The sequence below is a fragment of the Armatimonadota bacterium genome, from assembly GCA_017303935.1.
GTDB lineage: Bacteria > Armatimonadota > Fimbriimonadia > Fimbriimonadales > Fimbriimonadaceae > JAFLBD01.
This window is the reverse complement of record JAFLBD010000003.1, coordinates 287,674-403,016: the sequence shown is the minus strand read 5'-3', so window position 1 is coordinate 403,016 and position 115,343 is coordinate 287,674. Positions and strand designations below refer to the sequence as shown.

Below are 115,343 nucleotides of genomic sequence, written 5' to 3'. Positions count from 1 at the left end.
GCATCCGCAAAGGCTCTGAATACTGCGATCTCTTCTGTACATGGTGAGCGTAGATCCTCTTTGAGAAGAGCCAGAGCGTCGTCATCCATCATTTGAGATGCCTTTTGAAGTGCTGATTCGGTGTACTTGGCAACCTCTGCCGCGGGGTCGATTCGCTCAACAATTAGATCTCCATGTGAATCGGTTGCAACATCCATCACGTTTCCGGCTGGGTCAGTGGTGGTGAGCAGTACGGAGTGTCCGTGGCTTGCGAGCGCTTGAGCGATTCGAGTGGCCACTCGTGTCTTGCCGACTCCGCCCTTGCCCATAGTCATCACGACTCCCTTGCCAGTCTGCTCAAGTTCGCGGACAAACTGCTCGAATAAAAGCTTGCTCTGTGGCGGAATGAGTGATCGAGAAGAAGTAGGAACCTCGCGGGACCCCGACAAAAGCGCTCTAAGTGCCTCGATTCCAACAACGTTGCCCGAAAGGAGAGGAATCTCGGTGCTAGGAATCGACTTCAGGCTGGTTGGCATTGAGGACAGTCCATCTTCCACGACGGCGGCATACTGCTGGGCGATCGGATCTTCGGTGGAGTCGATTCGATACACCGCGTTTACTAAGAGAGACAGATTGGTAATTCCGAGTTCGCTCAGTTCCCCCTGAGTCCGGGCGGCTTCTTTCAAACTAGCCCGTTCTGGCCGAGCTACCAACACCACGGTGGTTAGATCGCCATCTGCCAAATGTTCAAACGCTTGTCGGTAAAGCTCCTTTTGATCTTTCAACCCAGCGAGCGGGCCGAGGCAACTCGCTTCGGCGGTCGTCGTGTTCAGATATCCGCTCCAGGCATTGGGGAGACTGAGAAGTCGGAGGGTGTGCCCAGTGGGAGCCGTATCAAAGACGAGGTGGTCGAATGATTCGGTGGCTTCCTGGTCTGCCATCAGCCGGACGAATTCGTCAAAGGCTGCGATCTCGGTGGTGCATGCTCCGGAGAATTGCTCCTCCATGTTTCGGATGACCGCTTCAGGCAACTTGCCCCGGAAAGGACCGACGACCTTCTCGCGATATGCGGCAGCAGCAGCCTCGGGGTCTAGGTTTGCGCCAAACAGTCCCTCAATTCCGGGAATCGGAGTTGGCTCAGAACCCAAGCGCACGCCGAACACTTCGTCAAGGTTACTTGCTGGATCAGTGCTGACGATGAGAGTCTTCTTGCCGGATTGAGCCAGACTTAAAGCCGTGGCACAGGCGAGAGAAGTCTTGCCGACACCTCCCTTGCCGGTAAAGAAGAGGTATCGCGATTTGAGGTTGTTGGCCCACATTTCAGCAACACCTTTCACCTTCAGATTCACAGCACTTGGTAGACGCCATGGGCAACTCGACACTAGTCTTCTCTGAGGTCGCATTTGCCTCAATGTTCAGCCAATGTGAGAGTTCTGAACGGCTCGGATAGGTCGCTTTTGCCATCACTTGTCCTTCGACAATGAAGAGAGGAAGATTCTCTGCCTCGGCGCCCATTTCCGCAAGAACCAGTGGGTTCGCTGTGAAGGCTTCTGGCTGATGGGCGAGGTTGTATCGCTCGACCGTGACACCTTGGCTCTTCAGATACGCAACATCGGCGGCTAACTTGACAAGTTTGGAGTCGACGCTTGGTCCGCAAACTCCAGTGGAACAGCACATGGCAGGGTCATAGATTTGAATAGCTTTCATTTGGTTTCTTCCTTGGTTGAAATTTGTGGACTGGTGGCTGAGCACGCAACGGTGCATGCTTCTGATTGGCTGTCGAGATACCCGCGCATCACGTCAATGGCCTCTTTTCTGAGAGAACACACCATAAATTTCCCGCTTTTCTCGGCATGGATTAATCCAGCCAGGCGGAGCTCTTTGATGTGAAAGGAGACTGTCGAGCTAAATTGCTCGTTACCCGTGACGTGGCAACAGACTTCTCCCACGGTCACTCCTTGAATCGGGCGAACATCGCCGCTTTCATCAAGGGCGATCGGATTGCACTTCGAGCAAAGAAACTCAAAGATGCGTGCCCGAGTCGGGTCACCGAGGGCTTTGAACATTTGGATGGGTGAGTCCACAATCGAAGTATACCACGACATATCGAGATATTTAGATATATGCTGATGAATTAATGAGAATTTGCTTCTCGTTCAACGACCGATGCTTTCTGAATCTCTGCTGGGAGAGTGCGCCCGACCAGTGCATCGAATTGAATCCGAGCGAAAGCGCAAGGACATGATTAGGTCTTTCGGGTGCAAGAAAACAGGTTCTCTTGCAATGCGGGCCAAGCCTATGGTACGATGCCGCTTCCGTTAATTCGGAAGTAGGAACAATTCCATGTCGCTCGCAATATCCATAAATCGCCCAAGCACGCTCGATCGCAAATCGGGTGGCGGTAGTGCGTTTTTCACCCCCATGCGACGCGAGGACCTGTTCTAGAGTATTTCAGCAAAACTGAGTAGTACGAACCGGTCCGAGCGTAATGGCACTCGGACCGGTTTTTTGTTTTCCGAATCATGGAAATAGAGGCGCGGATTCCGTCGACGAGTGTCATCTCGATTCTTTCAATCGTCTCCAACGACCCCAAAAAAACAGATGAACAAAGTACAAGATATTCCAGTATGGGGCGCACCGATTTTGGAAGATGCCCTGAAGCAGATTAAGGTGGTCGCTGATTTTGGCGCCGAAAAAGTTGCCTTGATGGCGGACCATCACGTGGGTTACTCGATGCCGATTGGCGGCGTGGCTGCATACCGTGAGCACTTATCCCCGAGTGGTGTCGGCTATGACATCGCCTGTGGGAACAAGGCGGTGCGCCTCGACATCCCGGCACGAGAAGTCCGAACGCACATCAAGCGGATCATGGACGACATCTTTTCGAAGATTTCGTTTGGTATCGGCCAAGTCAACCAGGTCCAAGTCGATCATGAGTTATTCGATCGCGATGCTTGGAAGCTGCATCCGGCAAAAAGCAAGAAGGAATCCGCCCGAAACCAATTGGGAACAGTTGGAAGCGGAAACCACTACGTCGACTTGTTTGTAGATGAATTGGAGCGCGTTTGGGTTGGAGTTCATTTCGGCTCCCGAGGGCTGGGCCACGCAATCGCGTCGCACTTCATTGAAGCGGGAGGCGGGTCGGATGGAATGCACGTTCCACCGGTGATCCTACACGAGAAGAGTGCGTTGGGTGAGGACTACCTGCAACTCATGAACCTAGCAGGCGAATACGCCTATGCTGGTCGGGATTGGGTGTGCGACAAGGTGGCGCGAATCTTGAAGGCGAAGATTGTGGAAGAGGTGCATAACCACCACAATTTCTGCTGGCGAGAAACCCACGGCGGTGTCGAATATTGGGTTGTTCGAAAAGGTGCAACTCCGGCGTTTCCTGGTCAAAAGGGATTCGTCGGTGGCTCGATGGGTGAAAATTCGGTGATCATCGAAGGAGTGAAATCGGAGCACGCACTGGACTCGCTTTACAGCACAATTCATGGCGCTGGGCGGGTGATGAGCCGGACCCAAGCAGCCGGAAAGCGGAAAGGGAAGACCAGAATCGGCGGGAAGATCTCGCCAAAAATGATGGACGACTGGGTCCGTCAGGCTGGCGTCGAACTTCGTGGTGCTGGTGTCGATGAGTCACCGCATTGCTATAAGCGGCTGAACGAAGTGTTGGATCATCACGATGGAACGATCAAGATCATCCACACTTTGAAGCCAATCGGCGTCGCCATGGCCGGCGCGGACGTTTACGATCCTTATCGTGATTGAGGCAGAAGCGTAAGATGGAGTAAGGGGGCTCAGCGAGTCCTCTGCTCCAACTCGAAAATGAGCGTCACTTTGCGATTCTGCTCAGATACACCGAGAGATAAAGTGATTATCCGCCGCATTCGACATTGATCGATCGCAGCTCTGCGAGCCTAGCCGATCGACGCCTCAATGCCCTGCAATCAGAGGAGGTCAGTTCTGATCCAAGTTTCGTCCGAATATCGCGCCACATCCAACGCTCGAGTGTGCTCGGCGCACCATTGTTTACCTTCTGGCAGGCGCGTGAAAACCATAGCCAGCTGGCAGCATGTCGGAGTTCGCCTTGACTGGCCCTTCCAGAAGCGATCGTCTCGGCGCAAACGGCAACAAAGCTAATGCCGGGACGGAACCCCTCCGAAACGAGGAGCCCTTCGGCAATTCCTCGTGCTCCCGAATAGTCACATTCCGATCGGCAAATCAAAGCCTCGGTAAGTTGGTACCAGGGCGCGAATCTGTCCTCTGGATCCAAGGCATAGTGAGCACCCGCCATCTCCCAAGCGACTCTCGCCTCCTTGACCTTCCCGGCAAGAGCGAGCGCTCGACTTCGAATTGTTGTGAGAGCGGCATGTCCGTTTGGATGCCCGGCGCGAGCGTAGGCGTCAGCACTCTCCTCTAGGAGTCTGATGCCCACACGAAAATCCATTGCGTCGATCCTGACAATGGCGCAATTCCCGAGCAGCCCCGCTTTAGTATAGGGGTCCATAATGCGCGAAGCAAGCCTCTCTCCTTCGGTACTCCAATACGTTGCGTCTCGAAAATCTCCGCGGGCTGAAGCGCAAACCATCAGTGACCTCAGAGCTTTGCTTGCCCGAATCCAATCGCCTTCTGCGTAGGCTTCGCGACAGAAGCGAGCCAACAATCCGTCTCCACCTACATCCGAACCTTGAACGGTTCCGATGTGCCGCTCGATGGCGAAGAGCGTTTTGCGGATCGCAGACTTTTGGCCGGCGGAGGAACCCAAGGCGGTCTTCAAGACAGGATGAACAAGGTGCCATGGCAAGAACTCCCATTCACGCTCATTCTCAACTAGAAATTCAACCGCAGCCGACGGCGTCGAATTCGCCAGATTCAATGCCTCTGCCATCAAGACTGGGGTCTGGGAAATGCCGGCCTCCTGCTCTCGTTTTGACCTCGCCCAGCTTTGGTTGCTTCCGTGATACAACTCCTCGCTGCCCGAAGAGTCAACATCCAGCCAACCGGGTGTGATGCCGAGTAAATCGCCATCTTCTACAAATGAAAAAGAAGGTAATCGTGACCTCAACCGCGCCAGGGCTACACGGAGATTTGCGCGAGGATCTTGGCATCGATCAACCTCCCAAATCATAGAGGCGAGAATTGCGCGGGAAGTCAGCGCGCCAGGCGAGTCTACAAGCACTGCTAGCAGTAGCAATTCAGGTTGAGTTAGCCCCGAACACGGCTCGTTGCTGGGGGAGAACAGTCGCAGTCGACCTCGGATTTTGAGACGCCACATCGTTGCTACCTGAATCGCAACATTATAGCTCTATCAATCAATTTTGAAGTCGAAACTGTGGAATGGGACAGACCTTGTAACGGTCCGAAACCAGATCATCATGTATGGTTTATCCGACCATGGACACGAGAGTCAGACCCTTGTTCGCGTTTGGAGCCACGCTGAAAGAGAAGCTTCGGCGGCTATTGGCCGTTACCGTTATAGCAGTTGCGATCTTATCTGCTGGATGTGGCGGTAGCGGGGAAGGCTCTGGCCTCCCGCCATTTGTTGACGGAAGCGTCACAGATGCGGAGTTTCATGCAGCGGCGGATGCTATCGCGCTCGCGTTCCAAAATGCGGGTAGTGGTCCGGATGTCACCAACCAAGTTTTGGCGGCGATGCGCACTCAACCAAAGGTTGTGGTGGCTCGCCTGAATTCATCCAATCAGCCGGTGGCGTGGTTCCAAGATGGGCGAAAGATTGTGATTCTGGTCGATAGCCTGGAGCAAGCACCGCCTCCTGCCGCCCTGTCGAGTGCTCTTGAAGAAGCCAGCAGTCATACAACTCGGAACTTGGTCTCCGGGAAAAAAGCGGTCATCCTCAGTGGTTTCTTGGGTGCCGGAACGCCTGCACTTGGCCCGATACAAACTCAATTGCTGGATAAGGGCTTCGAAGCGCAAATCCAACAATTCACGGTTGATACTGGACCAGGCCTCTCGAACTTGGATCTGTTGATGGTTTCGAGTCACGGGATCATTGATGAAAGTCGAACCGGCGTGGCGCAGATGTATTACAGCACGACCACAGAGTGCACGCCCGAATTAGAACGCCAGTATGCGCAGCAACTGATCGACGGCAGAATGATTATCAAGGGAATCCGAGTGTATCGAGGGCCAAACGATTTTGATACTAAGTTCTTCTTTGCTTTGAGCCAAGCATACTTGCGCGAACGCGGGATGAGCTTCCGTCCGGGCGCATTTTGGCTAAGCAATGCTTGCCATTCCGCCGAGCCAGCAGCACGCGCCTTTGCAGATAGCGTGGCTGGACTCACAGCCTACGCTGGCTGGTCTGGCTCCCCGCTCAACATCACCGCGAACGAAACGACCGCATTTGTGTTCGATCGGCTCCTAGGAATCTTTGCGGCCGCACCGGTCGATGCGGCACCTCCTGGTCCCCTAACGATCAGCGAACTCGTGGACCGGTTGAAAGTGCTTCGTCCCGGTAGCGATCTCCGGATGAATCAAAGCCGAAACACGAGGAATCTGCTCGCGAACTTCGTTGTCGTTCGACCGGCTGGAGCAGCGCAAGCCAACCAGACTCTACTTCCTTCGATCCGATCTACCACGGTGAATACTGCCGAAAACACGGTCACGATCGAAGGATATTTTGGCACCGAGCAGGGGCCTGTCACTCTGAATGGGTCGATCTTGACGGTTCTATCTTGGACGGAAACCTCCATCGTGGTGCAGAAGCCAGAGGCGAGGTCTGGAACTCTTTTGGTGCGATCAATCGGTGCGCCAAGCGCTTCGGGATACCTGTTCAGCAACAGCTTCCAATACCAAGAGCCGGAACCATTTACCGTAACGATTAATCCCGAGCTCGCCATCACGACCCCGGACACGATTAGGACTCTGACTGCGGTCGCTGCGACCGGAACGATCCCCAGCAACTCGCGATTCCGATGGACCATCGTGTCTGGCGGAGGCAGAGTCAACGGAACCACGACGGTCACTCGGACCCAAACGACGGTTGAATACCGATCCGCCCCAGACCTTGGCACTGACGTGATCAAACTGGATGTTTTGAACCAAGCTGGACAGGTTATTGCCACCAAGACTCTGAACGTGGCGATCAGTCAGCAGTTCATGACGTTCACCGTTTCTGGAGGCTGGGACCCTACCAAAGCCCCGCCAAACGGCACCTACCAATACTTCGATGGAGGCTCGTCATACGACGATGTAGTCTCGGAGTTCGCGAAAATCCTGTTCACTAGCTCGAACATTGGCAACACGGACCAGACGATCGGCGCGCTGATCACGATGGGGCTGACCCAAGGTGCGCCGGTGACGACAGGAACGTGGACGAAGGTTGGCACGGGAGAACAGATCACGCCTGGCAAGTTCCAATTGACCCTGTCGACCAATCAAGCCAACCCAGACGACATGAACAGCAGACAGTTCGCGATGGGCGACTCGGGCAGCCTGACGGTGACCAGCGTCTCGCCGTTGTCGAACGGCCGCACCGCATTCAACTACACGTTCACCGTGCAAAGAGCTGCTGGCGGCACCGTGACAGGCTCCGGAACGGGAATCATCACTCCGTAGTCGTTCGATCCTGATGCTCGTAGGACCTGTTTCTGCGAGCATCAGGGTTGCACCAGTACATCTTCCACATTGGTGCGAGTATCCCCTAGACTCAGTATTTCGTTCTCAAAGGTGCCCAGCCATTCTCAAGCATCAGAGCGACTTCGCGTTTATGCGCGGCGTTAGTTCAAAATCTGGCGACATGGCGGATCAAACGATCTTTACCCTGGATGGTCGCGATAACATCATGTTCGATGTTTTGCGGAGTGACGGTCGCATCACAGATGAGCAGATGAATCGCGAGATCAACTGGCTGGTGAAAAAGCTTAAGGAGACACTCATTGCGAAGGGAGTCCCCTACGAGTCACTTAAGAAAGCACTAATTCCGCAACCCGGCAAGAGGGAAGCAGTATTTGTGTTCGATTCGACCAAGTTGGAGAGTTCGTGGTATGGCTACCCAATCTTCGAGCGGTTGATTCCTTGCTTCGACAGGCGGAGCACACATAGCGTACTCGCCGGGGACTACATCGGCGACAATCACCTGCAGGATATGCTCTTCAAGCTTTTCGAGAAGCACGTCGAACTGCGGGCCCACTGTGACTGGAAGCATAGCAGCCAGTTTTTTCTCGTCTACATAAACAACCTTTCCGACGAGATGTTTATTCACTTCAGGTCCGAACTGGATGATTTCGAGCCCTATGTGGGATCAATGGATCTCACTGTTCCCTCGATTATGAAGACTTATTTGTCCATGATACTGTGCAACGCGTTTATAAAGGCAAAGCGACACATAGTCGTTGACCATGGCGAAGAGGAATATCCGATAGGTGAGAACGTGAACATGCCCGGTTACCCATTCGAGGAAAACGGATATTCGTTGGTGAGTATCCAGTCCATGTTCTATGGCCCCCTACTCTCCTATAAGATCGAGCGGGAGGTCTTCAAAGGGTTTGAATCGGACACGACGCACTCGCTAAACGCCGTAAGTCCGATGCCAATGGATTTGAAGCTCTTCGATGTCCATTTAGAACCGGCGAAATACGATTATCTCATCACCAAGAAGAGCGGCCTGCTCAAGAAAGCAGGATTGGCGCGCTTCCCCAGAGAATTGATTGAAGAAATGATTGCAGCTCGCATACAAAGCAACTACATTTACAATCTGACCTATCTTGAGGAGCACAATACCGTCAAGTTCAATATCCTATTGGACATCGAGGCTCCTGACACGAAAGAGAACGTGAAGCTAACTGTGTCGCTAGAGTATCTGGCTATCGACAAGCGCCTTCGCGTAATCACAGTGACCTAGCACCGAAAGTTTGTTAATTGATTGTTCGTTCGCGAAAGAACTGACCCTCACGAAGCCGCAAAACTCCAGTACGGGCCCTTTGCTCACGCTACCGACTATTAGTTACGGTCAGCACTGGTTTGAACCTAGGAGTTCGAATCCCGTTCGGCTACACCGGTTCAAACAGGTTCAAAATGAGCTGGTACACCGAAGTGTACGCGCTTAGAACTTTTCTGACAGTTGGCATTGAGCAGGATTCACCACTAGGTAGCACTTCATTTATACACACTCCGAAAATGCGAGCCTTGTCGACCGTGACACCAGGGTAGAATCTTCGCCAGACGGCTATCCATACGTACCATTAAGGATTTCTTCCCGTCCGCTACGCACCCATGCGACAGGCTTCGTACGAACTTCTTGATGGCGGCCCAATAAACCTGGTTAACATCCCCAGGGATGCTACAAAGTGCCTGTGTGATTTGGATGGAACACTCGTACAATCAACAGCCGCGAACAACTGTGCTTATTTTGACGCAGTAAATCGAGTCAAAGGTTTAGCGAGTAATTTTCGCGAATCAACTATTCGTGTCACCCGCGCAAATCTCCGGTCGTTGCTGCCCAACCTCACGGATCGTGACGTTGTCGAGGTTGTGCGCCTCAAGGAGACGCTGTATGATGAGTACTTGCCCTTGCTCGAACTGAACCACTGCTTACTGGAGTTCTGCGGCCAGTATTCCCCCTCAAACGTCACTCTCGTCTCACAAGGGCTACCCGGACGTGTGGCTAGCGTGGTCGGACACTTCAATTTGAGTGAAGTTTTTGGCGGTGTTGTCTCATCTCCACCGGGGCATCAAGATATACTCCGGAATAAATACCTGGACTTGCGTGATGAAGGAGCCGTTGACTTTGGATCTGTGGTTCTTTTCGAGGATGATCTTGCCCAACTCAGAAGCGCGAGGCAACTAGGGATCCATCCAAGTCGATGCGTGAGAGTGATCTTTTGAAAGAGTTTGAGATTCGTAGGAATAACTTCGTCAGTCGTGATATTAAAGGGTATTACCATGTGGACTACGTCCGTATGGGCAATCCCGGCAATCCCGACTACCTCAATGTGCTAAAGAACGATTTTGGGAATAGAAACGACAATGATCTTTCGAGGGCCATAAAGAGCTTAGAAGCTGCCCTGGACGCATTCTTCGGCCTCTTTGAACATCCTGACACCTGGGCAGTATGCGTCGTGCCGCGTGCAAAGTCGGAGAGAATGTACCGTCCCGAACAACAGTACTTCCGGGCAGCTGTGCAGTCGGCGGTCCGGAGGGTAGGGTTTGTTGATGGAACACTTTGGATAACCAGACATACGGACACCGTGACAACCCATTTGAATCAGAGCGGGTACGGCGGATCCGGACACACGCCATACGTCGGGATTACAAAGGCGACCTGTCACCTCAGTCCCGACATCGCTGAGAAGCGGATCGTCTTGGTCGATGACATCTATACCCCAGGCGTCTGTATCGACGAGGATGCAATCCAGGCGTTGTTAGACGCTGGGGCCTCACAAGTGGTATTTTACGCGGTAGGAAAGACTGTTACGCGTTAAAAGGAAGAAGCATGAAGTACACAGAAAACGCTCTCAATGTAATGGCAGTCCTCAGGCTTCGTGGGATCGGTCGCTCATGGGTCGCAGAGAAGCTGAGCGGAACGAAAGGCGTCCACCCTATCCTGAGCGTAGCAGCGGGTAAGTTTTCCGAGGATGATCTGGCACTTGCCAGAGCCGATGTCGCATCAATCCTAGAAGGGTCCAGCGTTGCTGATGGCGTTGTGGCACTTGGCGACGAAGACTTCCCACTACCAAGAGGAGATGTGAGAGGAGCGGAAAGGCCAGCCTTCCTTGTGTACAAAGGCGACATTTCCCTGCTGGGACACCACAATAAGAGTGTTGCCGCAGTAGGCCTGCTCGATCCAGACGACAGTACGGTTGCGGCGGAGAGACAGGTAGTGAAGGCCCTGGTAGCGCTTGGAATTACAGTCGTGAGCGGATTGGCGCAAGGCTGCGATTCGGTTGCGCACCGTCAAGCACTCGATTCAGGTGGAAAGACAATCGCGATCCTTCCGGGCACAATAGACCGCATCTTGCCTCGCTCGAATGCTCCGCTCGCAGAAGAGATAGTCGAGAATGGTGGATTGTTGATCACGGAATATTACGAAGAAGCGACGTCGCGGAACGAGCAAAGTAGCCGCTATGTCGAGAGAGATCGGTTACAGGCCTTGTATAGTGATGCTGTCATTCTGGCAGCGAGTTACGCCAAGAACGATCTCGGCTTAGACAGCGGATCACGCCATGCTATGGCAGCCGCGCGCAAGTATTCAATACCGAGAGCAGTCATTTATGACGAAGACGCTGATCTGCACAATCCGAAGTATGATCTTGCACGGCAGCTAATCGCGGAGCAGGCAAACATCGGGATCATTAAGCCACATCGACTCCAGGAAACACTTGTGAGCGCGATTGAGCGTGACACTCGCGCCGTACTACCGCAGGCGAGTCTTTTTGGATAGGAACTAGGGCAGGTAAAACAGCCTCGTTTGAACTGTAGTATCTCAACTCAGCAAGTGGACGATTAAGAGCCGCGGCGACTATGCCAGGGCGACTCAGGAGATTCGTTCCAGTCTGGCGATCCAGAAGCCGGTTACACCGAGCACAAACCACCCGCCGACCATAGGCGGTCTCGCCTTCCATCACCTTGTCCTGACTCTCAGCTGCCCATTAATCTCCTGAGCAAGTGGGCTCGGATCATCGCCATCCACAAAGACCTTAGCAGACTAGTTCAGCTTGCCTTTGAACCTAAGAGTAACGAATCCCGTCTGGTTGGTGCCAAATTTGAACTTTACAAGAAATCCCGTTTTGAACCTGACGGGTGGTGGTACACCGAAGTGGACGCGCTTAGAACTGCCGCAGGCGCGTCACGGGGCCACAATGACACCCTCAGTCGCGGGCGTGCATCATCTGACCTGGTGTTTACGTCATAATCTGTATAGGCGCATCATCTGACCTGGTGTTTACGTCATAATCTGTATAGGCGCATCATATCCGTGCGCGAATCGGTAAGCATGAGGCTCTTCGCTCATATCCTGTTGGCGACCATGGTGTTCATCTCCCAGATGAGCTTCGGCTCGGTTGTGTGCCTCTGCCCCGAACGACCGAATACGCCAACATCGAAAAGCGTCGAATCCGCAGCAACGTGCCCGGTCACGGGGGAGAAGAACTGCACGTGCTGTCAAGGCGAGAAGACCTCTTCGGACAAGAACTCGGACACGGTGACCTCGAAGGCGTCTAATTGCCAGGTCTCTGCGGCCCAAACTCCCGAGACCGACAAATGTTCGGCCCTGACTGTCACTGACGCTCCAGTCGCCGCGTTGCCAAATGGCGTGACCGTGCCATCGGCGGGCTCCAAGGTCTTGCCGCGACGACCAACGTATCTAGTCGTCCCACGGATTCGCCCACCCGATATTGGGGCTAACGGCCTTCGTGCGCCTCCCCCTCGCTAGGTTTCGACATTACGTCGCGCGTCCTTTCGTGCGACCCTGATCGACATTGCGAGGTAAGAACCATTTTCTCAATCAAACATAAAGGCAGCTGCGGCTCAGCTCGGTGCGGATGCCATAGCAAAGCCAGGCTGTTCGGGCCAGGCACAATCGTCTCGATTCTTGGAGCATTGGCTGTTGTCGGCTACAGTTCCTGGACAACTCCAGCGCAGAAGAAAAAAGTGTCCCATCTTCCGTCGCCGACAAAACCGCTCCACAAACCGGTTCCCGGTGACCTGCTGAGGCAGCCAAACTTGTCCCTCAGCGCGAATCAGCGGGAGAAGTTGGTCGTTCTGAGCCGCGATTGGGAGATAGTGAAAGCAGGACTCACGGAGGCAATGGGTGGCTATCAGCCGCGCCAAGGCAGGCTCGACCAAGTTCAAGAACAACTTGGCTCGTATTCAGACCTGTCTCGGCAATACGAAGCTGCCCGGGAGGCCGCATGGGGCAGAGCTCTAAGAGTCCTTGACGCTGAACAGGCGAAGAAGGTGGTGCGATGAAAACGATGTGTTTGTTGGTGTTCGCCCTCTCGGCGAGTGGCGCAATGGGTCAATCCGGGAGGATGAACCTTCAGGACGCCCTATCGTTCGCGAAAGCGAACAGTCCTGTCCTGAAGAGTGCGCGGGCTGAATTTTTGGGAGCGCAAGCGAATGAAAGGGGGGCGAAAGCAATGGGCGGTCCCCAAGTCTCCATCAATGGCTTCGCTTCGACAGGGAACAACACATCCATCCTTGGCTCCGTGCCAAAGTCCGAGCCAGCGGTATCGATGCTTGTGCCTCCCGGTCAGTTCAGCGATGTGAATCTCATGCTGATGCTGCCCATTCTCGCAGACGATGTGAGAGCCATGGCCGCTTCGGCCAAGTGGCAGTCTCGGGCGGCAGCTGGGGACTACCAAGAAGCCGAGGCTGAGTTGGTAGCCTCTGTTCGTCAAGCCTACTTTGAAGTGAGAGCGATGCACGAGGAAGTTGTCGCCGCACAAGCTAACTACGACGCGCTTGCCGAAATGCTGAATACGACAAAGGCCAGGTTTGAAGCTGGCAAGACGATCGAAGCGTCGGTCCTGCGCGTGCAGGCCGAGATGAGGCGTGCAGAGCGTGACCTTAAGACCGCGTCGAACGCCGAAAAGAAGGCGTACCTTGAGCTCTTACAACTCATGGGGGGCAAGCTCGACGCCGAGATCGACCTCGACAATGTCTCGGAACCCGAGACGAAGACCCTATCGGTGGGGGATCTGGTGAGCGCGGCTATGGCGAGCCGCGGCGCAGTCGCAGCTGCTTCAGCCCGGAGCAAGGCTTCCGAGGCTGAACTACGGGCCGCAAAAGCGCTGGCCAAGCCAAGACTCTACGCGACTGGCATGGCGGACGCAACGAACCGCCGAGATATGGGCGGAGTGACCTTTGGGCTATCCGTGAGTGTTCCACTCTTCGACGGGGGGCGTATCCGTTCCGGGATCGATCAAGCAAAGTCGATGAGAGCCAAGGCCGAGGCCGAACTCGCGGCTACCAAACTTCAGGTCGAAAAGGAAGTGAGACAATCACTGCTCGACTACGAAACCGCAGCCGCAAACCTTAGTTCCGCGGTAGCGGCCGCAGAAGCTGCCTCCAGCGCGTATGAGATCATCGCACTCCGAGTGGACGCGGGCAAGGCGATCCTTTTGGAGCAATTGGACGGGCTGTCGCTGCTTACGCAGGCTCGAACCGACGTGGCGAAAGCTCGGCTTGATGTGCTGACAGCCCTAGCCCGACTTTCGCGCTCCACGGGAGGAGACATATGAAAACCAAAAGTCTGAGAACGCTGATCGTCATGCTGCTCCTTGTCCTCGCGACTTTGGGTTTCGCTCTTGAGGGAATGGCAGGACCGTTCCGCATTTCGCTGACCACCGATCCCCTGATCGTTCCCGTAGGGAAGGCAAAAGTCGGTCTCAAGGTTTCCGATTCGCAGGGAAAACCAGTTTCAGGTGCTACCATCAAGGTCCTCGCCAAGATGCCTGGCATGAATATGGGCGAACGAGAGGAAGTTGCATCAGCCGGTTCTGAACCGGGCACTTACAGCGTACCGGCAGTCTTCTCGATGGCTGGACAGTACGACGTCACGGTCTCTATTAGTGCCGCGTCCGGGAGCGGTCAGGCAATCTTTCAACTTGCTACGGGCCAGTCTTCTGACAGTGCGTCGGGTTCCGGCTCAACGTGGCTGATTGTTCTTGCGGTGGGCACCGCTGTTGCCCTGGTCATCTGGCGGATGCGGAAGACCGGGCAGAAACTCAGTATGCACGGCCTTATGAGCAAGTCCGTTTGGATGTCGCTCGCGTTGCTTGCGCTTGCCCTTGCCGGAGGCATGTGGGCGGTTCGAAATCTCCGCCGAGAAGGAGCGATGACGCCACTTGAGGCCCAGGTGATGGAAATGAACACTCCCGCACCGGAAGGAGCCCTGCCAGTTGCGGTCGCTGAGGTAAAGTCCGAGCCCTTTGCAGCGACGGTCACCTATTCTGGCCAGGTTTCAGGTTTCGTCGAGCAGGACGTTGTCCCAAGGGTTGGCGGAAAAATCGTGGCCATGCCCGTGTACGTCGGCGACATGGTGAAACGGGGTCAGCTTCTGGCCAGGCTCGACACGAGCCAGATCGACCCGATGATCGCCGAAAAGGCGGCGGGAGTGAACAACGCGAGCCAGGGGGTCGGCGTGGCGGACGCTGAGTTTCAGCAAGCACTGAATATGGTGGAGCAGTCGAGGGCTGAAGCCACAATGGCGGAGACGGAAGTCTCCGAAGCACGCTCAATGCTTGACGCGGCGAGGGCGTCCAGGAGTTCATCGTCGGCGGCAGTCGATGCCGCAAACGCAGAAATGAGGGGCGCACACGCGGAGCTGGATGCGGCAACCGCGGACCAAACCTATCAGAGCCAAGAACTTGAACGAATGCGCCTGCTCCATGCTAAAGGAGCCATTTCTAAAGATGAATGGCAACAGGCCGTCGCGGCGTCCCAAAGGGCGGCCTCGGCATTCGCCTCGGCCAAGGAGAGGCTTTCCAAGGCAAGTTCCATGGCATCCGGGGCAAAGAGTGAACTGACCCGGGCCGAAGCGGACGTCTCTGCCGCCAATGCGCGGGTTTCCAAGGCTGAAGCAAACCATAGGGCCAAGCTTGCGCAGGTCAAGACCGCACAATCGGGCGTCCAATCCGCGCGAGCCAAAATCGGTCAGTCGCGGGCTGCTGTCTCCGAGGCAAGCGCAAGTCTGAGGGGCATGGCGACGCAAAGAGGCTATTCTGAGCTGAGAGCAGATGTCGATGGCGTGGTCACCCAACGGTTGGTCGCTCCGGGCGTCGTGGTAGCTCCGGGTCAGGCGGTGCTGAAGGTCGCACAAGTTTCACCGGTGCGCATTCAAGCAAACGTTTCCCAACAAGACCTTGCCAGGATTAAGGTTGGCGACCAAGTTCAGGTGCGTGGGGCCGGCCAGGACGATCAAGTCCTGGTAATGAGTGTGACCAGCGTGTCCCCATCGGTGGACCCGTCCTCTCGAATGGGGGTTGTTGAAGCTGTCTACTCGAACGAGAATCGTCAGTTTAGTCCTGGGCAATTCGTCTCCCTGGAAATTTCGGTCGGTTCGATTGCATCGGCCCTGGTCATTCCTGCTGACGCCGTTGTGACCGAGTCCCATAACGGTCAGACGGTGAGCAAGGTTTGGGTTGTTGCGGCAGACTCGCCCGGCAAACTCTCCGCCACTTTGCGGCAAGTCGAAATCCTTGGATGGGCGCATGGCAAGGCCGCGGTCAAAACCGGGCTCAAGCAGGGAGAGCGGATCGTCGTGGCACCGTTTGGATTAACGGAAGGCATGCAAGTCCAAGTCTCAAGTGAGCCTGTGAAGACTAGCGACGACATGGTGACTATTGAGATCACTGAAGCTGGTTACTCGCCCGAAACAGTGCAGCTTCCAGCAGGTAGGCCGACCAAACTCGTCTTTGTGCGTCGAGTTGCAGAAACGTGCGCTGACATCGTGGAGTTTCCCGAATTGGGACTCAGAGCCGAGACCGTGCTGAACAAGCCCGTGACGGTCGACATTCCTGCCCAGAAGGCCGGGACAAAGATCAAGTTTGCGTGCCCGATGGACATGTTCATAGGTCAGGCGGTGGTCAAGTGAGCAAGTCGGACTCCACCGAGAACGGTCACAAACCCAATGCCCTCCACCTGATCCATAAGTGGTCCATCGAGCATGCCTATGCGGTGATCGCGTTCTATGTGGCCGTGCTGGCTCTTGCGTGGCTCGCCATCTCGAACATGCCGCGCCGCTTTGCGCCTTACGTAGAGAGCCCCATGGTCGGTGTCGTCACCATGATGCCTGGTCTCTCGGCGCAGGAGATGGAGCTTTACATCTCAAAACCCATTGAGGAGCAGCTCATCAACGTCAAGGGTGTGCACTACATTAGATCGACCTCCCAGGACGGCTTTAGCATTGTCTCGCTGGAGTTTCCTTATGGCACGGATATGCAGAGGGCTCAGACCGACATTCAGGCACTCATGAATGTCGTGCAGTCCACCTTACCGTCTACGGGCGCGAACCTCAAGCCATCGTGGGTCATTCCCATAGACCCGCTCAATCTGCCCGTGCTGACCCTTTCTGCGAGGGGCGATCCCACGCTGGGTTGGGACATGGCGAAAGTCCGAGAGTACGCCGACAACACGGTGGTTCAACGCCTCAAGACCGTCCAGGACGTCTATGCGGTCGTGCCCTTCGGTGGATACCGGCGACAGCTCCAGGTCGTGGTGGACAGAGATAAGCTGGCTTCTTACGGACTTTCCATCCTGGACGTACGCAACGCCATCGATCGGGCCAATGTCAGTGCCTCTGGGGGCACGGTCACCAGCGGCGAGCGCGAGGGCATCGTGCGCGTCGATACCCGCGCGGCAAGCGCCCAAGATGTGCTGGATTACCCGATCTCGACCGTCGGGATTCAGCCGAGGGCCGCAACCCCAGCTGGAGGCGGGATGGCTATGGGGGGCGGGGCCGATTCCGGCAGCGCACCAGCCCCCCGAGCGGCTCCAGCACCGAACACCCCCAAGGTCATTTATGTGCGCGACGTTGCCAGGGTGGAAGACTCCCACTGGGAGAAGCGGTCTGGATACAGGTATTTGGATAACACGACCGGTGAGTCTAAGGACGCCATCGAAGTCAGCGTTATTCAGAACCCCGGAGCCAGTTCCGCACAAGTTGTCCCCGCCATCATGCGAGTGGTCAAACAGCTCGAATCGGAAAACCCCGGCCTGAAGTTTGAGACGGCCTATGACAACGCCCACTTCGTCGATATCTTGTTCGAGAACGTCTGGCATGAGCTCGCTGTTGCCATCATGCTGACCGCAATCGCTCTCGTCCTCTTCCTGGGCGAGTGGCGCGGGACACTTATCGCCATGGTCACCCTTCCGACCTCGCTGGCTATTGCCGTGCTGTTCATGGTCCCGTTTGGCATGACGTTCAATAGCGGAACCCTCATTGGGCTTCTCTTGAGCATTGGCCGACTGGTCGATGATTCGATCATCGACATCCACGCCGTTGAGCGACACCTTCGTATGGGCAAAACGCCCAAGCAAGCAACCATCGACGGCATCGCTGAGGTGCGACTCGCCGTCATCGCCTCGACTTTGATGATCGTCCTCGCCCTCCTTCCCTTGATCTTCTCGGGAGGCATCGTGGGACTCATGTTTGTGGAGCTCGTGTGGCCGCTCATCTTCGGTTTGCTCGCCTCGATGTTGGTTTCATTTACGTTGACCGCACTGCTCTGCGCCAAGTTACTTCGGCCCGAGGATGTCCGAGACGAGGAGCGTAAACATCCTGTTCTGGGCCTGCTCTACCGGTTGGTCGATCCGTTCCAACGTGGGCTTGTCCGAATGGAAAAGGGGTACGGAAGGCTGATTTCGTGGCTGCTTGAACATCGGTTCGCCAACTTCACCCGCGTCCTTGCGACTCTCATCCTCGGCTTCACCTTCTATTACTTCCTCGGCTCTGAAATGATGCCGCTCGCAGATACGGGACAAGCTTCAGGGTTTCTGGAAATGAACCCGGGGACATCCTATGCGGGTACGGAGCGAGCGGTAAAGCAGATCGAGGACATTATCAGGAAGCATCCTGAAGTGGAGAAAGCAAGCATTGAGCTTGGGGCCGAGTCCATGTTCGAAACGTGGTCGCCGTTCTTCACGGGCTATCAGATGCCCGCTGTGAACGGAGCCGCGTTTATGCTCACGTTCAGCGACAAGGACCGGCGCAAGAACGACATCTTCAAAGTCATTGACGCGATCCAAAAGGAAACGCTTCAGACCGTTCCAGGGGTTCGCAGGTTCCAGATCAAGGAAATGGGGTCCGACGTGATGGCTACTTCCGCGGCACCAATCCATGTGAACATCTACGGTCAAGACATGGCGGTTCTGGATAAGCTGGGCACTCAGGTTCAAGCAGTAGCCGAGAAAATGCCCGAACTGTTTCAGCCCTCGCGCACCTGGGCCATGGGGGTTCCCGATTACCGTATCGAGGTGAATCTTCAAAAGGCACAGGAGGTGGGTCTCAGTCCCGACCAGATCGCCCAGCAAGCTTACTATGCGATGCGGGGCGGCTTGACGAGCGAGTACTACCGCTTGCCGAACATCCGTCAAGACACCATCCTTGTCCGCTACGATAAGGCTACAAGCGCCACCCAGCAGGATTTGGAGTCGATCTATATTTCGACTTCAGACGGCAGGCAAATCCCGCTGAAGTCCGTCGCGGAGATCGTCCCCAAGGTGGCTCCGACGGTCATCGAGCACGATGGCCTGCGGCGGGTCATTGGCGTTACGGGTTACTACCGAATCGGGAGTCTTCCGAGCATGGACGTGGTGATGAACCTCGTCGCAAATGCCTATGGGGGAAACAAGAAGCTCGGGATCGAGCCTGTCAACTTTCCTCCAGGCTACGGCATGGAAATGCGCGGCGACATGACCCAGATGATGGATAGTTTCCGACGCCTGATACAGGGGCTGGGGCTCTCCATCGCAATGATGTATCTCGTCCTGGTGGTTCAGTTCAGAGGGTTCCTGCAACCGCTGCAGATGATTGCCTCGCTCCCTCTTGAGCTGGCGGGTGTCTTCGTCGCGCTCTTCATCGCCCATCAGTCGTTCTCAACGGTGTCAATTCTCGGGATCATCGTTCTGACTGGCATGGACATCACAACCGCGGTCCTCCTGATCGACCTGATCATGAAATACCGCGACCAAGGTGTTCCACGGGATGAGGCAATTCGGACTGCGTGCCCCGACCGGCTTCGCCCGATTCTGATGACGGCAGGCATCACGCTTCTTGTCATGCTCCCTGTCGCCCTCGCGCCGAAAACTGGACTGGACGCCTATCAGCCCCTGGCGACAGCGGTCATCGGCGGGCTTATCGTTGGCACGATTCTGTCCCTCTTCGACATCCCGATCATGCACACTTATGTGGACGACTTTGTCGTCTGGGTGAACAGGACCTTCCTCAACCGGGAGTGGTCTTGGCCCGTTACCGAGCATGACCCGCTCCATTCCTCCGTCCCTCAGGACCACGAACCTCGTAAGGAAGAAAACCCATGAAAAACAGTACATCTCTCCTCGCCGTTGCCGCTTTGATGAGCCCCGCCCTCGCGTTTCAACATGACGCGGCGACCGTTTCTGCGAAGACGGTCAAAGGTGTTCAATCCGTGACCGTCATGGTCGCAAACGGCAAATACTCCCCTTCTGTGATCTCCGTCAAAAAGGGTGTGCCCGTCGCCATCACCTTCAAAGGTGGCGCAAAGATCGGCTGCGGCTCAACCATTGAGTTCAAGAGCTTGAAGATGAAGCAATCCGTCAAACAGGGCCAGTCTGTTACCTTTAAGTTCACTCCGGCAAAGACTGGCGAAATCGCATTCGCGTGCCCCATGAACATGTACCGGGGGAAAGTAGTGGTGAAACAGTCGTCTCCGGACTGAGGATCCGAGTCAGCGGGGACGCCGAAGTTCGAATCCCGTCAGGTTTGTTCCAATTTTGAACCTACGGAAAATCGCGTTTTGAACCTAGAGCGTGCTGGTACTCCCGACGGGATTCGAACCCGCGATCTTCGCCGTGAGAGGGCGATGTCCTGAACCGCTAGACGACGGGAGCACGCGAAGATAGAGTTTACCCCGCGCGACAAAACCCGCTAAAACCAAATGACCGGAGAGGCGGGAAGGGAAGTACAGATCAAAATCCAGCGTCAGCGCAGCCGGAATCGTGGCAGAACAAAGAAAACGAAAATGTGGCAAGTGGAAATCCACCTGCCACATTCAATCTGAACCGAGCCGAGTTTAGCCGCGCTTGAACTTCATCGTGCCGGATGGATCGATGATCGACATCCCTTCGCCTTCGAATTTGACTTCCAACGGGCCCTTGCCGTTCATCTCTTTGATGATTGCGGCTTTACCAGATTTCATCTGGGTTTCGATCATGGATTTGGTCTTTTCGTCCAATCCCTTGAATTCGAACACGATGTCCTCGTAATTCAACTTCAGCTTCTTGTCAGCATCCCATGACCATTTTCCCTTGTCATTGCTGGTCATCGATCGATTGTCTGTGCCGCCGATCGTCGAGCTCGTGCTGAACGTACCGTCCGCGTTGAAGGTCATCGACTGAGCGGTGATCATCGGATTGGCGGATTTGCCGTCCAGAACCCATTTACCCACGATCGGGTCGGACTTTTGGCATCCCACCACAGCAAGCGCAGCAATCGCAAAACAACCAAGTGAAAATTTCTTCATCTGCCCCACACTATACTTGACCCGATCATCGAGGAACCGATTTGTAGCCAAATTCTCGCGCTAGCGGCACTTGGTTCTGGCTAAACGGACCGGCTTCGGACACACCTGGATTCAGCACTGTTTCCATGGTGCGGCGGCCGTCTTTATAGCTGACAATCTGAATGTATGTTCCGCGATTGATGAACGGAATCGAAGGCTGATCAGTAACGCGGATCGATCCAGGAACGTAGCTCCAACCCGAAGGATCAGGGTTGGCTTCGGTCAAATTTACAAGGGCGTTGTAGGCCATTTGTTCTGGCGTGGCACCCTTTAGGAAATCGAACTTGGACTTGCCACTGATCGCCTGGATCAAGAATGAGGGCTGGGTCACCGTGTTGAACGTGGATTGGCTCATGAAGTTGCCCGTGACCGGCAGAACCATCACGTTTCGCAACGCTTCCATGTATTTCGCCATCGCCACAGGTTTCGGGCTGCCTGGCTCCAGATCGCCCGTGTAACTCAGGATCATATCGGCCATCCGTTTTTGATCATTCGTCAACGACTTACCTTTGATTCCCTTTTCCAGCAGGGCGATGAAATCTGGTGAATAGCCGTCTTCGCGCTTGGCGATCGTGCTGACCGCGTTTTTGATGTCCGCCTTGCTGAGGTCGCGCTTGCTGAGAGCGGCGTTCAACTCGGTCACGTGGAAGAACTTGCCCCATGCTGGCGTGTCCCAGTTCGGCCACCAGCTCACAGGCTTGTTGTTCCAGTTGGTGATCAGCCCTTCGCGCGGGTTCAACTGTGCCGGCATCTTGTCTTCGGGGATCATGCCCAGCCAGTCGTTCTTCTTGCTCGCCAAGATCGGGAAGCGAGGATCCACGTTCGGCGACCGCAACGGCACCAACCCGCAATACCGCCAACCAATTTGACCAGACTTGGTCGCAAAGAAAAAGTTAAAGCTGGAAGTGTGTCGCTTGCTGATTTCGTATGCTCCGATCGGGGTGCTCATGGAGGCCAGTCGGTTGATGAAGATCATCGATTCGTACTCGCGCATCCATTGAGTGCTGCGCTGCGAATAAAGGCATTTGCCCGAATTCGACCGGAGAATGACCGGGCCGTATTGGGTGCGTTCCTGCACGAATTCGACCGGATTCTGCCCCTTGACGTTGATCTTGAATTTGATCTGTTGGACCGGCTTAGCTGCGCCGTCCACGACGTATTTTTGGGCGTCGCCTTCTTGAAGCGGGGTGACAAAGATATCGGCGATATCGGCCACTCCGCTCGTGAATCCCCACGCGATCTCACTGGTCGAGCCGATCAGCACGCCAGGGATTCCAGGCACGTCCATTCCAGTGACTTCGGTATTGCCGCTGCGGATCGTCATTTCGTGGACCACACTCGGAATCGAGTGCCCCATCTGCGGGCCATTCATCAAAATCGTGCTGCCGTCTGTCGCTCGTTTCGGCGCGACCAGAGCCGCATAAGACCCCGTTCTATAGAAGACTTGATGGTCTTGCGCCAGGAGCTTTTGATCGTCGCTGCTGGCCATCCGGACCGCACCCGCTAGTTCAAGTAGGGAACTTTGGGGGAGGGAAGCCAAATGCGCCAGGGTGACGGCTCGGGTCGGAGCTTCGAAAACCAAGTGGTTGCTCGCTTGCTTGTCGTCGGCATCGGCGAGCGTGGTGGGAGCAGAAGGCTCGTTGAACCAGGCCAGATCGTCTACAACATCCAGCGCTTGATCGCCCTTCAGCTTGCCTTGCAAATACTTGAGCAAGGCGAGGTTTCGGATTTCGCCCGCGCCACCGGTCCCGAAGAGGCGCAGCAATCGAACCGAAATCGCCATGCTGTCGATCGCGGTCCAAGTTCTCGGGCTGAACGAATTTTGAGCGTAACCCCCGGGCAACGTGCCCGCCTTTGTCCGCTCAGAGATGGAAGCGTTGATCCCATCGGCGTAGGCTTGGAAACCCTGTTGAATGTCCTTCGGAAGCTTCTTGATTTGCTCTTGATATTCTTTTTCGGTGTACGCCATTCGCAAAGCGTCGCGGTCGCTAGCCAGAGAATCGGGCCCGAACACCTCGGACATCTGCCCGCGAGCGATTCGGCGGCTCATTTCCATTTGCCAGAGCCGGTCTTGCGCGACCGCGCGACCCGCCTGAAAGTACGCGTCCTCGACGGTATCGCCGTACGCGGTGGGAACTCCGTATTCATCGCGCGAGATGCCGGTTGGGCCCGCCAAAACTAATGCCGAGAGCAGCGTCAGAACCATACGTCAACATTACCAAAAAAGAACGGCTCCCTAGTGAGCACTAGGAAGCCGGTTTGCCTGACTTAGAACAGAAGTGGGTTAGGGAAGGTATCCGCCGCCGCGTCCACCCAGCGAAGACTTTGGCTTGACCAATCGGTACACGACGTACCCGGCGGCACCAATCACGAGGAGTGGCATCAGTAGTCCAATCAGTCCTTTGACCAACTGGATGGCGACCATTGCTCCAATGATCCCGAGAAAACCGATCACGACAATTTTCAACAGGTTGTCCATTCTAGATTTCCTAACGCTCTTATGAGTAGTTTCGGCGCGTTTATGTTCTTGTAGCATACACCGGATGTACGAATTGCGTCCAAAGTCCTACAATTGCTTGGTTCCAAAGACCTATTATGGGGGAAAATTGGGTTGTGATCCCGATCTGCCGATCTGAGCGCCGCAACCTCCTGGACCCCTCGGTACTGCAACTGAACAACAAATTGTTGCGCGATTGGCTGGTCGCCTTTCTAAAGGATGAAGTCATTCGGCAGCGCGGAATCAGCAAAGTCGTGCTCGGGCTTTCTGGCGGAGTGGATTCGGCGGTCGTCGCCTATTTGGCGGCGGAAGCGTTCGGCCCAAAGAACGTCTATGCCATCCGGTTGCCCTATGCGATCAGTTCCCCCGAAAGCCTGACCCATGCCGAATTGGTGGTCAACGATACCGGCATCAACTGCGAGACCATCGAGATCACGGCGATGGTGGACGGGTACCGATTGCTCGCCGATCCAGAGATGTCGGGACAACGCATCGGCAACATCTGCGCGCGGTGCCGCATGACCATTCTCTTCGATCAGGCGATGAAGGTCGGCGGGCTCCCGCTCGGAACAGGGAACAAGACCGAGCGCTTATTCGGCTATTACACTTGGCACGCGGACGATGCCCCGCCGATCAACCCGCTTGGCGATCTGTTCAAGTCGCAAGTTTGGCCATTGGCTCGCGAGCTTGGAGTGCCAGCCCCAATCGTGGACAAACCACCCACCGCCGACTTGATCAAAGGTCAGACCGACGAGGGAGACTTTGGGCTCAAATACGAAGAAGCCGATTCGATTTTGAACCTGATCATCCGGGGGTTCACGCGGGAACGGTTGCTCGCGATGGGGGTGCTCGAACACTCGCTCAATTTGGTCGAAAAGCGGCTCGACGGAACGCATTGGAAGCGGCGACTTCCGACCGTGGCGATGGTGAGCGACACGGCGATCGGAGAGTACTATCTGCGGCCCGTGGACTATCGGTAGCGACGATGCCCGTGAAAAAATCGGCCCGAATCGGTCACAATGAAGTCCGGCGTCAGGAGTGGTGTCCGAGTGGTCGAAGGAGCGCGATTGGAAATCGCGTATACGGCTCTAATCGTATCGAGGGTTCGAATCCCTCCCGCTCCGCCAGCTTTTCTTTGTTCACCAGAAGTGGCTTTTGCCCGGGCCGAACGGTCCACGCCGAATCAACGGGTTGCGTCGTCACGGCGTGAATGTTGGATCTTAATCAGACTGCTTTTCTCTTGCGTCGCCGGAGAACGACGCCCACCAACCCAACTCCGAGAACGATCATTTCAGATGGCTCCGGCACCGGAGTGAGGAGTAGGTTTTGCTTGTAGACGTTTCCAAAGTAACCGGTTGCAATCATCTCCCTGCGGTTGTTGATCCCCATAATGTTCAGCCGCCCACCGCTTGTGTTGGTGAACAACGTGGTGATGTCTAGGAGCCCCGTAGACTCCGACCAAAAACAGTGACGCAATGCACCATTCTTGAGCACAGTGACCACAACATCACCGTTTTCATTCATGTAGGTACTCTCTGTCAACGGGTTGGGATTATTGACTCGGTCACCAATGTAGATCTTGTGCAGCAGTTGACCTGATATATTCCAGATCGCTAAGTGTTTGCCGTTGATATCGTTCAGTGTTCCACTGATCAGTCCACTTGAATTGATGGCTGTTGCCGAACCATAACTGCTGGGTTGTGTGAGGTCCACATAGGTTCCATTGGCACGCCAAAGAATCGGGTCAAGATTGACACAGCCTACGATGTTTCCTGCCTCATCAATGTCCCTGGCAAGGTTGTAACCATCCCAATACCCAGGAACGAGCAAAGCACTACTATTCGGTGAGTAGTAAATGGCATTCCCAGAGCCCCCTGAGCCACCAGCACCCATGTACTCTGCCCAACCCACAGCAGTGTGGGCATTGTTCATGGCGAATGACTCAAACCAATAGTTTTGACCATTGTCTTGAACCATGAGATCTGTCATGCCCACGCCTGGAGTCCAATATCCGACCTTAGTACGGCCAGATCCTTGAAGCGGATTTCCATACACAACCACATCGCCAGCCTCATTAATGCCACCTGACGTGAAATTCGTGTGCTGGTGAAGTGTTTGCGGAGCAGTCTCGATCTGCCCGTTAGTATTGATTCGGTAGAGGTTCTTAGTGTCCCAGCCCTCCGCAGAAATCTGTCCGGCGTTGTTAATGCCACTAAACACGAGTTGCGACTCGCCTGGAGCAATCACCTCACGCATAGACCAAGTCAATGCATGAGACCGGGAGCAGAGTGCAACCGCACCCGCCACTACCAGAAATCTCGTCCTCAACGCCAAGCCCATCCCCTTCAGTATATGACACTTCCGGGGCATTCACCACAAACTCCGGACCAGAACGGAGATTGGCACGGGATTTGCACCCATAGACCTCACTGCAATGAAAAAATCTCCTGTTCTCCCATTCATCGTCCTCGTTTCGTTCTGCGCTTCTGCCAAGGCTGAATCGGCGTTCGGCGTGGTTGGGACGACGGTGGACATTCGAACAGGGCTGTTGATGATGGTTGCAGTGATCGCCGGCATCGGACTGGTGCGAGAACTGATCCGCCCAGAAAAGCGAAGCATCTAAAAACGGGTTAAATCCGTTTGCATGTCCAGGCTTCTCGGCAGAACCAATCTAGAATTCCCCCGGCTCTGGCTGAGCCTGATGCCACCCCACCAAATCTCTGAAGGTTGGTTGCCCCAATTTGTGCAGCACGCAGTGGCTCAAAAAACCGTCTTAGACATCTCTTCACGCCCTGGACTGTGGGGCGGCGCTATGCGTGGAACCGATGCGCTGCTGATGGCTCGCGGCGGACTCTCGCTGGAAAACGCCACCGACTCAGACCACGCCAGCGACCTCTTGCAGGCTGAGTTGCTACAGATTCTGTGTTCGGTCGGTCGCGAACACCTCGATTTCTTCTTTCTGGATTACCGAAAGGCGTGGGAAGAGCATCAGATTGTCGGAGCGCTCCAAACCTTGGAGTTCGCCAAGCAGCACGGAACCATTCGGCATATCGGGCTGTATTTTGGGGGCTCGTTCTTGGCGGCGATGGCGATGTGGCAGTTCAACGACGCCTTTGAGGTTGTCCTCGCTCCATTGAACCCGATCTACCAACAGGACTTTCAGGCCTTGGCGCGGCTGGCACACGACCGGCGAGTCGGCGTGGTCCAAACTCATCTGCTGAATTGGGGGGCGGGCAAACCGTTCTTTGACGCCGACGATGACCCAGATGGTTTTGCGCGCGGAACCGTGAACGCCGCACTCGAGCTCGGAACCGCGCTTGTGGGGGTGCGATCGATCCATGAAATCAACAATTTGGCCCATCCGGGCGGACAGAATGCCACCGATGCCCAGATTCAACGGTATCAACAATGGCTAGACGAAAAAGCATATGCACCGCAGATTTCATAACTTTTTGAACCCAGATGGCTCGCCCGGCGCGATGCTGTTGAATGGAGAGGGCAAGATCATCAGTCGGGAATTGGCTGCTGGTGAGGTGGCGGTGCCGGACTCGGTGGACTTGAACGGCGCCTATGTCCTACCGGCGTTTGTCGATTCACATTGCCACATTCTGCCGACCGGGCTGGACCTGCAAAAGCTGAACTTGGGGCATTGCAAGACTCCTGATGAAGTGCTCCAAATGGTGAGCGACGCGCTGAAAGGGATCGAGCCAGGGAAGTGGTTGCAGGCGGTTCATTACGATCAAACCAAGTTCGATGGCGCGCAACACCTCACTCGGGAAGACCTCGACAAACTCTCGGACACCGTTCCGATCTCTTTGCGGCACGTCAACGGACACGCCAGCGTCGTGAACTCTGCCGCCCTTCGTGCGGCGAATATCTCGGAGTCGGAATCCGATCCTGCTGGTGGCACCTACCGGCGGGATTCGAGCGGACGATTGGACGGTGTTTTGCTGGAACGCGCGCATGAGATCGTCACGAGTCGCGCCCCGGAGCCGAGCCTCGAAGAGATGGTGGAGGCGATCGTTGCGGCGGGCAAGGCGATGCAATCCTTGGGCATCACCCATGCGACCGACATGATGACTGGCCGCTGGCACTTGCTGAAGGAGTTGGAGGCTTATCACCAGGCTAGCGAACGGGAAAGTGGCTTGCGGATTTCGCTCTACATGCAATGGAGCGCGGTGCTCGGCCCTCGCGGGTTCCGTCCGCATATGATCCAAGAGATTTCATGCCAGATGCAGCCTGATCGTTGCCAGATCGCGGGCCTGAAGATCTTCGCCGATGGCGCGATCGGTTCGGCGACTGCAGCGATCTATGGCAGCTATTCGACCGCCGAAGATCAAACCGCCACCGAATCCGGCACCTTGATTTACGCGCGTGAGAAGCTGCAACAGATGATGGTCAAAGCGGCTAAAGCGGGGTACCGAGTGGCGGTTCACGCCATCGGCGATCGAGCAGTGGATGAAGTTCTGACAGCTTTCGAGATGACCCCCGATCCAGCGATTCACCGGCTCGAACACGCAATGATGCTCACCGACGAGCGAATCGAACGAATTCGTAAAACAGGGTGCTTTGTGACGATGCAACCGGAATTCTTGCACCGATTTGGCAAGGCTTATCAGGTTCAACTCGGAGCGGAGCGGGCGGCCAAGCTCAAGCGGTTTCGGTCGGTCAAAGCGGCCGGGATTCCCCTTGCCTTTAACAGCGATCGACCGATTGTGTTGGGAGATCCTTGGATTGGAATTCGTACTGCGGCGAATCGGCCGGATGGCTTCGACCCTTCCGAGAATCTGTCCGTTGCAGAGGCGTTCGATTGCTACACCCAACGCGGGCGAGATGCGGATCGTTGCGGCGACGAGCTCGGCTCATTGAAGCTGTACCAGTTGGCAGATTTCGTGACGTATGACAAAAATCCGCTCAAGGATGAATCGGCGTCGATCACCGGGGTGTATCGTGGGGGAGAGAAGATATGTTGACGGCACTCGCGGCAGCGACGATCATGAACCTACAACCATGTACGATGCATCGGGTCACGTTTGTGAAGGACGAGACTGCTCCGGTGGATCGGTTGATCCCAATCGAGGTCGCCGGGAAGAAGGGCGACCTTTTCATCCCAGAAGGCTATAGTCCTGATACAACCGGGCTGCTGCGCATCAGCGTTCACTCACCGAACTGGTATGCGCTCAGCGAACATCTTAAGGCGAATTTGCACGAACCGCTATTGATCTTGGCTTTGGGTGAAGGCTCGGCGACTTATGCCGCGCCGTTCATATCGACGAGCGCTCTGCCGGACTGGTTGCGTGCGGTTGAGGCAAAGATTCCTGGCTACAAGGTTCGAGGCATCCGAATCGCCAGTTTTAGCGCGGGATATGGCGCGGTTCGCGAGTGGATGAAACAACCTGGCAACCGGATGCTCATCCGCCGTGTGCTCCTTTGCGATTCGTTTTACGGTGGATACCTTGATGCAAAAACTCGCCTTCCCGATCCTGCGAACATTGACCCATGGCTGCCTTATGCGCTGGACGCGATGGCGGGAAGGGTGAGCTTTGTGGCGACGAATAGCCGAATCACGCCAAACAGCTATCTGTCGACTTGGGAAGTGGCGCGCGCGGTGGGAGCGAAGCTTCGGCAATCGTTCGTCGTGCCAACTTCGGGAGCTGCGGCATCCGATCCGAATTACCCCTTGCTGGAACAACTAGATGCTGGGCATCTGCATTTCTGGAACTATGGCGGGCAAGATGCTCAAGCGCACACGGTTCACTTGCGGCATATGGCCGAAATTTGGCGCGCGATGGACGATGCAAAAATGCCTTAGTGGTTGGGAACTATTCAAATAGCTTCGGCGTTTGAATGTCCAGAAACCATATTCCGAAGGGGAGTAGCACCTAGACTTCTAGGGGACCAAATCGACAATACGCTACGATTTTGATCGTGCCGGTTTGGACCATAAACGCAAGACCTTCGCTAGCAACCGCTGGCGAAGGTCTTTTTTGTTGACCTTCGAAGCGTGGTTTCTAACAGGAATATGAGCAACTTCAAGGTCTTTTTGTTGATGGCGGGAATGACCGCCTTGTTGATCACGGTCGGTAACGCGGTCGGTGGTTCGGCAGGACTGATGGTCATGGCGCTGATTAGCGCGGTGATGAACTTGGTGACGTTCTTCTTCAGCGACAAAATCGTTCTGAAGATGGTTCGGGCGAACCCCGTTTCAGAATCCCAGGCTCCCGAGTTGTATTCGATGGTCCGTCGGCTCTCCGAACGCGCGAACATCCCGATGCCGAGGCTTTATGTCGTCAACGATCCTTCACCGAACGCGTTTGCCACAGGACGGAGTCCAAAACACGGCGTGGTTGCGGTCAATGACGGACTGCTCAACATCTTGAATGAGAGTGAAATCGAAGGGGTGATTGCCCACGAGATCGCACACATCAAGCACCGGGATACGCTCACGAGCGCGATTGTTGCCAGCCTCGCTGGCATGATCAGCGCCATCGCGAATATGGCGATGTTTGCCAACTTCTTCAGCGGCGGGGATGAAGACCGTCCGAATCCGATCGTGCTGCTCGTGGTGAGTTTGATCGCACCAATTGCCGCGATGATGATCCAGTTCGCGGTGAGTCGAGCCCGAGAGTTTGAAGCCGACAAGACGGGCGCGGAGCTTTGTGGTCGGCCCGATGGGCTTCGGAATGCCCTGCTGAAGCTTGACCGAGGAGCGCAGATGATCCCGAACCACACGATGCCTCAGTCCGCGGCACACATGTGTATCGTGAATCCGTTGAGCGGGCAGCAGTTCGCGAAGCTGTTCAGCACGCACCCTCCGATTGAAGAGCGGGTGCGACGACTCGACGCCATGCGCTGAACTTCGCCCGCAAACCTCCACCGCTTTTGGGGAAAATGGGGAGGTAAGCGATGGGAAGTTCATTCGGAAAACTGTTCACGATCTCGACCTTTGGCGAAAGTCATGGTTCAGGGGTCGGGGTCGTGATAGATGGTTGCTTGCCTGGCATGCGGTTAGACTTGCACCAGGTTCAGAATGAACTCGATCGCCGCCGACCTGGCCAAAGCTCAATCGTCTCACAGCGGAACGAATTGGATCAGGTCGAAGTGCTCAGCGGACTGAATCAAGATGGGGTCACGCTCGGGACACCGATCGCTTTGATGGTGCGAAACACTGATGCACGGCCTAAGGATTACTCGGAAACCGAATCTGCCTACCGCCCCAGCCATGCGGACTACACCTATGAAGAGAAGTACGGGCTGACATCAGAATCGGGTGGAGGGCGAGCGAGCGCCCGCGAGACTATCGGGCGCGTGGCAGCTGGGGCGGTCGCCAAGCAGATTTTGAGTGAGAAATTCGGCGTCGAAGTTCTGGCTTGGGTGCAGAAAGTTCACGATATCATTGCCGACGTTGACCCCGAGACCGTCACTCTAAAGCAGGTTGAAAGCACACCCGTTCGTTGCCCGGATCCTGAAGTCGCGGCGAGAATGATTGAAAAAATCGAGGCCGTTCGAAAGCTCGGAGATAGCGTCGGAGGCGTGGTGCAGGCAGTCGCTCGAAATGTACCGGCTGGATGGGGTGAACCTGTATTTGATAAGCTCGAAGCTGATCTGGCTAAAGCCATGCTTAGCCTCCCGGCATGCAAGGGATTTGAGTCCGGAAGTGGTTTTGCCGGCACTAATATGACCGGAAGCCAGCACAATGACCCGTTTCGCTCGGACCCCCACAAGCGGGTATACACAACATCAAATCACAGTGGCGGAATCCAAGGTGGTATCAGCAACGGGATGCCAATCTTGATTCGAGCCGCGTTCAAGCCGACAGCGACGATTTTGCATGAGCAGGACACCGTTTCGCGGCCCGGCCGAGAAGACACCGTGATTAAAGGCAGAGGAAGGCATGATGCTTGCGTGTTGCCAAGAGCAGTGCCAATGGTTGAAGCGATGATGGCGCTGGTTCTGGTGGACCATGCGCTCCGGCATCGAGCCTTAACAGAGCGTTAATATGCCCGAGCTTGAATTAGAGCAGATGCATGCCGTTGCAGCAATGATGGAAACTGAAATTCCAACCGAAAAGACGCACGCAAAGATCACCGCGCGCGGGATTGACATGTTTTACGGCAGCTTTCAAGCGCTGTACGGCGTGGGCATCGACGTCTTTGAAGGTAAATCCACTGCGTTCATCGGCCCATCGGGCTGCGGCAAATCGACTTTTCTTCGCTGTCTGAACCGGATGAACGACCTGATCGAGGGTGCCAAGGTTGTCGGCGAGATCTGCTTGGACGGTGAGAACATTTACAGCTCTGGGGTCGATCCTGTGGCACTGCGCAAGCGCGTTGGAATGGTCTTCCAGAAGCCAAATCCGTTCCCGATGTCGATCTATGACAACGTCGCATACGGCCCGAGAATCCACGGAATCAAAAAGAAGGCCGACTTAGACGTGATCGTCGAGGAGTGCCTTACCAAGTCCGCACTCTGGAACGAGGTCAAAGACAAACTGAAGCAAAGTGGAACCGCGCTCTCTGGAGGACAACAGCAGCGACTTTGCATCGCCCGGACGTTGGCGGTTGATCCAGAGATCATTTTGATGGACGAACCGTGCTCTGCATTGGACCCGATCGCCACTGCGAAAATCGAAGAACTGATCGCGGAGTTGAAGCAGCGCTACACGATCGTCATCGTCACGCACAACATGCAGCAAGCTCAGCGCGCGAGCGATTACACCGCGTTCTTCTTGATGGGGCGGCTGATCGAATTCAACAAGACCTACGACCTGTTTACGAATCCGAAAGAAAAGCAAACTGACGATTACATCAGCGGCCGCTTCGGTTGATCCAGATCACCGGTAAAATACTGCAGTTGTGAACTCCACGATTCAGACCGCCTTACTTGATGCCATACACTTGGCGACCCGGAAGCTGGCAAGCAGCCGGCGGCTGGATGACGTCCTGCCGGAAGTTCTCTCAATTTGCGTGGAAGCGGTTGGCGCCGAAGGCGGCACGATCTATCTGCACAATAAAGATAAGTGCACCCTTGAATTCCGCCATGTGTTGCCGGAATCCAGCGCAGCGGTCCTCAAATTCAGTGACATCCCGGACGATTTTGGTGCTGCAGGACGCGTGTTTCAGAACCGCACAACTGAAGTGAGCGTTCTTGAACCAGAAATCGATCCAAGCATCACCAAAAAGACCGGTGTCGATGTCCACAACATGATCACCGTCCCGCTGATGTTGGACGACACGGAGCCGATCGGCATCGTCCAGTTGATCAACAAACGCGAGGGAGTTTTCAACGATGATGACCAAACCGTCCTGGAAACGATCAGCTCGGTTTCAACGCTCGCCTACTTGAACTGGCAATTGCTGGAAGAACAAACTCGTGCCTCTCAGCTATTGGGAATGGGCCGTGTCGCACACGATATCAAGAATATGGCGTTTGCCCTGGAAGCAAACCTGACCTTCAGCTCCGAGACCGTCAAGATGGCCGTGGAACATGGCAAGGAAGCTGGTTCGGACGCTGAATCGATGGGCTACCTAGAGAGCATTCACGAGATCGTTGGCGAACTCAACGACAGTATCGACCGAATCAAGCGGTATGCCACTTTGATGAGCGACCTGAGCGCGGGCAAGGAGCTTGCACCAGAGATGAAGCTCGCCAAGCTTGGCGCGGTGGTGGAAAACGCTGCTTCATTCCTCGAATCTGAGGGTCGCAAGAACGGCATAGAAGTCAACTACGACATCAATTACGATGCTCCGGCGACCATGCACGACAGCATGTTCGTGTTTCGCATTGTGCAGAACCTGGTGTCGAACGCTATCAAGGCTGTCGCTGAAACTCGGCACGATGACGTGGATGATGTCGAGAGCGTGCTCGTTCGGTACCGGTTTGACAAGAAACACTATATAGAAGTCGTGGACACCGGGCCAGGAATGACTCGGGAAACCGCGGACAAAATTTTGCGTGGATCGGCGCGGAGCGTCTGGGCAAAATCCAGCGGATCCGGCTGGGGTACCAAAATCGTTTTGGAACTCACCCATGCACACGGTGGAGAAGTCTCAATCGATAGCGAATCGGGAGTTGGTACAACTTTTCGGGTTTGCTTGCCCCATAAACAGAGTTAGTCTTCGCAAACAATTGAAATTTGTATGGCCCGATTTCAGTTGAAATCGGGCCATATTTTGTTGCTTTGCTCATTTATGTAGACATACAGTGACTAACACAATTTGCTAGCAGATATACAGTTGTCTTAAACTGCAAAAAAAGTCCAAATTTTCTCAAAAATGGCGTTTCTTCCCAGGATTTTCCCAATATAATCCCTATCAGATGGTTTGAAATCCCACGGAAGATTTCGGAGATCATCCATCCCAGGGCGGGGGTCCTGCAGAATCCAGGGCTGGCAACACAGGATGTGGCGCCGGCCTTGACTTTCTATAAAACACCCGCAAACCCAAGTATGGATTAAGTGCCTTGGAAAAGTTCATCCCTCGACCTGAAAACTTGTTGATTGGTTCTGAAGAAGCAACCATCGACGATAAGGGTCGCGTCTTGGTTTCGAAGAAAAAACGAGACCGACTGGGGGAAGGTTTTGTGATGGCGCTGGGGACTGTAGGGTGCTTGACCGTTTACACGGCAAGCGCTTGGTACGACACCGTTCGGGAGATTTTTGAGCATTCCGCAATCAATGTCGGTCGCGAGCAGTTCGCGCGATTGATCCTTGGCACAGCCGAAGACGAGATCAAGTTTGATCCTCAGGGGCGAATGGTCGTGCCCAAGTCATTACGAGCTCTCGCTAAGCTCAATTCAAAAGTTAAGATCATTGGATTGGGCGACCGGATGGAGATTTGGGCGCTTGAGGAGCACGAAAAGTACGAAAGCGATATCGATGGGTATGGCTTTGCTCGAAGGGACCAGATTCTCAAGTCGCACGTGATGATGACGGGGCGGGTGCAGCCATGACCGCCTTGAAGCACGATCCAGTGATGTTGACCGAGGTGCTGCAGCAGCTTTCGCTCGCTCCCGGTGAAGTCGCATTGGATGGCACGCTTGGATTTGCCGGGCATGCGAAGGAGATGCTTGATCGCGTTTTGCCTGGTGGCACATTGATCGGGTTCGATTGGGATCGCGAGACGATGGATCAGGCGGCAGAGATTTTGCCTAAATCATCGGTGGTTTTGGTCAATGCGGACTACCGATTCATCCCGGAAGCGTTGAGGTTTTTGGCAGGAGGCGAAGATGAAGGCGGATTCAAGATTATTGCGGGGCAGGCTCCTGCTGGATTCGATGGATTTGTTGACGCCATCTTGCTCGACCTGGGGTTGAACAGCCAGCAGATCGATGATCGAAGTCGCGGGATGTCGTTTTTAGAAGATGGGCCGTTGGATATGCGACTGGATCGCTCTCGAGAGCGGACTGCGGCGGACTTTTTGAATACTGCGGCAGAAGACGCAATCGAAAAAGTGCTCCGGGAATATGGCGAAGAGCGCTGGAGTCGTCAGATCGCGCGGGTGATTGTGGATCGACGAAAATTGCGCCCACTCGAAACCACGAGCGATCTGGTGGATTGCATCTTCGCAGCCGTCCCACCGGCGAAGAGGGATAAGAGAATTCATCCTGCAACGAGGAGTTTTCAGGGGATCCGAATTGAAGTTTCGGGCGAACTTGACAACCTCGAAGAAGCGATCGTCGAGATTTGCGGGTGCCTGCGACAAGGCGGGCGGATCGTGGTGTTGACTTACCACTCTCTCGAAGATCGCGCCGTTAAGCGGGCGTTTCGAGCGCTCGTCGCCGACGGCAATTTTGAAGATTTGAATCGTAAGCCATGGACCCCGACTCAGGAGGAGATCGGGCGAAACCGCCGAAGCCGCAGCGCGAAATTGCGTGCGATTCGGCGCATTAAGGAAGAGAAAAACAATGAGCGCAGCCCTTCAGCATCGTAGAGTCAATCGAACAACGACTCGTACCCAACGCCGACATTCGCGGCCAAGTCAGTCACGCCAATGCGTGCCTGTGACTCGGTCCCGCGCTCGGAAGAAATCGTTGACGCTCGGGTCTGCCATGGCGATCTTTTCTGCCACGCTCTTGGTCAGCTTCTTTTTGAGCTCGATCGCTGGTAACGCGATGCTTGAAAAGACTCGCCGCGAGAGAATTCGAAGCCAAGAACGCGCGATTCAAGCTCGTTCGGACGCTGCGCAGATTCGAAGAAGCCTAGACTTCCTCACCAGTATGAAGTCCGTGGATCGATACGCTACGGCAAATCAGATGGTGCTCAGCGGTGTCGAAATGACCCCGGCGCCGGACTTTGGGCCATCGACCTCTCCCACTCTCGTGGCGAGTAATCATCGCGCCGAGCCAGTTCTCGCATCTGAGCCTAAAGTTGAAGCGATTGCCCCAGAAACAATCGTCTCTGTAGAGTCAAATCATGGCGAAGACCTCCGCTGAACGACGTCGAAATCGAACGCTAGGCACCTTCTTGGTGGCTATGATGGCTTGTGCCGCCTTGTCGCAAACTTACGTACAAATTTTTGCGGCGGGTAAGACTCTCGAGACCGCGAGGAAAGGCAACAACTACATCGTTTCGCGGACAGATACGGCGCGGCGAGGGGCAATTTTCAGCGCTGACGACAAGGTTTTGGCGCAGAGCAACGATACATTTGAGCTCTCGATCAGCTACGACAAGGTGCCAAAGTCGGATTCCTTCTTTATGGCGCTCAGCGAAGCGAGCGGTCTGCCGGCAATCGAACTCGAACTCTCAGCAAGAAGTGGTGGCAAGAGTAAGACCTGGAGCCAAAAGATCAATCAAGAGCGCGAGCGGAAGATCCAGCAAATCAAGGTGGATTGGCGCGCGGATGGTCTCTCGCTTCGGCGGGTGCCGACTCGCGAATACCCGTTCTCGGATGTTGCCGATGCCCTGATTGGTCAGCTAGTTGAAGGGAAGCCCGCGACTGGGCTCGAATCGAGCCAAAACGGCATGCTTTCCGGAAAGGACGGAAAGCGCGAAGGCTTGGTGGATCGCTACGGCGCGTTTTTGCCGATGCGCATGACGTCCAGCGACATTAAGGCTGTGCACGGTCAAGACCTCGTCCTGACGATCGACAGTGGGTTGCAAGTCGCTGCGACGTCAGCGCTCAAGCGTGCGGTAGAGCAGCATAAGGCCGACCAAGGTGTCGTGGTCGTGATCGATCCGCGGACCGGCGACATCTTAGCGATGGCCAGCTGGGTGAATAACGGCGTTTCTCAGTCAGAGAACGGATTCAATCCTGCCGTCATGGCTCGGTTTGAGCCAGGTTCGACATTCAAGATCCTGACACTGGCAGAAGGAATCGATTCCGGCAGCGTTAACCCGCACACGGTAATTCATTGCGGTGGCTCAATCGCGGTCGGCCGAGTGAACCGGGTTTCTTGTGCGCACGGCGGTCACGGCGCGATTGATGCTGAGATGGCAATCGCCGAAAGTTGTAATGTCAGTGCTGCCACTTGGGCAAGGCAGATCGGGCGAGATCAGTTCATCGGCTTTATGGAGAATGCTGGGCTGTTTACTCGCACAAGCATCGGGTTGCCGGGTGAAATTCCTGGCAGATACAACGAAAATGACGGCGGAAAGCTGATTCAGCTCGCCAACATGGGCTTTGGTCAGGCGTTAAACGTCACTCCAATTGGGCTTTGTGCCGCGTTTGCGTCGCTTGGTAATAACGGTGTGTGTCCAGAACCGCGGCTGATCAAGAAAATTGGCAGCAAAAAGGTGCCGATTTCTGCGGGGCGCCGGCTGTTTAAGTCCGAGACTTGTGATGAAGTGCTCACAATGATGCGATCGGTGTTCGAAAATGAGCACGGAACAGCACATAAATTGCGAATCCCTGGATATGCCATCGGCGGAAAAACCGGTACAGCCGAGAAGCTGAACGGTCGAACGCGGGAAGGGCACAAGGAATATGTCTCAAATTTTGTGGGGTTCGTTCCGGCCCAAAACCCAAAAGCGGTGGTCTTGGTGATGATCGACAATCCATCCGATGGGCAGTATTACGGCGGAACGGTCGCTGGTCCAGTGTTTAAGAGCGTCGCCGAATCGCTCATTTCTAGATTCAATTTGCCAAAAACAGAATGATAGATCTCAAGGTGTTGTTGGAACTTAGCGAAGTGTCGCCTGTCCGTGTGGACGGCGACGCTTCCGTGTTTGCTATCGTGTCGGATTCGCGCCGAGTTGAACCTGGCGCGATGTTTGTATGCATGCCAGGACTATCGCGGGATACTCACGAGTTTCTCTCTGAGGCCCGTTCGAAGGGAGCAAAATCGGCCCTGGTTTTCACGGAATCTGGATTCAACACGGCAAAGGAGCTCGGCATGGCCGCAGTTCAGCTCTCTGCCGATGTTCCCGAGTTTTACGCCTCAGTTGGACTCATTTGCCGCGAGTTTTACTCCGACCCGACGCTGGACATGCGGGTGATCGGAGTGACGGGTACAAACGGCAAAACCACCGTCGCCTGGCTCCTTCAGCAAGCGCTTGGCCCAGACGCGGCGTACATGGGGACGCTTGGGCTGAAAATCGGCGGCAAGCTGACTGATATTGGCAACACGACGCCGTTTCCAACCGATTTGTGGGAGGCTCTGAACGAAGCCCGAAGCAAAGGCGTGACCCATTTTGTAATGGAAGTAAGTTCGCATTCACTCGATCAAAAGCGGATCGAAGGCGTTCGTTTTGATCTCGGGTTGTTCACAAATCTCTCGCAGGATCATCTCGACTATCACGGGTCGATGGAAGCGTACAAGGCGGCTAAATTGAGGCTCTTTGAAGAGGTTGCGGAGGCTAGCGAGCAGCCATTTGTCGCGGTCATAAACGCTGATGATCCGGTCGGGCAAGAGTGGATCGCCCGTTGGGAAAAGGTGAAACTCGGCGAGTTTGCGCCTCTAGTGCTCTCGTACGGATTTCAGGCGGGAACTGTTCGTGGAACTTTGAAATCTCTGGCATTTGACTCTCTGGAGTTGGGTGTGAAAATTCCGGAAGGGGAGTTTGAGGCGAAGATTGGCGTCGGTGGCAAATTCAACGCCGAAAATTGCCTGGCAGTCTTCGCGGCGATGGCAGCGATTGGCCGGTCGCCAAGCGAATTGGCAAAGGCGCTCTCTGAGGCGAAGCCGGTCCCAGGGAGATTCGAGTCAATCACGAACACCAAGGGAATCGGAGTGATCGTGGACTATGCGCATACCGATGACGCGCTCGAGAAGCTACTGGAGTCAGGGCGAGATTTGAACCCAGGCAAGATGATTTGTGTCTTTGGTTGCGGCGGAGATCGAGACCGTACCAAGCGACCAAAAATGGCTGGGGTATCGACTAGGCTGGCTGATCACACTGTATTTACCAGCGACAACCCACGCACCGAAGATCCTGCGCAGATCATGGCCGATCTTCTTTCTGGAGCCCGCGAAGGCAGTAGTTTTGAAGTGATCACTGATCGCCAAGCTGCAATTCAATCTGCGATCGAAATGGCAGAGCGCGGGGACCTTGTGGTGATCGCCGGGAAAGGCCACGAGGACTATCAAATCGTCGGCCGAGAGAAGTTGCCGTTCGACGACCGAATCGAAGCGCTGAGGGCGCTTTCAAGCGCAGTGGGGAAGGCTTGATTTTTCAACTCTCTGAGCTGGCAAGTCGCTGCGGTGGGGTTATGGTTGGGGATAACTCCAACTTTAGCGGTTTTTCTTTGGACAATCGGGACACCGTCCAAGGCAACGTCTTTATTGCGATCAAGGGCGAGCGGGTGGACGGGCACAACTTTGTGGCAAGCGCGTTTGAACACGGGGCAGTGTGTGCTCTCGTCGACCGAGCCGTCCCATTTCCGCACATCTTGGTGCCGGAGGTTGTGGCCGCTCTTGGCAAGCTAGGGAATTCGATTCGAAAAGAATTTCATGGTCCGGTGGTCGGAATCACCGGCAGTAACGGCAAAACCACTGCGAAGGAGATGTCGTCCGCCGTGTTGGGCGCCCTAGGACCGGTGCTCAAGAACACTGGAAATCAAAATTCTGAGTACACGTCTCCGCTAACATGGACGCGCCTCACTCCGGAGCACAAGTCGGCGGTGATCGAAATGGGCATGCGCGGATTTGGCCAGATTGACGCGCTCGCGGCGATTTCTGAACCCAATATTGGATTGATCACGCTGATCGGAAACGCGCACGCGGAAATGGTGGGGAGCCGCGAAGGAATTCTGAAGGCCAAAACGGAGCTTTTTCGGAGATTGCCCGCCTCTGGGACGGCGATTTACGGCGCCGATGACGACTTTGCCGCTCAATTGAAGGCTTCTGCCGATTGCCAAACGATGAGCTTTGGATTTTCAGAAGGCGCGGATGTTCGAATCTTGAAATACACTCCATTGAGCCTAGATCGCATGGCCATTGCCATCGGATTTGAGGGTGATCGAATCGAACTTGAATTGCCGACAGTCGGGAAGCACCAAGCACTGAATGCTGCCGCCGCACTTACGGTTGGGATTTCCTGCGGAGTGAGCCTTCAGTCAGGCTGTGAATTGCTACCTTCTTTCGAACAGCCTCCAATGCGGATGCAAGTGATCCGCCAGCGCGGCGTAACGATTCTCTTGGACACCTATAATGCGAGCCCGGATAGCGTTTTGATGGCGCTTGACGCACTGCGCGAAGCCAAATCGCTTGGTCGATTGACCGTTATTTTGGGATCGATGAAGGAATTGGGCGAACATTCTGAGGCAAAGCACAGGGAAATTGGGGCGCGAGTTGCGGAAATCGAGCCAGAAATGTTCTACACCATCGGCGATGAGGCGACTTGGATGGCTGATGAAGCGGTGCAACTGGGCCTCGCCTCCGCGAAGGTCAGACAGCTTGCGGATGCAGCTGAAGTTCGAAGAGTCATCGAGTCGCTCGGAGATGGTGACTTCGTGCTTGTCAAAGGAAGCAGAGCGCTTGAGCTCGAGCGTGCGTTTGAAACGGTGAAAGTGCATGATTAGCGCCACAATCTTTCTGATTTCATTGCTGGTTTCCGGCATTGCCGGGCCGTTCATTCTGCGCGGTTTGGTCGCCCTGAAGAGTAGGCAAACGATCCATAAGGACGCTCCGCAAACGCACCAGGTGAAGGCGGGAACTCCAACGATGGGAGGGCTGATCATTCTTGCTGGTGCGATTCCCGCACTGGTTTACGCTTCAACCACTGGCATCAAGGAAGCTGTGACCGCGCTCATCCTTCTCCTAGGATTCGGGCTGATCGGGTTCATTGACGACTATGTTGTTCCGAAGATGCTGAAAGGCAAGCGAGGACTAGGCTGGATTCCGAAGCTTGTGATGCAGATTGGACTCGCCGTGGCGGCTAGTTGGAATTTGCCGATTTGGGCGATGGCCGTCTCGGTGTTCTTCATTCTGTTTTTCACTAATGCGTACAACTTTTCCGATGGGCTGGATGGGCTTGCGGGGTCGCTAGCCGTGTGGTTAAGTATCGGTTTTGGATTGCATAGTTATCCATCTATCGCATTTGCACTTCTAGGCGGGTTGATCGTTTTCCTCTGTTTCAACGCGCCACCTGCGAAGGTGTTCATGGGGGATGTGGGCGCGCTGGCGATTGGTGCCGTTTTTGGATACTTGTTCTTTTTGAACACGTTTTCGGCGGCGACACCCGACTTTTTAGCTTACGTTTCGTCGAAGCAATTCTGGGTTTTCGCTCTCATGAGTGTCGTGATGATCGCCGAGCTCGTGCCTGTACCGCTTCAGATTTTCTGGGTGAAAGTGTTTAAGAAAAAGTTGTTTCCCTTTACTCCAATTCATCACGCTTTCGAGAATGCAGGTTGGCCCGAAACACGCGTGACTTTCATGTTTGTGATGATCCAAGCGGCCGCCGTTCTTCTCGGAATGAGCCTCGGAGTAAACCATGTTTGAAGGTCGAACGATTGGTATTGCAGGGATGGGCCGATCTGGAATCGGGGCGGCAAAAGCCATCATTCGGAGGGGCGGTAAAGTTGTACTTTACGATGAAAAGCAGGTGGTTTCTACCGCCCAACTTGAACAGATCGAGCAGCTCCAAGGGTTAAGAGCGCAGGTCATTAGCGGATGGCACGGTCGATTTGAAAACCCCGAATTCGATCTGCTCATTTCAAGTCCTGGGATGCGCCGAGATCACCCTGCGCTACTCGACGCCGTGCGGTTGCAGATTCCAATCTGGAGCGAAGTCGAACTCGCTTACCAGATTTCTGAGGCACCTATTCTCGCGATTACCGGCACGAACGGGAAGACAACCTCGGTTGTTTTGTCATGGTTATTGGCGAAATCCTGCACGAATGCGCTGCTTTGTGGGAATATCGCGGGCAGTGGCTATGAGGAACTGACTCTTTGTGAAGCGGCTGATATTGCTCAACCCGAAGACCTTTTGGTGGCCGAAGTTAGCAGCTACCAGTTGGAATGGATCGAAGAGTTTGCGCCCAAAGTAGCCGCGATCACGAACATCACTCCGGACCATCTAGACCGGCACCCGAACTTTGAGGATTATCGCGATACGAAGTTTCGCATTTTCGAGAATCTGGACGAAGGCGATTGTGCCGTTGTCATTGCTGCAGAAGGCGGATTTCCACCGGAGCAGATGCTCGCGGCGATTCCAGCCGGTCCAGAAATCCGGTTCGCGGGGGAGAAGTCCGCTGGTTACCCTACGGAATCTTGGATTGAAAGTGACCATGTGATGCTGCGCGGTTTGGAGACTGGTCCTTTCGAACAGCGCTCGCTACCGATTGTAGGCCGGCATAACTTTTTGAACCTGGTGACGGCCTGGGAAATGGTCATCGCCGCACTTGAAGACCGTGCCGACCCGGCCAAAATGTTCGCCGCCTTACAACAGTACAAGGGCGTCGAAAATCGTATGGAGATCATCTCGGATGAAGGTGGAGTCCGGGTGATCAATAACTCGATGTGTACAAATCCAGCGGCGGTAATTTCAAGTTTGAGGGGGATTTCTGGCAAGATTCGCCCGATCATGGGCGGTGTGACTAAACAACTTGACTTTGCACCCGTGAAGAATTTCTTTGAAGCGAACGGGATTCAAGCATACGTCTTTGGTTCTACGGAACCTGGCGGACTCCTCGAGCAGTTAGGCGAAACAGCTCGTCCGTTTTCGAGCCTGGAGGAAGCAACAGTCGCGGCACTGACAGACGCAAGCTGTGGGGAAACGGTGATCCTTGCGCCAGGATGCGCGAGCGCGGCGCCGTTTGCCAACTTTATGGAACGGGGCGCAGAGTTCAAAAGAATTGTAAGAAATAGGGCCTAAACCTGGAGATCACGGATGATCAGACAAAAAACTAGAGCAACGAAAGCAAGAAGAGTCGCCGCGGGAAAAGCGGTTGTAGAGACTCGGGCACCGGAATCGGCACCCAGACGTGGTCCGGGGGAAGATCCGGTCATTTGGGCGCTGAGTTTGGTGCTGACTCTGCTGGGCTTGCTCGTAATTTTTGATGCCGGATTTGCTCGGTCGATCGCAAGCGGAGACGGCCCGATCCCGGTTGAGTTCCGTAATCAACTGCTGTTTACAGTGGTTTCTGTTGCAATCGGTTTCGGAGTGAGTCGGGTGCGTGGAAGTTTCTGGCAAGGTTCGGCCGGATTTTGGATGGGCGTCGCCGGGCTCGGATTGGTCGCGGTAAAGGTGATCGGTACTGAACTCAACGGCGCGCAACGATGGGTCAAAATCGGCCCGATCAGCGTTCAACCTGCGGAGTTTGCAAAGGTCGCCACCGTGCTATTTTTGGCTTCCGTTCTGGCGAGCCGGAAGCCGTGGCAAGAACCGTCGAGAATCAAGGACTGGGCAGACAGATTGGACCGAGTTTGGGTTCCAAAGCTCGTGCGGTTTATGCCTGCGTTGCTCGTTTTGTTCTACGTCTATCTCGTCGAACGGGAGCCTGACCTCGGTACAGCCGCTGTGATCGGCGCCACAGGTTACTTCATGTTTGCTTTCGGCGGAATCACGAAGAAGTCGCTGATCGCGGTCAGCCTAGCCGGCACATTGCTTGTAGGGGCATTCGTTGCCCAAGAGCCCTATCGAATGGAGCGTGTATTTAACCACGTCCATCGATGGGAAGACGACCGGATCGATGATGTTGGATACCAAACGGTTCAGAGCGAGATCGCCATGGCCAGCGGCGGCATTTTGGGTTCTGGGCCAGGCACCGGCAAGGTCAAGCACATGATGCCGGCCGCGACCACAGACTTTATTTTTGCTACGGTAGCCGAAGAAGGCGGGCTGATTGGCGTTCTGTTTTTCCTGGGGACGCTTGGAGCCTTGATCTGGCGACTGTGGGAATTGGGCTTCCGTTGCGCAACCCGATTTGGCCAAGCGCTTTGTTCAGGCGTTGCATTGTGGTTGGGGCTGCAGGCGAGCGTCAACATCATGATGGCAAATGGCACGTTGCCAGCGATCGGAATTCCGTTCCCGTTCATTAGTTCGGGCGGAAGTAGTTTGATCGCGCTTTGGATTGCATTGGGATTGTGTCAGGCGGCGGCGATGATGCCATCGCGAGAGGAGGGGAAGAGTCATGCGAATCGTAGTCACCGGCGGGGGAACAGGCGGGCACGTCTATCCAGCGCTCGAAGTCGCTAAATCGGCGCGAGAATCTGGTCATGAAATTACCTACCTCGGATCGATTCGGGGGCAGGAATCGCGGCTCTGCAAGGATGCGGATTTTGAGTTCTATGGATTTCCCTCTGAGCCTGTTTATTCGATCAAGAGCTTAGGCGGAATCAAAGCCTTGGCGAACCTGTACCGAGCTTCGATGCTTGCTAAGAGGCGCCTGCGGGAGATTCGCCCTGACGTGCTTTTTTCGACGGGAGGCTACGCCAGTGCGCCGGTGGTCAATGCGGCTAAAGAGCTTGGAATTCCGTACGTTATTCACGAGCAAAATACCGTTCCCGGTCGTACAAACCTGCTGCTTTCTAAGCGCGCTTATGCTGTGGCCACTACCTTCAAAACGGGCGGCGAACACTTTGGCTCAACTCCGGTTCGGCGCACGGGAATGCCGATCCGCCGGGAGCTGCGACAGAGCGCACAAGGTTCGCTGTTTGGGCACAAAACTCCCAACGATAAGGCGCTCATTTTGGTGATGGGTGGTTCACAAGGGGCAGTGGTTTTGAATGAAGCGGCGATCGCCACGGCGACCCGAATGGTGAACAGCAACGCGCATTGGTTGATCGTGGCGGGGACCAAGAACTTCGAGGGACTGCATGAATCCGTCAAGAAGATGGCCATCTCGGCGGAGCTGGACATTAGCGCTTACTTGAACGCGGACGAGATGGCGAATGCGCTCTTCCGGGCCTCTGTCGTGGTCTGCCGGTCGGGTGGGTCCGTGGCAGAACTTGCTGCATTCAGAAAGCCATCGGTGCTCGTCCCGCTGCCAAGCGCGATGGGGAATCACCAGCACTATAATGCGGTCGAATTTGAAAACATGGGAGCTGCGCAGTTGTTACCTCAGAAAGATATGAGTGCGTCGACTCTGGAGGCGCGGATTCGGTACTGGCTGGATGAGCCTGGAAACATCGAAAGTGCCCATGAAGCTCTGGCAGACTGGGACCTGCCAAATGCGGTGGAGAATATCTTGGACCTCCTTGAAGAGGCCTCAGGAAAGAAGTAAATTTCTGAACTAAACTTGTAAATTGTACTATTCAAAAGTTTTGCGGGCATGATCGCAAGATCAGCGCAGAAAATAAATGCAAATTCGTGGCGAAAGCCATGAAAAACCAGGGGGTCTGCCCGGTACAATTTCTGTTCAGTTGTGCGCACTCGGACCGAGATAGAATCCTGCTTTTCAAAACGACAAGAATTGGATAAATTCCAGTCGTTTTGTCTCGTCGGAATCGGCGGTGCAGGAATGAGCGGCGTCGCCGAAATGCTCCATCGCCGCGGGTTCCAAGTGCATGGCACAGATTCTAGCGATGGGCCAGAAGTTCGGCGGCTACGAGAACTCGGAATCAACGTGACCATCGGCCACACCGGTGATGCCGTTCGCAAGGGCGACGCTCTTGTGCTCACCGACGCCATTGATCTGTCAGCCAGTCCAGAGGTTCGAGCTGCGCTTGAATCCGGTGCACCACTATTTCGCCGCTCACAAGTGCTCGGTTGGTTGATGCGAGGCAAAAAGGTCATCGCCGTCACCGGTACTCATGGCAAAACCACAACCACTGGACTTGTCGGAACCGCTTTGATGGCCGCTGGGATTGATCCGACAGTGGTGGTGGGTGCGTTTGTGCCTGGTCTTGGCAATGCCGTGATCGAAGGTTCGGGCGAATGGGCCGTCATCGAGGCTTGCGAAGCGTACGATAGCCTCCGAGATTTTGATCCGCAGCATGTGATCCTGACGAACTTCGAGCCTGATCACCTGGATTTCCACGGCTCTTGGGAAAACCTGAAAGCCGCGATGCTGGCGTTTGTCCACCGAATGCCGATCGATGGCAAGCTGATTTTCTGCCGCGATGATGCCGGAGCGGTTGAAGTTGCGGATGCCTTTGCTGGGCAGAAGCAAGCTTACGGCAAAGACGACGAACTCCTCACTGGGCTCGCATTGCCAGGGTTGCATAACCGGCTGAATGCTCAGGCAGCCCGAATTGTGTGTTCGGAACTTGGCGTGGATGCAGCCAAAGCCGAAACGGCGCTAAAGGCCTTTACCGGAGCCTCTCGGCGTCTTCAAGTCTTGCTTGATGATCGTGTGGCGGTCGTAGACGATTACGCACATCACCCGAAGGAGATTACGGCATCGATTCAAGCTTTGCGGGAGAAGTTTCCGAATCGGCGACTGGTTGTCGTTTTTCAGCCTCATCTTTATTCGAGAACTGCCGATTTCCTCAAGGAGTTTGCGCAGTCGCTCAGTCAGGCCGATTACCTGGTGATGACAGACATTTATCCGGCGCGCGAGGCACCAATGCCGGGAATCAGTAGCGCGCGAATTGCAGAACAGGTGACCTGCCCGGTGGACTACGTTCCAAGCCGGCATTTGCTTCCACGTCACGTGAAGTCGATCGCCCAGGATGGCGACGTGATCGTCGGGATGGGAGCAGGAACCATTGCCACGTTTGGACCGGATTTTGTTGCGGAGTTCCAACGCACCGGAAAGCCGAAGGTTGTCGTGCTGATGGGCGGCGATAGCGCCGAGCGAGAAGTGAGCCTTCACACCGGCCGCGCGATCTATGCCGCGCTCAAAAGTAGCGGCCATGATGTCTCTTTGGTTGACCTCAGTGAGAAACTGCTCTCCGGGCAGCCGATTGATTTCTTGTCTGGCGTGCAAAAGCCGGATGTCGCATTTTTGGCTGTCCACGGCACGAACGCCGAAGATGGAGCCATCCAAGGTTTGCTGAACTTGCTTCACATCCCCTACACGGGAAGCGGGATTTTGGCCAGCGCAATCGCGATGGACAAAGAGCGAACGAAGCTCGTTCTGAAGCAGGGCGGACTTCCGGTTCCTGAAGGAATTTTGGTGAAGTCTGGCGAGGCGTTTGATCCGAAATCGGTTCCTGGCGAGAAGTGGGTTGTCAAGCCAAATGCGCAAGGGTCCACCGTCGGATTGAGCTTTGTGAACGACCGAGCGTCACTTGATTCTGCAGTCGAGAAAGCGCGGCACTACGGCGCGGACGTGCTCGTTGAAGAGTGGATTGAAGGCACCGAAGTGAGTGTGCCGGTTCTCGTGGATCGTGCGCTCCCTGTTGTTGAAATCGTTCCTTCTTCTGGCGTGTACGACTTCGAAATGAAGTATTCGCCCGGGGCCACGCTCGAGATTTGCCCTGCTCGATTGAGTGATGAAATCACCGCAAAGTGCCAAGAGCTTGCGTTGCGCGCACACCAGATTTTGGGATGCCGCGGAGCCAGCCGAACGGACATTTTGATCAAGGATGGAACGGAACCGGTGATCTTGGAAGTGAATACGCTGCCAGGGATGACTCCGACCAGTTTGTTGCCCAAGAGTGCCGAAGCGGCGGGCCTGACTTTTGCCGAATTGTGCGAGGAGATTTTGGCCGATGCCCAAAAAGCCCGTGCGTAAGCGACGACGAAAAATGCAACTGCCAGTGACGGCGATGCTGTGGCTCGCAGTGGCAGGGAATTCGGCGGCGGGAGTCTATTTCAGCCCGGCGACTCGCGCGAATGTGATCCGCATCGAAGGAAGCATCCCTAGCGAGGATCCGAGAATTCAAGGCATTTTGGAATCCGTTCGTGGAAAGCCCGCGATGCAGGTGCCCGTTTCTTTAATCGAGAGCCGAATTTTGGAATCTGAAGAGATCGCTGGTGCCAAATACAGCCAGAACATTTTTGGTCGCGGACTCTTGAAAGTCATGCTTAAACAGCCAGTCGCAGAAGTGGAAGGGAGAGATCAAGTTTTTCTCTCGGAGCTTGGTGATCTGTACTTGAGCAAGCGAGTTGTGACAGGATTGCCTAAACTCCGGTTGCCGCAAAGCACGCTTGAACCTGGATTGAGCCCGTTTGCGACTTGGCAATCGGGCGCGATCGCTACGTTGTGCGAATCACTGATCAACGATTGGCAAGATTTGAAGCCGGTGGTCGTCGTTGGTGAGCGCGGCGTATATGAAATGGAAGTTGAAGGCGGATCAAAAGTCATCCTTGGAACGAGCGAGAAGTTCCCAGACAAGCTCGCGAAGTTGAAAGAGATGACCCGCAAAGAATCTGATTTGTTTTCACGGTACGCCGTGGTTAATTTGACGGTGCCGAGTGTCCCAATGGTCGTTCCGAAATGAGTAATCCCTTCGTCCGAAAAATCGAGCCAAATTCTCCTGTTTTCGTGCTGAGTGCGCTTGCCTTGGTGCTGGGCCTTATGATCGGTTTTGCATTTGTGACCCAGCAAGCCCGCGTTTCTCGACTGGGCGCGATCTCGCCCGAGAAAAATGGAATTTTCTCTGGCCCGAGCCTCGAAGTACAGGAAAACTATATCAAGCTCCAGTCTGAGGTCAATACCCTTCGCGAGCAGCTCGCGAAGTATGAGCGCGCCGCCAGTAGAGAAGACAGCGACGCAAAGCTCCTTCAGCAAAGCTTGCAAACCTACAAGATTGCTGCCGGTCTAACCGAATTGACGGGTCCTGGTGTGACTGTAACGTTGAAGGACACCAGCCAAAAGGACTTTGAAATGCCGTTGCAAGAAGGCATCATCCACGACATTGACGTGCTTCGGGTGGTGAATGAACTCAATGCAGCTGGGGCCGAAGCCGTGGCGGTGAATGGTCAACGGGTGGTTGCTGGAACGGCGATCCGATGCGTGGGGCCAGTCGTCCATGTCAACTTTGTTTCCTGCGCCTCACCGATTCGGGTGATGGCGATCGGAGACACCAAGACCTTGATCGGTGCGCTCGGAACGCCTGGCGGCGTGATCGATGATATCAAGCTGACCGATCCAAACATGGTGAGCATCGAGAAGGTGGACAAAATGACCCTTCCGGCTTACAGTGGAACGACCACCAAGAAACTCGCGGTTGCGAGTGAAGAAGGGGAGAAGCCGTGATTCTCCCATTCATCTGCTTGGTTTTGGGTGTTGCGCTCGGATTGTTGATCGGAGGACCGATTCGCGGTGACTTCGGAGTCTACGTTGGCGTAGCATGCTTGGCTGGCATGGACGCGGTCTGTGGTGGAATTCGTAGCCAAATGGAGGGCAAGTTTGACGGTAAAATCTTGGTCACCGGTTTCTTTGCGAATATCGCCATTGCTTATGGGCTAAGCTGGTTAGGCGACCGCATTGGGGCAAACATCTTTTTAGTTTGCGCTTTCATTTTTGGACAGCGCATTTTTACAAACCTGAGCGTTATACGGCGAATGGTTTTGACGAAATGGGAACTCGGGCGTGCGCGCCGCGAGGAAGGAAGAAATTTAGGCTGAGCCGCATTTTTGGCTCGGTCAACTTATTGAGGTTGTTGTTGTGGACATGACGGAACATATGGTTTACGCGCTCGATATTGGATCGAGCAAAGTGGCGCTTTTGGCTGCAAACTTGGATGAAAATCATCAGATTTGCGTTCAGGAAGTTGCGGTCGTGCCGAACCGAGGCATGAGCAAAGGCAGCGTGACTGATCTTGAGCAGTGCGCGATGGCAGTCTCGGAAGCGGCTCGTTCGCTCCGCACCGTCCCTCGGCCCCAAGAGGTGATTCTCAGCGTTTCTGGCCAGCACCTGCAAAGCATGAACGTACAAGGCATGGTGCAAATCGTGCCGAGCGGAAGAGCGATCACTAGCGCTGATGTTCTTGCCGTGATCAAGCACAGCCGGCAGGTCGACATCGCCGCTGACAGCGAACCGATCATGGTTGTTCCGCGGGAATTCACAGTCGATGGCACCAGCGGGATCGCCAAACCGATCGGACTTTCGGCATCTCGTCTGGAGGTGGTGACTCACCTTGTCCTCGGCAATGTGGCGCACTTGATGAACCTGGAGAAGGTCGTTCAACTTGCTGGCCTCGAAGTGCAACAGATGGTTGCTGAGCCAGTTGCTGCTGGCTTAGGATTGCTACGACCAGAAGAATTGGAAATCGGTACCGCCGTGATCAACATCGGCGCGCAAACGACCGCGGTTGCGATCTATAGCCGAGGCACCATCGCTTATTCGGCAGTGATTCCGGTGGGCAGTTCCAGTGTCACCAACGACTTGGTTTCTCTGCTCAAAATGACGCCGGAAGACGCTGAGCAGCTCAAGCGAAAGCACGGAAGAGCGTTGGCGCCATCCAAGCCAGACGAATCGACCGTCGAAGTCCGCCAAATTGGCCAAACTCAATCTCGACACATGCAGCGACGCGTGCTCTTTGAGATCATCGAGAGTCGGATGCGTGAGATTGCCAAATTTGCCGCGCAGCACATCGAAAAGAGCGGACACAAGGGTTTGCTGCCGGGAGGAACATACGTGACCGGAGGCGGCGCATTGCTTCCTGGAACACCGCAACTTTTTGCACAGGTTATGGGAGATGCCAATGTAAAGTTGGCGGCTCCAAGGGTGGAAGGCCCAGCATCGATCAAGGCAAGTGGTGCCGAATGGAGCACCGCAGTAGGAATGGCAGCCTTTGCGCTGCTTGAAGGCGACGAGGAAGTGGTGCCCGCAAGTGGCATGGGTAGATGGAAAGAGCGAATTCGCACTTTCTTTCAAATGAAAGTTTAGTTTTTTAAGGGACAGGTACGAGTAAACGTGGAAACAGTGAACAACGCAATCATCAAGGTCATCGGCGTGGGAGGCGGCGGCAGCAATGCGGTCAACCGCATGATCGAATCCGGCATCCAAGGTGTCGAATTCATCGCGATGAACACCGACAAACAAGTTTTGGAGCGAAGCGCTTCGAAGACCAAGATTCAGCTTGGTGTCAATTTGACACGCGGTCTGGGCGCAGGCGGAAATCCTGAGATCGGGAAGAGCGCAGCCGAAGAAAGCAAGAACGAAATTCGAAAGGTAGTCGAAGGTTCGGACATGGTCTTTATCACCGCTGGAATGGGCGGCGGTACTGGAACCGGTGCGGCACCCGTCATTGCGGACATCGCGCGAGAAATGGGTGCGCTCACAGTTGCTGTGGTGACTCGTCCGTTCGCATTCGAAGGTCCTCGACGCTCCAAGCTCGCCGAACAAGGAATCACCTCGTTGATCGGCCGGGTGGACACGATGATCACCATCCCCAACGACCGATTGATGAGCGTTGTTGAGAGGAAAACCACCCTCACCGAAGCGTTCCGAGTGGCAGACGATGTTTTGCGACAAGGCGTGCAAGGAATCAGCGACATCATCACCATTCCAGGTGTGGTGAACGTTGACTTCGCTGACGTTCGTGCGGTCATGAGCAACGCTGGTCCAGCATTGATGGGCATCGGCTATGGATTGGGCGAGCACCGCGCGATGCAAGCCGCGAAGGCCGCTACCAGCAGTCCGTTGCTGGAACAGACGATTTTTGGCGCGAAGGGATTGTTGGTCAACATTACCGCCAGCGAAGACCTGACATTGACCGAAGCCACAGAAGCGATGAAGTCCATCGCCGCGATGTGCGACGAAGAAGAAGCCAACATCTACTTCGGTTTGGTCACCGATCCGACCATGGAATCGCAGGTTCGAATCACCGTTCTCGCGACTGGATTCAATCCTTATTCCAGCGAAGGTCGAAAGGCTGCACAAGCCACCGGCACGCAGACTGCTGCTGTGCAGGCCGCCCCAGCGGAGGCTGTCGTTGAGGAAGTCATCGAGGACACGAACACCTCCACGACGACCGATAAGGCTCCTGCTACGCCAGCAAGTACTGCTCGGCAAGGCATCTGGGATCGGTTCCAAGCCGCAACTTCGGAAGCGACTTCGGAGCCAGAACCGCTTTTTGACGAGAGCGATATCGACATTCCAGCCTTTTTGAGACAACACAAAAAGACTGAAAACTAAGTCAAATTTAGCCCCGGAGCAATGATCGCTCCGGGGCTTTTTTGTTAGAGTTTTCCGGTCGTGAACGCTTCTAGTTCTGGCGAATTGAATTCAAATCGCGGTACCTCTCCTGGGCCGAAATTCAACTCAATCAGTGGCCGGATGATCTGCTCCGTCATCACAGAATCTGCCAGAAGTTTCCGAAGCGAGGTGATTTGAAGCATCAAAACTTGCAAATGGACCTTGCCAAGCGCGAGCGAACCCACTCGTCGTCCTTCGTCGGTGGTCAGAGTCTGCCCTAGAATCGAGCGTGCGATCTCTCGATTGTGAAATTCGATCGCTTCCAAGAAGGCGTTGTTGTCTGACTCCCGGCCGTGGAGTGCTTCGATCTTGATTTCATCTGGATACACGATCGCGGTGTTATCGTGAAGGTTCTTCAGCGAGGCCAAGAATCCGCGCTGTTCATCTTCAGGTAGCCCTCTTTGATACGACCCAAGAAGCGTCGGGCTGGCGTAGCGCTCCAAATGAGCCTTCCACGCTTTCGCGAGAGATTGCTTGGTCTTGAAGTGCGGGTATGCCGAATCCAGATCGCTTCGTCCTTTTGGCCTTGAAGTGTGCGGTCGATTGATAAACACCGCAAACTTGCCCAGCGGAACCGAAGATTCTTCAAAGTCTGGAGATCGGAACGAAAGCCCCAAGAGCTGACCGAATTCGTCGAGGATGAGGCCGAATTGGCTCACATCTTTGGGCTGGCACCGCGTCAGAACGATTTGCTCGTCTCGCTCGGTGTAGATCAACTCTTGCACCGACCAGCCCCGAACGAAGGCATCCATTGCCGATTGCAGAATCGTGCGAGGGCTTCCTTCCATCTGCTCAAACACCGATTCGATGAACTTGGCATTGCGGATCGCGGTGGGAGTTTCGGATTGCGGAACGATCTGGTAATCGGCGGCTAAGACCGCTTGCTGCTTGATCGTAATCGCCGTCTGAATCATGGGATCAAGTTCCATTTCCTCGTATGCCGATCCTGGAAGTCCATGGGTGACGCCCGGATATTCGAGGCTCCGTCGCTCGGTGAGAGAGTATTGAGGGGTGGAAGATTTCGTTGGTTTGGTTACTTTTTTGGAGAAAGGTAAGGTGAGTTTCATAGCGTTTCTGATTCGATTTGATGCGAAAATTGGCGAGGGTGGGAAGTGGCGATGACGCCGCTGTAGGCGCATTGGCATTGCTTGGCGGCTAGTGCGAGAGCCACTACAAGATCGTCGTGATAGCCACTTGCGGCGGCCAACCGAACGTTCCCGGAAGGGGACGTGGTGGCTTCGAAATACTCCAGTTCTCGCAAGAGGTCTGGGTATGGCGTGAGCTGAATCGCGCCACGTTCGAACATCCAGGCGAGGTTGTCGATCAATTCCTGCTTCTTCGGTTGGCTGAAGACCAGCCCTTCGATGCGCAGATGCGGATTTCGTGCGCGCAGCATCTCCAGCACAGGATCGCCAACTCCAGTGGCATCGCAGAGCACCTTTGCCCCTGGATACTGCTCGAGAATCGCCGACACACGTTGGACTTGATCGCTCCAGGCGAGGCCGTTGAACCTTACAAGCTGAACGAGTTTCGCATCGTCGCGAGACCCAGAAAGAACCGCAATCGCGGTGTAATCGCTGAACCGCGCCCAGTCAATTCCGATGGAGTACGGCGGTGCAGGATCGGCGTTCAGGCGAGGCTTGACACATCGTTCAACAGCATCAGTCGGGAAGACTTTTCCGGACGTATCCATGAACTCCGCGAGGTATTCGACACGGAACACTCGCTCAGAAAGAAGCTCTTTCTGAGTTGAGAGAAAGTCCGCGCTGACGAATGGGGATTCGACCGTTGGGGCCGCCTTGCTCCAGACTCCGTGTTCTCCGGTCTGCCCAAACCGAAAGAACTTGTAGAAATGGTTTTTGCCTCGCGGTGTGCTGATGAGCGTAAGTTGCCCGCGGGTGGTCGCAAGCATCGGCATCGCGACTTCCGTGATCAGACTTTCCGGCACATAGGCGGCCTCGTCCACGACAATGTTGGTGGCCTCGTCGCCGCGAAGGGTGTAGCCAAGGTGACCTGATCGGGCTTTCAACCGATGCACCTCACCGTCCGGGGTCACTTGAACTTCAAGCTGCGGGTGCGGCGAGCGCTTTATCTTCAAGGATGAAGCAGGGAAGGCGAGTGGGATCAACTCGACAATCCGCTCAAACAGGAACTTGGTTTGCTCGAGCGTTGGTGCCAAAATAAGGTGCTTCGTCGGAGTAGATTCGGCAAACGATTGCAGAATCGAGACGGCGCACGCATCGGTCTTGCCCCATCGCCGGCCGCAAGCGAGAACCTTGATGCGGTCCGTCCGCTGCAAGAATTCAATCTGTCCTGCGTGGGGTTGCCAATGTTGCCTTAACGTTTCGTGCACAATCAGCCATAGGGCGGTTTTCGTGCGGTAGTCAACCAGGACGGGTTGCACAAGTGCGGACCAGTTGTGTATACTCCCGAATTGCGCGCTCGCTCTGTCGCGTTGCGCACCCGTTTTATTGGAGAAAGTTCATGGCCAGGATTTGTCAAGTTAGTGGAAAGTCGAGTAACAACGCGAAGCACATTCGCCACCGCCACTCGGGGCAATGGAAGTTCCGCGCGCCTAAGAAGAATCGAACTCAGGCTCCAAACCTCCAGGTCGTGACTGTCCGAACTCCACACGGCAAGGTCCGATTGACCATCGCCACTTCGGTGATGAAGTCGGCTGAATTTGCTTCGGTCGTCAGCGGAATCAAGCCAGTACCGGCCGCTTGGCTCAAGAAGCCAGGCTACAACATCTGATCTCAGCCTGACCAAAAATTTAAAAGAAGCCTCTTGCTGGTGCAAGGGGCTATTTTGTTTCCTAACGGCGAAAAATGCGCCGATGAGTCCTTAGAATGTTTTGCATCGTCCTTTCATTGCCATGTTTAAGGAATTTAAAGAATTTGCTTTTAAAGGCAGTTTGGTTGACGTTGCTGTCGCTTTCGTTTTAGGTGGAGCCACTTCTGCCTTCATCGGTTCGTTCCTCACGAATCTCATCACGCCTTGGCTCGGACTGTTGGGTGGTGCTAACTTCGGAAACCTGTTTATGGTTTTGAAGGACGGCAAGACCCCTGGCCCATACGCTTCATTGGCCGCCGCCACCGAATCTGGCGCGGTTGTGCTGAGCTACGGAGCGTTCCTTGATGAGTTCGTCAAGTTCTTGGTCTTGATGTTCGTGATGTTCTTGCTGGTCAAGGCCGCAAACAAGTTCAAGAAGGCAGAAGAAGCCGCTCCTGCAGGTCCAACGCCTTCCGAAGCCTTGCTCACCGAAATCCGAGATTTGCTCAAGAAGTAAGCTCAAAAGTCATAGCAACAAACCCCGCTCCAAATCGTCGGAGCGGGGTTTGTTGCGGGAAAACAAACAATTTGGCAAAAGTCGCCGGACTAAGCGGCGTTGAGTTTCTTCAAAAACTCTCCATTTCCATTCGCCCAAAGCGAGATCGGGAATGAAGGATTGCTAGAGATGCCATTTCGTCTGGCGATCACACGGAAGAAGGTCTCAATTCCGCTCGGGCCGTTGTATTCGCTCGAAGCCTTGGTGGTGACATCATAAACAGTCCAAGGACCAGATGTCGAAGGGCCGGTTTCAACGGTGAAAATCGTCCGAGAATTGTTGCCGTTTCGCTTCCATCGCAAGGTCACTTCGCCCACGTTATTGATCGTGAAAGAAAGATCCGTCGGCACGGTCGGAGCCGAGCGCGGGCCATTGTTTTGGTGATTTGGAAGTTGCAGCAAGTCCAAAAGTGCGTCCGGAATCGCCGGATTCCCGCGCCACTCCTTGGCATACTGAGCGATCAGAGCTCGTGCGTCCGCCTTCTTATCGTTCTTGTCGGCCGTGGCCGATTTTGATTGCAGCTTGATATCCGCGACCTCGTCAACCGCCGCCTTGAAAGCGTTGTATCGGGTGGTGAAGGCCAGGAGTTCATCGGTGTCCAAACCCAAAACGGCATCGTTATCCGTAATGTTGGCGATGAAATTGTTCATCGCAATGACAAGGGCGGAGTCGTTCAGCTCCTCTGTAATATAAATTGCCATAAATGACCTCGCCGAACTGCCGACCAAAATCCGGGTCTGAATTCGGCACTACTTGATCTTTCGGCTTGAAATCGCGAAGTAGAGAGGGGAAGTGCAGGAAATGCGATCTAAAGTTGATCTTTCGACATCAATTTTCCCAGTTCTTGCCGCAATTTGAGGTCGGTTCCATGCACCCGGTTGGCGAGAAAGCGCCGAACCAACGTAGTAAACGTGGACGTACATGTCTCAATTGCCGAAAAGCATGTACAAAAGTCTTCAAATTTTGAACTAGAGAATAGTTTTCTTGAACCAAAGATTGCCCGACTGGTCGCAAAACGGACACTATTTCGCAAAGGCCTAAAATCAATAGAACAACAGATCGAAAAATTTGAACCAAAAATCTCAACTCTTGAACCAAATTGCCGTAGTTTTGCACCGATTATTGTCTTTTCTGCGCAAGACTTCGGAGGCAATGTCCGGAAATTCAAAAATCTGGCGGCGCAAGTCCCACCGAGTGAAGAGCTTCGGTCGGACTAGGAATTGCTGCTTAAGAAATTTGAGGACTAATCGAATGAACTGATATGCGCTTTAGAACAATGTGAAAATTAAGAATTTGATTTCACCACCAGTAAGTAGATTTGAGACACGCATCGTGCACAAATCTACTTGATGCTAAATCGTTACCAGCCCAGACTCTGAACGTGCGACCTGACATCCGCATCTTTGATTTTCGCCGAGTTAACTGCAACCAGTTTCCTAACTTTATCAATGTCGATTTGGCTGGCATGGCCGTGATTGTTGCATGCCAAGATAACGGTCTCGGCCTGAGACCTCGTACACTTTGCTACGTCTGGGTGAACCGTCGAGTCTTTGTCGAACGCATATCCGCCGGATAATCTGTACCCCTTGTGGAACAAAATATGGGCGTCCTGGACATTTGTGTAGTACGTAAAATTGACCATAATCACTAGGTCGTCACCATGAGCAGGGTAATCGGAAACGATCATAACGGGGTGCCCCCCGGAGTGCGTCAGGACTAGGCCGACGTCTGCTTTGATGGACATTACGACACGTCCTTTGCATCTGCAAGGAGGCGCTCAAATGCGGACAGGCCCTGGATAAAGTGAAGTCTCCTGGCCACGTCCTCATCACTGACTCCAACCGCCTTGTAAATGTCCTCGAGATTGATAGCGATTCTGCTATTCGTTTCGCGCCACTCGGGAAATGTATCGTGCATCCATTTCACAATTTCCCACTTATCGACGCTCTTAAAACGATTCCAGATATCTGTAGCGATTTCGATTTCAAATGGACTTAGATACACCGAAACGTCGATATCGGATACCACACTTACAATGTATTTGTCCCGATGGATTGACTTTTCCCATGTATCATGTTCGAACCACTCCCAATTTCCCTTGATGAGATCATACGTTCCACTCATCACTGGGCCGTGTTTCATCGAGACAAAATTATCTCCAGTAATGGATGTGCTGATTGCTTTGAGAGACTCGCGTTCGCACAGGTACATCAGCTTCAGGAGCTTCAGGTATTCCATCTTGCCTCCCGCCATTCTTAGAATATGCGCCGCAAGTGCTGCTGCCTTGGATTCGCTAAATACCATTCTAATACTATACAACAGGATTAGGCTAGACGCGATTCCTCGCGGAACCATCCGTATTTGAGGAACGTAGCCATGCCGGCGCTACTTACTGGTACGCGTCATATTCCTAGTTCTACTAATTTTCCAGAATTTCAGTGTAGCAAAATCCGAGATTTGCTCAAGAAGTAAGCTCGATAGCCTGCAAGCGATTTCCGCTTGGATCGTAAAACTCGATCAACCGCCCTCGGGGAGTTTCGTGCTCCTCGGGGGAGAATTTTGTCTGGGATTCTGCCAGATGAGCTTTGAGCTGTTCGGTGCTCGCGGTCTGGAAGCAGAGCGCGACCGAGCTCTCGTGATGAGATTCACGGCCGGAATGGAGCCCGATCCTGGCCCCTGGCGCATTGATGACCGACCAGTGCTCGCTCGAATAGCCGCACTCAAACCCCAAAACCTGAGTGTAGAAAGCAACCGACTGATCCATATCGTTGACGAAAACGAGGATGGTGTCTAGATTCCCAAGGATCGACATAATGCCCTCAGTATGGGCACAAAAAAACTTCCAGTGAAATCACATGGAAGTTGAAATTTTGGGTGCGGGGAGTGAGTCCATTCCGAACTACGGAACCATCACTTTCCAGGTTCAAATCCTCCGATTTGGCAAGAAGCCAAGGGACAAAGGAGGTCGTCCTAAGAAGTCTCGTTCAAATTCATCGCAATCCGTGGCACAGGCGGACTGACTTTACCGAATTACTCGGGGACTTTACTGACCGATGAGATAGCGGCGTTGCAGGCAATTTTGATTTGGATGCCAGGGACCAGAAACAAAGAAATACAGCCAGTCACCAAAGGTGAATGGCTGTTGACATTGGAACGACGGTTCTCGATTTTAAGTGAAAAGCTACTTCGATTCGGTTGCTGGTCTCTCTTCTTTTCGCTTCTGAAGTTCAAACAGGAGCTTTGTCGCATTCACCCATCTTCGGACTTCTTGCTTCGAAGCTCCTCCAGAAACTGTCGCCTGAACTCTTAATTTTGTTGCTGGTCTTGCCATGAATAGGCTGTCGTTCCAACTGACGTTTTTCCGCACTGCCCCCCCTGGTGGGTCAAAATCGGGGGTTCCATTTTCCGGAATTGGGAACCCCAAATTCCGAGAGGCTCGGACGTTGGGGTGACAGTCACGGTATTTTTTGAAAGTATCAACTAGGAGTTGTTGACGGAGAACCCGGATGAAACACGACCACAGCGACAGGGCATGGGCAGACCTTCTTCGCTCCGCCAAATTTTAGCCCTCGTCGAGGGAAATGAACTTCCACATTCGGCTTTCCAAGAATATGGTCATGCCAGTAGCAGGAATTCATGTTGGCAGGAATGACCATCGTCACCAGCGCACCATTTGATGCTGACTTCACTGCCTTCTCAACAAACTTCTTTGCCATAGCGAACGGTGGATTTACCCATATCGACTGTGCGCCCCAATCCTGAGCGAGGGCGTCATCTTGTTCGGTCCAAAATTGCTCGCAGAGCGAGTTCTTCTGAGATGCACAGGCATCGACAGTAAAGCAAAATCGCTTGTCGAACGCATCAAAGACTTCCTTGGGAGTCGTCCAAGTTTGGTCGCCTCGCCCGTCAAGTAGTACGTGCTTGAAACTCATCGACCACCTTCCATGAGAAGGGATGGGAAGGAAAGTCGTGGACCTTCGGCGGAGTTCTTTGGCAATAGGGTGATTTTGTATATTTGGTGATTATTCATTTGCAGCTAACCGGTTCTGCCGTTGTAATCAGTGACCGGTAGCAGAGCTGTAATTCCTATGCAGTCAATATCGCACGGGGTGAAGCACAAATCACATTTCTTATCCCGGAGGCTTAGGGATGTTAAGTCGCCTTAACGCATTCTCCAGATGGTTGTACGCCTGCAGAGCTGAATTGCTGGCTCTAATGCAGTCGGTGGCTAACAATCGCCGTGCTTCGGTTCTTCCTTCCAGGCATTCTTGGATTGCATAACGAGCAAAAGAAGACACCTGCATGTCGAGCAATCCGGCAGCTTTTTCGATTGCTTTGTACTCCTCATCTGAGAAGCGAACTGTGATGCGTTTTCCTTTCATTTAATGAGTTTGGCAGACAATTCATGCCGCCGTCAGACGCAGCTATTGCCGAAACAGTGCCCGATTTGAACCTGAGCCTCTCTAAAGTCGGGCTTCTGTTTTCCTCATTTAGTTACCCGTGCTCGGTAGAGCCGCATGGAAAACACACCATGCACATCGGGCGCAACTGCCCATCTCGACTCCGATAATCACACCCCTTCGAACAGAGCCGAATTCCGGTTCGGAAGCGCACTCCTCGAACGACTTGGGCGCAACATCAACTCTCTTGCCCGCAAGTACTCGACAAAACGAACGTCGCTTGACTTTGAAGATGCACGACAGGAACTCATCTTAGGCGTACTCATCGCCGCAGAGCGAGTTGACTCTACTCGCTCCGAATCTGAAATCGACCGCTATCTTCTCTATTCGGCGGAGTGTCACTTGCGTTCGGCAATTGACTGCGTCGGCGGAGTGCGCTGCCCTTCGCAGAAGAGAAAGGCACGAAACCAGGCGTTAACCAAGAACTGGTCTGGAGAGGCACTCTCCTCGGTCGAACGAGATGCTCTTGGGGCGCTCGTGTTTCAGTTCCTGGAGCTGGATAGCCCGAGTTTCGTAGACTACGAAGAGCGGTTCGGGTGCTCAGCAATGGATGACTTGGACTCAGACCTCTACGTGAAACTGCTCATGGAGAAGCTTCCCATCCACGTCGCCTATGCACTATCTCTCATTTACTTGGAAGAGTACACGTACTCTGAAGCGGCGGAGATTCTTCAGGTTTCGGATAGCCAGCTCCGTTCCCACTTGCAAGTTGCTAAGCGCATGCTGCAACGGGAGGTGGCGACCGCCTTCCAGTGAACTCAGCCTTGAGAAATGCTTGTGGGTCAAAGCAACGGGTTCAATTTCTCAATATTGGAAAGCCCCGATTTCCAACCAGCTCAATGGGTTAGTCCTTAAACAAGAACTTCACGAGTGCAAGGATTCCAAGAATCACCAAGGCTATCAGCGCTAACGGCATCAGGGGTGTAACCAGCAAGAATATTAATAAACCGATGATGCATATGCCCCACCAGATGCATCCAACCCCGAGTTTTACCGCACCCCAGGCAAGACCAGGAATCGCCTTGATTTCCTTTATTCGCTTTGCTTCAGTCTCCGCATCGACGCACTGGCGACACTTCGTCCAGACTTCACCCACCGTCGGGAGTACTCTCCGGTCGTATGCTGCCGGAGCGCCGGGGTTATTAAATGTTGAATCTGGCGGAATTCGACCAGGACCAAGCTGATTCAAGCATTCTGAACAATAAATGATTCGCTCGGATATCAAAGGTAGGGGCTTGAATGGCCGCATCGGAATTCCGTTTTCGAAGGGCCGAGCCCTATTCATTACGCCATTGGGCGATTGTGCAAGGGCGAATAGGAAGCGCTGCTGGCACTGTGAGCATCTAGCTGCACTGGTAGCTGCCTTGGAATAGCCTGGTGATACGACCGTAGTGTTCGTCCCACAAGCAGGGCAGTCGAGGCTGACTGAGCCGTCTGAGTGAATCGTTGTGCTTTCGAGGGACACTTGGTATTCTGGGCAAGGGTCTTGTTGCGGCACATACAACCACTGAACTTGGGGAACAATAACTCCCACCTTTTCCTGCGTTCTGAACCGAAAATTGAATCCACAGATACACTGGGAAATCCCGTAGGTGGACTGTGGAAGTCCAATAGCTCGTTGACACTTAGGGCAAGCCAAAATGAAGGTGGTGAGAGGCGGCGAAGGCTGACTTTGTTGACTGGATTGAGTCTGCGCTGAGTTTTGCCCACCGCCAGTCGTATACTTGCTCCACTTGGGGTCCACCGTCACAGAAAAGTTGATTCCGCATCCTCCCGCCCCGATTGGGCAAACAAAGTTTCCCGGCTTTCCGGTCCAGTGGACCCGAAGGGTCTTGCCACATTGGGGGCATTGAGTCAGCCCATTGGGGCCTACAGTGGCAGACCACTGTTTTGGAGATGAAGAGGACTTTGGCGGAACCTGCCCTTCCTCAACTTCCGCTCCGCAGTTTATACAGAACTTGGTTGAGTTAAGCTTCGAGCCGCATTTCGTACAGAACTTCACCTACCTGCACTTCCGATTGTGGGTTCGACATAAGAACCATCAGCGGTCACCTGACATCCAGCAACGCTCACCCGAAGTTTGAACGCCTCTCCCACTTCGTTTACGTTCTGAATTTCCTGCGGCGTGAGGTTTTTGAACTTCTCCTGGTTCTGCCGTGCGTAGAGAATCATCGAACTCAGCTCAGCGCAATTCATCGAAGCAATGCGGTCAAGGACTCGCCGCCTTTGGGTGAGGTACGTGTTTATTCCGTCAACTTTGAAAATGCTCTGGATACATGCTTCAGGAGTCAAGTCCGGCGGACGATTAAGCGCTTGGTCGAACCCTCGTTTGACGAATGGCGAGAGGGCCATTACTAATCCCACGATAATCCAAAGTGGAATGCGCCCTGTCCATGTGCGCTTAGACGGCAGTGTTTGAGCCTTTGAAGAGCTGATAAACTCATGCCCTGCAGGGGCCGGAGCAACTGGAGTAGTGGGGGGAGGGATATTGCTCGAAGGTCTCGCCGTTTCCGCTTTTGGCGTAGCAATCACACACTCTGCTCCACAACTTCCACAGAACTTCTCATCCCCATTTAGGGGAGCCTGACATGATTTACAGTTCTGCATTCTTAACCTTCTTGGGGGCCATATCACAGCCTGCGAAGCTGAAGTTGCTTTTCAAAATTCCCCCACAATCGACTGTAACTCAGTTGAGCCTGGTGCTTTCCGGCACTCAGGCTTAGAGTGTAGAGTCGGTGTCGCCTGACGCCTGTTCCCAGAATTAAAATCTCAGTTTGAATGGCGTGCTGGCCTGGTCTCAGACTCAGCTCATAGATGAATGACTTATCAAAGTCACTGGTCTTAACTCTAGTTCCATCAACGAGCACGGTGAATTGACCAGCCAAGAACCTTGTTCCGCCCCAATGAATCTGTAGGGTCACTGATTCTGTCGTGGCGCTGCCACTCGATGCCTCACCAAGTCTAGCGTCGAGCGGAGGACGAGCGTCGGTGTGTGACGGAACTTTGGGTGCTGAGCTAGTTGGGGCCGCCGCTCCACATGTTCCGCAAAACCTCTCGTCACCCTTCAGGGACGCTCCGCAAGATGTGCAATATGCCATGTCGAACTCGAATCCACGAGCGAGGTTATTACCACAGATGCCCAGGAATGTAGTTATGATACCTACAGGTTTGGGTGCAACTCTGTAGCCAGGTTGGCTAAGCGCACTCGACAATCCTCAATTTCACTTGAGACCGACATCTTGCTCACGACGATTCGTGACGCAAGAGAATTGGCGGGCTTGTCGCAAAGAGAGGTCGGTCGAAGGCTAGGCTTTCACCCGACGGTCTATCACAAGGTGGAAAGTGGAGCCCGAGTTTTAGATGTGGTCGAGTTCGTCGCTCTTGCCAGAGCCATTGGCATCGACCCTATTGAGCTATTTGGCGACTACATCGTGAGTTTGCAGCATCGCAGGGTCGAAGATTCGAAACCAATCGACGAGTAACGAGATATCCTTTCGGTCCAGGGTTGTTTGGAACGGTCGATTCGAGCGACACATTGACCGGGCACGCTCGGGGCAAATTTCCTCAACATTCCAGCGGGTCGTTTTACAACTGATAATGAAAGAGTATCAGTTTCAATCTTCGACCGAGTTGGCACCAGCTCAATCGACCGAAATCGAGCGCCTTCAGTCCAGCGCAGTGGACTTTGCTCGTCGTTCACGAGCTGAATCAACACTTCGAGCGTATTCATGCGATTGGAAGCACTTCACCGCCTTCTGCTCGACACACGGATTGGTGGCTCTTCCTTGCCACCCAAGCACCGTAGCAGCGTATATCGCTAATCTTGCTGAAACCCATCGACCATCGACAATTCAGCGAAGACTATCATCCATCTCGACAGCGCATCGAGCTGCTGGCCACGAATCGCCAACCAAATCCGAGCTGGTTCGCTCGACGCTTCTTGGTGTGAAGCGGGCGAACGGTACAGCAAAGCGCCAGGTGATTCCGGTGAGGGTTCGGCACATCCGGGAGGGAGTTGACCTGATGCGCTCAGATACGAAGGGCATCAGAGATAGAGCAATTCTTTTGGTTGGATATGCTGGAGCCCTCCGCCGAAGCGAAGTCGTTGGGCTTGATGTCGATGACATCTCGTTCGTAGAGGAGGGGCTCGTTTTGACTTTGCGGACAAGCAAGACCGACCATACATCGGCGGGAGTGAAGATTGCGATTCAACGTGGGAGCCGCACAGACACTTGTCCTGTCAACGCTATGCGGAACTGGCTCCAGGTCTCTGAGATATCCAGCGGTGCGGTTTTCCGACCTGTCGCCAAGGGAGGTCGCATCCAGGATTCAAGGCTGACTGACCAAGTAGTCTGCCAAGTGCTGAAGCAATTTGCTCGATTAGTTGGTCTTGACGATGCTCTTGTTGGTGGGCATAGCTGCCGAGCAGGTCTTATCACGGACGCTTTTAGTGTTGGTGCCGCACAGGCTGTCATTGCGAAGCACAGTCGCCATCGCTCGAACTCTATCAACGACTATCTTAGGGAAGCAACGATGTTCGAACAGAATGTATCAGGAATGGTCGGGCTCTAAGCTCATCTTCAGAATCAGGTTCAAAAGTTGCACAGTATATTAAGGGTTACTTACATATCAATGCTAAACTATGTCCAAATTGAAGTTGACTCGGCTGCATCGCAGCCTAACGCAATAGGAGATGAGACCAGGTTGCTAATAGAGTTCAATCCACTCCTCGTTGGCTTGCGGAGCAGCCTTCAGAATTTGATACACGTCCGGGACGCTCGTTGCTGTGGAAACTCTTCGCTTTCGGACAAGTCCAGACTCAACGAGTCGATGTAGCGATGCCTTTACTGTATTGGTGCAGCACTTGATTTCAGGATAAGTTGATGACACCCTGCGTTCAATTTCACGGAGCCCTAGTTTTGTGAATCGTCTTTGATGAATCTCAGCATCTGCAAGCAACACTGTAAGCACCGCAATTGCAGGTTCTAGTTTCCATCGGGGTTTGGGCTTGTCTTTTAGAGTTGACTTCACCTCTCTCTTGGCTGAATTCCAGTGAGAGCGGATTTCTTCTGCATCCACTGGAGTGTTCTCAGCTTGATAGTGATACGAAGACATGCAAGAGCGAATCGTGTTCAGCCGGTCGAATAGGTCATCTTCCGACTTGGCTGGAATACTTCTCGCTTTGTCTTCGAGTGCTTTTCTTGCCCCATCCTCACCAAATAGAACATGGGCAGCTCGAATTGCCTTTTTGCCACCCATGTTTATCCAATCCCAAAATCCACCCGGCTTAAACCCTTCGTTATAGATTTGCTGCGCCCATTGGCTGCTACAAGAGTCGCTTGAAGTCTGATGTCTTTTTTCTAGCTTCGGAGAATTTGAAACCCGGTCGGATGCAGTGATAACTTTGAGCCCAAAGAACTCACAGGACTCTCGGAAGCGACGAACGATTGCATTGGTTTCTAGGTCAGTCACCGCATGACGCATTTCGGCGGGCAAAACTCTACGGTCTCGGGAAATTCCTTGAGTGGATGTCCAGTCTAGAAGTTCCTGCGCAGCCTCTTTGAATGCAAGTGCATCCCAATGGAGAGATTCCTTCATGGATGGGTATGAGAACGCCTTCACCATCAGTTCAGCTTGGGTGTCGATGTCGTAGAGAGTTCCGCTATCAATGTCGATGAAAAGCGCAAGGTCTTGCGTCTTTCGGTGGAGCCCTCCAGGCATTCGCATCTGCCCAGTCAAATTGGTCTTATCCACCATCGGAGACTTGATTCCACTTCGTTCATGTACGTGTAGGTACATCTCCATCAAGAGAGAAGCCAAGCTCAGCGGCATAGCTACCGGCAGTGGGATGATGCCTTGATGGCCTCGGCGCCCGGTCTTGAATGCGCTATAGGGAAATCCGAGCTTGGTGCAGATTAGTTGCTCACGCCGGATTTCGCTCAAAATGGCGACTTCGTCATCGTTCTCCCATGCCCGGTCATCGTCCACGTCAATACGGAGAACTCGAACATACTTCGGGACGGAAAGCCAGTTCGATGGCTTGTGGTACGGAGCGTCACTTGTGGTGACTGCGCACTGCTTTCCCGTTAGTGTTCGGAGCACTTCTCGCCAACCGAACGGTCGTGCGCCTTTCTTTCCGCTTCCAGTCGAAATCGTGAAGAACGAGCCATCATGACTTTCCATCCCCCATACATCTCTTCGCCAACTCTGATTTCCGATGATGTAAGCCAGAGCAAGAGTCTTGGGGCACACTTCCCTCAGAAGCGACTGTCTCAATTTCCCAAAGCGAAGGACAGGGCAGCCTGGGTCAAGGTATTCGCAAAAGGGACGCTTGTTCCAGCCGAACAAACAGGTGTCGAGTTTCTCCATGTACTGACTATCGTGCGGATTTCATGAGATTCGCACGATAGTCAGTTTGAAGGAAAGTCAGAACAATTCTGGCTGCTGTGAGAAACCACATGAAAATCAAATCAGAATCAGTACAACTTCCACCGGAACAAAGTCCTGTCAGGGACGAGCTCGTCGAGCATGGCTCACTAGAGCAAAGACTGAATCAGCTTCTCCATGAGTACGTCGAAGCGTGCTGTTGCCCAAGAAGCGCAGCTACGAACATCAAAGAGTGCATAAGGGACTGGGCTGAAAGCACTGATGTGCCCTTCGCATGCGAAGACTGTCACGATGAATCGGACTGCGACGACTGCATCTGCCCGATTTGCTACCCCGAGGACACCGAGGCCGTCAGTGAACTGAACGAGTGTGATTAGGGTACTCACCAACGAGGAAGCAGGAGCCTCGGACGCCGACTCAGAAAGAAATAGTTGTCAACCGGTCAAGCAGCTTGACATTCTCATAATCGCTCGGGGGTGCGACCGGCGCTCCCAGCAATCAGACCACCTTTTTCACCCAAGCCCTAACTTATGGCGTTGCATTGTAGGTGACGGCGAAGTTCGAGTCAGAAAGCCACTTCTTGAAGGCAGGGTTGTCCGAGAACTGCTTGAACAACTCCGTATGGTCTGAAAGAAGCTCAACCAGAACTCGCTGTAGTGCTTTGTCGTGCTCAATTCGAGCGTTCTGCTTATCCGAGTTGAGCATAGCGTTTTGATAAGCTTTGTCGGCAGCAACCTTTTCCGGAATCTCTTGGGTGATGACATCACGAATCTTGTCCCCATCCTTCCATTCAATATTGCCAAATTGCTCGTTGAACGATTTCAGGATGTTACTGAGACGGTCTAGCTCTGGTTCTGGAATATGACCGCCACCAGATGTCGGCACCGGCTCAATTTCAGAATCCTGGTCAGTCAACGAGATAGACAGAGCCGACCGAACTTCGACACGGTAGCTGTCCATGTCGATGGATTCTAAGACGCCTTTCGACAAGTCTTCTTCCTTAGGAGCAGGGAGTTTGGGAATGAGGAAATTCAAGAAGATGGACAGTCGTTCCCAGGAAGCGATGCTGTAAGTGAGCACCGACGCAAGGAATCCATAGGTTCTCACGAAAGCCTTGGCATTGCCCTTGAATTCCACTTGACCGTCTTCATCAAGCGACTCAAGGTACGTCGCAACAGATGCGTCTAGAATCGGGTCGAGAGTGTCTCGGTCTGCGCCCTGAAGATACAACTCGACGAGCCTTTTCACTGAAGCATCATCGTAAACCTGGGCGGCATCGAGGTCTGCCTTCAGGTCATGAAGCTTGTTCGGGTCAGTTTCCCGTGCCAGAATCGTCGTCCGATAATATTGGTCAAAGGACAACTGAATTGTGTCGATGTCGTTGACAAAGTCTAAAACGAACGTGTCGTGCTTCTTGGGATGCGCCCGGTTCAGTCGAGAAAGAGTCTGAACCGCCTTGATTCCCGAGAGCGGTTTGTCCACATACATCGTGTGAAGCAGCGGCTCGTCGTATCCCGTCTGGAACTTGTCTGCACAAATCAGGAAGCGGTAAGGGTCTTCTTGAATCTCCTCGGCAATCTTGTTGCTCGAAAATCCATTAAGCGAAGCCTCGGTAACCTTCTGACCACCGTATTCGTGCTCACCGGAGAAGGCGACAATTGCTTTGTATGGGCTCTTGCGCTCCTTCAGATAGTCTTTGAAGGCATGATAGTAGTCGATGGCACGCTTGATGTTGCCCGTAATGACCATCGCTCTGGCTTGACCACCAATCTTCTGCTTGGCAATGACCTGGTCATGGAAGTGGTCAACCATGATTTCCGCCTTCTCCCGGATGGCGTGCTCATGGGACTCAACGTATCGACGAAGCTTCTTTTGAGCTTTCTTGGCATCAAACTCCGGGTCTTCTTCGACCGTCTTGACCAAGTTGTAGTAGCTGTTCACCGGGGTGTAGCTCTTCAGAACATCCAGGATAAAACCTTCCTGAATCGCCTGCTTCATCGTATAGCTGTGGAACGGTCGATGCTTGACGCCGTCGCCTTCAGGATACGGCTCTCCGAAGACTTCAAGAGTCTTGTTCTTCGGAGTAGCCGTGAATGCAAAGTAAGAAGCATTCGGCAGCATCTTTCGGGCTGCCATGATGCGGTTGATATGGTCTTCCGTATCCTCTTCATCTTCCTCAGCCGAAGTTCCCGAGAGGGCGATGTTCATCTTGGCGGCGGTCTGACCGCCTTGGCTTGAATGTGCCTCGTCAATGAGGATAGCAAATGAACTGTCTTTGTTGGCTGAGCCGATGTCATCAAGAATGAACGGAAATTTCTGAACCGTTGTGATGATGATTTTCTTCCCGTTTTTAAGGAAATCCTTAAGCTGTCCAGACCGCTCCGCATGTCCGACAACCGAGCCCACCTGAGCAAACTGTTTAATGGTGTCCCGGATTTGCTTGTCGAGAATAACCCGGTCAGTAACCACGACCACCGAATCGAAAATTGGCGTCGAGTCCTTCTCCAAGCCCACGAGTTGGTGAGCCAACCACGCAATGGAGTTCGACTTTCCACTCCCAGCCGAGTGCTGAATTAGATACCGCTTGCCAGCTCCATTTGCTTTAGCGTCAGCAATGAGCTTGCGGACAACGTCCCGCTGGTGATAGCGAGGAAAAATGAGCGAGCGCTTCACCTTGTTGGTCTTCGGGTCTTTCTCCTCGACTCGCTCGGCGTAGTTCTCCAGGATGTCCGTCAACCCTTCCTTGGTCAAAATCTCTTTCCAGAGATAGTCGGTCTTCAGACCATCTGGATTGGGGGGATTTCCCGCCCCGTCGTTCCAACCTTTGTTGAACGGCAAGAACCAAGAAGCCTTATCTCGGAGGTGGGTGCAGAAACGCACTTCCGAATCATCAACCGCAAAGTGAATCAGACAGCGGGCAAATTGAAACAGAAGCTCTCTGGAGTCCCTGTCTCGCTTGTATTGCTGAACGGCGTCTTCCACAGTCTGCTTGGTCAGACTGTTCTTCAGTTCAAAGGTGGCTATCGGTAGACCGTTGAGGAAGAGGCAAAGGTCGAGCGAAAGCTGAGTCTCATCCTTGGAATACTTGAGTTGCCGGGTAATGCTGAAAATGTTGGCGTCCCAGTTCTCCTTGGCTTTCTTGTTTCCCGGTGAAGGTGTTCCGAAGAACAGCTCAACATGGGCAGCTTGGTGCGAGACTCCCTTGCGCAACACGTCAACGATGCCTCGCTTGGCAATCTCGCCTTGAAGACGGGTTAAGAACTGATGGCGTTTGATTCCCTCAGTTCCGAGTTCAAGCTGGCCAAAGACCTTTGGCTGGGTCGCTGAGAGAAAGGCGCAGAGCTTAACCAGGTCGATTGCATAATCCCGGTTGAAGTCCTCAGACCGCCCCAAGGCGTAGCCAACGCCCATGTAGCCAGTAGGATTCTCGGCAACGCCCGGTGAAGACGGTTTCAGAATCTGCTCGTTAGTTAGCCCGGTCAGGTGCCGGACGATGAGCAGTTCTAAGCCCTTTTCGCTTGCATCTGTGCTCACGCTCCTTTCTCCTCCGCCATGCGGTCGTAGACACCTGCTTCAGACAGCTCCTGAGTCACCTTGCTAAGAGCGGCAGTGCGAACCTCTGTCCGACTCTCTTGGAACGCAACCAGGTCTCTGTAGAGCACCCTGCGATGGGTGCCGACTCGGTGGAAGGGAATCTCTCCAGCATCGAGCAACCGCATGAAGTATGGGCGAGACATCCCAAGGAAATTGGCGGCGGCTTGGGTCGTGAACGGCTCATCTTCAGGAATCAGGCACACCGACTGCCGCTTCTCCAAGGCTTTGACTACGAAGGCGAACACCCTCCGAAGCTCCGATGGTAGCACTATCCTTTCTCCGCTCTGACCCACCAGAGTAGAGTGCTCTCCTTCTTTGAAGAGCCTGGAGAGCCTGTCCAAAGTCTCTAATGAGAGGGCGGAAGGCTCGATTCGGATGTCCTGACTTGCACGCACAGAATAATTATGCCCCAAGTGTAATATCCGAAACCCGATGGAGCGCCATCAAATGACCATCAAATAAGATTCGGACTGATTTTGAACCTAAATCAGTCTCCAAAAGGGCGTTCCATCAAATACCCATCAAATAAACTCTGGCATCACAAGCGAGTCGCTTGGAGCCATGCAATGCTCTCGAAACGAGTGGGCATTGGCAGCTCTCAGGTTACGCAGACGGGCGTCTGCCATCCAGGATGGCGCAGCAGAAGCCATCAAATGACCATCAAATAGAAATGGGGTCGCTTTTGAACCTAAATCAGTCCCCAGAGGGGCGTTCCATCAAATACCCATCAAATAAACTCAGACCCAAAACGGGACATACCGCTTGAGGCGATTCGATGAGTTCTCAGCATGAGGCTTGATGAACCCACTCTCGACTGCTTCTTTGATGAGTCTGGATACGGTGGCGCTGTTCTTTTCGTCAATGCCAAATCGCTCTCTCAGACTCGCATTGGTCACGTACTCATGTCTCACTCGCTTCAAGCAAGCATGCCAATAGCAAGCCCGAATGCGGGCATCAGCATCCATATCTTTGAGCGGTCGAGTCCCAAAGAGGGTCGCTTTCGTGCTTCCGTCGGGAACAGAGAATTCGGGAGCAGGAAGTTGAGATGCCTCGACTAAGCTCACAACTCGGTCGATGCCACTGCCTCTCTCTTCGCAGTAACCGATTCGTCTCATGTGGGAAGCGAGCGCTTCGTTCCGAGACCGAGGGGGAAGGTCGAGCAAACGCTTGGTGTCAACCATCGGTTCACCCGGATTCGAAATCTCAACTCTTGTGTCGAAGATTTCGACCATGATGCCTGCTCCTGCGACGGTAAAATCTTGGTGAATCAAGGCATTCGCTAGAATTTCACGGATTGCCACTTTGGGCACCATCGGCAGCGAAATCCTTCTGGCGCTTTCGATAATCTCCCTTGAAGGCATCTGCTCCATCACGAGTTCAACGGCACTTTCGTATCCGACTGCATAGCCCTTGGAGATGGACCATTCTTTGACGGAATCAATACGGTCATTGCCCTTGTACCGAACGATTCGAACAACCTTGCGCCCAAGATTTCGGAATGAATCCAGATTGCGAGCATAAAGCACAGCCCCAAGATTTGTGACCGACCACCGACCGGAGGTCTCCGGCTTGATAAGTTCATCGACTACCAGCGCCTCCAGGCTCTTCATGAGTTCGCCAGGGAGCGGTCGGTCGTTCAATCGGTAATAGGACTCAATATCAAGCAGTTCAACCACTTGCTCGGCGGTCAGGTCAAATGCCGCCGCCAAGTCCTCAAAGGGCGTCCCTGAGAACTGCTTCCAAAGAAGTGCCTCCTTCTCTGGGTGTTCTTTGAGCTTCTTCTTATAGGAACCGACTCGGATGAACTCATCATTTCTAAACCGAGTAGGGTGCCGGAATGCCCGGTCAACTTCGAGAAGCACCAGCGCCTTTCCATCAACTTCAAACTTGATGAACCGCAGATTCAGCCGGGGAGCAACCTGGTAGGAAAGCCAATTCTCAAGCTCTTCGTTGCCAATCTTCTTACTCGCTGGGTCGAACGTTGTGCCAACAATGTCCAAAGTGCCATCTTGAACACCCCAAATCAGGTAGCCCTGGGGCATCCCCGCTATTGCCGCTGAGTTCGAAAGCGCAGAGATGTATTCGCCGATGTCCTCTGGTTCATCCCAGTTCTCTTTGAACTCGACCCACTCGCATTCTCGCCCAAGTTTGAGCAGCCCTTCAAGCAAGCGACCGAGAGCTCCGTCGTCAATTTGAATGTTGGTAAGCACTGCTATTCAACCTCCTGGGCTTCAAGTTCTTCATCTGGGTCATCGGATTCCACTGCATCAATCGCTTCAATGAGCGATTCTTCGACCTCGGGCAAGTCAAGGTGACGGACATCGAGTTGACCTGTCACCACGTCGGCGACTAGTCGAGTTCGGTACTCACGAATGAGGTCAATTTCAGCTTGCGCCTTCGAAATGGCAAGCGTCAAATCCCGAGTCGCCTCCATCAAATGGGACACCAATTCCCCTTGCTCGCCAAGTGGCGGCACAGGTATCAGGCACGACTTGATTGAACCTTGGGACAAACCATAGCGAGTGATTCCGTTTGCAGCGACATGAAGTTGGGTAGCTATCAATCGGTCTTGCAAGCACCTGAGCAGAAACTCGCCGCTGAGTTCATCTGCCTTCGGTCGCAGGATGGCGAGGTGATACCCACAGACCAAATCATCAGCCTCGTAGCGAACGACGGCTGGAACCCCAATGTCAGACCAGAGTTCTGAGTCTTTCGTGATAATGACATCGCCAATCTTGATTCGAAACCGCTCAATCTCATCTTTTGAAGCGGTTGCCACCATAAACTTCAGTTGGTCGTTGATTGCCTCGTTCTTATAGACATCGACGTAGTTGCACAGTCGAACCGTCTCCTCGTTCTAGTGGGAGTGCTTGTCAACGTTGCTGACTAGCATTTCAGCAACGTGGCGCACTCTCTTCACCTTCCAATGCTCTGGCACTTCCCCGAGCCAGTCGATGCCGGAGGGTTTTAGGGGGACGGTGGGGTCGAGACCTCGGGTGACGGCACGGTGAATGATGGCTTGCTTCTGCTCGTTCAGCAGCTCGATTAGCCGCCGCTTGGCCTTGATGAGCCGATTCACCCGATGGTCAAGAAGGCGAATGAAGCGCACAATCTGCGCCTGCTCATCGGCAGGCGGGACGGGAATAGGAAGGCGGCGAAAGTCGGTCCAAGAGAGATTCTGTCTCAGACCTGAACCGAGTCCGTAGAAGACTTTCTTGAGGTCATAACCCAAGAGCAAGTAGTGAGCGTAGTCAGGGGTTAGACTGCCCTTTGTTTCAAGGCAAATGTAAGCAGACGTGATGATGCCTTTGTCTTTAACCTGGCCGACTCGAAGACTAACATGGTCATTTTGCAGGTCTGTCGGTCTGATGATGATATTGCCGGGCTCAACGATTTGGTAAGTTTCGAAGGACTCTGGGACGAGCCCACGTAGTTTTTCTTCAGGCTTCACGACGACTCTTCCGTAACTCAGCGAGAGCACCGTCTTTTCTCGAAGCCCTACGTTCTTGACTTGTCGCTCCTGAAGCACTGCCAGACCAGGCAATACTTCCCATCTGCGAGGGAATGCTCCAAGCCAATCAAGCGAAGTACCCTGAAAGTCTGTATTGCTTTTGACTTCTATACTCAAATCTTTACCTCACCTGTCTCAACGTTGACCTGGCTGACCGTCGCAATCTCTCTCCATCCTTCATCAAATGTGAACGTGCGTGCATTTCCGGCGGGGTCTTGTATTTTCAAAATTCTTGGTTCCTCTGACGTGGCGTTTTCAACGATGTAAAGCCAGTAGCTGGATTTTCCTGTCATCGCTTTCTCAAACTGCGCCTTCGACATTCCAACGGGGTGGCTGGCAAGGGTTCCGACCATTGCCTTGACCTCAATCCAGCGATTGGGGAGCCCACTCTCGCCAGTACCATAAAGGTCAAACCCTTTGTTCCCAGCGGGAGTCCGCTGTAGGTCTGGTTCAATTCTCAGGATGTGGTCGATGGCGACCGCTTCGACCCGCATCCGCTCTGCATGCGTCTCCAAGTCGGAGAACTCATCGTCCTCAACCTCGACCGGATGGGTCTTTAGATACGAGAAGAATTCCCGCCGTCCGGCATTGGCATTCTTGTTCGAGGAGGAGTTGGACGAACTGCCTCCACTTGCGGAACCGGAGCCACCCGAACTGCTGCGCCCACTGCCGCTTTCAGAACCTACTCCCGCTCCTTCTCCTTCTTTGCCATTGCTTCCCGCACCATCACCGACTTCACCATCATCATCGCTGCCTTGGGTGTTTTCTTCGTGATGCTGTTCATCGTCATGTTCGCCATCTTCATGTTCATCATCATCATCATGAGATGACTCATCCTCATTGGTGAGACCAAGCCTTTGCTTCAAGTCGGATTCACTTGTGATGCCGCTTTTCTTGAGAATGTTGAGGATGCCCAGGTCGAATCCAGCTGCCTTGGCAAACTGTTCAAGCTCCGATGGTCGGAAGTTCAGGGCAGTTTGAAGGACAGGATTCGGAGTCCAAGTCGGGTCTAGATGCTCGAACACCACTTCATCAGGAGTTGAAAGTGTGCCGTCCTTTGAAGGAATCCACGGAGTGCTCTTCAGCGTGCGGATAAATGCAGCGTCAAATTCGATACTCCGTTGGCTGTAATAAGTCCAGGTGTAGGTTGCCTTCACCACGCCCTGGCGCTTGTCCTGAACCACGTCAGCTAGGGCATCCCAGAGCAATTGGCTGCGCTCTGCGGCTTCATCATGTGGAAGCTCGGCAATGCGCTTGAGGATTCCATCCAGCCCGTGCAGAGTGCGGTCATCCTGGCTTTCCCCTCCTGAACATCCGGTGTCACCATACTTCTGTCTAAGCTTGTAGCATTCATCGGACGAGAGCTTCTGAGCCGGGGGGACGGTGTCCAAATATCGCTCTGAACCACACGCACGAAGAATGTTTCGGATTGCTTCGCCCTGTAAACCCGGAATCGAGTCATCCACGAAGTCAATGTCAGGCACACCTTCGAAGAGCTGGCGAAGACGGTCTGTGGGCAGATAGCACTGAAACGGTGTCAGCCAGTTCTTGCTGCCATCGTTGTCAATGGATGCGACCCAGTGCTTTGATTTGAGTGCCGAAGTGAACCGCTCTCGGGTGTTCTGATTGCTATAGGCTGCGATTATTGCTTCGAGATGCTCTCGATAGAGACCGAGATTATCGTGTTCAGCTCCCTCTTCGTAAAGGGGCAGGATGTTCTTGATGACATCATCGACGGGGTCAGGTTCGCTGAGCTTAAGGGTGCCGCTGAGAAAGCTCAGTGCATCTTCGGAGGAACAGACAGCGGGACTCACTGTTTGGAATCCTGAACTGGACTTTGAAGGAAGGTAGGCGTTGGGCTGTTCACCGGTGAAGGCAACGACATGTTTGCCGTCAGCCAAGCGAACCCAGGGCTTGTTCAGATTCCCAGGTGTTTTCCAAAGATGGGATTGCCCGGATAGGAACTCGTAGAGCTTGCAAATCCACTCATCGGATTGGTCCTCCAGGAACTCCTTTGAGACTCTTGATACGAACATCTGAGGCTGGATTTCCCGGATTTTGTGTTCCTGCATCAAGTAGCTTCGGAGCACTGGAGTTCGGTCCATAGTAATGCTGTCGCTAAGCCAGTCCAAATCCTCCTTCGATTCAAAAAGGGATGTCAACTGTCCTGAGTCTAGGAGTTCGCATAGTTCTTGTCCACGAGCCAGGGCGGCTTGTGAGCTCGGCATCCAACCTCCACCATTCTTTGGGAGCAGTGCTTGAGCTTGGAGAGCGCTGGCTAGCGCATCATAGAGCGGTCGGAACATCGAGCCTTCTTGGAAGTCGTCCTCATCAATCGGCATGCCGCAAAGGACATCAACCGAGAGTAAGTTCAGGTCCCTAAGGACACCGAGCGATTCGACTAGCAGGGATGCAGTTTCTTGTACAAGACGCTGGTTCCAGGGGTCCTTTGGCGGCACGTTGTCCCGAGCCGGAGTGGTTCGAAACGGAGCTTGCAAGACCACCCCCAGATTAGTTTGGACGCTGGTCGGGAAGAAAGCAGCCAACCTTGAGTCTGAAACAGTCCTCAATTTCAAATCGCTAGTTGAAGCGGTCAAATCCACCGAGTAGGCAATCTCGACGGCTCCAACCTCGGTGCCATCTGACTCGACCGGTCGAGAGAACACGTACCATTGCTCTTCAGAAAGTTCTTCGCCTAAGCTCGTCGTGCCGATGAGAGTAACCCGTCTCAATCCGTCTTGCAACTCGACGGACTCTCGACAGTAGGTGCCGCTTGCGCCACCTTCGATGCGCCAATCCACCTCTTCGACATGGCGGAGGAAGAGCAAGGTTTTGGCATCCAGCTTCTGGAGCCCTTCGCCAATTTCCGTGAAGACTGAACTGTCATCTGTACGGAAGGGCAACCAGAATCTTGTCTCACCTTCGTGTTCTTCGCATGGCGGCAACTCGAAGGGGTGGACAAAGTCCTTGATTCCGAAGTTCCGCCCTGCAGAACGGATTTCGGGCCGGTCAGTGACAGCATAAACCGACTTGAAACCTATGCCGAATCGCCCTATGGCGGTCAACTCATCTTTTTTGGTGCTCTTGTTGATGCCGCATATTCCACGGACATCAGCTTCGTCGAATGGCTTGCCTTTGTGAGAGACCCTTAGCCCGCCTCTGCAAAGCTCGAATCGAACCGAACGTGAACCCGCTTCGGCTCTCCTCTGAAGTGCGTCTTCGGCGTTCTGGAGCAGCTCAAAAACGAAATGTGTTCGCTCGTGATAGAGGTTGGCGAGCAACTCGGGAGCCCATTCGCCGACATCTGTACCATATCGCTTGAGGTTCTCATCGCTGAGGGCCGGATAGTTAATCCGCATTGCTTCGCTCCCCCCTAACTTCAAGGGTTAATCTCCTTAGGAACGATGTCCAGCTTGTAGCCGCACTCACTGAGCCATCCGTAGAGGTCAACGCATTTAACGCCCAACTTGTCGCAGGCGTCGGGAACCTTCAGCCTTTGCTTCTCCGGCTTCTTGCGCTTCTCCATCGTGACCACCATCGCAACCGGTAAGAACAAGTTTTGACCCATACTTTTCTGGTGCGCAAGAGCCGTTGCAACCAAAAAGTGGTCAGCATCTACTGACTCTGTCTTTGTTGCGTCAACGAAGTTGGGGATAGCGGCGACCTCCCGAATGACATTCATCGTCTCCGCTGTGACTGGTTCAAAGCACTTTTCCTTGTGATTGTCAATCCAATCCTTCGCCGCACCCCCTTTCATTTCACGAAAGACATGCTCGCAGACTTTTAAGCGACCTTGATTCAGCAAACTTTCAGCAAGTTCGTGAATCTTCGGGATAACAGTCGCCGGAAAGTTTTCGTTCAACGTGATTATGACGTTGGCATCCCAGAAGAAGATGGTTTCCATCACTCCACCACCTTGCGCCGACCGAGTTCTAGTTCCAGGGCTTCAAACTGGTAATCTTTGAGCCCTAGCAAGTCTTGCGCATCGGTCGAATCGAGTGAGCCCGAAGACATCGCCTGGAGAACACGCCTTGTCAATGTTTCGCCCCTTGCGGTTAGAGACTCGGCGACAGGCGATGCACCTCTACGTTCTTTGCCTAGTTGCTTATCCTTCTCAGGCTTGGCACGTTGCTTTGCGCTTTTCTGCTCGGCATCCTCCTCGTCGAGTTTTCGCCAAGCCGTGAACACCGCAGAGGTCCTATTCTTGGGCACTTTCCCGGATTCAATGAGTCGATGAAGCAACACATACTTGCTTACCCGAAACTTTTTGGCGTATTTATCGACAAGTGACGCATCGGTGGCTCCGTCCTTGGAGATGTCATTAACGGCATCCTGTACTTCTACGGCTCCAGGTGGGAGTAGTAACGCCGAAGCGAATCGGTTGCAGAACGTTTCGGTTCTTTTGATACTATCCCGACCGCTTTGGATTCTATCTGCCCCTAAGTCTGAAACGACCGATTGGCGAAGACATAGGTGTGCCAACTCATGGAAGAGTGTAAAGACTTGCTGAGCTTTGTAGCCTTCAAGATTGAATCCAACTAATGGAAACTGGGCGTGCCAAATGGCGAAGCCTAATGCCTGGTCTCGTTCCACCCTAAAGCCAAATGTCAAGGCACCTTTGAGGAAGAGGGCATGACGCCACTCTCTGAGACCACGATTTTCGAGCTTGAACTTTTTCTGGTGGGCTAGCGTAACGCCAAGGGCAGTTCGCATTTCCGCTGCTCTTAGGACTGGGTCATCAGTCAGCTGGTATGCGGGCAGATTCGACTTCCAATCTGGAAAGACATCCTCCCAATCCTCTACAAGCCTGTTTTGAAGATAGCGGGCTCGACGGATTTCAAGAACCAACTCAGCAGAAAACTGTCCATTGACTATGTTGCCAACGGTTCGGTAGTCAGTGAGCGCCTTAGGTTCATCTGGCGGTTCCGGCATGAAAAAGACAATGCATGGTCGTTTGACTTTATTTGCAATTCGTTCTATTTGCCGCAACGTGGGGAATGAGACGCCAGATTCCCATTCCCTGTATTTGTCAACTGAAACGTCTGCAACGTGAGCTAACTCGTCCTCACTCCGCAAAGATGTTTTTCGAGCCCAAACCAAGACTTCTTTGGTTATCGGGGCGAGCACGCTACTCAAGTTTCCACCTCCACTAGAACCTCATCGAGCAGGCCTTCGGTTTCCTGCTCCAGCGCTTCGATGTCCCGCCGAATCTCATCCAGCGTCCGCATGGGCTTGGGCTTATAGAAGTACCGAGTGAAGCTGATTTCGTAACCAATCTGGGTCTTGGAATCGTCCACCCAGGCATCTGGCACGTGCGGCAACACCTCTCGATTGATGAACGCTTCGATGCCACCTTCTTCAAGCAAGGGCACGTTTTCGGTGTCCCGAAGGTCGGTGTCAGGTTCGAATTCAACCACACAGGTTTTACCGTCGATGACATGCTCAAATAGTCCGTGCACTGGGTCAGCTTCCACAGTGCCGGGTTTGTGAATCTTTGAGATGACTCTTGCAGCCGTTTCTTCCCGCCAACTCACTGCCTTGAGGATGATTTTCTTCTCAGTCTGGCTAAGCTTGATTCCGAGGGTCTTGAGTGTCTTATCAACACGGAGCCGAAAGTCGTTGTGGTCTTCGAATAAGGTCTCCCCGATGGCTTCCGACAATTGCTTCGCCGTTTCGTGTAACCGCTGGTCACGCTTCCAAGTTTCGGCGTCGAGAATCTTCTTTCGGCGCTTTTCAGAGACCGCTTGCTTCTTTTTCGGTGCCTCCTCTTCTTCTTCGCCATCACTATCGCCTTCGGGCTCATCACCCTTTAGCCGAAGCTCAAGGGAAGCCCTAATGCTGGCGAACTCAGAGGAAAGCCGCTGTCCAAACTCAGAGTACAGTTCACGCCGAAGCGTCTCGTCACCGGTCGCAAATCGCAGAGACTCGATTGCTTTGCGGGTGAATTGGCTGTGCAACCGAAGCGGGCGCTCGACCACGACCTTCCAGTATCCGAACGCTTCGTTGGGGAACAGCTTGGACTGCTCATTTTCCTCAAAAGCGAGGAAGGAGTCCATAACCTTTTGGATGTCCTCTGGTGCCAGCTCGCAGTTCTTCTTGCCGAGGTTCTTGCGAAGCGATTTGAACCACTGGGTGGCGTCGATGAGCTGAACCTTGCCTTGGCGATGCTCGGGCTTTCGGTTGGTCAGCACCCAGATGTACGTGGCGATGCCCGTGTTGTAGAACATGTTGAGCGGAAGGGCGATGATTGCCTCCAGCCAGTCGTTTTCCAGAATCCAGCGGCGGATGTTGGATTCTCCTTGGCCAGCGTCTCCGGTGAAGAGCGCACTTCCGTTATGAACTTCGACGATTCGGCTCCCAAGCGGAGTGTTGTGCTTCATCTTGGCGAGCTTGTTGACCAGGAACATAAGCTGCCCATCACTCGAACGGGTGATTAGACTGAACTCTGGGTCACCAGCGTGGTCGATGATGAATCGAGAGTCCGACAGGTCACCTTTGCCTCCCATCCGCTCTAAGTCGGTTTTCCAGCTCTTGCCATACGGTGGGTTGGAGAGCATAAAGTCGAACTCTCGGGTTGGGAATCCATCCTGGGAAAGTGTTGAGCCTAATCGGAAATTCTCTGCCTCGTCGCCTTCGCCTTTGAGAAGAAGGTCAGCTTTTGTGATGGCATAGGTTTCCGGGTTGACCTCTTGACCGTAGAGATGAATCGAAACATCTTTGCCTTGGGCACTCCCAATCTCACGCAAACGTTCCTCAGCTACGGTGAGCATGCCCCCTGTCCCGCAGGCTGCATCATAAACCAGATATGTGCTCGACTCAATTTGATTGGCGACCGGCCAGAATATTAGGTCTGCCATAAGCTTGACCACATCACGGGGCGTAAAATGCTCTCCCGCCTCTTCGTTGTTATCTTCGTTGAACTTGCGAATGAGCTCTTCGAACATCGTGCCCATCGCATGATTGTCGAGAGCAGGGATTCGCTCTGTTCCATCGACATTCATCACTGGGTTCGGAGAGAGATTGATGGAGCGGTCGAGAAACTTCTCAATCAGACTGCCAAGGATGTCCGCATCAACCATCGTAGGAATCTGGTTTCTGAACTTGAATTTTTCGAGGATTTCTTGGACGTTCGGTGAAAAACCGTCGAGATAGGCTTCGAAGTCTGCCTTAAGCTGCTGAGTCTTTGCCCGGGACTGAAGGTCCCGTAGGGTGAAGGGTGAAGCGTTATAGAACGCTTGTCCAGATTTACTGCGAAGAGCTGCATATTGGTCGGCGATGTTCGCTTGGTCTAAAGTCGTCTTCATGTCAAGGACGGCTTGCTTGGTCGGCTCCAGAACGGCATCAAGGCGACGGATGACGACCATCGGCAAGATAACGTCCCGATATTTGCCCCGCACATAAACGTCCCGCAGGACATCGTCGGCGATGCCCCAAATGAAGTTCGTAATCCAGCCTAGCGTTTGTGCGTTCATCCTCTTTTCCTCCCTTCAGCTCGTTCGAGTCTCTCCAGAAGCTCTTGATACCCCTCGGCGTCCTGGAGCACCAGCGATGCCTTGCCCTTCACAGTCAAAACGACCGGAGCCTTCGATTCCACGAGACGAGCGATGTGCTCCTTGTGGTTGCGAAGAAAATCGGTGAGTGAATAGACCTGCCTTAAATCCAGCATCGTGATACCTCTCGAATCATACTTTTCTATGATACGATACCCCGAGAATTGACAGACTTTCCTCAACACCAGAATGCTGATGGGTAGAGAGTTATGTCTGACATCTCACGACCATTTGTTCACTCGGTTCGACTCGTTTGGGAGCACGACCCACATGGGGAACCCGATTATCTGGAACGCTCTGCTGAAGACCACTTTGGGGTCGATGGAAGTGCTTGGTCACACGTTTCGAATGCAGACAAGGCAAGGGTTGCAGAGCAATTCGGGTCGATTTGGAATGCCTGCGAGCACTACGCTCGTGAGGACTCTGAGCGCCTCCAAGATTTTCGAGCGCACAACTGGTGGTTTGAGTCGTGTAGAGCTGAAGCGGAAGTTCGATATGAAACAGGCGACGGGTGTTTTCGTACCGAACGGTTGACTAGCGCTGGACTCTACGGCATTGAATCTGACTCGGACCAAGCATATCGTCGCTCCGTCGAGCAAGACGAACTTGCTGATTTGAGCTCGCACCTAGAGCGATTTGGGGTTGCCCGGTCAATCTTGACAGAACTGGTTGCGCTGACGCTATAGCCAGAGCCAGCAAGGAGTTTCTCCTATCTTAAGAGTTCGTGCGAAAACTTGCGGGTTGGAACGACAGCTATTCGGTGAAGAACTTGAGGTGCGAAAATGCTCAATAAAGCTGACGACTTGTGGACTTGGCTCATCGAGGGTTGCGTGATTGACATCAAGATGTCGATTGCTGGGCTGCACCTTGAGAACGAGGTTCCCACCGAATCGAAGGTCACCGCACTCATTTGGAATGTCGTCTGCAACTGCGTCCGTGACGGTTTGAGCGGACAAAACCTACTCCTTCCGCTCTACCGCAAGCCGGAGGCAGATGCGACCATCCAACGAGACCACCCTTTTCACCATCAAGCATTCGTGCTGGCAATCTTAGTCAGTGCGTATCGCAAGGGAGAAGCCCTGAATTCGACCCGCATCATTAACCTCACACTGCGTGCCTTCGACGCCGTTATAGCCGAAATGGGAGTCATGCGAACGCTTGCCACAGAGAAATCCGCATTTCGAGCTCGGTACATAGACTAATGACGCTTCCCGGAATTCCTCAAATTTCGAGCAAGCTGAGCTACAGCGGTGTGAAAACGAAAATGACCAATCGCCGGGGCAATGAATCTCGCTCCAAAACACACAATTGTGTTGTTCTTGCCAAACTCCACCGTCGGCTTGCCAAATCTCGGTCACATTCGGCCCGGCTAATTCGTAGGATTGCCTGTTGAGCGACCCGATTGTGGATATCATGAAGTGGGTGAGAGAAGCTACGGCGCTCGACGTGAAGATGGAGTTGCTCGGTCTTCTTTACGACGGCACTCCGCTCGATGAAGATGATGTCCGAGATGTAATCACTGAAGTCTCGCTGACCACGGTCGTACATTTGGTCAAGCACTCAACGAAATTGCTCGGGTACCTGATGCGTGACGACCCGTTCTTTCCAACAAATGACCCTGAATATCTTGGGCGAATAGTCGAGGAGGTCCCAATCAAGCCACCGTTGAACCTAATTCCTGATGTGCACCGGCGCATAGCAGCAGCGGTCTACTTCACTGCGCTTCGCATTTATTCTGCAAACGTGATGTTGTTCTCGCACGTGCCGAAAGGGAAACTGCCAGACTGGGACAAGCGCTACGAAGGAACGATTATGGAAGGCTGTGAAGACACTGAATAGTATTTCCTCATATGGAAGTGAGCTGAGCGTATGGAGACATGCGAAGCTCCTATCAAAAAATCACAGACCAAGTAATCAAAGCAATCGAAACCGGCGACGTTCTCCCGTGGCGGAAACCGTGGAAGTCGAAGTCCCCTTGCAACGCTCTTACTGGGCGACCTTATCGGGGCATCAACCGCTTAGTGCTCTCAATGAGCGAGTACACCGACCACCGATGGCTCACCTTTAATCAGGCGAAGAGTGCTTCTGGTTCGGTGAAGCGTGGTCAGCGGGGTTATACCGTGATGTTATGGTCGGATGTTGAGGATAAAGACACTGGGAAGGAGCGGTTGGTTTGCCGAGCGTTCACAGTTTTCAACGTCGAACAATGCGAAGGACTTCAATTGCCCGATAAGAGGCAGCCACAGCAAGAATCGCTATTCGGGGTGGAAGGAGCGAAAGCCATCGTCGCTAGCTACAAGGACAGTCCAGCGATTCACGTAGGCGCTGAAATCGCCGCCTACTACCCACAGCGTGACCAGGTGGTGATGCCGCACTTGCGAGATTTCGAGTCACCAGAAGCCTACTATGCGACGCTCCTGCACGAACTTGTTCATAGCACAGCGCATCCGACCCGACTCAATCGCCCGGTGTTTGAACAGCAAGTCAAGTTTGGGTCTGAATCGTACGGAGCTGAGGAAATTTTGGCTGAAATCGGGGCAGCATTCTTGTGTTCGGAAGCTGGAATCGACAACATCACGCCATGCACCAGCTACGTTGCTTCATGGCTCTTGAAGGCGTTGCGAAACGACCCCTCCTACATTATTCGAGCGGCGTCCCAAGCCCAAAAGGCGGCTGACTGGATTCTTGGGACTTACCATCATGATGCCACTCCGACCGCCCCAACTCGGCTGAAGGGCGAGTTGGTCGTAGTTTGAGGAATCCAAGTCGAGAGTTTTGGAGCTGTCAAGCGCATATCGGGTTGAAATCGTTGAGCCCTGAACCTGGGTCAAGTCGAAGATTTCTCGACTTAACCCAGAATTCCGACCGAAAACGGTCGGACACTGCTCGAAAATCAATCCGAATTTTAGTTGAGAGAAACAGAAACATCAGGTAGTTGTGCGAAATGCCGGGAGTCAGAACGACAGGGTTCTTGGCAATGAAGAAGATGAAACAAACACCTGAGTATTCGAGAGAAATGACGAGTTTTGAACAAACGGAGTGCTACCAGTGAGCAAGCAACCTAAAGACTCTCCGAAGCGGTACGCAATTTACGGCCGCGTGAGCACTTTGGAACAGTCCCGCAAGGAATACTCTTCCGTCGAGGTTCAAGTTGCCAACGCAACGAAATACATTCTCTCGCAGGGAGGAATTGTCGCAGATACATTCGCTGACGATGGCTGGACGGGAACAACTCTTAACCGACCGGACCTAAAGCGCATGATGAATGCCGCCCGTGAAGGCAAGTTCGATGCAGTCGTGGTCACGTACATGAACCGGTTGGGGCGTGGAAAAATCTTCACACTTGCTGAAGCCAGCCTGAACAAGTTTGGTGTTGAGATTTATACTACCGACGAGACATTTGCAGATGGAAGCGCTGGATATATTCAACAGATGTTTAAGCAGATGATGGATGGATACTATCCTGTTCAAGTTTCCGACTGGACAAAGACGAAGATGGAGAACATGGTGGAGAAGGGATATTGCGTTGGGAAACTGCCCTACGGTCTGACCGCCGTGCCTGAGAGCGATAATCCAGAATCACCGAAGCGAATCGTCCACGACGGAGAAGCAGCTACGCACGTGGGGTTAGCATTTGATATGATGCTTCAAGAAAGAAATCTTGCTACAGTCTGCGACTTTCTCAAGGCAGTTACACACCGAGCGTGGACTATCACTACGACAAAGCACCTGCTCACAAATCGTTCGTACCTAGGCGAGTTGCGGTTCGGAGAGTGGCTGAACCTCCATGCATTCGAACCCGTTGTGTCCGTTCAAGTATTCGATGAAGTTCAAACACTCCTCAAGAAGAACCGTAGTCGAGCTCCAAAATCGGATAACTACGCATACCTGCTTCGAGGGCTCATTCACTGCCCACACTGCGGCTGCACTTACACAAATAGCTTTGCGAAGGGCGGAGCCGTCCACTATTACGAGTGCCTGCTCGCCAAGAAGCGGTTGACCAAGTGCCCCGTCGTTCGAATCAACTGTGATTCACTTCATCAGGCTGTTCTGGCGTCCATCAATCAAGCGGCTCAGCACTTGACCGTCATGAGCGAAGTCATCCGGGACTCCGGGGGATGGGGGTCGGCTTCCGAGCAAGTTTTGGCTGAACGCTCTAAACTCGGCAAGCGTCTCCAAGTGTTGGCGACCCAACGAACCTATCTCATCAATGCGCTCGAAAAAGGTTTCGACGTTGACGACCGTTACCTAGCGAACCAGAAGGAGAAGGAGGTGACCTTAAAGCGAATCGCCAACCTAGATTTGGAAATCGAAGCAGCGACGAAACTGAAGCCAAAGGCTGCAGATGTGCAGGCCGTGTGGCTGCAAGCGCTGGAACTCTGGGAGTTGACAACACCGGAGGAGCGTGTCGAACTAATGCAGTCACTGGTCGAAAGAGTCGAGATAAAAGAAAAAGACCTGGCCGTCGTCAAGATGGTCTCCATCTCTGAACTGCCAGGTCAGTTGTTCGGAACAACTATAAATTTGGGTGCGGGGGCGAGATTTGAACTCGCGACCTCCGGGTTATGAGCCCGACGAGCTACCAGGCTGCTCCACCCCGCGATAGCAAATGAGATTATTGCATTCAATCGCGCCAAAGTCAAGCCCCTCCCGGGTACGAAACGGGTGCTCCAAACAGGTAAAACGGTAGGCATGACGCGAACGACGACGATGTTCAGCCTGTGTGTTGCCAGCCTGCTTGCGGTGGGCCTGATCGGCTGCGGACAAGGCGGTGGAGGATTCAGCAAGAGGGAGCAAGCCAGCAACCAAAAGGTCGCGACCTTCCGCTATCCGATTCCGACCAATCCAACCACTTTGGATCCCGCAAAGGTGGAAGACGGCGATACGATTGATCTGCTGCAACAAGTCTTCGAAGGGCTGGTGGCTTGGAACGAAAAGAACGAAGTCGAGCCTCGCCTTGCCGAGAAATGGGAGCTGAAGGACGGCGGCGCGACCGTTGTCTTCACACTGCGAAAGGGCGTCAAGTTCCACAACGGCAAGGAGATGACCAGCGAAGACGTCAAATGGTCGATCGAGCGCGCTTGCAATCCAAAAGTGGCGAGCCCAGTGGCGTCTGCGTACATGGGAGACATCGTCGGCCTGAACGACATGGTGGAAGGCAAGGCGACATCGGTCAAGGGTATCGAAACCCCCGATCCGATGACGGTGGTCTTCAAGCTCGACAAGCCTCGCCCGTATTGGATTGGCAAGTTCACCTATCTTTGCTCGGCCGTGATGCCAAAGGGCGGAGTTCCTGCTGATGCGGAAATCACCAAACCGGAGCAGATGATCGGCACAGGGCCATTTAAGGTCACCGAATTTGTGAACGAGCAAGTCGTCAAACTCAGCGCGAACAAGGACTATTACGGTGGCGCGCCAAAGGTTGAGAGCATCGAGCGGCCGGTCGTCAAGGATGCTGTTACCCGGCTGAGCATGTACAAGACTGGGGAAGTGGATTTGGTTGCTTTGGAGCGGCAAGATGTCGCCGCGATCCAAAAAGACCCCGCGATGAAAGATCAGTTGAAGTTCTTTGATCGACCGGCGATTTGGTATGTCGGGCTGAACCTTAAAAAGTATCCCGCGTTCCAGAACCGAAAGCTCCGACAAGCGATCGCCATGGCGATCGACAAAGAGAAGATCGTCAACGAACTGTTGGGCGGAATCAACACGCTTGCAAACGGAGTGATTCCTCCTGGAGTGAAGGGCTATCGCGAGAAAGCTGCGGTGATACCTTACGATCCAAACGGTGCGAAGAAGCTGCTTGCCGAAGCTGGATATCCGGATGGAAAGGGCATTCCTCCGCTCGAACTCTGGTTCCGCGATGGTCGTCCTGACGCGAAGATTGTGAGTGAAGCGGTTGCAGGACAACTCGAAAAGTCGCTCGGAATCCAGCCGAAGCTCACGGTCAAGAACTGGCCCGTTTATCTGGAAAAGCGGAATCAACTTGAAATTCCGTTCTTCCATATGCGATGGGCTGCAGACTACTTGGATCCAGAGAATTTCATCTCGTTCTTCTTTGCCAGCTACGGCCCAGAGAACAAGATCGGCTATAGCAATCCGGCACTGGACGCTCTGACCTCGAAGGCTGACGCGATGCCCGATGGCCCAGAGCGAATGGACCTCTATCACCAGGCAGAAGACCTCGCTCTCCAAGATGCAGTCCTGATTCCAATCTACTTCCAGCGCGATGCTGAATTGATCAGCCCTCGAGTGAGTGGATTGCGCGAATCGATTTTCGGTCATCTGCCGCATACGACGGTCGAAGTTAAGTAAGGCAGTTTTGGTTTGAGAACCCATCTTCTCAGCGGCGAGTTTCGCAAGCCCCATATCGGGGTTTGCGAATTCAACGCATTGGACCCAAAGCTCGATTGGTTGTTGGAGGATGATCGGGCTTGGCAGTCAAACGGAGGACCGGGCCGCGCTCACCCAGATCGTTCGCTGCCTTTTTCGCTGGATGTTCTTGTGCCGGATTCGGAAGAGTCGCTCCAGCGAATCCACATCTACGGCGTGTTTGCCCTGCACGCCGGCAGCGAAACGCCCGGGACGCACGGTGCACTCGTTGCGGTAAAGCCGTTGGACGGCCCCGACTTTCGCCTCACCCTCATCAACGGCAAGCATTACGCCGAAGGCGAAGAGTCCGAAATGGCGTGCTTTTCGCCGGGGGACGGAAGCATGTGCGAGCCAGTGGGGTTTGCCGATTTTCAGGGCCGTCGCGTCACGATTCGGCGTCTGAGCATCGACATTCCGAGCAATTTCCACGGACGCTTCTTGCGGTTCACCGACCTTGGGAGTTCGGCGAGTTTTGTGCTGCTGGATGTGCGATTCGAATTCGCCCCCGACCGAACCTGCCCGTTTGGGAGCAAGACCAAAGGTGTCTCGCTCGCTGAATTGGGTTCTGCGGTGAGAATTGGAGACCGGGTCAAATTCAACCGCGCGATCAAACAGCTCGAAACATCTCTTAGCGAAGTTGGGCCGAATCTAGATGAAGCAAGGGGTTCGGTGTTGTTGTTCCTCGCTGTAATTTCTGCGGCGAAGTTGGAATCGGGAACTTCGGAGCCTCTACACAGATTCCAGCTCGATGCCGCTCGTAGGCTCGAAATCGAACGCTCGGTCAACGGTGTGATTAGCGCAGCGCGGGAGTTGATCGAAGAATTGGCCCCGGACATGAGTGAAGAACGGGCGCATACGGATTCCATGATCAACCGCGCTCTCGCCGTCGTAGAGAGGGGATTCGCGAGGGAAATCGTGGACGAAGAGATCGCCAATTACCTCGGGCTTTCCACTTCTCACTTTAGGTTCCTATTCCGGCAGGCCACCGGTCAGCCGTTCCACAAATATTTGATCAGCGTTCGGCTCGAAAAGGCTCGCACGATGCTGATCGAAAACAACTTCAGCGTCAGCGAAGTCTCCAAAATGGTGGGTTTCAATAGCCCGGCGCACTTCACTCGCGCGTTCGTCAAGCGATTCAATGTGTCGCCATCCGCCGTGCGCGTTGCGAATCGTTAGAACAGCTTCTTCATGAGTGGCAGACTCGCCAAGATGATCAAGCCGATGAGCACGATGAGTGTCCCCGCGATTCTCTGTTGGAGATGAATCTGGATTCCGCCAAAAATTAGCATCACCGTCCCCACAAACAGAAAGGTCCAGCGAATAAATCGCCCACCAATATCCGGAGGATTTGACGGTTCAGGCACGTCTCTATTTTAGGCGGAATCAGCGGTATTCTGCTTTGAGCAACCTATGAGCGACCTCAATAAGACCCAGATGCTTGACCCCAATCGAACGCAGATGATCTCCGCGCCGACGTTGGATGTCACGGCGACGATCAAACCGGTGCAATGTCCTGTTTGCAAGACGTTCAATCCTGGTGGCATGATGTTCTGCTCCGATTGCGGGTTGATCTTCGAACGAGCTCTTGACGGCGACGCTTTCGGTGCTCCCTCAATCCAGCTCCCGGTACTTGTCTCGTCTGAAGGTGTCGAGTTTGTGGTGAGGGTCGGGGAAACGGTCTTTGGGCGGCAAGGCGATGCGCTGATCAATGACGACCGAGTGAGTCGCCAACATTGCAGTATCTCGCTTCAGAACGGGGTGATTGAAGTCAAAGACCTCGGATCAACCAACGGGACAAAGGTCGATGGAGAGCGATTGGTGCCCAACGAACCACGCCAGATCGCTGAAGGTGCAAAGCTCTCGCTCGGAGGGTTCGAGTTGACCTTAGCGATGCCAGGCGCCGCGAACGCCACGCTGATGGCGAGCACAGGGAAGACCGTCGCCTTGACCGTTGCTCCACAAGCCAACAGCTGTTCGGCAAAGCTCACTGGAGATACCGGCACTTTCGACCTCAAGTTCGGATCGAATTCATTTGGTCGCAAGTCTGGCAACGATGTGGTCATTGCTGATCCGTTTGTCAGCGGAAGTCATGGCATCATCGAAGTTGAAGATTCAGGCATCTACCTCACGGACACGGGCAGCACCAATGGCACCGTTGTCAACGATGCAAAATTGAATGCCAACATTCGCACGCTCATCGGACCAGATGATGTGATCAAGCTTGGGCAGTTGGAGTTCAAGATCGAGCGCATCACGCCAGAAAGTTGACAAAAGACTGATTGCTCGCTATTGTTGGAAGTATGTCCCAACTCCTTTTTAGCGACGTCAAGTTTCTTCAACGCTTCTTGCTTTTTGGCGGATTCAATCCAGGTGCGATCGACGGCCAAGCGGGCGCCAAGACTTTGGCGGCTCAGCAACAGTTCTATGATCGGACTGCTGCCATCAAGGCCGAGCTAGGCGCATTTGATTCTCGCAGCGAAGCGAATATCGCGCTCCTCATCCCGCAGGCCCAGCGGATGGCGCGTCGCCTCTTGAGTGCGGCCATAGCGCACGGGCACACCGCCAAAGTCATCAGTGGGATGCGCACCTACGCCGAGCAGGCCGAACTGTACGCCCAAGGGAGGTCGAAGCCAGGGAATATCGTGACAAATGCTCGGCCCGGCCAGAGCTACCACAACTTCGGAATGGCGGTCGATTTGGGACTGTTCAATGGAGCAACTTACATCAAATCAGACGCGCCGTACGTCGCGCTTGGTCCAGTTCTCTTGGCGGCGGTACCAGGCGTGGAATGGGGCGGCAATTGGCGAAAGAAGAAAGACAATCCGCACTATCAGCTAGCGTCCGCACACGGGATCGATGATTTGCGGCGGCGGTTTGTAGCTGGGTTACCGTTCGAGTAAGCTTGAACGGTGAGCGCGGCAGAACCGAAAACTTACTTCTTGGCGACCTCTGGTGGCCCGATCTCCCAAAGATTCGCGGCGCAAGTGCTGGAAAATGGCGACAGACTTCTGCTTTGGGAAACTCAAAAAGGCGTTCTTGGACTGGACTCATCCAAATCAGTGATTCGTGCCGCGGGGGTATCGCAAGTGGCAGGGCTACTGGTCAAAGGCAAGCAGAAGTTCGGACATGTTCACGGCTTCGTCAACGACGTGGATTCGATGCCGGTGCTTGGTTCATACCTTTCGCGCACAGCCGTAAAGTCACCGATGCTCGAGCTCAATCGGCAGCAGATCGCCCGGTTCCTTGCCACCGGAATCGGTGCAATCGTCAACATCGCTGGTTCTTTTGGGAGCGTCGCCGATCACCATGATTCGCTCTACAACGCCAAGATCTCAGAGACAGCCGGGTTGACATCAGCCCTGGCGAAGGAGTTCGGGCGGAACAAAGTACGGCTCAACGCGATTCGGCCCGGAGTGATTCGTGGCGACCATTGGAGCGAGGTGGAGGACGACACCGTGATTCGGCAATCCAATGCGTCCTGGACTTATGTCGAGCCGGACTCCATTTGCCGCGCGATCTGGTGGCTGCTGCAAGACGACTGCCCAGTGAATGGCCAGGTCATCACAGTCGACTGAGCCTCACATCCCAACGCCAGTGTATTGCTTGGTGCCCTTTGCAAAGAGCCATTTGAAGGCGAGCAGACTCCCAACAATCCAAAGCAGTTGGACGCCAAGGAGCGGGATCGCATTGGCCTCAGAAATCCGACCCACAACAATCTCCGTGGGTAAGCCAGTGGTGTAGTAGAACGGAAAGATCTTACTGATGTTCTGCACCCATTGTGGGAAAAGAGCAATAGGGAAGAGCTGCCCCGAAAGGAATAGCATTGGCACGTAATACAGCTCGAATACAGAGGTCGCTTCCTGCAGAAAGAGCGCTAGCATCGCAAACGCCATCACAAAGAAGAAGCTCACCAAATGCCCGAGCACAATCGCGGCAATCGCGACCCAAGAGATGTGCAACTGGAACGAATGGATCATCCCGCTGTACGCCCACAACAGGATCAGAAACATCGGGAAGAAGAACATCGTGCGCATCATTCGCCAGGCGAGATTTCGCGCCGCCATGAACTGCAAATACGGCACAGGCCGGATGATCTGGCTACTGAAGATTCCTTCTTTGACCTCGAAGGCGACTTCCCACATGAAGTGGCTCTGCACGAAACTGGTGATGAACAGCATGACGAGGTAGTACACCGCGATGCTGCTGGAATCGAACCCGCCGATGCTTTGCCCCTTTGCCGCCGCAGAGAGCACGATCGGCATGGTGGCTGCAGTCGACACGTCCGTGAGCACCCAAATGAACCCGCTCGCCTTGTATGCAAGGCCATCCTGCAGGTAGATCGAGATCAGCGCCCGGAAATGTCGTAGCGAATTTGTCATGCCGTGAATCTAAAAAATACCAGCCTGGCCACATGAATTGGTGTGACCAGGCTGACTTGATTCGGATCGGATTACAGAGTGCCGCGCAGTTCTTGCTCGCGCTCGATGCTTTCGAACAACGCCTTAAAGTTGCCCTTTCCGAAGCTCTTCGCGCCCTTGCGGTGGATGATTTCGTAGAACAAGGTCGGACGGTCGGTCACTGGCTTCGTGAAGATTTGGAGCAGATAGCCTTCGTCGTCTCGGTCAACCAGGATTCCCAGCTCGGCCAGTTCGTCGATGTTCTCATCGATCTTTCCGACTCGGTCTTCCAGCACGTCGTAATACGTCTTCGGCACTGTCAAGAAGTTCAAGCCGCGTGCTTGCAATCGGCTGACGGTGTGGACGATGTCATCGGTTCGCATCGCGACGTGTTGCACGCCTGCGCCGCCAAAGAACTCGAGGTATTCGTCGATCTGTGACTTCTTTTTGCCTTCGGCAGGCTCGTTGATCGGGAATTTGACCCGGCCATTGCCGCTCGCCATTACCTTACTCATCAGCGCGGTGTATTCGGTGGAGATGTCTTTATCGTCGAAGCTGATCAGATTCTTGAATCCGAGCACATCCTCGTACCACTTGACCCAGTAGTTCATCTTGCCGAGCTCGACGTTGCCGACGCAGTGATCAACTTCGATCAGACCGATGCCTTCGCCCGGTTCTTTTTGCTCGCGGAATCCAGGCAAGAATGGGCCGTTGTACTTGTCGCGATTCAGCAAGCCGTGGACCGTGTTGCCATAAACTTTGATCGCAGCGTAGCGAACAGTGCCGTGCTCATCTTGCATGTCATAAGGAGCAACCGCCGATTCCGCGCCGCGCTTGATGGCAGTTTTGTATGCCCAATCCACGTCATCGACTTCGAAGCAGATGTCCTGTACAAAGTCGCCATGAGTGCTGATCGCTTCCGCCATCGGGTGCCCAGGCCGCAATGGCGCACTGAAAACAAGCGTGATGTCGTTTTGGCGGAGCATGTAGTCCACCTGGTTCCTCGAACCCGTTTCTAGGCCGTTGTATGCTTCGATGTCGAAGCCAAAAACGTGCTGGTAGAAGTAAGCGCTCTGCCGGGCGTTGTTCACATAGTGTCGAACGTGGTCAATTTTGCGGATGGGAAATAGGTCTTCCATGGTTGTCCTCGCGAATTACCATTAGTATATCTAAACGCCGGAATCTGTCCCTGCATTTTTTGGCGATGATTTTGGGCTGTTGCAGAAAGCACCCAAACGCGCCCATAATCTCTTTCGGACGGCGAGATCCGTTCTTCGCCGATGTAGCTCAGTGGTAGAGCAGCTGTTTCGTAAACAGCAGGTCACCGGTTCAAATCCGGTCATCGGCTCCAGCTTTTAGATTCAAAATCCCGCCTTTGAGCGGGATTTTTCTGTATTGAGGGGTGGTTTGACGGCAGAGAAATTCTGATATTGTCGTCTGTGGCGAATTCCGATCTATCCCTGCCTCACATTCAGCCGCATATTCTAGGCTATTCGTGTTCATTGGCTCACGATCAATTGCCCTCACTGAACTGAATGTCTCGTTTGCCTACTTCGGTTGGCTCCGCAGCAAGTATTCGCCGTACAATCCGGTTAATAGGGCTATTTCAGCGACTATGGCATGAAATATCATTGTAAAGCGCAACCACGACCTCCTAACGCGATCCCCCTCACTTTTGATCAGCAGCCAGCTACCGATAATCAGAGGCAGAAACGTGATCGCTGAAAGAGACACTACAACATAAATCCCCATGCCTCCAAAGCTTGCTAACGATTCTGTATCTCCTGCAATCACTAAGAGGCCGGTGCCTACGATCAAGTAGAAGGCAACGCTTCGGAGCTTCTGATTCATCTCGCTTTTCACTTGACTTCGGCCCCTGCCATGATTGATGCTCCTCCATAGTAGGCGGCCCAATATTCACGCCTAAGGCACCCTGTCAAGCTGAAATCGAACCCGGTTTCTGGGCTGCCTTTGTAGACCACATTCAGAGCATATTCTCCTTGTTCCAAGTGTACGCCGATTCTTTGCCATCCGCGTTAAGCTAGGCCATCTTTCCGTTTGCGTCGTACGTGCAGGACTCTGTACCCGAGCTAGTCGTTCGGTCAATCAATCGGCTTGCGGCGTCGTAAATTTGGACCACGACCTCCTTGCTTGAGGTCAGAATATTGTCTCTCGAGCCGTAAGTGTAGGTGAAATTGTGTAATGCGGCACTACAGTCTGTGAGCTTAGATGCCGGACTTGCGTCTGAGTTTCTTTACTTCAGTAACGAAGTACTCCGCCCACGAAATAAAATCAGAGTCTTTGCTACTCTTAGCGAGTTCCATTACTTCATCTGCTAGATCCCAGTGTTCCTTTGGAATATTATCGAGGTAGATTTCTTCTAAGTAATAGCCAGCTATATATGCATATTCATCCCTTGATGAATTAGCCGACTTACCTTCAGACGTGAAAAATCTCATTAACTCATATGGATCTGATGTTACCAAATCGATAACCTTCATTAGTCTATTATTTCTTTGCTCTTCTGACTCCATACCGTCACTTAACAGCCGCAATAATCGTTATTCTCGTTTTGGTCGCACCCTGGAGCGCAAATCCACGCTGCAATCGCTTCGAGTAGTAGCAAAGTACCCCAATTTCCTTAAGCAACCTTATTGCCTTCACCATACTTACCCTTCCTTTCAACAAGTTTGCCAATATTTGAAATGTTACAATCAGAAGGCTCTTTGGCATCTTCTTGAAAATCATGTTCAATATTCTTGCGATTGTCGTATACTCCTCCGGACCACCCACCCCGCATTGCGGCGGGATCGGACCGGAACTCATTCGAACCGCAGGATGCCCCAGCGATCTGGAAGGTGCATGTCCACCTCACCCATCGGAGACCACACCCAATTGTGTTCGGGTCGCCCTTCGATCTTGGCGTAGCGGCCATCGCGGACCGCGGCATCCCAGTGCACACGGCTGAAGTTGATCCGCCACTCATCGCCGGGCAGGGGAGGGAAGTTCATTCGACCCGCGATCTCAAGCAAACTCCGGTAGGGAATCTGAATCAGCGCCCACCACCCGCGGTTGCTGGGATTCTCGAGATTCAGCGCGCCTTCGATCAGCACCGCCGTCTGCAATCCCTTGACGTCGAACGAGTCGAGCGGTGGCCCGCCTTTGCGGTACGACTTCACCAAAACCAAGTCCCAAACCGTGTTCAGCGCATTGATTTCCAGCTCTAGGTACAGCTCGCCGTCACCGTCCGGATCGAGGAAAATTTCGAAGTCGTTATCGTGAAAAATCACGCTGTCGCGCTCGGTTTGATATGCCCAAATCTCCGGGCCTTGCATCCACGCCAGGACCGAAATGCCTTGCGAGCCATACACCATCTTGAACCGAGTCTCGTGCCACGGCGCCGGACCCGCATCGCCCAAGATATCGACAAATTCATCGGACCACTCGACGTCCTCCCACCGCTCCGGGAAGACCCGGAGGTGGCTCTCTTGCCAGAGATCGTCGAGTCGTTGGCAGCGATAGGTGCGCGGCGTCGTCATGAACCTTCCTAGTTTATGCCTTTGCAAGATCAAGACGGTGGCCGGCGGCTCGATTTACCCTAGTTTGAACGTCAATGTTGCCGAAATCTCCGGCATCTTGGGAGGGTTCCGCCCCCGCCCCTTGCCATCGTCCCTTGGGCTGGGTATACTTTTGCCCGTTCGATGGATCGTTAGCTCAGTTGGTAGAGCAGCTGACTCTTAATCAGCGGGTCATAGGTTCGAGTCCTATACGGTCCACCATCCTACCCCCACACGCACAATAGCCCCGCAGGGAAGTGATCCCTTTGCGAGAACTGGTCGAGAGCGAGTCACTCGCCACCAAGCCGCATCAAGGTCCATATCGCTCCAACAAGTCGCGTCGTAAATCAATGGCTTTCGGATGAGTCAAAGCAGGAGTGGGCTGGGCAGACGGGTCGAACTGAACGACAATCGGAAACGCTTCATCAAAGGCTATGTTCTTTTCTAAGCAATATGCCGCTGCGGCGATAGAGAGAGGAGTTTGCGATCTCAGCAACTGCAAAACGGAAGCCTCGAATATTGGGAGCCTCAGTCCGCGTAGTGCAATGCAGAGCCAAGCCACTTGTCGCGGAAGTAGTGGTTGAGTCGCTTCTTTTATCATCGTGTGCAGAAGAACTACCCACTTCGGAATTGCAATTGCCGCTATAAATCCAAAGTCCTGATGAGATTCCGCTTTCAGGAGTTCACTCAGGATATAGCGCCCGTCTTCTTCCTCGTACGAATCCCACAGGCTCAATATGCGTTGAAATGTTTCCTTCTTGGTCATCCTTGCTATCTTATATCACTTGCGGCTTCGTTTCGTGAAGGACTCGGTACCCGAGCGAGTCGCTCGGCCGGTTGATTGGATTCGGGTGCAACTCTAGAACTTCACCATCAAATCTGCTCAAATTTGCTTCGACGATCCAGCGAGCCTTTGGTACAAAACCAATGAAAGCACCGATCGTGAGTAGGAAACCTCTGCTTCGTAGTCACACAACAGGTGCCGGTTTTCATCAGACTCCAAGTGAGACAGCAAAAAACTTGCGCAAAACAAGAACGTCGTTGAAAAATCCAGTGCGCCGTTTCTAAGCAGGGCGCATAGGGCACATCCCGTGTTCTCCTCTGCGTAGTCCTCAAATTTGAGCAAACCCATAAGACCTAGCAATACGAGGAACTCAAAGACTGGCGGCTCAGAAATAAAGGTACCGGTATCCGTTACAAGATGCCACAATTGGCTTGCTGAAGTAAGCGCGTCCCGCAAGGTTTTAACAGATTTCAAGTTTTCACGTAAATCATCCGCCTCGATCCATGGGCTTGTGACGGTTGGCACGGGCCAATCTAGTATGAATTCGTAAATGCGATTATCAAATTCCATTTCCTTTATGCTTCATAATAATTGTTGCGTCACTTGCACTTCATCAACAAAAAGCTCGTCAGACCTTCGATCATGAATTCGGTTGTCTCATTGCTGCAGCTCTCATGTCATTCAACAGTAATAGTGTTTGATCAACATCAGATAGAAACTTCTTTAGTGGGTAGTTTTTGTTGCCCCAGCGCGCATCTGTAAGGGAATGGCACTCACGCGCCAGGTCGGCGACACATGATGAAAAAACATCAAATTGATTCTGGGGGAGACCTAAATACGCTAGAGTGTCAAAGTCGGTACGTTCGATTGTAAGCGATTCGCGAAGGTCATTAAAAAAGTAGTGAAAGTACTCGATAGTGTTTGTTTCAATAGCCAAGAGTATCTGCACGCAAATACTCGCCGTGAAGCGAGCCGCATACCAGCTTTCTACCCAAAGAAAAGCAGGTAGCAGTAGATCGAAGTCGTCGATGCCCTCATATATATTCGGATGCTCGATTAGAAAGTCAACTACATAGTCCCAATCCTCTCTAAAATGTGGTTCATAAACCCGCCCTTCTTCGGGTGGCACGACTGGAATATTCACGCCAAATGCAGATTCAATTTCGAGCCTTGTCATGTCTACCTCGGAGGAACTTCAATAACGCCAACTACTATGCGCCACTCACAATCGCGCTGACCGGTCTCGCCGATCGAATGGCGGCGATCCCGAATGTCAAGTGCGATTGCAGTTGAAATCAAATTTACCACCATATTTCTAGATCATTTGGGAAGCTTCTCAACCATTCGACGATTGGTTGCGCCCCTTCAGTTGCATTGAGGTCAATATGGGCCATGCTGGAGGGCAGGTGAGGAGAAGCCATAACCAAGGCATTTGGTTCCTTGATCACCCCGCTGAGCATCCGTACAGTTTCTGCCCTAGTACCTTGCGCAAGTCTCCAAAGCAGTTCTGCCGAGATAGTGCAGTCGATCAAGTTGCACTGGTCGCACCTGAAAGCAGTGTCTCTTGGAAATCTAAACTGGGTGAAGTCACAATTTTCGACGAGGAGAGACGTGCATTGAAAGTCTGCTGCTAAGATGTGCCTCATCACCGACACGTGATATTGAACACTGATTCCGTCGGGACTTGCTGCTGACAGCAGTGATTGTATAGTCCCCTGCGATGCTGACAGACCGGCAATTCCAATGCCATCTAGCTTCAATTTGAATTCAGGTTCGGGTCCGGCCCTCAACCTAACATCCCGAAGGGTCATCATTGACGCTTTGGCGGTTGAAACGATATCAATGATCTCATGAGTTGTGCCGGTACCAGTCAATGTCACCTCTTCAACTTTCATGTTTGTTCGCCTTTAAATAGTATTGCGCCAATTGCACTTCATCAGCAAAAAGCTCGTCAGCGCAGTGAAAGGAGCGACAATTGGTGTAAAAAGTATCGGTCCTGCAAAAAGTACATACAGGGATTGATCTTCAAGGAGTGGAACACCCAATGCAAAGTGATCAAGAAAAACCTTGCTTACTGAAAAGGCAGTTGCGTTTGTTAACGTCAATCCGAAAAACCAATGCCAGAAGGTGAAGGGCTTGAACCAGAGCACGATGAGGTACCCAATATAGCCGATAACAATAAAGCAACCCAGCGCAGTGAGTACATATTGCCAAAGAGGCAACACGTACGACTTAGCTTCGTTTATTATCCAATGGCGCACAAGAACGACATTGACACTTGCTAAAACGATAGCCAAAACTAGCAACAGTGCCTCTCTTTGGTATTTCATAGTTAACGCTTTGTCGAGATGAATGACCGATAGTATGCGTATACTCTCACTTTCTTCTTTTCGACAAAAATGCCTTCTGAGTCCCCGCCCCGTATCCATCCATCCAGGACGATGGTATGGCGGAATTTCGGTTGAATAATCGTCACGGTGTATCGTGGCTCCCAGGTCTCAAGATGATAACTCCCTGTTCCTTTCACTACTTCCTTGTTGTTCACGAAGATTATCGAATCGGGGTCTTCAGAGATGATAAATATTGGGCTTACAAGAATACATAGACAAAAATACCCATACAAGCAGACTGCGATAAATGCAGAAAGTGGAAGCAAGAATATCAGGGTCTTTTTTCGCATCGTCGTCTCACGAGTTTCCAGCCCCTCAACAGCCTCCACAACCATCCTACCCCCACATACAAAAAAGCCCCGCAGGGAAGTGATCCCCCGCGAGGCATGGAAGTGAGCAGGCTTACGCCGCTTTCTTCTTGGTCGAAGGAGCCTTTCCGCCGCCTTCGACAGCGTAGGTCACACCGCCAATATTGCCCAAAAGGACTGGCTCAGATTCTTGGCCGGTCGCGGTGTTGATGAACGAATATCCAGCCGCATAGTAGCCCGCAGGAACGCTCACCGTCGTGGACAAAGATCCGCTAGCAAAGGTGAAATAGGCCTTCTCGCGGTATTGCTCGGCGTTCGCCTTTCGGTTCTTGCCACCGGTTCGAGCGAGAAGCAGGGCAGTGGTCACACCGCTCGCATTGGCGCCTGTCGCGGTGAATTTCACCGATCCGGTCGAAGCCGAAGCCGCCACGCTGATGGTGTCGCCAGCAAACGAAGATGTCGGTGGGTTTGCCGGAGCGGTACCACTGGGGTTCACGGCATAAAACTTGGCCGCCAGCTTCACAAAGGCGTTAAATCCCGAAGATTTATAGCGCTTTTCGGTGGTTTCTTCGGTGGTTTCATACCCGGCCGCAAAGTTCTCCCAATTGGTGACGTTGGCGGTGGTCAGGTTTGCCCACTGCTTGGTGGCCTTGGTGAATGCGGCTCGCACGGCTTGTTGTGCGGGGGTTCTTGGGTTCTTTGGCGAAATCCGCTCTCGCATGATCGTGCCTTCTTTAGTGTTGCTGAATGTGAGGTTGCCCAGCTTGCCACTGAGCGCTGTGCTAAATGCAGAAAGTTTAACTTTTGCCATTTTTGTTGTTCCTATTTGTTGTCGAGCGACAGGGCTAGACCCTTCACCGGGATTGTCGGAAGGCTTCTTTTGGAACTTTAGGGCGATTACTTCTATAACTCAGACATGGCCACCATCTGTTCTATGGGGCGATCGTGCAAGCTCGGGTAATGCGACTAAATGGGTTTCGAGGGGCGGGTTCTATTGGTAGTTTTTAAAGGCACTTTTAAGCTGTTTAAATGACTTTAAAGCCAATTTGTCAAATTCTTTACTTTCAACAAAGATAAATGAAATCAGAAGGCTGGGGTCGGCCTTACGGACATCCTCGCACCATAATTTTAGGCGAGTCATCTTCGCCGGGACATCCAAGTCCTCTACACCCTTGGTCTCAACGATTACAATTTCGCCCTCAGTAGTCCGAACGAAGAAGTCAGGATAATAATTTGTTAGATTACCGCTTGCGTTTACGTAGTCAAGTTTGAAATTAACCGCAAGGAAGTTCTTTCCGAACGCCTCGACATCCGCACAGTCATCTAGAAAACGTGCGAATTCGAGCTCAAAGTGAGAATCTCCAATAATTCGATTCACAACGCTCTTCTTTGGGACGTAATAGCGCTGGTCTTTAGCTACAAATGGGCGCATACTGCCGAGTTTAATCGTGGCGCGGATTTCCGCGTCCCCTTTATCCGAAATCGTAAGCGCATTAATCGCCTTGCAGAACCCCTCGATCAGCGTCTTCGAGGCCGCCAGCTCTGAAAGGTTCCGTATGGTATTGCCTGATTCCAACTTCACCGTCACATCAAAGAGCTCGTCTCGCACAAATTGCTTAACCTTGCCATAAAGAACGTCATAGCCTGATATGAGACGAAGGGATTTCATGATCGACTGGGTAAAGTAGCCGATCACTGCGCCAGGGTCGGTCACTGTTGCGCCGTCCAGCTCGGTCAAGTGAGTAATCTCGTTGGTGACAATATCTTTGAACACAATGACCCTTTGCTCCTCCTCGCTAAATTGAAGGTAGGCAACTTTTTGGTGGGCGATCTTTGCGGTATCGAGATGGGCCAAGTTCTTGTATTCCCGGTAGTTACGGGGTGATAACACCGGTATATCGATGTCCAGTTTGGCAATGTCCTTCGTCGGGCTTTCGTGATCAACCTCCACTACAATGGGTGCCTTCGGGGCTGTTCCATGACCCATCGGTTTGTGGTCTAGGACCACGCCCTCAGCTTGGATTCCGTCCACGAAGTCCATAAAGGCGTCGGTGCCGACGACGCTCAGTTGCTCCTCAACGTCGCCAGAGTACATCTTCCGAAGACCGCGGCCCAAGGTTTGCTCTGGCAGGATCCGCGCCGTTGAGTTATATGCTCGTAGGCCAACAATCGTAGTCACATTCCGGACGTCCCATCCTTCTTTCAGCATCAGCACAGAGACGATGGCGTTGTATGGGCTAGTCGGCTGATCAATCTCATTGGCGAGCTTCCGGAGCCGCTCCAACTCCTCCTTTGCTTTTCCGGAAGTTGATTCAGAAATCTCACCATTGTTCTTCGTGTGGATTACAAGTACGGCATCTTTCAAGTCGGGATACATTGACTCAAGGTGTTCTGCCACGTCATCGCAGTTCCGAGTGTCATCGGTCATGACAAAGAGAACCGCTTTCTTGCCCACCTTTTGGTGCTCCTCGTAGGCTTTGCGCCACTCAAGAACTCCCAAGTTCAGGTAGTCCGAATACTTCTCGGTGAACTTCGCACTCTGCTTTTCGTGGAGCTTTGCGCGGCTAGCCGCATCCGGCAAAACGGGGTGCTTTACCACGTCCTGGTATATCGCTTCTACCAATGGGTAATCGCTGATCGTCTGGACAAAAATTCCCCCATTGTTATGTTTCGGTGTTGCCGTCACATCGAGTTGCAAAGCAAGCTTGCCCCCCTTCTGTAACATTCGGTTGTGGATGTCTTCGATGCTCTTAAACCAAGCCATCCGTTCGTCGTGGACGTGGTGAGCTTCGTCATTGAATACGGCTAGCTCATCGATGTCCCTTACGATCATCCCTAAATCAACTTTCGTATCTGTAGTATTGGCAACCGGTTTGTCCCCTAGAAAGTACGCGGTGGTGTCCTCATCATCCGCCGTTGGCAAAGTTTCGTCACCTGCGTATACGCGGTGTATGTTGGTCAAGAATATATTGCCAGTCGGATGAGTCACTCTGACTTCGTCTTGGACGTGGAGCTTCAATTGGAAGTCGCTGCGCCAATCCCTGCCCTCGTATCCGTTGTCCGGTAAAACGGGATCAGTGCGAAGAAAGATGTCGAGCCCTTTAAAATCCTTGTAGAGTCGGTCTAGCACGATGATATTGGGAGCAATAATGAGAAAGTTTCGGGCCATCTCGCTATCCGGCTCGTATAGTCTGTGGAAGAAGCTCCAAGCCAAAGCCAAACTAAGCACTTTGGTTTTGCCGCTACCCGTTGCCATCTTGATCACGTAACGCCGCCACGATTCTTTGAAGAGTCCGGCCGAGACGGCCCCGGATGAGTCGAACCGCATCATATCGAATTTGTCTTTGACACCTACGACCTCGGTCAGGTAGATCACGGACTCGATTGCTTCGCGTTGGGAGAAAAAGTACTGGAACTCAGCGTCCGGCCCGTGCGCCTGTGGCATTAGGTGCGGCTCGAGAAACCACCAAGTCAGCAATGCTTTGCTCGTCGGGCTTGCCCCGACGTAACCGCTCTCTCTCCATTTGTGTACTGCCTTTCGGATCTCGGGTACCAAAGGCGGCATGAGTTTGTCCATGCTGTTCTGGCGCAATTCTTCGTCCGCCGGGAACCAGCGGTGTTCGGGAGGCACGATGACATACGGAGAATGCGGGAACTCAGGATGAAGACCCATCTAAACATTCACCTCGATGATCTTCATCGTATCATTTCCAAAGATATCCACCACCTTAACCGCGACTTTTCTGCGCCCAGGTGCGCATTCCTTCGCGACCGATGTGAATTCTAGGTTTCGGTGCTTTTTGGTTCGGAAGCTTTGCCATTCGTTTTCGAAGATGTAGTCACCAAGCCAGATTTCCTCATATTCCTCTGCCAAGGAAGGCTGGCTATCTGAGCCAGGATCAAGTGAAGGTTGGGTACTGAGCTCCTTACGCTGACGGATGATCTCTTTCTTACTTTCGTAATTAAAGTCCACTGCCCAATAGTCCACCCAATCACTCCACTTCGTGGTGAGTTGTTCACGGGTCACGATGCCGTCCTTATCTTTGCTGACTTTCACGATTTGGCCCTTCTCGACCACGATCTTGCTTTGCTTGTCCTTCAACGTTGCTTCGACTGCCGCGATGCTGTCTTGGCTATAGAAGACGCTGAAGTCCGTGAGCTCGACCGCTACTGTGTTGTCCTTGATGATCGGCTTGACTTCCACATAGGCCACATCGTGGAACACGACTTGGTGCTTTTCGACCGCGCGTTTGTCGAATACTTCTCGTGGAATGTACTTGGGTAGAAGGTCAATGCCTTTGGATCGCGCTTCCTCCAAGACGTTGGGGAAGAGGCCCATTTCGAACTCGAAACCGAGTACATCGGCGCGGGTGATCTGCTTCTGGCGGCATTCGTTGATAAGTTCTTCCACGAAGAGCCGTGTGACTGGGAGGTTCACCGGGCCGACTGCGACGAGGCGTCCCGCTTTCTTGGCATGGAATGTCCGATAGCCGGTGACAGGCTCGGCCTGGTACGCCCGCAGTATGAGCTTTAGGAACTCCTGTTCGCGTGCTTCTTGTTGTTGGCGTTGCTCCTCTTCGCGAAGGTTGAGATTTACGCCGATGTAGTGTTGCCGCTCGTATTTGCCGAGGTTCAAGATTTCAAAGGCGCGGTAATGGCTATCGGATTTTTTCAGTTCGCGCTGTACTTGGATCAAGCGCTTTCGCGTGGTATGGACCGAGAACTTGCCGAGATCGGAACATATCCACTTGCGTCCCAATTTCTCAGCGATGGCGGCTGTCGTTCCAGAACCAACAAAGAAGTCCGCAACGATCTCTCCCTTCTTCGACGACGCCTTAATAATCCTCTCGACAAGGGCTTCAGGCTTCTGAGTAGGATAGTCTGCCCGCTCGGGGTGATTTCCGCGCAGAAATTGCAGGTCGGACCAGACGTCACTTAAAGGTTTACCTTTCTCGATGATCTCATCGATAAAGCGTTTGTATGGTTCTTGGCCATTTGCCTGTCCCCTAGTTTCCCAAACCCATTCACGTCCTTCTTCATCGGTATGCACCTTCCTTCGTAGGCCCTTAATGCGATCCTTTCGATCGTACGACGGGGCAACTTCTGACATGGAAATCTTCGTTCCGTCAGACGAGGCATAGAAAAAAATTGTGTCGTGCTTACAATTGAATTTAGAGTCAATGTGCATTTCCCTCCCCGGGTAGTGCCACACAATCTCGTTTCGGAACATTTCCTTTCCAAAAACTTCATCCAACACGACCCGAAGAGGTCCAGATAATTTCCAGTCACAGTGGACGTAAACACTTCCGTTCGTTGCCAAAAGGTCTTTCATGATGAGTAGCCGTTCAAAAATCATTGCAAGAAACGAGTCAGCACCTCGCCCCCACGTGTCTCGATAGGCTATCTCTTCAAGTACATTTGGTCGTTTTGTGAGTACATCCCCACCGTCCCCCACATCAATGTCCATACTGAAGTCAGCCCCGACGTCAAACGGCGGGTCAATGTAAATCAGCTTGATCCCGCCCTGCGCTTCGATTTCATCGCGCATGGGGCCATTCTTGAGCGATGACAAGATCAGCTTGTTGTCCCCCCAGATCAGCTTATTCGTCCAGTCCTTGATCTGTCTCCCGCTGGTTGCATCAAACAGCCCCGGTTGCGCCGCCATCACCGCATCACTACGAGGCTCGTCTACTTGCTCAATCACCTGGAATGGCAAGACAACCGAGCACACCTCATTCGTTTTGCCATTCCAAACCAGCTCAACCTCACGCTTGTCATCGAAGAGCAAGAACCGATACTTTTCTGGCAGGGGCTTCCCCTGCTCGATGAATCGAATGACCTCTTGTTGCTCTTGTTCGGTGAGCTTCGGCATACCGCTAATTATCTCCGCTGTTGCTGAGAGATTGCTTGGGCACAGTTGTTCAAATCAAGCCGTTTTCGCGCCAATAACTAACCACTCGGTCCAACTCCGTTCTGGTTGGACCTCGCTGGAACCTTGCGCATTGGCTGGCCGCAATCCGTAGTTTTCTTTCCCAATCGGAGAGAATCGCACCCCTACAGTTTTTCGTAGTGAACATCTCATCCTCAGTGGATTTTGTCATTACGAGGACGCTTCCTGCAAAGACGGTTGAGTCATGGTCAACTGTGTATGCGGGATACGGGTTGTGGGCTTTCGTCAGGATGGCATTCGCTGGAATAGTAATAATTTGGATCCCCTTAGGGCAAAAGCTGGTCATTGAGACCGCCACTCCATAATATGGCGCCAGGTATTCGTGGAGATGGAACCATAGGTGAGGCTTGGGATCATGGGCTCGCTGGTGGTAATACGCAAACCCCGCCGCCATGAGAACTTAAGCCAGTCCTTCCTTAAGTCCGTATTGCTCCGAAACACTATCGTAATACTCGATGTCCCGCAGGTGCGCCTCGGCCTTTGGCTGGTCCCAGCCTTCGGCGAGTAGCACATCAATGAGCTGGATCGGTGCGCTGTTGTCCGCTCCGACCTCTTTGTACTCTTTGCAGTTGTTGTGACACCAGCGCTTGATCGCCCACTTGTCCATTTTTCCAAACTTCCTCCAGAGGGCTTCCAGTATTTCAATTTCAGCTTCACTGAGTACTTCGTGGATATCCATCCCTTTCTCTAGGGTAACCGTATTGTCCGTACCTTGCGCTGGAGAGTGAGGCCGAAATCCGAAATGCCGTCTCCAATTTGCATTCGGAGTCTTTTGGGTCTCAAGGTTAACGGTCCGAGACAAGCATGGGCCATGCTCCAAACTGACGAGGTCGTCTCCAGTTAATCGTTCGGCCAAGGTGATCAGCGATGCTCTCTCCGCAAGATATTGGAGCTTTGCAAGCTTAATGTCATTCATCTCGCCACCACCCTTCTGCAGAAAGAAGGCGGTCATCGCCATGGCGCGGTCCAATTTATATTCCATTTAAATGCTTGTGTGTACTCTCGCCAATATTATTGGATTTCTAGTATACAAAGTATAGGCTCTAGTTGTAAACGTTTATCAACCACCCCTATTACTGGCTTATTCTAGCGCCTACGGCATGCGCCTGCTTGGTTGCCATTGTGTCTGGTGAGAACGTTTGAATCATTTCATACCAATTTTACGCCTAGTCGTTTCTCGGGCGCGAGGATAGCGGCATGAGCATTTGGGCGAGCTCTTAGGCGGTTTTTTCGCTTCAGTTCTCTCCTCGAGCCTGCCCACAGCCATCCCCTGCCAATTTCCAGCACAAGTGCGGGTGGTGGGGGGAGGGGGGGGCGCGCACAATGCAACGCAGGACTAGGGGCGGGGATCCCTGGTCGGTGATTGTTGCTATGACACTTCGAAATTCGCTCGCATTTGCTGGTCTTCTCATCGCTGCGGTGGGAGGATTCCGCGCGGCGAAAGCTGTCACGGTCGTCTATGACGGACTCACCGGGACCAGCCTCACTGGTCACATTGCATCAACAGATCTCACGCGCACCGTTGGGGCGTCGTTGAACCTCACTTCGGGAGGCAAACTCACCGAGCTGAGCTGGTCCCTGGCGAACCCCTTTTCGTTCCAACCCACCGGTCCGATCTTGGCCGGCACCTTCTTGATCAATATCTACGACAACACAGTGCCATACACCGGTGGCCCGATCTCGGCGCAACCGTTGCTCGGCTCGTTCACGGCGAACTTTACTTTTGGTGCAGGGCTCAATCCGGGCGGAATGGCCTACTGCACTATCGCCTTTTTGGCGCCGCTAAACATCAACCTCACCTCAAAAGTGCTCATCACCCAGTCGTTCACTCAGACGGCAGGCACCAGCACGTTTTATGGAGCGGGGCTCTTCACTTCGCCAACTCTGGGTAGCACGCCGGGCAGCCTCTACATGAACGGCGCCAGCACCTCAGAAGGTCTCTATGGCGGTTCGGGCGGAAACCTCGGCTACAAGGTGACGGTCGTTCCCGAACCGATCTCGATCTTGGGATTGGGGTTCGGAGTCGTCGGACTCGTTCGTCGACGGCGTCGTTAAGCTGGCTTTCTCCCCCTTCAAGCATTTCGCCCCGATGGGGCGGAGCTCCATGAATGAGGGGGAAACCGGAGTGTCGCCAGGTGCTTGGATGGTTTTACTCCGGCTGCTTGGGGGTTTTTAGTCACTTTTTCCGGTTTGATTCAAGGTTTCTCCGGGAGGGGTGTTAGGCTGATCCGGTAGCACAGCGCAGGCGAGGGCGTTTGGTTCTTGGGGAAGGGCAGGGGCGCGGTAGCCTTTGTTCACCGCATCCGGGAACATATGGTTGAAAAGCCCCACGCACAGGTTGTCGTACTCCGGCCTCCATCCATAATTCAGCAAAATGGAAGCAAATTCGCGGTATCGGCAGCCAGTTCTTTAAATGGCTACTCTGGGAATCCTCGTAGGTGCTTCGTCGCGTGTGTCACCTTTTCAAGGACAAGGGAACCCAGTTCATACCGGAATCGAAATTTGCCTGATATACCGATTTCGGGCTCAACTGTGTTAGTGGCTGTTCCCGATTCTTCTCCCAGTACTTCTGTTGCGGACGCGTCACCTGGAGCGGGTGCATTATTTTGCGTAGGCACTTCGCGGATCGTTAGTGCTGCATCTCCTTCAAAAAAGTGGACGCCACCTTCGCGACCCACTTGGGTCCAACGCGTCGGACGAGTGATCGTAGCTTCGAGTGTCTCTTGGCCGCTGCTTTCAATTTGCGATAGCTCACTGAATTTCACCTCACTTCCATCAACGAACTTGATATAGCCTGAATCTGATAAGGTTGTTGGCTCGGCTTTCCCATTTAAAATCGCAGAGAAGTCTAACTCCCACTCGCTCAGTAGCTGTGGCAACTCATCGCGGATTTTCTCGAGTTCTAAAGTTCCTGTGAGATCTCCTTCAAGCCTTGCTATGTAGATAGTGCCGTTGAGTTTGGCGAGTTTGAGTTTGCAATCTCCATCGTACAGAATATCACCTTCAACAAGGGTCAAGCGGGTATTCACTGCAACTACCCCATTTTCCGACACCTCTGGCTCGCCTCGCAGACTGAACGCAGCTTTTCTAGGAATAGTCACAATGTCCAAGAATCCCCTATCCTTGCCATAGTCCTCCAGTTCCGCGGTACTGAAAGTGTTCCAGAGATCCTGAAGCGAATGCCGGATTTCATCGATTCTTGAATCTCCGAGTGAAACTCCGGCTTGTATTCGCCTCGTCCTTGGATAACCCGAGCCATCGGACTCTTTTCCTAGCGCAGCGTTGAACTTTATCGCTTCGGAATTCCAAAACTGTGGGGGGCATGAGAACCGCGGAATCAAAGTCGCATCGTCGGCCTCCAATGTAGAAAACTCAGTTCCTAAATCTTTCAAAAAGGTGGTCAGTTCGTCACCAGAAATGTCCTCCCCATCAGGAAACTCCAGTCGGTGTAGTTTTTCGGGCCACAATTGGTCTATATCGCTCAAAAGGATTGTTTCAGAAGGTTGATTCGAAGACAGGACCTTCCATTCCATTGATCGCATGTTTGGGACAACTACAATGATTTTTGAATCCTTCTTTCGCACCGCCAGGCGGGCGTCATCTTGGTGGTCAACGCCAAAAATCCTTGCTTCATACGAGAGCCAGGTTCGTAGTTCTTGAATCTCCTCTGTGGTCGAGCGAGTTGAATCGTTGGCGACAGCCCGCACCCGGAAGTAGAGAAAAAAACTAACCGAACAGGTTATTACGAGGGCAAGTCCTGAATAACGTCCCCAGCGAATCGCCTTAAGTGGCGGAATCGGATTCACAACAAACTCGGAGTCCAGGTTTTGCGCATCCACCGGAGTGATGTGATATTTACGAGCGACGTGGAGTTGCCACTTTGCTTGATCCTTTGCTCGCGCACTCGCAGCTTGGTTGAGTCGAAGGATGGCTTCTGGGCTTGCGGACTTCTGCCTAAATCTAAAGATTGGTTCGGCGAAAATCCTGTCATATGCAACTGCCCCACGAGTAAGTAAATAGCCAATCAACTTGGCGGTTCCAAAGTACGCCCAATACAGGGCGAGCCTTACGATCGGGATGGCAACGAAAAAAAAGAGCACGGCACAAGTGGTTGCGATTGCGACTCTCTCTTCTAAGGGCCGAAAAATGCAATGTCGGTAAATCCACTGTACGATCTCCATCTTCTTTATCTATGTTTGCCAAGGCTTAGGGTCTGAAACATCATCCGGCTCCATTGTGGCGTCCACCGATGCTCCATGGTTCACCCCTCCCTGAGGTTGAGTATCTTTGGCGCGTTCGCTTGCGCTGCTTTCGCTGCGGCCAGACTCCAATGCCCTTTTCTCTTCTCGTGACATTGTAGTCATTAGACTTTGCATTTCCATAATGCCTAGGCGGTCTGGTGTGTGTCCCGTATAGTCTGTGTAGATACTCTTGAGAACTTTGATTATATCGGCTTCGCCGCTAGTGTGACGCATAGAGTATCGTTCTTGAATAGAAAGATAGAACATCTCCTTGTTCCAGTCGGATACCATTTCTGAATTCCGAATCATTGCGAGCAGAGACGCAACCCCCGCAAGCGAATTCGTGAAGGATTTAATGGACTGGAGCGATTCTTTCGTCGGATTCAGGATCAAGGATTTGAGTTTTGAGGTGCTGACATAAGGGACGTTTTCCAGCACATAGAGACATAACTCAAGAGCCTCTTGCTTTAGTTCGATTCGCTTGATTTCAGCTTGTACTTCATCTATTGTGCTCATGGCGCGAATCCTGGCCCGTTTCTGCTCTAAGACTAGATTTTCCGGTGTTTCTCCTGCTACTGGTGATGTACCAATTCGTGGGTCATACAGATTGTTCTCCTCACGCATTCGGACAAGAACTTGCGTGGAGAGTTTTTCAGTTGCTTCTAGCATCTTAGTGGCTTCGCCCTTGATCTGCGTAAGCTTTTCCTCCTCTACTACGCCGGTGACCCCTTTGGAAATTGCAGCGTCAGGCTTTACGGTGACTTGAAGCGTCTTAAACTCAAGCCCAAGCTTCTTCGCACTCTCTTGGATAAGCTGCGCAATATGGTCGGTGGAGGCACTCTCCACAATGACTTTTTCGGCATGAGCCTCCAATGAAAGCGCACCAAGGGCCTCCCGGAGCATTACTTCTGGGTCACGTGGGTTCCGAACGTAAGCAATAATTGCTGGCTCTTCCGTACGGTCAAACCGAACTGAAGATTTAACGGTTAGTGATGCCCAGCCACCAAGTTTAGGGCAGTGAACCTCGTGAGTAACCTCAACTTCCACCACGCGAAGTGAGACTGTCCAACGGCGAGATCCTTTGGTATCCCGAGGTGAAACCGGTCGGGATGCCGTCGCAACACGGCTGCTATTCCCATCCAAGTAAACGAAAACCTGGTCATCACTTGGAATATCCAAATCCCCTCTGCTACTGAAGTTACTCGGAATGTCTATTGCCTGGCCCACGATTAATGTATTCATTCGACTCACCATGTTCTACTACGGTCTTCAATTTTGTCTGCTCTAATTAGCCTTTGAGTTGAATGCCTCCCAGAAGGCAACTTCAGAGCTTTCCACCACGTCCCTTACCAGATTGCGTAGAGCCCTAACAATTTCGATGGGGAATTCATATTGCATTTTCGATCCCAGAAGCTCACTACGCAGATCACTATACATGCGGCTCCTTGATGGGAAGTGCTTCATCACATAGAGCGGAATGGTCACTAGTGCGGCAGCGAAGACGTTTCTCTGCTGAAGTCTATACATTATGTAGAATACTGCACGAACGCACATTTCAACTCCTGTTTCGTCCAAACCGTCACAAGAAGTGAACGTTTCGATCCACCATCGAGTATAGGCACGAAAGGCTTCAGGGTGTCGCGCGAGAAGTTGTTCGTCTACCTCGTAAACCGCGATCAACACGTCAAGTAACCTCAAGTGATTCTCAATTCTTTCTAATTCTTCTGAGTCGTTGATCTTCTCGTGATGAGACAGCCTGTGGTTGTCCAGGATTGCGCAGGTCCACTCACCAGATTGATCTGTCACGATCAGTGCCATCGTAGCGAGCAATCCCGAATCATTCCCACCCTTAAGCAATCCATCTACCAATTCGCCCCTATGGTCCCAGAGTGCACCGTTCGCGACAGCGACTACTGCTTGGAAGAAGGGAAGATCAGGCGCAGGCTTTTGTAGTGACGAAAGGGCCCAGTCAAGTAGTTGCTCGGTTTCTACGCCCGAACTACTAGCTCGCTGAGCAAGGGACGCGGCGGTAAAGTGCTCGCTATTCGACCACCTAGAAAGAAACTCTCCCAGCCAACGTGATCCTGCATTACATTCAGCGATCACATGTTCCAAGGCTAGCTGTCGATGTGGCCCATAATCTTCTAACCCTAGTTCAAAAATAAGTTGCTTGAAGTTTGAAGGCGACGATTGCCAGTACCGGTAAAGCACTAGGCGTGCTACGAGGGGATCCAATATCTCAATCGTCTTTCCGGACCCCTCACGGGCGTCCCGCCCGGCTATACGGCAGCCAAGACGTCGCCTCGTCGCCTCTTTCACATCATGATGGCGGTATTTTGTGCCTTCAATCTCGGCAAGTCGTCTGGCCAACTTGTCGACGATTTCATACTCCGCACCGTTCAAGAGGCAAGCTGCCACACACCATTGCCTCGCACTCGCCGGGACCTTACTGTCTTCGAGTAGGTCCGTAACAAGGCTCTCAGTGTTTTCAAAGGCTAGTTCTCGTAGTACTTCCAGGCAGCAATTCTCATCAAGCCATCTCTGGAAATACCCCAACTGAATTCCAATTGGCTTTTCACTCAGAGCCTTGAGCACTGCATCTTCGATTGTATCTAGCAGGCCGAATTGGTCTTCAGAGAGCTTGGCTCTGCATAGAGCACTCCAGTCATACCTCGGCTCCCAAAGGATTGAGTCGGTATCTGATCCCCCACTTGATTCAGCAATGATCACTAGGTGAACATTCATGGGCTCAATCATAGATTCGATATCGCGAAGGCCGTCCTGGTCTAGTACGAAGGAAGGGGGATGTCTCCAAACAAAAAGAAAGTGACCTGTCGCCTCAATCTTGGTCATTTCTCGGACTTCTTCTTTGACTGTAGTAATGTGAGTGCCGGCCTTGAATGTGTATATCCTCGGTATGGCGTGGTCGGCGAGACTTGGAGCAACCTGATGTGCTGCAACTTCTGCGGCCCTTTGCCTGCCGGATTTGGGTTTGCCGTAGATAATTAGTGGCCGCTTGTCCACTCCAACAGTGATCTTCTGGCGAAGTCTGTCTGCTAGGGCTTGTTGGGGTGCGGCACCAGTGTTTCTGCCGAGTGGTACGACGTAGTCCGCGTCAAATTCTGGATTCCTAGGGACAAGCACTGCACACCGGTCTTTCATGGTGCTCGCCGCCGTCGCTGATTCAAGTCCCGGTAGAAGCCCTTTCGCACTTAGACCAACTTGGTCCGAAACTGGAGCCTCACTTTCCGCCTGCGCCTTGGTTTCTTTACCCTGTGTCTCTGAAGGCACCTCGTTCGGTTGTTCTTCTTCGGTCATTTACTTTAAGAACCTCTGTTCGGTTTGTCCATTGTCACTGGGGTGGCCTCAAGTATTGGAGAACCTCGTTCATCGCTCGGTTGAGCTCCTTGAGGTCGATGCGCATCTCCTGGTGCATCTCCGAAATCTTGGCGTCCAGTTCACTCAGCTGTTCTCTCTGCGCGATAAGGGTGGATTGAATATGGTCTACGGTTCCAACAATATATTCCAGTTTAGCGTGAGTCTCCGTTGTGGACTGCTTCAGCAAATTGAGAATATCTGTTTGGAGCTTGTTTGACTGAGCCATAAGTGCTGCCTGAAGTCTAGCGTTCGCGACGAGGTCACTAACGCCAGACTTCACCTCTAGGATTTCGGCATGTTGCATCTGCTCTACATAGAAAAGATATTTATTAAAAGCAACAGAGTTTCTCGCAAGATAGCTTGCTGAAGCCCTTCCTATTTCTCGTCTTGATTCCTCTCGAAGGAGCTTTATGATTTGCTCCGATTCGCTGACATTCGCTGCCAAATTCGGCAGATTGATGGCAATGCAAACCACATGTTCTAAGATATCCTCGAGGCCATCGCTAGAAAGTAGCAGTCCCGTGATCGCTCGGGAGTGTGTTGTAAAGTCGTCTTGACTATTCACGCCACCCAATCGAGAAGAAATCACTTGGTCAAGTGCGTTCGCAAATCGTGTGAGCTCGTCAGCCCTTCTTTCACGCCCTGCTCGACCAAAGAAGCCACTTGCATGACGGAGTACCTCCTTGGCGCTGTCAGACAAACCTGGTGATTTTTCTAGAACTGAGCGACAAGTCGCGTGAAGCCCAACCGCGATAGCCGCGGACAAATCGTGATTGATTTTTTCCCGATTTGTTTGTCGGTAGTCCGCAAGTGCGTCTTGCAGGTGTCCGTCTGCAAAAGATTTGATAGCGTCTTGGGCCGCATCGCTGACTGCACCACTGAGGGAGCCAAGCACTGCCGCCGGAATCGTGAGTCCAAGTCCCGCTTTTAGAGTCGCTCCTGCTAGCGCACCGACCGGTCCAGCCACCGCAAACAAGGCCATTCCGCCACATACAGCCAAAGCCAATGTGCCTACGCTTCGCTCCATAATTACTATTATCCTAGCATTATTGTGTCCGTTTTTCCAGATTATCACCTTGTCTTGTAAGCTGCATCAGGGCGGAATCAGGGATCGCCATTCAAGTGAATTAGATAACGGAAATTGCGATACGCCAAACTGTTTTCTGGGTACTCGGATTACCTTGGCCACAATCTCAATGCTATTCCAAACGCATCCGAAGCGTATCCGAAAGGTTTACGCAAAGGAAGGGTGAGGAATCCAGCCGAATGCGCCGAGAATGAACGGCATGGCAACGGTCAAAACTCCGGGCGTGTTTGAAGGGTATTCGGGCAAGCTTGGCAACCTGGTTTTTCGGCAGACCCCGCAAGGCACCCAGATGATCGAGCGGGTGCGCCCGAAGCAACCCAACACTCCGGCGCAGATGGCTGTTCGCGAGAGGATGCGGCAAGCGGGGAAGGCTTGGCGCGGGATGACCCTGGAACAGGCGATGGCCTGGAAAGCCTATGCCCAGCAGCAAGGCCGCGATCCGCGCGGATTCGTGATGGATGCCAACAACGTTTTCATTCGGCTGGCGGTGCGGGTTTTGCAGGTGAACCCGAACGCGGAGATCCCGCTGGTCCCCCCTTCGACGCCGTTTTCGGGTGATGCCGTGGCGGCCTCTTTGTCTGCCGCGCCGGGAGCGGTGAACCTGCCCGTGACCCAAGGCAACGCTCCGGGGGTGGTGACGGAGGTTTTGGTTCAACGGCTGGCTTCGGTTCACCGAGCGGCCTACCCCGAAAAGTTCCGTTCGGCCGGGTTTTCGGCTTGGGCATCCGGCGGGATGGTATCTGTGCCGCTATCACCTGGGGTCTATGCGGTCGCGATCCGAACGGTGAAATCCGCGACAGGGCAATCCGGGCAGTTGATGGAACTCGGGCGAGCCGTAGTGTCGTGATACTGTCCCGAAATGTTTGAGTAATTAGGAATGTTCACTTCTCCCCCCTAACCCCCCTCATGTGCTTCGCCAAAGAGGGGGGGAACTTTCGGATTGGGCTGGGGGCCGCCAATGAGGGGGGACAGTGAGTCTTCTTTTTAACAAATCCCCAATGGACACTGCTTGACAATGCGAACGCAGGATGGTAACCCCTTGATCCAAACGAGCAGAGTGTGGCTTACCAATCAAATTACTCTGGCCGAAACCGATGCGAACGCGTACAGCGAAGAATTGCTCTTGCTCGAATCGGTCATCTCACCTGAAACCCTCGGGGAAAAGAGAGAATCGTATACAAAAAGAGGCCCTCGGCAGTTGCCGAGGGCCATTCCATGCGAGTCAGTTAGACTTGGATTGAATTACCGAACCGGGTTGCCCGATTGATCCAGCACCGACTTTCCGCCAGCCGAGTACATCAGTTTGCCCCACTGGAATGCGTTTGGATTCAAGGTCGCTTCTGGCGCTGCGAACTTAGCGTGGCCGTCGGCATAGGTATAGTTGGAGCCATTGCCGAACCGGTAAGGTTCCATGTACTTGATGTGTGGCAAGCTAGAGCTGTCCGCGGCTGTCTTACATGCCGCCCAAGCGTTCTTGGCAACCGCTGGGGTAACCGCATAGACCGCCGCGAGTGCCATGTCTGCCGCGTTATCTCCCGCCCATTTTCCGCCGGTCGCGGTGCTCATAACAGCATTCACAGGCCGGTGCGACTTGTTCTTGTAGCCGGTGCTTGTTTGGTTTGCTGATGTGTCGTTAACGCAGGCAACCGAGTTCGAGAACGAAGCGATTAGAATCGTTTCCGAGGTGTTATCGACAGAAGTTTGAGGAACAACGTTTGCTGGGTCGATAGTTCGTCGTTTGCGCGGCATCAATGCTGCATTCATTGTGTAGCTCAGGCGAGCTACTTGAGCATCGCAAGGCGATGAATAGTTGATCGATCCATCTTGAATGTTTTGGCAGGCAGGATTGGTTGGCTTTAGACCGCCATTCGGGTCGCCTGGCGAAACAAAGAGCTGTGTATTTTTGATGTAAGGATAGTGAGTTGATGTCCAGTGAACGT

At 53.3% G+C, this 115,343-nt stretch carries 105 protein-coding genes, 5 tRNA genes and 1 pseudogene (2 of these 111 only partly in view); 58 read left to right on the top strand and 53 right to left on the bottom strand.

The window, feature by feature from the left end:
• The 3 genes in view from arsA to J0L72_11020 are tightly spaced (at most 1 nt apart) and all read right to left on the bottom strand, a layout consistent with a single transcriptional unit that may run on beyond the window.
• Positions 1–1,298, bottom strand: partial view of an arsenical pump-driving ATPase gene (gene arsA, locus J0L72_11030; protein ID MBN8691301.1) — the 5' portion only. Its footprint begins 457 nt before the window's first position; only the first 1,298 of its 1,755 coding nucleotides appear in the window; it begins with the start codon at positions 1,296–1,298; the stop codon falls past the left edge of the window.
• A 1-nt stretch (position 1,299) separates the two neighbouring features.
• Positions 1,300–1,686 (bottom strand): arsenite efflux transporter metallochaperone ArsD, encoded by a 387-nt coding sequence (arsD, locus tag J0L72_11025; GenBank protein ID MBN8691300.1) that lies wholly within the window; start codon positions 1,684–1,686, stop codon positions 1,300–1,302.
• Positions 1,683–2,084 (bottom strand): helix-turn-helix transcriptional regulator, encoded by a 402-nt coding sequence (locus J0L72_11020; GenBank protein ID MBN8691299.1) that lies wholly within the window; start codon positions 2,082–2,084, stop codon positions 1,683–1,685. The genes arsD and J0L72_11020 overlap by 4 nt, the downstream gene beginning before the upstream one ends.
• 496 nt (positions 2,085–2,580) lie before the next feature.
• Here J0L72_11020 and J0L72_11015 point away from each other — a divergent pair, with 496 nt between their 5' ends.
• Positions 2,581–3,750, top strand: a complete 1,170-nt coding sequence (locus tag J0L72_11015; protein MBN8691298.1) for an RtcB family protein — start codon at positions 2,581–2,583, stop codon at positions 3,748–3,750.
• A gap of 106 nt (positions 3,751–3,856) precedes the next feature.
• Here the strand turns inward: J0L72_11015 and J0L72_11010 are convergent, their stop codons facing one another.
• Positions 3,857–5,257, bottom strand: coding sequence for a helix-turn-helix domain-containing protein (locus J0L72_11010; protein MBN8691297.1), 1,401 nt, complete (start codon positions 5,255–5,257; stop codon positions 3,857–3,859).
• A gap of 119 nt (positions 5,258–5,376) precedes the next feature.
• Between J0L72_11010 and J0L72_11005 the strand changes: the two genes are divergently transcribed.
• The 10 genes from J0L72_11005 to J0L72_10960 all read left to right on the top strand — a co-directional run bounded on the left by J0L72_11005 (position 5,377) and on the right by J0L72_10960 (position 20,360).
• Positions 5,377–7,560 carry a hypothetical protein gene (locus J0L72_11005; protein ID MBN8691296.1) on the top strand — a complete coding sequence of 728 codons (2,184 nt, stop codon included), beginning with the start codon at positions 5,377–5,379 and terminating at the stop codon, positions 7,558–7,560.
• Positions 7,561–7,711: 151 nt separating this feature from the next.
• Entirely contained in the window at positions 7,712–8,845 is a 1,134-nt protein-coding gene (locus tag J0L72_11000) for a hypothetical protein (GenBank protein MBN8691295.1), read from the top strand.
• A gap of 979 nt (positions 8,846–9,824) precedes the next feature.
• Entirely contained in the window at positions 9,825–10,424 is a 600-nt protein-coding gene (locus J0L72_10995; GenBank protein MBN8691294.1) for an amidophosphoribosyltransferase, read from the top strand.
• Positions 10,425–10,435: 11 nt separating this feature from the next.
• Positions 10,436–11,383 (top strand): DNA-processing protein DprA, encoded by a 948-nt coding sequence (locus J0L72_10990; protein MBN8691293.1) that lies wholly within the window; start codon positions 10,436–10,438, stop codon positions 11,381–11,383.
• A gap of 552 nt (positions 11,384–11,935) precedes the next feature.
• Entirely contained in the window at positions 11,936–12,373 is a 438-nt protein-coding gene (locus J0L72_10985) for a hypothetical protein (protein MBN8691292.1), read from the top strand.
• A 218-nt stretch (positions 12,374–12,591) separates the two neighbouring features.
• Positions 12,592–12,909 carry a hypothetical protein gene (locus J0L72_10980; GenBank protein MBN8691291.1) on the top strand — a complete coding sequence of 106 codons (318 nt, stop codon included), beginning with the start codon at positions 12,592–12,594 and terminating at the stop codon, positions 12,907–12,909.
• Entirely contained in the window at positions 12,906–14,183 is a 1,278-nt protein-coding gene (locus tag J0L72_10975; protein MBN8691290.1) for a TolC family protein, read from the top strand. Before J0L72_10980 ends, J0L72_10975 begins: the two co-directional genes overlap by 4 nt.
• Positions 14,180–16,537 carry an efflux RND transporter periplasmic adaptor subunit gene (locus J0L72_10970; protein MBN8691289.1) on the top strand — a complete coding sequence of 786 codons (2,358 nt, stop codon included), beginning with the start codon at positions 14,180–14,182 and terminating at the stop codon, positions 16,535–16,537. Before J0L72_10975 ends, J0L72_10970 begins: the two co-directional genes overlap by 4 nt.
• Positions 16,495–19,983, top strand: a complete 3,489-nt coding sequence (locus J0L72_10965; GenBank protein ID MBN8691288.1) for an efflux RND transporter permease subunit — start codon at positions 16,495–16,497, stop codon at positions 19,981–19,983. Before J0L72_10970 ends, J0L72_10965 begins: the two co-directional genes overlap by 43 nt.
• Positions 19,980–20,360, top strand: a complete 381-nt coding sequence (locus J0L72_10960) for a cupredoxin domain-containing protein (protein MBN8691287.1) — start codon at positions 19,980–19,982, stop codon at positions 20,358–20,360. Before J0L72_10965 ends, J0L72_10960 begins: the two co-directional genes overlap by 4 nt.
• Positions 20,361–20,455: 95 nt before the next feature.
• On the opposite strand, the gene J0L72_10955 is transcribed toward J0L72_10960, so the two are convergent.
• The 4 genes from J0L72_10955 to J0L72_10940 form a co-directional block, all read right to left on the bottom strand.
• A tRNA-Glu gene (locus tag J0L72_10955) sits at positions 20,456–20,532 on the bottom strand.
• A gap of 182 nt (positions 20,533–20,714) precedes the next feature.
• Entirely contained in the window at positions 20,715–21,164 is a 450-nt protein-coding gene (locus J0L72_10950) for a hypothetical protein (protein ID MBN8691286.1), read from the bottom strand.
• 25 nt (positions 21,165–21,189) lie between these two features.
• Complete coding sequence (locus J0L72_10945; GenBank protein MBN8691285.1) at positions 21,190–23,409, bottom strand: penicillin acylase family protein; 2,220 nt, start codon at positions 23,407–23,409, stop codon at positions 21,190–21,192.
• 78 nt (positions 23,410–23,487) lie between these two features.
• Positions 23,488–23,682 (bottom strand): hypothetical protein, encoded by a 195-nt coding sequence (locus J0L72_10940; protein MBN8691284.1) that lies wholly within the window; start codon positions 23,680–23,682, stop codon positions 23,488–23,490.
• Positions 23,683–23,798: 116 nt separating this feature from the next.
• Here J0L72_10940 and J0L72_10935 point away from each other — a divergent pair, with 116 nt between their 5' ends.
• Both J0L72_10935 and J0L72_10930 read left to right on the top strand, forming a co-directional pair.
• On the top strand, positions 23,799–24,680 hold the full coding sequence (locus J0L72_10935) for an NAD+ synthase (GenBank protein MBN8691283.1): 882 nt from the start codon (positions 23,799–23,801) through the stop codon (positions 24,678–24,680).
• A 55-nt stretch (positions 24,681–24,735) separates the two neighbouring features.
• A tRNA-Ser gene (locus tag J0L72_10930) sits at positions 24,736–24,827 on the top strand.
• A gap of 97 nt (positions 24,828–24,924) precedes the next feature.
• Here J0L72_10930 and J0L72_10925 read toward each other — a convergent pair.
• Positions 24,925–25,956, bottom strand: a complete 1,032-nt coding sequence (locus J0L72_10925; GenBank protein MBN8691282.1) for a PEP-CTERM sorting domain-containing protein — start codon at positions 25,954–25,956, stop codon at positions 24,925–24,927.
• Positions 25,957–26,134: 178 nt separating this feature from the next.
• Here J0L72_10925 and J0L72_10920 point away from each other — a divergent pair, with 178 nt between their 5' ends.
• The 24 genes from J0L72_10920 (at position 26,135) to ftsZ (ending at position 52,052) form a co-directional block, all read left to right on the top strand.
• Positions 26,135–26,323, top strand: coding sequence for a hypothetical protein (locus tag J0L72_10920; GenBank protein ID MBN8691281.1), 189 nt, complete (start codon positions 26,135–26,137; stop codon positions 26,321–26,323).
• A 21-nt stretch (positions 26,324–26,344) separates the two neighbouring features.
• Entirely contained in the window at positions 26,345–27,148 is an 804-nt protein-coding gene (locus J0L72_10915) for a hypothetical protein (protein ID MBN8691280.1), read from the top strand.
• Entirely contained in the window at positions 27,129–28,673 is a 1,545-nt protein-coding gene (locus J0L72_10910) for an amidohydrolase family protein (protein MBN8691279.1), read from the top strand. The genes J0L72_10915 and J0L72_10910 overlap by 20 nt, the downstream gene beginning before the upstream one ends.
• Positions 28,667–29,512, top strand: a complete 846-nt coding sequence (locus tag J0L72_10905; protein ID MBN8691278.1) for a hypothetical protein — start codon at positions 28,667–28,669, stop codon at positions 29,510–29,512. The genes J0L72_10910 and J0L72_10905 overlap by 7 nt, the downstream gene beginning before the upstream one ends.
• A gap of 210 nt (positions 29,513–29,722) precedes the next feature.
• Complete coding sequence (locus J0L72_10900; GenBank protein ID MBN8691277.1) at positions 29,723–30,556, top strand: zinc metalloprotease HtpX; 834 nt, start codon at positions 29,723–29,725, stop codon at positions 30,554–30,556.
• A gap of 50 nt (positions 30,557–30,606) precedes the next feature.
• A complete protein-coding gene (gene aroC / locus J0L72_10895) occupies positions 30,607–31,698 on the top strand; it encodes a chorismate synthase (protein ID MBN8691276.1) in 1,092 nt (363 codons plus the stop codon).
• A 46-nt stretch (positions 31,699–31,744) separates the two neighbouring features.
• Positions 31,745–32,527: a phosphate ABC transporter ATP-binding protein gene (locus J0L72_10890; protein MBN8691275.1), complete on the top strand. Its 783-nt coding sequence runs from the start codon at positions 31,745–31,747 to the stop codon at positions 32,525–32,527.
• A 28-nt stretch (positions 32,528–32,555) separates the two neighbouring features.
• The gene (locus J0L72_10885) at positions 32,556–33,815 is read left to right on the top strand and encodes a GAF domain-containing protein (GenBank protein ID MBN8691274.1); all 1,260 of its coding nucleotides are present in this window, start codon (positions 32,556–32,558) and stop codon (positions 33,813–33,815) included.
• A 346-nt stretch (positions 33,816–34,161) separates the two neighbouring features.
• On the top strand, positions 34,162–34,650 hold the full coding sequence (locus J0L72_10880; protein MBN8691273.1) for a cell division/cell wall cluster transcriptional repressor MraZ: 489 nt from the start codon (positions 34,162–34,164) through the stop codon (positions 34,648–34,650).
• A complete protein-coding gene (gene rsmH, locus J0L72_10875; GenBank protein MBN8691272.1) occupies positions 34,647–35,630 on the top strand; it encodes a 16S rRNA (cytosine(1402)-N(4))-methyltransferase RsmH in 984 nt (327 codons plus the stop codon). The genes J0L72_10880 and rsmH overlap by 4 nt, the downstream gene beginning before the upstream one ends.
• 118 nt (positions 35,631–35,748) lie before the next feature.
• Positions 35,749–36,132, top strand: coding sequence for a hypothetical protein (locus J0L72_10870; protein MBN8691271.1), 384 nt, complete (start codon positions 35,749–35,751; stop codon positions 36,130–36,132).
• Positions 36,113–37,795: a penicillin-binding protein 2 gene (locus tag J0L72_10865; GenBank protein MBN8691270.1), complete on the top strand. Its 1,683-nt coding sequence runs from the start codon at positions 36,113–36,115 to the stop codon at positions 37,793–37,795. The genes J0L72_10870 and J0L72_10865 overlap by 20 nt, the downstream gene beginning before the upstream one ends.
• On the top strand, positions 37,792–39,306 hold the full coding sequence (locus tag J0L72_10860; GenBank protein MBN8691269.1) for a UDP-N-acetylmuramoyl-L-alanyl-D-glutamate--2,6-diaminopimelate ligase: 1,515 nt from the start codon (positions 37,792–37,794) through the stop codon (positions 39,304–39,306). The genes J0L72_10865 and J0L72_10860 overlap by 4 nt, the downstream gene beginning before the upstream one ends.
• The gene (gene murF, locus J0L72_10855) at positions 39,303–40,658 is read left to right on the top strand and encodes a UDP-N-acetylmuramoyl-tripeptide--D-alanyl-D-alanine ligase (protein MBN8691268.1); all 1,356 of its coding nucleotides are present in this window, start codon (positions 39,303–39,305) and stop codon (positions 40,656–40,658) included. Before J0L72_10860 ends, murF begins: the two co-directional genes overlap by 4 nt.
• Complete coding sequence (locus tag J0L72_10850) at positions 40,651–41,577, top strand: hypothetical protein (GenBank protein ID MBN8691267.1); 927 nt, start codon at positions 40,651–40,653, stop codon at positions 41,575–41,577. Before murF ends, J0L72_10850 begins: the two co-directional genes overlap by 8 nt.
• Entirely contained in the window at positions 41,570–42,952 is a 1,383-nt protein-coding gene (murD, locus tag J0L72_10845; GenBank protein MBN8691266.1) for a UDP-N-acetylmuramoyl-L-alanine--D-glutamate ligase, read from the top strand. Before J0L72_10850 ends, murD begins: the two co-directional genes overlap by 8 nt.
• A gap of 15 nt (positions 42,953–42,967) precedes the next feature.
• Positions 42,968–44,275, top strand: a complete 1,308-nt coding sequence (locus tag J0L72_10840; protein ID MBN8691265.1) for an FtsW/RodA/SpoVE family cell cycle protein — start codon at positions 42,968–42,970, stop codon at positions 44,273–44,275.
• Positions 44,211–45,302, top strand: coding sequence for an undecaprenyldiphospho-muramoylpentapeptide beta-N-acetylglucosaminyltransferase (murG, locus tag J0L72_10835; GenBank protein ID MBN8691264.1), 1,092 nt, complete (start codon positions 44,211–44,213; stop codon positions 45,300–45,302). Before J0L72_10840 ends, murG begins: the two co-directional genes overlap by 65 nt.
• A gap of 189 nt (positions 45,303–45,491) precedes the next feature.
• Entirely contained in the window at positions 45,492–47,699 is a 2,208-nt protein-coding gene (locus J0L72_10830; GenBank protein MBN8691263.1) for a D-alanine--D-alanine ligase, read from the top strand.
• A complete protein-coding gene (locus J0L72_10825) occupies positions 47,677–48,408 on the top strand; it encodes a hypothetical protein (GenBank protein ID MBN8691262.1) in 732 nt (243 codons plus the stop codon). Before J0L72_10830 ends, J0L72_10825 begins: the two co-directional genes overlap by 23 nt.
• Positions 48,405–49,166, top strand: a complete 762-nt coding sequence (locus J0L72_10820; protein ID MBN8691261.1) for a DUF881 domain-containing protein — start codon at positions 48,405–48,407, stop codon at positions 49,164–49,166. The genes J0L72_10825 and J0L72_10820 overlap by 4 nt, the downstream gene beginning before the upstream one ends.
• Positions 49,163–49,537: a small basic family protein gene (locus J0L72_10815; GenBank protein ID MBN8691260.1), complete on the top strand. Its 375-nt coding sequence runs from the start codon at positions 49,163–49,165 to the stop codon at positions 49,535–49,537. Before J0L72_10820 ends, J0L72_10815 begins: the two co-directional genes overlap by 4 nt.
• A 40-nt stretch (positions 49,538–49,577) precedes the next feature.
• A complete protein-coding gene (gene ftsA, locus J0L72_10810) occupies positions 49,578–50,801 on the top strand; it encodes a cell division protein FtsA (GenBank protein ID MBN8691259.1) in 1,224 nt (407 codons plus the stop codon).
• Between the two features lie 27 nt (positions 50,802–50,828).
• Entirely contained in the window at positions 50,829–52,052 is a 1,224-nt protein-coding gene (gene ftsZ / locus J0L72_10805) for a cell division protein FtsZ (GenBank protein ID MBN8691258.1), read from the top strand.
• 44 nt (positions 52,053–52,096) lie between these two features.
• Here ftsZ and J0L72_10800 read toward each other — a convergent pair whose 3' ends face one another.
• Together J0L72_10800 and J0L72_10795 are read right to left on the bottom strand one after the other, a co-directional pair.
• Positions 52,097–53,179, bottom strand: a complete 1,083-nt coding sequence (locus J0L72_10800) for a DUF935 family protein (protein ID MBN8691257.1) — start codon at positions 53,177–53,179, stop codon at positions 52,097–52,099.
• Positions 53,176–54,411: a terminase family protein gene (locus J0L72_10795; protein ID MBN8691256.1), complete on the bottom strand. Its 1,236-nt coding sequence runs from the start codon at positions 54,409–54,411 to the stop codon at positions 53,176–53,178. Before J0L72_10795 ends, J0L72_10800 begins: the two co-directional genes overlap by 4 nt.
• A gap of 185 nt (positions 54,412–54,596) precedes the next feature.
• Between J0L72_10795 and J0L72_10790 the strand changes: the two genes are divergently transcribed.
• Both J0L72_10790 and mscL read left to right on the top strand, forming a co-directional pair.
• A complete protein-coding gene (locus J0L72_10790) occupies positions 54,597–54,866 on the top strand; it encodes a hypothetical protein (GenBank protein MBN8691255.1) in 270 nt (89 codons plus the stop codon).
• Between the two features lie 121 nt (positions 54,867–54,987).
• Entirely contained in the window at positions 54,988–55,401 is a 414-nt protein-coding gene (mscL, locus tag J0L72_10785) for a large conductance mechanosensitive channel protein MscL (GenBank protein MBN8691254.1), read from the top strand.
• A gap of 89 nt (positions 55,402–55,490) precedes the next feature.
• Here mscL and J0L72_10780 read toward each other — a convergent pair whose 3' ends face one another.
• The 4 genes from J0L72_10780 to J0L72_10765 all read right to left on the bottom strand — a co-directional run bounded on the left by J0L72_10780 (position 55,491) and on the right by J0L72_10765 (position 58,252).
• Complete coding sequence (locus J0L72_10780) at positions 55,491–56,141, bottom strand: fibronectin type III domain-containing protein (protein MBN8691253.1); 651 nt, start codon at positions 56,139–56,141, stop codon at positions 55,491–55,493.
• Between the two features lie 659 nt (positions 56,142–56,800).
• Positions 56,801–57,184 (bottom strand): hypothetical protein, encoded by a 384-nt coding sequence (locus tag J0L72_10775; GenBank protein ID MBN8691252.1) that lies wholly within the window; start codon positions 57,182–57,184, stop codon positions 56,801–56,803.
• Complete coding sequence (locus J0L72_10770) at positions 57,184–57,744, bottom strand: SocA family protein (GenBank protein ID MBN8691251.1); 561 nt, start codon at positions 57,742–57,744, stop codon at positions 57,184–57,186. Before J0L72_10770 ends, J0L72_10775 begins: the two co-directional genes overlap by 1 nt.
• A gap of 157 nt (positions 57,745–57,901) precedes the next feature.
• A complete protein-coding gene (locus J0L72_10765) occupies positions 57,902–58,252 on the bottom strand; it encodes a VOC family protein (GenBank protein ID MBN8691250.1) in 351 nt (116 codons plus the stop codon).
• A gap of 43 nt (positions 58,253–58,295) precedes the next feature.
• On the opposite strand from J0L72_10765, the gene J0L72_10760 reads away from it, so the two are divergent.
• Positions 58,296–58,460: a hypothetical protein gene (locus tag J0L72_10760; GenBank protein MBN8691249.1), complete on the top strand. Its 165-nt coding sequence runs from the start codon at positions 58,296–58,298 to the stop codon at positions 58,458–58,460.
• 456 nt (positions 58,461–58,916) lie between these two features.
• Here J0L72_10760 and J0L72_10755 read toward each other — a convergent pair whose 3' ends face one another.
• Positions 58,917–59,372, bottom strand: a complete 456-nt coding sequence (locus J0L72_10755; GenBank protein ID MBN8691248.1) for an adenine methyltransferase — start codon at positions 59,370–59,372, stop codon at positions 58,917–58,919.
• Positions 59,373–59,570: 198 nt separating this feature from the next.
• A complete protein-coding gene (locus tag J0L72_10750; protein MBN8691247.1) occupies positions 59,571–59,822 on the bottom strand; it encodes a hypothetical protein in 252 nt (83 codons plus the stop codon).
• 135 nt (positions 59,823–59,957) lie between these two features.
• Between J0L72_10750 and J0L72_10745 the strand changes: the two genes are divergently transcribed.
• On the top strand, positions 59,958–60,656 hold the full coding sequence (locus tag J0L72_10745) for a sigma-70 family RNA polymerase sigma factor (protein MBN8691246.1): 699 nt from the start codon (positions 59,958–59,960) through the stop codon (positions 60,654–60,656).
• Positions 60,657–60,744: 88 nt separating this feature from the next.
• Here the strand turns inward: J0L72_10745 and J0L72_10740 are convergent, their stop codons facing one another.
• From J0L72_10740 to J0L72_10730, 3 genes are all read right to left on the bottom strand, one after another.
• Positions 60,745–61,089 (bottom strand): hypothetical protein, encoded by a 345-nt coding sequence (locus J0L72_10740; protein ID MBN8691245.1) that lies wholly within the window; start codon positions 61,087–61,089, stop codon positions 60,745–60,747.
• An 809-nt stretch (positions 61,090–61,898) separates the two neighbouring features.
• Complete coding sequence (locus tag J0L72_10735) at positions 61,899–62,252, bottom strand: hypothetical protein (protein MBN8691244.1); 354 nt, start codon at positions 62,250–62,252, stop codon at positions 61,899–61,901.
• Between the two features lie 278 nt (positions 62,253–62,530).
• Positions 62,531–62,998 carry a zinc ribbon domain-containing protein gene (locus J0L72_10730; GenBank protein MBN8691243.1) on the bottom strand — a complete coding sequence of 156 codons (468 nt, stop codon included), beginning with the start codon at positions 62,996–62,998 and terminating at the stop codon, positions 62,531–62,533.
• A 120-nt stretch (positions 62,999–63,118) separates the two neighbouring features.
• On the opposite strand from J0L72_10730, the gene J0L72_10725 reads away from it, so the two are divergent.
• The gene (locus J0L72_10725; protein ID MBN8691242.1) at positions 63,119–63,382 is read left to right on the top strand and encodes a helix-turn-helix transcriptional regulator; all 264 of its coding nucleotides are present in this window, start codon (positions 63,119–63,121) and stop codon (positions 63,380–63,382) included.
• A gap of 115 nt (positions 63,383–63,497) precedes the next feature.
• Positions 63,498–64,472 (top strand): site-specific integrase, encoded by a 975-nt coding sequence (locus J0L72_10720; protein ID MBN8691241.1) that lies wholly within the window; start codon positions 63,498–63,500, stop codon positions 64,470–64,472.
• Between the two features lie 135 nt (positions 64,473–64,607).
• Here the strand turns inward: J0L72_10720 and J0L72_10715 are convergent, their stop codons facing one another.
• From J0L72_10715 to J0L72_10660, 12 genes are all read right to left on the bottom strand, one after another.
• Complete coding sequence (locus J0L72_10715; protein MBN8691240.1) at positions 64,608–66,083, bottom strand: hypothetical protein; 1,476 nt, start codon at positions 66,081–66,083, stop codon at positions 64,608–64,610.
• A 353-nt stretch (positions 66,084–66,436) separates the two neighbouring features.
• A complete protein-coding gene (locus J0L72_10710) occupies positions 66,437–66,673 on the bottom strand; it encodes a hypothetical protein (GenBank protein MBN8691239.1) in 237 nt (78 codons plus the stop codon).
• 142 nt (positions 66,674–66,815) lie between these two features.
• Positions 66,816–69,821: a type I restriction endonuclease subunit R gene (locus tag J0L72_10705; GenBank protein MBN8691238.1), complete on the bottom strand. Its 3,006-nt coding sequence runs from the start codon at positions 69,819–69,821 to the stop codon at positions 66,816–66,818.
• Positions 69,818–70,276, bottom strand: a complete 459-nt coding sequence (locus J0L72_10700) for a helix-turn-helix domain-containing protein (GenBank protein MBN8691237.1) — start codon at positions 70,274–70,276, stop codon at positions 69,818–69,820. The genes J0L72_10705 and J0L72_10700 overlap by 4 nt, the downstream gene beginning before the upstream one ends.
• 342 nt (positions 70,277–70,618) lie before the next feature.
• Positions 70,619–72,079 carry a putative DNA binding domain-containing protein gene (locus J0L72_10695; GenBank protein ID MBN8691236.1) on the bottom strand — a complete coding sequence of 487 codons (1,461 nt, stop codon included), beginning with the start codon at positions 72,077–72,079 and terminating at the stop codon, positions 70,619–70,621.
• A gap of 14 nt (positions 72,080–72,093) precedes the next feature.
• A complete protein-coding gene (locus J0L72_10690; protein ID MBN8691235.1) occupies positions 72,094–72,663 on the bottom strand; it encodes a restriction endonuclease subunit S in 570 nt (189 codons plus the stop codon).
• A 75-nt stretch (positions 72,664–72,738) separates the two neighbouring features.
• On the bottom strand, positions 72,739–73,425 hold the full coding sequence (locus J0L72_10685) for a restriction endonuclease subunit S (protein ID MBN8691234.1): 687 nt from the start codon (positions 73,423–73,425) through the stop codon (positions 72,739–72,741).
• A gap of 80 nt (positions 73,426–73,505) precedes the next feature.
• Positions 73,506–76,775 carry a DUF3883 domain-containing protein gene (locus tag J0L72_10680; protein ID MBN8691233.1) on the bottom strand — a complete coding sequence of 1,090 codons (3,270 nt, stop codon included), beginning with the start codon at positions 76,773–76,775 and terminating at the stop codon, positions 73,506–73,508.
• Positions 76,772–77,296 (bottom strand): DUF4411 family protein, encoded by a 525-nt coding sequence (locus tag J0L72_10675; protein ID MBN8691232.1) that lies wholly within the window; start codon positions 77,294–77,296, stop codon positions 76,772–76,774. Before J0L72_10675 ends, J0L72_10680 begins: the two co-directional genes overlap by 4 nt.
• A complete protein-coding gene (locus tag J0L72_10670; protein ID MBN8691231.1) occupies positions 77,296–78,324 on the bottom strand; it encodes an ImmA/IrrE family metallo-endopeptidase in 1,029 nt (342 codons plus the stop codon). The genes J0L72_10675 and J0L72_10670 overlap by 1 nt, the downstream gene beginning before the upstream one ends.
• 200 nt (positions 78,325–78,524) lie before the next feature.
• A complete protein-coding gene (locus J0L72_10665) occupies positions 78,525–80,864 on the bottom strand; it encodes an SAM-dependent DNA methyltransferase (protein ID MBN8691230.1) in 2,340 nt (779 codons plus the stop codon).
• Entirely contained in the window at positions 80,861–81,058 is a 198-nt protein-coding gene (locus J0L72_10660) for a hypothetical protein (protein MBN8691229.1), read from the bottom strand. Before J0L72_10660 ends, J0L72_10665 begins: the two co-directional genes overlap by 4 nt.
• A 93-nt stretch (positions 81,059–81,151) precedes the next feature.
• On the opposite strand from J0L72_10660, the gene J0L72_10655 reads away from it, so the two are divergent.
• From J0L72_10655 to J0L72_10630, 6 genes and pseudogenes are all read left to right on the top strand, one after another.
• On the top strand, positions 81,152–81,628 hold the full coding sequence (locus J0L72_10655; protein MBN8691228.1) for a hypothetical protein: 477 nt from the start codon (positions 81,152–81,154) through the stop codon (positions 81,626–81,628).
• Positions 81,629–81,724: 96 nt separating this feature from the next.
• Positions 81,725–82,144 (top strand): hypothetical protein, encoded by a 420-nt coding sequence (locus J0L72_10650; GenBank protein MBN8691227.1) that lies wholly within the window; start codon positions 81,725–81,727, stop codon positions 82,142–82,144.
• Between the two features lie 187 nt (positions 82,145–82,331).
• A complete protein-coding gene (locus J0L72_10645; GenBank protein MBN8691226.1) occupies positions 82,332–82,781 on the top strand; it encodes a hypothetical protein in 450 nt (149 codons plus the stop codon).
• A 38-nt stretch (positions 82,782–82,819) separates the two neighbouring features.
• Positions 82,820–83,698 (top strand): DUF1738 domain-containing protein, encoded by an 879-nt coding sequence (locus tag J0L72_10640; GenBank protein MBN8691225.1) that lies wholly within the window; start codon positions 82,820–82,822, stop codon positions 83,696–83,698.
• Between the two features lie 283 nt (positions 83,699–83,981).
• Positions 83,982–84,398, top strand: a pseudogene (locus J0L72_10635) (recombinase family protein).
• Between the two features lie 303 nt (positions 84,399–84,701).
• Positions 84,702–85,511, top strand: a complete 810-nt coding sequence (locus J0L72_10630) for a zinc ribbon domain-containing protein (protein ID MBN8691224.1) — start codon at positions 84,702–84,704, stop codon at positions 85,509–85,511.
• Here J0L72_10630 and J0L72_10625 read toward each other — a convergent pair.
• Positions 85,468–85,544: transfer RNA gene (locus J0L72_10625), tRNA-Met, on the bottom strand. The two genes, J0L72_10630 and J0L72_10625, sit on opposite strands and share 44 nt — an antisense overlap.
• 90 nt (positions 85,545–85,634) lie before the next feature.
• Here J0L72_10625 and J0L72_10620 point away from each other — a divergent pair.
• A complete protein-coding gene (locus J0L72_10620) occupies positions 85,635–87,254 on the top strand; it encodes a peptide ABC transporter substrate-binding protein (GenBank protein MBN8691223.1) in 1,620 nt (539 codons plus the stop codon).
• Between the two features lie 12 nt (positions 87,255–87,266).
• Positions 87,267–88,487, top strand: coding sequence for a helix-turn-helix transcriptional regulator (locus J0L72_10615; GenBank protein MBN8691222.1), 1,221 nt, complete (start codon positions 87,267–87,269; stop codon positions 88,485–88,487).
• On the opposite strand, the gene J0L72_10610 is transcribed toward J0L72_10615, so the two are convergent.
• Positions 88,484–88,675, bottom strand: coding sequence for a hypothetical protein (locus tag J0L72_10610; protein ID MBN8691221.1), 192 nt, complete (start codon positions 88,673–88,675; stop codon positions 88,484–88,486). The genes J0L72_10615 and J0L72_10610 overlap by 4 nt on opposite strands.
• Positions 88,676–88,721: 46 nt before the next feature.
• Between J0L72_10610 and J0L72_10605 the strand changes: the two genes are divergently transcribed.
• From J0L72_10605 to J0L72_10595, 3 genes are read left to right on the top strand one after another with little or no spacing between them, the layout of a single operon-like run.
• On the top strand, positions 88,722–89,579 hold the full coding sequence (locus tag J0L72_10605) for an FHA domain-containing protein (GenBank protein MBN8691220.1): 858 nt from the start codon (positions 88,722–88,724) through the stop codon (positions 89,577–89,579).
• 32 nt (positions 89,580–89,611) lie between these two features.
• Positions 89,612–90,211, top strand: a complete 600-nt coding sequence (locus J0L72_10600) for a M15 family metallopeptidase (GenBank protein MBN8691219.1) — start codon at positions 89,612–89,614, stop codon at positions 90,209–90,211.
• Positions 90,212–90,220: 9 nt separating this feature from the next.
• Positions 90,221–90,886 (top strand): SDR family oxidoreductase, encoded by a 666-nt coding sequence (locus J0L72_10595; GenBank protein MBN8691218.1) that lies wholly within the window; start codon positions 90,221–90,223, stop codon positions 90,884–90,886.
• Positions 90,887–90,889: 3 nt separating this feature from the next.
• Here the strand turns inward: J0L72_10595 and J0L72_10590 are convergent, their stop codons facing one another.
• A complete protein-coding gene (locus tag J0L72_10590; protein ID MBN8691217.1) occupies positions 90,890–91,690 on the bottom strand; it encodes an ABC-2 family transporter protein in 801 nt (266 codons plus the stop codon).
• Positions 91,691–91,761: 71 nt separating this feature from the next.
• On the bottom strand, positions 91,762–92,847 hold the full coding sequence (gene hppD, locus J0L72_10585; GenBank protein MBN8691216.1) for a 4-hydroxyphenylpyruvate dioxygenase: 1,086 nt from the start codon (positions 92,845–92,847) through the stop codon (positions 91,762–91,764).
• 137 nt (positions 92,848–92,984) lie between these two features.
• On the opposite strand from hppD, the gene J0L72_10580 reads away from it, so the two are divergent.
• A tRNA-Thr gene (locus J0L72_10580) sits at positions 92,985–93,059 on the top strand.
• A gap of 508 nt (positions 93,060–93,567) precedes the next feature.
• On the opposite strand, the gene J0L72_10575 is transcribed toward J0L72_10580, so the two are convergent.
• The 3 genes from J0L72_10575 to J0L72_10565 form a co-directional block, all read right to left on the bottom strand.
• Positions 93,568–93,717 (bottom strand): hypothetical protein, encoded by a 150-nt coding sequence (locus tag J0L72_10575; protein MBN8691215.1) that lies wholly within the window; start codon positions 93,715–93,717, stop codon positions 93,568–93,570.
• A 216-nt stretch (positions 93,718–93,933) separates the two neighbouring features.
• The gene (locus J0L72_10570) at positions 93,934–94,209 is read right to left on the bottom strand and encodes a hypothetical protein (protein ID MBN8691214.1); all 276 of its coding nucleotides are present in this window, start codon (positions 94,207–94,209) and stop codon (positions 93,934–93,936) included.
• A gap of 321 nt (positions 94,210–94,530) precedes the next feature.
• The gene (locus J0L72_10565; GenBank protein ID MBN8691213.1) at positions 94,531–95,247 is read right to left on the bottom strand and encodes a carbohydrate-binding family 9-like protein; all 717 of its coding nucleotides are present in this window, start codon (positions 95,245–95,247) and stop codon (positions 94,531–94,533) included.
• A 164-nt stretch (positions 95,248–95,411) separates the two neighbouring features.
• On the opposite strand from J0L72_10565, the gene J0L72_10560 reads away from it, so the two are divergent.
• Positions 95,412–95,487: transfer RNA gene (locus J0L72_10560), tRNA-Lys, on the top strand.
• 88 nt (positions 95,488–95,575) lie between these two features.
• Here the strand turns inward: J0L72_10560 and J0L72_10555 are convergent.
• The 9 genes from J0L72_10555 to J0L72_10515 form a co-directional block, all read right to left on the bottom strand.
• Entirely contained in the window at positions 95,576–96,031 is a 456-nt protein-coding gene (locus J0L72_10555) for a hypothetical protein (protein MBN8691212.1), read from the bottom strand.
• 117 nt (positions 96,032–96,148) lie between these two features.
• A complete protein-coding gene (locus J0L72_10550; protein MBN8691211.1) occupies positions 96,149–96,619 on the bottom strand; it encodes a hypothetical protein in 471 nt (156 codons plus the stop codon).
• 70 nt (positions 96,620–96,689) lie between these two features.
• A complete protein-coding gene (locus J0L72_10545; protein ID MBN8691210.1) occupies positions 96,690–97,226 on the bottom strand; it encodes a hypothetical protein in 537 nt (178 codons plus the stop codon).
• Positions 97,227–97,350: 124 nt separating this feature from the next.
• Complete coding sequence (locus J0L72_10540) at positions 97,351–97,944, bottom strand: hypothetical protein (protein ID MBN8691209.1); 594 nt, start codon at positions 97,942–97,944, stop codon at positions 97,351–97,353.
• Positions 97,945–97,956: 12 nt separating this feature from the next.
• Positions 97,957–98,379: a hypothetical protein gene (locus J0L72_10535; protein ID MBN8691208.1), complete on the bottom strand. Its 423-nt coding sequence runs from the start codon at positions 98,377–98,379 to the stop codon at positions 97,957–97,959.
• A gap of 462 nt (positions 98,380–98,841) precedes the next feature.
• Positions 98,842–99,558 carry a hypothetical protein gene (locus J0L72_10530; GenBank protein MBN8691207.1) on the bottom strand — a complete coding sequence of 239 codons (717 nt, stop codon included), beginning with the start codon at positions 99,556–99,558 and terminating at the stop codon, positions 98,842–98,844.
• A gap of 180 nt (positions 99,559–99,738) precedes the next feature.
• Complete coding sequence (locus J0L72_10525; protein ID MBN8691206.1) at positions 99,739–102,420, bottom strand: DEAD/DEAH box helicase family protein; 2,682 nt, start codon at positions 102,418–102,420, stop codon at positions 99,739–99,741.
• Positions 102,421–104,619 (bottom strand): site-specific DNA-methyltransferase, encoded by a 2,199-nt coding sequence (locus J0L72_10520; GenBank protein ID MBN8691205.1) that lies wholly within the window; start codon positions 104,617–104,619, stop codon positions 102,421–102,423.
• A gap of 478 nt (positions 104,620–105,097) precedes the next feature.
• Positions 105,098–105,679, bottom strand: coding sequence for a SocA family protein (locus J0L72_10515; GenBank protein MBN8691204.1), 582 nt, complete (start codon positions 105,677–105,679; stop codon positions 105,098–105,100).
• 389 nt (positions 105,680–106,068) lie between these two features.
• Here J0L72_10515 and J0L72_10510 point away from each other — a divergent pair, with 389 nt between their 5' ends.
• Positions 106,069–106,752 (top strand): PEP-CTERM sorting domain-containing protein, encoded by a 684-nt coding sequence (locus J0L72_10510; protein MBN8691203.1) that lies wholly within the window; start codon positions 106,069–106,071, stop codon positions 106,750–106,752.
• A gap of 362 nt (positions 106,753–107,114) precedes the next feature.
• Here the strand turns inward: J0L72_10510 and J0L72_10505 are convergent, their stop codons facing one another.
• The 4 genes from J0L72_10505 to J0L72_10490 form a co-directional block, all read right to left on the bottom strand.
• Positions 107,115–108,797 carry a hypothetical protein gene (locus J0L72_10505; protein ID MBN8691202.1) on the bottom strand — a complete coding sequence of 561 codons (1,683 nt, stop codon included), beginning with the start codon at positions 108,795–108,797 and terminating at the stop codon, positions 107,115–107,117.
• A gap of 90 nt (positions 108,798–108,887) precedes the next feature.
• Positions 108,888–110,180, bottom strand: a complete 1,293-nt coding sequence (locus tag J0L72_10500) for a hypothetical protein (protein MBN8691201.1) — start codon at positions 110,178–110,180, stop codon at positions 108,888–108,890.
• A 42-nt stretch (positions 110,181–110,222) separates the two neighbouring features.
• Complete coding sequence (locus tag J0L72_10495) at positions 110,223–112,256, bottom strand: hypothetical protein (GenBank protein MBN8691200.1); 2,034 nt, start codon at positions 112,254–112,256, stop codon at positions 110,223–110,225.
• Between the two features lie 34 nt (positions 112,257–112,290).
• Positions 112,291–113,343: a hypothetical protein gene (locus J0L72_10490; GenBank protein MBN8691199.1), complete on the bottom strand. Its 1,053-nt coding sequence runs from the start codon at positions 113,341–113,343 to the stop codon at positions 112,291–112,293.
• 259 nt (positions 113,344–113,602) lie between these two features.
• On the opposite strand from J0L72_10490, the gene J0L72_10485 reads away from it, so the two are divergent.
• Complete coding sequence (locus J0L72_10485) at positions 113,603–114,250, top strand: hypothetical protein (protein ID MBN8691198.1); 648 nt, start codon at positions 113,603–113,605, stop codon at positions 114,248–114,250.
• A 395-nt stretch (positions 114,251–114,645) separates the two neighbouring features.
• On the opposite strand, the gene J0L72_10480 is transcribed toward J0L72_10485, so the two are convergent.
• Positions 114,646–115,343: the 3' portion of a prepilin-type N-terminal cleavage/methylation domain-containing protein gene (locus tag J0L72_10480; protein MBN8691197.1), read on the bottom strand. It continues 235 nt past the right edge of the window; 698 of the gene's 933 nt are visible here — the last part of the coding sequence; its start codon lies off the right edge, out of view; the stop codon is at positions 114,646–114,648.

What these genes read in the sequence shown, in the direction of transcription:
- arsD (MBN8691300.1), bottom strand. Translation starts at nt 1,686, where the DNA reads ATGAAAGCTATTCAAATCTATGACCCTGCCATGTGCTGTTCCACTGGA.
- J0L72_11020 (MBN8691299.1), bottom strand. Translation starts at nt 2,084, where the DNA reads ATGTCGTGGTATACTTCGATTGTGGACTCACCCATCCAAATGTTCAAA.
- J0L72_11015 (MBN8691298.1), top strand. Translation starts at nt 2,581, where the DNA reads ATGAACAAAGTACAAGATATTCCAGTATGGGGCGCACCGATTTTGGAA.
- J0L72_11010 (MBN8691297.1), bottom strand. Translation starts at nt 5,257, where the DNA reads ATGTGGCGTCTCAAAATCCGAGGTCGACTGCGACTGTTCTCCCCCAGC.
- J0L72_11005 (MBN8691296.1), top strand. Translation starts at nt 5,377, where the DNA reads ATGGACACGAGAGTCAGACCCTTGTTCGCGTTTGGAGCCACGCTGAAA.
- J0L72_11000 (MBN8691295.1), top strand. Translation starts at nt 7,712, where the DNA reads ATGCGCGGCGTTAGTTCAAAATCTGGCGACATGGCGGATCAAACGATC.
- J0L72_10990 (MBN8691293.1), top strand. Translation starts at nt 10,436, where the DNA reads ATGAAGTACACAGAAAACGCTCTCAATGTAATGGCAGTCCTCAGGCTT.
- J0L72_10985 (MBN8691292.1), top strand. Translation starts at nt 11,936, where the DNA reads ATGAGGCTCTTCGCTCATATCCTGTTGGCGACCATGGTGTTCATCTCC.
- J0L72_10975 (MBN8691290.1), top strand. Translation starts at nt 12,906, where the DNA reads ATGAAAACGATGTGTTTGTTGGTGTTCGCCCTCTCGGCGAGTGGCGCA.
- J0L72_10970 (MBN8691289.1), top strand. Translation starts at nt 14,180, where the DNA reads ATGAAAACCAAAAGTCTGAGAACGCTGATCGTCATGCTGCTCCTTGTC.
- J0L72_10960 (MBN8691287.1), top strand. Translation starts at nt 19,980, where the DNA reads ATGAAAAACAGTACATCTCTCCTCGCCGTTGCCGCTTTGATGAGCCCC.
- J0L72_10950 (MBN8691286.1), bottom strand. Translation starts at nt 21,164, where the DNA reads ATGAAGAAATTTTCACTTGGTTGTTTTGCGATTGCTGCGCTTGCTGTG.
- J0L72_10945 (MBN8691285.1), bottom strand. Translation starts at nt 23,409, where the DNA reads ATGGTTCTGACGCTGCTCTCGGCATTAGTTTTGGCGGGCCCAACCGGC.
- J0L72_10940 (MBN8691284.1), bottom strand. Translation starts at nt 23,682, where the DNA reads ATGGACAACCTGTTGAAAATTGTCGTGATCGGTTTTCTCGGGATCATT.
- J0L72_10935 (MBN8691283.1), top strand. Translation starts at nt 23,799, where the DNA reads ATGGGGGAAAATTGGGTTGTGATCCCGATCTGCCGATCTGAGCGCCGC.
- J0L72_10925 (MBN8691282.1), bottom strand. Translation starts at nt 25,956, where the DNA reads ATGCGTGAGGTGATTGCTCCAGGCGAGTCGCAACTCGTGTTTAGTGGC.
- J0L72_10920 (MBN8691281.1), top strand. Translation starts at nt 26,135, where the DNA reads ATGAAAAAATCTCCTGTTCTCCCATTCATCGTCCTCGTTTCGTTCTGC.
- J0L72_10915 (MBN8691280.1), top strand. Translation starts at nt 26,345, where the DNA reads ATGTCCAGGCTTCTCGGCAGAACCAATCTAGAATTCCCCCGGCTCTGG.
- J0L72_10910 (MBN8691279.1), top strand. Translation starts at nt 27,129, where the DNA reads ATGCACCGCAGATTTCATAACTTTTTGAACCCAGATGGCTCGCCCGGC.
- J0L72_10905 (MBN8691278.1), top strand. Translation starts at nt 28,667, where the DNA reads ATGTTGACGGCACTCGCGGCAGCGACGATCATGAACCTACAACCATGT.
- J0L72_10900 (MBN8691277.1), top strand. Translation starts at nt 29,723, where the DNA reads ATGAGCAACTTCAAGGTCTTTTTGTTGATGGCGGGAATGACCGCCTTG.
- aroC (MBN8691276.1), top strand. Translation starts at nt 30,607, where the DNA reads ATGGGAAGTTCATTCGGAAAACTGTTCACGATCTCGACCTTTGGCGAA.
- J0L72_10890 (MBN8691275.1), top strand. Translation starts at nt 31,745, where the DNA reads ATGGAAACTGAAATTCCAACCGAAAAGACGCACGCAAAGATCACCGCG.
- rsmH (MBN8691272.1), top strand. Translation starts at nt 34,647, where the DNA reads ATGACCGCCTTGAAGCACGATCCAGTGATGTTGACCGAGGTGCTGCAG.
- J0L72_10870 (MBN8691271.1), top strand. Translation starts at nt 35,749, where the DNA reads ATGGCGATCTTTTCTGCCACGCTCTTGGTCAGCTTCTTTTTGAGCTCG.
- J0L72_10865 (MBN8691270.1), top strand. Translation starts at nt 36,113, where the DNA reads ATGGCGAAGACCTCCGCTGAACGACGTCGAAATCGAACGCTAGGCACC.
- J0L72_10860 (MBN8691269.1), top strand. Translation starts at nt 37,792, where the DNA reads ATGATAGATCTCAAGGTGTTGTTGGAACTTAGCGAAGTGTCGCCTGTC.
- J0L72_10850 (MBN8691267.1), top strand. Translation starts at nt 40,651, where the DNA reads ATGATTAGCGCCACAATCTTTCTGATTTCATTGCTGGTTTCCGGCATT.
- murD (MBN8691266.1), top strand. Translation starts at nt 41,570, where the DNA reads ATGTTTGAAGGTCGAACGATTGGTATTGCAGGGATGGGCCGATCTGGA.
- J0L72_10840 (MBN8691265.1), top strand. Translation starts at nt 42,968, where the DNA reads ATGATCAGACAAAAAACTAGAGCAACGAAAGCAAGAAGAGTCGCCGCG.
- murG (MBN8691264.1), top strand. Translation starts at nt 44,211, where the DNA reads ATGCGAATCGTAGTCACCGGCGGGGGAACAGGCGGGCACGTCTATCCA.
- J0L72_10825 (MBN8691262.1), top strand. Translation starts at nt 47,677, where the DNA reads ATGCCCAAAAAGCCCGTGCGTAAGCGACGACGAAAAATGCAACTGCCA.
- J0L72_10820 (MBN8691261.1), top strand. Translation starts at nt 48,405, where the DNA reads ATGAGTAATCCCTTCGTCCGAAAAATCGAGCCAAATTCTCCTGTTTTC.
- J0L72_10800 (MBN8691257.1), bottom strand. Translation starts at nt 53,179, where the DNA reads ATGAAACTCACCTTACCTTTCTCCAAAAAAGTAACCAAACCAACGAAA.
- J0L72_10790 (MBN8691255.1), top strand. Translation starts at nt 54,597, where the DNA reads ATGGCCAGGATTTGTCAAGTTAGTGGAAAGTCGAGTAACAACGCGAAG.
- mscL (MBN8691254.1), top strand. Translation starts at nt 54,988, where the DNA reads ATGTTTAAGGAATTTAAAGAATTTGCTTTTAAAGGCAGTTTGGTTGAC.
- J0L72_10780 (MBN8691253.1), bottom strand. Translation starts at nt 56,141, where the DNA reads ATGGCAATTTATATTACAGAGGAGCTGAACGACTCCGCCCTTGTCATT.
- J0L72_10775 (MBN8691252.1), bottom strand. Translation starts at nt 57,184, where the DNA reads ATGTCCATCAAAGCAGACGTCGGCCTAGTCCTGACGCACTCCGGGGGG.
- J0L72_10770 (MBN8691251.1), bottom strand. Translation starts at nt 57,744, where the DNA reads ATGGTATTTAGCGAATCCAAGGCAGCAGCACTTGCGGCGCATATTCTA.
- J0L72_10765 (MBN8691250.1), bottom strand. Translation starts at nt 58,252, where the DNA reads ATGTCGATCCTTGGGAATCTAGACACCATCCTCGTTTTCGTCAACGAT.
- J0L72_10760 (MBN8691249.1), top strand. Translation starts at nt 58,296, where the DNA reads ATGGAAGTTGAAATTTTGGGTGCGGGGAGTGAGTCCATTCCGAACTAC.
- J0L72_10755 (MBN8691248.1), bottom strand. Translation starts at nt 59,372, where the DNA reads ATGAGTTTCAAGCACGTACTACTTGACGGGCGAGGCGACCAAACTTGG.
- J0L72_10750 (MBN8691247.1), bottom strand. Translation starts at nt 59,822, where the DNA reads ATGAAAGGAAAACGCATCACAGTTCGCTTCTCAGATGAGGAGTACAAA.
- J0L72_10745 (MBN8691246.1), top strand. Translation starts at nt 59,958, where the DNA reads ATGGAAAACACACCATGCACATCGGGCGCAACTGCCCATCTCGACTCC.
- J0L72_10735 (MBN8691244.1), bottom strand. Translation starts at nt 62,252, where the DNA reads ATGGCCCTCTCGCCATTCGTCAAACGAGGGTTCGACCAAGCGCTTAAT.
- J0L72_10730 (MBN8691243.1), bottom strand. Translation starts at nt 62,998, where the DNA reads ATGGCATATTGCACATCTTGCGGAGCGTCCCTGAAGGGTGACGAGAGG.
- J0L72_10720 (MBN8691241.1), top strand. Translation starts at nt 63,498, where the DNA reads ATGAAAGAGTATCAGTTTCAATCTTCGACCGAGTTGGCACCAGCTCAA.
- J0L72_10715 (MBN8691240.1), bottom strand. Translation starts at nt 66,083, where the DNA reads ATGGAAAGTCATGATGGCTCGTTCTTCACGATTTCGACTGGAAGCGGA.
- J0L72_10690 (MBN8691235.1), bottom strand. Translation starts at nt 72,663, where the DNA reads ATGGTGGCAACCGCTTCAAAAGATGAGATTGAGCGGTTTCGAATCAAG.
- J0L72_10675 (MBN8691232.1), bottom strand. Translation starts at nt 77,296, where the DNA reads ATGGAAACCATCTTCTTCTGGGATGCCAACGTCATAATCACGTTGAAC.
- J0L72_10670 (MBN8691231.1), bottom strand. Translation starts at nt 78,324, where the DNA reads ATGCCGGAACCGCCAGATGAACCTAAGGCGCTCACTGACTACCGAACC.
- J0L72_10665 (MBN8691230.1), bottom strand. Translation starts at nt 80,864, where the DNA reads ATGAACGCACAAACGCTAGGCTGGATTACGAACTTCATTTGGGGCATC.
- J0L72_10660 (MBN8691229.1), bottom strand. Translation starts at nt 81,058, where the DNA reads ATGCTGGATTTAAGGCAGGTCTATTCACTCACCGATTTTCTTCGCAAC.
- J0L72_10655 (MBN8691228.1), top strand. Translation starts at nt 81,152, where the DNA reads ATGTCTGACATCTCACGACCATTTGTTCACTCGGTTCGACTCGTTTGG.
- J0L72_10650 (MBN8691227.1), top strand. Translation starts at nt 81,725, where the DNA reads ATGCTCAATAAAGCTGACGACTTGTGGACTTGGCTCATCGAGGGTTGC.
- J0L72_10640 (MBN8691225.1), top strand. Translation starts at nt 82,820, where the DNA reads ATGCGAAGCTCCTATCAAAAAATCACAGACCAAGTAATCAAAGCAATC.
- J0L72_10620 (MBN8691223.1), top strand. Translation starts at nt 85,635, where the DNA reads ATGACGCGAACGACGACGATGTTCAGCCTGTGTGTTGCCAGCCTGCTT.
- J0L72_10605 (MBN8691220.1), top strand. Translation starts at nt 88,722, where the DNA reads ATGAGCGACCTCAATAAGACCCAGATGCTTGACCCCAATCGAACGCAG.
- J0L72_10600 (MBN8691219.1), top strand. Translation starts at nt 89,612, where the DNA reads ATGTCCCAACTCCTTTTTAGCGACGTCAAGTTTCTTCAACGCTTCTTG.
- J0L72_10590 (MBN8691217.1), bottom strand. Translation starts at nt 91,690, where the DNA reads ATGACAAATTCGCTACGACATTTCCGGGCGCTGATCTCGATCTACCTG.
- hppD (MBN8691216.1), bottom strand. Translation starts at nt 92,847, where the DNA reads ATGGAAGACCTATTTCCCATCCGCAAAATTGACCACGTTCGACACTAT.
- J0L72_10570 (MBN8691214.1), bottom strand. Translation starts at nt 94,209, where the DNA reads ATGAAGGTTATCGATTTGGTAACATCAGATCCATATGAGTTAATGAGA.
- J0L72_10565 (MBN8691213.1), bottom strand. Translation starts at nt 95,247, where the DNA reads ATGACGACGCCGCGCACCTATCGCTGCCAACGACTCGACGATCTCTGG.
- J0L72_10555 (MBN8691212.1), bottom strand. Translation starts at nt 96,031, where the DNA reads ATGACCAAGAAGGAAACATTTCAACGCATATTGAGCCTGTGGGATTCG.
- J0L72_10550 (MBN8691211.1), bottom strand. Translation starts at nt 96,619, where the DNA reads ATGGAATTTGATAATCGCATTTACGAATTCATACTAGATTGGCCCGTG.
- J0L72_10545 (MBN8691210.1), bottom strand. Translation starts at nt 97,226, where the DNA reads ATGACAAGGCTCGAAATTGAATCTGCATTTGGCGTGAATATTCCAGTC.
- J0L72_10540 (MBN8691209.1), bottom strand. Translation starts at nt 97,944, where the DNA reads ATGAAAGTTGAAGAGGTGACATTGACTGGTACCGGCACAACTCATGAG.
- J0L72_10535 (MBN8691208.1), bottom strand. Translation starts at nt 98,379, where the DNA reads ATGAAATACCAAAGAGAGGCACTGTTGCTAGTTTTGGCTATCGTTTTA.
- J0L72_10530 (MBN8691207.1), bottom strand. Translation starts at nt 99,558, where the DNA reads ATGGCAAAAGTTAAACTTTCTGCATTTAGCACAGCGCTCAGTGGCAAG.
- J0L72_10525 (MBN8691206.1), bottom strand. Translation starts at nt 102,420, where the DNA reads ATGGGTCTTCATCCTGAGTTCCCGCATTCTCCGTATGTCATCGTGCCT.
- J0L72_10520 (MBN8691205.1), bottom strand. Translation starts at nt 104,619, where the DNA reads ATGCCGAAGCTCACCGAACAAGAGCAACAAGAGGTCATTCGATTCATC.
- J0L72_10515 (MBN8691204.1), bottom strand. Translation starts at nt 105,679, where the DNA reads ATGGAATATAAATTGGACCGCGCCATGGCGATGACCGCCTTCTTTCTG.
- J0L72_10510 (MBN8691203.1), top strand. Translation starts at nt 106,069, where the DNA reads ATGACACTTCGAAATTCGCTCGCATTTGCTGGTCTTCTCATCGCTGCG.
- J0L72_10500 (MBN8691201.1), bottom strand. Translation starts at nt 110,180, where the DNA reads ATGAATACATTAATCGTGGGCCAGGCAATAGACATTCCGAGTAACTTC.
- J0L72_10495 (MBN8691200.1), bottom strand. Translation starts at nt 112,256, where the DNA reads ATGACCGAAGAAGAACAACCGAACGAGGTGCCTTCAGAGACACAGGGT.
- J0L72_10490 (MBN8691199.1), bottom strand. Translation starts at nt 113,343, where the DNA reads ATGGAGCGAAGCGTAGGCACATTGGCTTTGGCTGTATGTGGCGGAATG.
- J0L72_10485 (MBN8691198.1), top strand. Translation starts at nt 113,603, where the DNA reads ATGGCAACGGTCAAAACTCCGGGCGTGTTTGAAGGGTATTCGGGCAAG.